Origin of the sequence: Streptomyces bambusae (assembly GCF_019400985.1) — a bacterium.
Classification (GTDB): domain Bacteria; phylum Actinomycetota; class Actinomycetes; order Streptomycetales; family Streptomycetaceae; genus Streptomyces; species Streptomyces bambusae_A.
On record NZ_WTFF01000003.1, the window covers coordinates 1 to 81,148 of the forward strand.

The 81,148-nt window shown below is 73.4% G+C and carries 61 protein-coding genes and 2 pseudogenes; 35 read left to right on the forward strand and 28 right to left on the reverse strand.

The genetic code is table 11. The features are described 5' to 3' along the window. The 3 genes and pseudogenes from GPJ59_RS00760 to GPJ59_RS00770 all read left to right on the forward strand — a co-directional run. Nucleotides 1-2,100 (forward strand): NHLP bacteriocin export ABC transporter permease/ATPase subunit (locus GPJ59_RS00760; RefSeq protein WP_219664172.1); only part of this gene is annotated, 2,100 nt, incomplete at its 5' end. Between the two features lie 201 nt (nucleotides 2,101-2,301). Next, nucleotides 2,302-6,378, forward strand: coding sequence for a Pls/PosA family non-ribosomal peptide synthetase (locus GPJ59_RS00765; protein WP_219664173.1), 4,077 nt, complete (start codon nucleotides 2,302-2,304; stop codon nucleotides 6,376-6,378). A gap of 38 nt (nucleotides 6,379-6,416) precedes the next feature. Next, nucleotides 6,417-7,736, forward strand: a pseudogene (locus tag GPJ59_RS00770) (M1 family metallopeptidase); the annotation flags it as partial. Between the two features lie 50 nt (nucleotides 7,737-7,786). On the opposite strand, the gene GPJ59_RS00775 reads toward GPJ59_RS00770, so the two are convergent. From GPJ59_RS00775 to GPJ59_RS00800, 6 genes are all read right to left on the reverse strand, one after another. Continuing rightward, nucleotides 7,787-8,932: an ABC transporter substrate-binding protein gene (locus GPJ59_RS00775; RefSeq protein WP_308120058.1), complete on the reverse strand. Its 1,146-nt coding sequence runs from the start codon at nucleotides 8,930-8,932 to the stop codon at nucleotides 7,787-7,789. An 86-nt stretch (nucleotides 8,933-9,018) separates the two neighbouring features. Continuing rightward, nucleotides 9,019-11,808, reverse strand: coding sequence for a SpoIIE family protein phosphatase (locus GPJ59_RS00780; RefSeq protein WP_374200759.1), 2,790 nt, complete (start codon nucleotides 11,806-11,808; stop codon nucleotides 9,019-9,021). An 81-nt stretch (nucleotides 11,809-11,889) separates the two neighbouring features. Then, complete coding sequence (gene narI / locus GPJ59_RS00785; protein WP_219664176.1) at nucleotides 11,890-12,672, reverse strand: respiratory nitrate reductase subunit gamma; 783 nt, start codon at nucleotides 12,670-12,672, stop codon at nucleotides 11,890-11,892. Beyond that, nucleotides 12,669-13,460, reverse strand: coding sequence for a nitrate reductase molybdenum cofactor assembly chaperone (gene narJ / locus GPJ59_RS00790; RefSeq protein WP_219664177.1), 792 nt, complete (start codon nucleotides 13,458-13,460; stop codon nucleotides 12,669-12,671). Before narJ ends, narI begins: the two co-directional genes overlap by 4 nt. Further along, nucleotides 13,457-15,007, reverse strand: a complete 1,551-nt coding sequence (narH, locus tag GPJ59_RS00795; protein ID WP_219664178.1) for a nitrate reductase subunit beta — start codon at nucleotides 15,005-15,007, stop codon at nucleotides 13,457-13,459. Before narH ends, narJ begins: the two co-directional genes overlap by 4 nt. Nucleotide 15,008: 1 nt before the next feature. Continuing rightward, on the reverse strand, nucleotides 15,009-18,704 hold the full coding sequence (locus GPJ59_RS00800) for a nitrate reductase subunit alpha (protein WP_219664179.1): 3,696 nt from the start codon (nucleotides 18,702-18,704) through the stop codon (nucleotides 15,009-15,011). 397 nt (nucleotides 18,705-19,101) lie between these two features. Between GPJ59_RS00800 and GPJ59_RS00805 the strand changes: the two genes are divergently transcribed. From GPJ59_RS00805 to GPJ59_RS00825, 5 genes are all read left to right on the forward strand, one after another. Beyond that, a complete protein-coding gene (locus GPJ59_RS00805; RefSeq protein ID WP_219664180.1) occupies nucleotides 19,102-19,965 on the forward strand; it encodes a DUF2249 domain-containing protein in 864 nt (287 codons plus the stop codon). A gap of 61 nt (nucleotides 19,966-20,026) precedes the next feature. Beyond that, nucleotides 20,027-20,542, forward strand: coding sequence for a hypothetical protein (locus GPJ59_RS00810; RefSeq protein ID WP_219664181.1), 516 nt, complete (start codon nucleotides 20,027-20,029; stop codon nucleotides 20,540-20,542). Nucleotides 20,543-20,843: 301 nt separating this feature from the next. Beyond that, nucleotides 20,844-22,106, forward strand: a complete 1,263-nt coding sequence (locus tag GPJ59_RS00815; protein WP_219664182.1) for a TIGR04053 family radical SAM/SPASM domain-containing protein — start codon at nucleotides 20,844-20,846, stop codon at nucleotides 22,104-22,106. Between the two features lie 31 nt (nucleotides 22,107-22,137). Next, nucleotides 22,138-24,840 (forward strand): multicopper oxidase domain-containing protein, encoded by a 2,703-nt coding sequence (locus GPJ59_RS00820; RefSeq protein WP_219664183.1) that lies wholly within the window; start codon nucleotides 22,138-22,140, stop codon nucleotides 24,838-24,840. Then, nucleotides 24,840-25,286 carry a hypothetical protein gene (locus tag GPJ59_RS00825; RefSeq protein ID WP_219664184.1) on the forward strand — a complete coding sequence of 149 codons (447 nt, stop codon included), beginning with the start codon at nucleotides 24,840-24,842 and terminating at the stop codon, nucleotides 25,284-25,286. Before GPJ59_RS00820 ends, GPJ59_RS00825 begins: the two co-directional genes overlap by 1 nt. Nucleotides 25,287-25,341: 55 nt before the next feature. On the opposite strand, the gene GPJ59_RS00830 is transcribed toward GPJ59_RS00825, so the two are convergent. Together GPJ59_RS00830 and GPJ59_RS00835 are read right to left on the reverse strand one after the other, a co-directional pair. Beyond that, entirely contained in the window at nucleotides 25,342-25,755 is a 414-nt protein-coding gene (locus tag GPJ59_RS00830; RefSeq protein ID WP_219664185.1) for a cupredoxin domain-containing protein, read from the reverse strand. Nucleotides 25,756-25,822: 67 nt separating this feature from the next. Beyond that, the gene (locus GPJ59_RS00835; protein ID WP_219664186.1) at nucleotides 25,823-26,134 is read right to left on the reverse strand and encodes a hypothetical protein; all 312 of its coding nucleotides are present in this window, start codon (nucleotides 26,132-26,134) and stop codon (nucleotides 25,823-25,825) included. 173 nt (nucleotides 26,135-26,307) lie between these two features. On the opposite strand from GPJ59_RS00835, the gene GPJ59_RS00840 reads away from it, so the two are divergent. The 3 genes from GPJ59_RS00840 (at nucleotide 26,308) to GPJ59_RS00850 (ending at nucleotide 29,750) form a co-directional block, all read left to right on the forward strand. Further along, nucleotides 26,308-26,802 (forward strand): hypothetical protein, encoded by a 495-nt coding sequence (locus GPJ59_RS00840; protein WP_219664187.1) that lies wholly within the window; start codon nucleotides 26,308-26,310, stop codon nucleotides 26,800-26,802. A gap of 76 nt (nucleotides 26,803-26,878) precedes the next feature. Beyond that, nucleotides 26,879-28,483: a multicopper oxidase family protein gene (locus tag GPJ59_RS00845; RefSeq protein WP_219664188.1), complete on the forward strand. Its 1,605-nt coding sequence runs from the start codon at nucleotides 26,879-26,881 to the stop codon at nucleotides 28,481-28,483. Nucleotides 28,484-28,694: 211 nt separating this feature from the next. Then, on the forward strand, nucleotides 28,695-29,750 hold the full coding sequence (locus tag GPJ59_RS00850; protein ID WP_308120059.1) for a PP2C family protein-serine/threonine phosphatase: 1,056 nt from the start codon (nucleotides 28,695-28,697) through the stop codon (nucleotides 29,748-29,750). Nucleotides 29,751-29,775: 25 nt separating this feature from the next. Here GPJ59_RS00850 and GPJ59_RS00855 read toward each other — a convergent pair whose 3' ends face one another. Further along, on the reverse strand, nucleotides 29,776-32,553 hold the full coding sequence (locus tag GPJ59_RS00855; RefSeq protein ID WP_219664190.1) for a heavy metal translocating P-type ATPase: 2,778 nt from the start codon (nucleotides 32,551-32,553) through the stop codon (nucleotides 29,776-29,778). Between the two features lie 330 nt (nucleotides 32,554-32,883). Here GPJ59_RS00855 and htpX point away from each other — a divergent pair, with 330 nt between their 5' ends. The 6 genes from htpX (at nucleotide 32,884) to GPJ59_RS00885 (ending at nucleotide 39,921) form a co-directional block, all read left to right on the forward strand. Next, nucleotides 32,884-33,798, forward strand: a complete 915-nt coding sequence (gene htpX, locus GPJ59_RS00860) for a zinc metalloprotease HtpX (RefSeq protein WP_219664191.1) — start codon at nucleotides 32,884-32,886, stop codon at nucleotides 33,796-33,798. Nucleotides 33,799-33,867: 69 nt separating this feature from the next. Then, nucleotides 33,868-34,431 (forward strand): PspA-associated protein PspAB, encoded by a 564-nt coding sequence (gene pspAB, locus GPJ59_RS00865; protein ID WP_258023666.1) that lies wholly within the window; start codon nucleotides 33,868-33,870, stop codon nucleotides 34,429-34,431. Nucleotides 34,432-34,451: 20 nt separating this feature from the next. After that, nucleotides 34,452-35,138 carry a DUF305 domain-containing protein gene (locus GPJ59_RS00870; RefSeq protein ID WP_219664193.1) on the forward strand — a complete coding sequence of 229 codons (687 nt, stop codon included), beginning with the start codon at nucleotides 34,452-34,454 and terminating at the stop codon, nucleotides 35,136-35,138. 188 nt (nucleotides 35,139-35,326) lie between these two features. Further along, nucleotides 35,327-36,610 (forward strand): MFS transporter, encoded by a 1,284-nt coding sequence (locus GPJ59_RS00875; protein WP_258023658.1) that lies wholly within the window; start codon nucleotides 35,327-35,329, stop codon nucleotides 36,608-36,610. A 311-nt stretch (nucleotides 36,611-36,921) separates the two neighbouring features. Next, nucleotides 36,922-38,334 (forward strand): alpha/beta fold hydrolase, encoded by a 1,413-nt coding sequence (locus GPJ59_RS00880; protein WP_308120060.1) that lies wholly within the window; start codon nucleotides 36,922-36,924, stop codon nucleotides 38,332-38,334. Nucleotides 38,335-38,346: 12 nt separating this feature from the next. Further along, entirely contained in the window at nucleotides 38,347-39,921 is a 1,575-nt protein-coding gene (locus GPJ59_RS00885; protein WP_219664195.1) for an alpha/beta hydrolase, read from the forward strand. Here GPJ59_RS00885 and GPJ59_RS00890 read toward each other — a convergent pair. Then, entirely contained in the window at nucleotides 39,890-41,305 is a 1,416-nt protein-coding gene (locus tag GPJ59_RS00890; protein WP_219664196.1) for a glycosyltransferase family 87 protein, read from the reverse strand. The two genes, GPJ59_RS00885 and GPJ59_RS00890, sit on opposite strands and share 32 nt — an antisense overlap. Before the next feature lie 113 nt (nucleotides 41,306-41,418). Here GPJ59_RS00890 and GPJ59_RS00895 point away from each other — a divergent pair, with 113 nt between their 5' ends. After that, entirely contained in the window at nucleotides 41,419-42,603 is a 1,185-nt protein-coding gene (locus tag GPJ59_RS00895) for a molybdopterin-dependent oxidoreductase (RefSeq protein ID WP_219664197.1), read from the forward strand. Then, nucleotides 42,600-43,028, forward strand: a complete 429-nt coding sequence (locus tag GPJ59_RS00900; RefSeq protein ID WP_219664198.1) for a hypothetical protein — start codon at nucleotides 42,600-42,602, stop codon at nucleotides 43,026-43,028. The genes GPJ59_RS00895 and GPJ59_RS00900 overlap by 4 nt, the downstream gene beginning before the upstream one ends. On the opposite strand, the gene GPJ59_RS00905 is transcribed toward GPJ59_RS00900, so the two are convergent. The 3 genes from GPJ59_RS00905 to GPJ59_RS00915 are packed head-to-tail and all read right to left on the reverse strand — an operon-like array spanning nucleotide 43,001 to nucleotide 44,966. After that, complete coding sequence (locus GPJ59_RS00905) at nucleotides 43,001-43,663, reverse strand: class I SAM-dependent methyltransferase (RefSeq protein ID WP_219664199.1); 663 nt, start codon at nucleotides 43,661-43,663, stop codon at nucleotides 43,001-43,003. The two genes, GPJ59_RS00900 and GPJ59_RS00905, sit on opposite strands and share 28 nt — an antisense overlap. Continuing rightward, the gene (locus GPJ59_RS00910) at nucleotides 43,660-44,292 is read right to left on the reverse strand and encodes a TIGR04282 family arsenosugar biosynthesis glycosyltransferase (protein ID WP_219664200.1); all 633 of its coding nucleotides are present in this window, start codon (nucleotides 44,290-44,292) and stop codon (nucleotides 43,660-43,662) included. The genes GPJ59_RS00905 and GPJ59_RS00910 overlap by 4 nt, the downstream gene beginning before the upstream one ends. Further along, nucleotides 44,289-44,966: a glycosyltransferase family 2 protein gene (locus GPJ59_RS00915; RefSeq protein ID WP_219664239.1), complete on the reverse strand. Its 678-nt coding sequence runs from the start codon at nucleotides 44,964-44,966 to the stop codon at nucleotides 44,289-44,291. The genes GPJ59_RS00910 and GPJ59_RS00915 overlap by 4 nt, the downstream gene beginning before the upstream one ends. 134 nt (nucleotides 44,967-45,100) lie before the next feature. Here GPJ59_RS00915 and GPJ59_RS00920 point away from each other — a divergent pair, with 134 nt between their 5' ends. Continuing rightward, the gene (locus GPJ59_RS00920) at nucleotides 45,101-45,832 is read left to right on the forward strand and encodes a response regulator transcription factor (RefSeq protein ID WP_219664201.1); all 732 of its coding nucleotides are present in this window, start codon (nucleotides 45,101-45,103) and stop codon (nucleotides 45,830-45,832) included. Then, nucleotides 45,829-46,938 (forward strand): sensor histidine kinase, encoded by a 1,110-nt coding sequence (locus GPJ59_RS00925; protein WP_219664202.1) that lies wholly within the window; start codon nucleotides 45,829-45,831, stop codon nucleotides 46,936-46,938. The genes GPJ59_RS00920 and GPJ59_RS00925 overlap by 4 nt, the downstream gene beginning before the upstream one ends. A 6-nt stretch (nucleotides 46,939-46,944) precedes the next feature. Here the strand turns inward: GPJ59_RS00925 and GPJ59_RS00930 are convergent, their stop codons facing one another. From GPJ59_RS00930 to GPJ59_RS00955, 6 genes are all read right to left on the reverse strand, one after another. Beyond that, nucleotides 46,945-48,009 carry an NAD-dependent epimerase/dehydratase family protein gene (locus GPJ59_RS00930; protein WP_219664203.1) on the reverse strand — a complete coding sequence of 355 codons (1,065 nt, stop codon included), beginning with the start codon at nucleotides 48,007-48,009 and terminating at the stop codon, nucleotides 46,945-46,947. Between the two features lie 237 nt (nucleotides 48,010-48,246). Continuing rightward, nucleotides 48,247-49,071 (reverse strand): aldo/keto reductase, encoded by an 825-nt coding sequence (locus GPJ59_RS00935; RefSeq protein ID WP_219664204.1) that lies wholly within the window; start codon nucleotides 49,069-49,071, stop codon nucleotides 48,247-48,249. A gap of 13 nt (nucleotides 49,072-49,084) precedes the next feature. Further along, nucleotides 49,085-50,284 carry a cytochrome P450 gene (locus GPJ59_RS38350; RefSeq protein WP_219664205.1) on the reverse strand — a complete coding sequence of 400 codons (1,200 nt, stop codon included), beginning with the start codon at nucleotides 50,282-50,284 and terminating at the stop codon, nucleotides 49,085-49,087. Between the two features lie 107 nt (nucleotides 50,285-50,391). Beyond that, nucleotides 50,392-51,297, reverse strand: coding sequence for a class I SAM-dependent methyltransferase (locus GPJ59_RS00945; protein WP_219664206.1), 906 nt, complete (start codon nucleotides 51,295-51,297; stop codon nucleotides 50,392-50,394). A gap of 49 nt (nucleotides 51,298-51,346) precedes the next feature. Further along, complete coding sequence (locus tag GPJ59_RS00950) at nucleotides 51,347-52,549, reverse strand: YcaO-like family protein (RefSeq protein ID WP_219664207.1); 1,203 nt, start codon at nucleotides 52,547-52,549, stop codon at nucleotides 51,347-51,349. Then, complete coding sequence (locus tag GPJ59_RS00955) at nucleotides 52,549-53,544, reverse strand: aKG-HExxH-type peptide beta-hydroxylase (protein ID WP_219664208.1); 996 nt, start codon at nucleotides 53,542-53,544, stop codon at nucleotides 52,549-52,551. The genes GPJ59_RS00950 and GPJ59_RS00955 overlap by 1 nt, the downstream gene beginning before the upstream one ends. 503 nt (nucleotides 53,545-54,047) lie before the next feature. Here GPJ59_RS00955 and GPJ59_RS00960 point away from each other — a divergent pair. Next, nucleotides 54,048-55,199, forward strand: a complete 1,152-nt coding sequence (locus tag GPJ59_RS00960) for a glycosyltransferase family 4 protein (protein ID WP_219664209.1) — start codon at nucleotides 54,048-54,050, stop codon at nucleotides 55,197-55,199. Then, nucleotides 55,199-56,137, forward strand: a complete 939-nt coding sequence (locus GPJ59_RS00965) for an NAD-dependent epimerase/dehydratase family protein (RefSeq protein ID WP_219664210.1) — start codon at nucleotides 55,199-55,201, stop codon at nucleotides 56,135-56,137. The genes GPJ59_RS00960 and GPJ59_RS00965 overlap by 1 nt, the downstream gene beginning before the upstream one ends. A 161-nt stretch (nucleotides 56,138-56,298) precedes the next feature. Here the strand turns inward: GPJ59_RS00965 and GPJ59_RS00970 are convergent, their stop codons facing one another. Beyond that, nucleotides 56,299-57,123 carry a sulfotransferase domain-containing protein gene (locus tag GPJ59_RS00970; protein WP_219664211.1) on the reverse strand — a complete coding sequence of 275 codons (825 nt, stop codon included), beginning with the start codon at nucleotides 57,121-57,123 and terminating at the stop codon, nucleotides 56,299-56,301. A 378-nt stretch (nucleotides 57,124-57,501) separates the two neighbouring features. On the opposite strand from GPJ59_RS00970, the gene panD reads away from it, so the two are divergent. Continuing rightward, nucleotides 57,502-57,921, forward strand: a complete 420-nt coding sequence (panD, locus tag GPJ59_RS00975; RefSeq protein ID WP_219664212.1) for an aspartate 1-decarboxylase — start codon at nucleotides 57,502-57,504, stop codon at nucleotides 57,919-57,921. Between the two features lie 4 nt (nucleotides 57,922-57,925). Continuing rightward, complete coding sequence (locus GPJ59_RS00980) at nucleotides 57,926-58,588, forward strand: aspartate/glutamate racemase family protein (RefSeq protein ID WP_219664213.1); 663 nt, start codon at nucleotides 57,926-57,928, stop codon at nucleotides 58,586-58,588. A gap of 366 nt (nucleotides 58,589-58,954) precedes the next feature. On the opposite strand, the gene gndA is transcribed toward GPJ59_RS00980, so the two are convergent. Beyond that, nucleotides 58,955-60,397: an NADP-dependent phosphogluconate dehydrogenase gene (gndA, locus tag GPJ59_RS00985; protein ID WP_219664214.1), complete on the reverse strand. Its 1,443-nt coding sequence runs from the start codon at nucleotides 60,395-60,397 to the stop codon at nucleotides 58,955-58,957. 183 nt (nucleotides 60,398-60,580) lie between these two features. Here gndA and GPJ59_RS00990 point away from each other — a divergent pair, with 183 nt between their 5' ends. Next, on the forward strand, nucleotides 60,581-61,975 hold the full coding sequence (locus GPJ59_RS00990; RefSeq protein ID WP_219664215.1) for a transglycosylase family protein: 1,395 nt from the start codon (nucleotides 60,581-60,583) through the stop codon (nucleotides 61,973-61,975). Between the two features lie 240 nt (nucleotides 61,976-62,215). Continuing rightward, the gene (locus GPJ59_RS00995) at nucleotides 62,216-63,691 is read left to right on the forward strand and encodes an SDR family NAD(P)-dependent oxidoreductase (protein ID WP_219664216.1); all 1,476 of its coding nucleotides are present in this window, start codon (nucleotides 62,216-62,218) and stop codon (nucleotides 63,689-63,691) included. Nucleotides 63,692-63,712: 21 nt separating this feature from the next. On the opposite strand, the gene GPJ59_RS01000 is transcribed toward GPJ59_RS00995, so the two are convergent. Then, a complete protein-coding gene (locus GPJ59_RS01000) occupies nucleotides 63,713-64,240 on the reverse strand; it encodes an HD domain-containing protein (RefSeq protein WP_219664217.1) in 528 nt (175 codons plus the stop codon). Between the two features lie 511 nt (nucleotides 64,241-64,751). Here GPJ59_RS01000 and GPJ59_RS01005 point away from each other — a divergent pair. Continuing rightward, complete coding sequence (locus GPJ59_RS01005; RefSeq protein WP_219664218.1) at nucleotides 64,752-64,928, forward strand: hypothetical protein; 177 nt, start codon at nucleotides 64,752-64,754, stop codon at nucleotides 64,926-64,928. Between the two features lie 121 nt (nucleotides 64,929-65,049). Then, the gene (locus GPJ59_RS01010; RefSeq protein WP_219664219.1) at nucleotides 65,050-66,051 is read left to right on the forward strand and encodes an NAD-dependent epimerase/dehydratase family protein; all 1,002 of its coding nucleotides are present in this window, start codon (nucleotides 65,050-65,052) and stop codon (nucleotides 66,049-66,051) included. Here GPJ59_RS01010 and GPJ59_RS01015 read toward each other — a convergent pair. From GPJ59_RS01015 to GPJ59_RS01025, 3 genes and pseudogenes are all read right to left on the reverse strand, one after another. Further along, nucleotides 66,048-67,493, reverse strand: coding sequence for a lipase maturation factor family protein (locus tag GPJ59_RS01015; RefSeq protein WP_219664221.1), 1,446 nt, complete (start codon nucleotides 67,491-67,493; stop codon nucleotides 66,048-66,050). The genes GPJ59_RS01010 and GPJ59_RS01015 overlap by 4 nt on opposite strands. An 11-nt stretch (nucleotides 67,494-67,504) precedes the next feature. Further along, nucleotides 67,505-67,999: pseudogene (locus tag GPJ59_RS36945) on the reverse strand (DUF1990 family protein); the annotation flags it as partial. A 224-nt stretch (nucleotides 68,000-68,223) separates the two neighbouring features. After that, nucleotides 68,224-69,102 (reverse strand): YndJ family protein, encoded by an 879-nt coding sequence (locus tag GPJ59_RS01025; protein WP_219664241.1) that lies wholly within the window; start codon nucleotides 69,100-69,102, stop codon nucleotides 68,224-68,226. A gap of 163 nt (nucleotides 69,103-69,265) precedes the next feature. Here GPJ59_RS01025 and GPJ59_RS01030 point away from each other — a divergent pair, with 163 nt between their 5' ends. The 4 genes from GPJ59_RS01030 to GPJ59_RS01045 all read left to right on the forward strand — a co-directional run bounded on the left by GPJ59_RS01030 (nucleotide 69,266) and on the right by GPJ59_RS01045 (nucleotide 74,043). Beyond that, nucleotides 69,266-70,483 (forward strand): DUF6777 domain-containing protein, encoded by a 1,218-nt coding sequence (locus tag GPJ59_RS01030; protein WP_219664225.1) that lies wholly within the window; start codon nucleotides 69,266-69,268, stop codon nucleotides 70,481-70,483. A gap of 7 nt (nucleotides 70,484-70,490) precedes the next feature. Then, nucleotides 70,491-72,554, forward strand: coding sequence for a SpoIIE family protein phosphatase (locus GPJ59_RS01035; protein ID WP_308120061.1), 2,064 nt, complete (start codon nucleotides 70,491-70,493; stop codon nucleotides 72,552-72,554). Nucleotides 72,555-72,668: 114 nt separating this feature from the next. After that, a complete protein-coding gene (locus GPJ59_RS01040; protein WP_219664227.1) occupies nucleotides 72,669-73,529 on the forward strand; it encodes an Fpg/Nei family DNA glycosylase in 861 nt (286 codons plus the stop codon). 121 nt (nucleotides 73,530-73,650) lie between these two features. Next, entirely contained in the window at nucleotides 73,651-74,043 is a 393-nt protein-coding gene (locus GPJ59_RS01045; RefSeq protein ID WP_374200760.1) for a hypothetical protein, read from the forward strand. A 43-nt stretch (nucleotides 74,044-74,086) separates the two neighbouring features. Here GPJ59_RS01045 and GPJ59_RS01050 read toward each other — a convergent pair whose 3' ends face one another. After that, nucleotides 74,087-74,551, reverse strand: a complete 465-nt coding sequence (locus tag GPJ59_RS01050; RefSeq protein ID WP_219664247.1) for a hypothetical protein — start codon at nucleotides 74,549-74,551, stop codon at nucleotides 74,087-74,089. Between the two features lie 240 nt (nucleotides 74,552-74,791). Continuing rightward, complete coding sequence (locus tag GPJ59_RS01055; protein WP_219664228.1) at nucleotides 74,792-75,325, reverse strand: sigma-70 family RNA polymerase sigma factor; 534 nt, start codon at nucleotides 75,323-75,325, stop codon at nucleotides 74,792-74,794. Between the two features lie 386 nt (nucleotides 75,326-75,711). Here GPJ59_RS01055 and GPJ59_RS01060 point away from each other — a divergent pair, with 386 nt between their 5' ends. Beyond that, nucleotides 75,712-76,914, forward strand: a complete 1,203-nt coding sequence (locus GPJ59_RS01060) for a CapA family protein (protein WP_219664230.1) — start codon at nucleotides 75,712-75,714, stop codon at nucleotides 76,912-76,914. Nucleotides 76,915-77,041: 127 nt separating this feature from the next. After that, on the forward strand, nucleotides 77,042-80,395 hold the full coding sequence (gene lysX, locus GPJ59_RS01065; protein WP_219664232.1) for a bifunctional lysylphosphatidylglycerol synthetase/lysine--tRNA ligase LysX: 3,354 nt from the start codon (nucleotides 77,042-77,044) through the stop codon (nucleotides 80,393-80,395). 55 nt (nucleotides 80,396-80,450) lie between these two features. Here lysX and GPJ59_RS01070 read toward each other — a convergent pair whose 3' ends face one another. Next, on the reverse strand, nucleotides 80,451-80,873 hold the full coding sequence (locus GPJ59_RS01070) for a YjbQ family protein (protein WP_219664234.1): 423 nt from the start codon (nucleotides 80,871-80,873) through the stop codon (nucleotides 80,451-80,453). Nucleotides 80,874-81,148 lie beyond the last annotated feature (275 nt).

An 81,148-nucleotide genomic window follows, 5' to 3' on the forward strand; every position in this document is an offset into this window, starting at 1 on the left:
CGCGAGAGGCGTTCGGCGGGCACAGTGGTGTTAAAGAGACGGGCGCGGGCCGGGACCCCCCGGGTCGCCCCGGACACGGGCGTCGCCCGGCCCAACCCCCGCGGGCCCGGCCCCGCCGACGAACGCCTGGACCCCGTCGAACGCATCGCCGCCGCCTCGCGCGTCCGGACCCGCCCGGTCAGGCTCACCGGCCGCTGGTGGCGCGAGGACCACGGCCCACTGGTGGGCCGGCGCGCGGCCGACGGGACACCGGTCGCACTGCTCCGGCGGCGCGGCGGCTACCAGGCCGTCGACCCGGCCACCGGCACCCGGGAGCGGGTGGACGAGGACACCGCGGCCGACCTCGACCCGCACGCCGTCATGTTCTACCGCCCGCTGCCCGACGGCCGGCCGGGCCTGCTGCGGCTGCTGCGCTTCTGCGCCCGCGGCACCGGCCGGGAGCTGCCCGGCCTGCTGCTCAGCGGACTGGCCGCGGCCGGCCTGGGCGCGCTGGTCCCGCTCGCCACCGGCACGGTGCTCGGGGAGTACGTGCCCCGGGCCGAGAACAGTCTCATCGTGCAGGCCGCGTTGGCGCTCGTCGCCACCAGTGTCGTCTCGGCGGCGTTCCTGCTCATGCAGAACATCGCCGTGCTGCGGGTGGAGGGCCGCGTCGAAGCCGCCCTCCAGCCGGCCGTGTGGGACAGGCTGCTCCGGCTGCCCGCCACGTTCTTCGCCGGCCGCTCCACCGGTGAACTCGCCGGCGCCGCCCTGGGCATCAGCGCCATCCGCCGCGTGCTGTCCGGAGTCGGCTCGGTCTGCGTCCAGGCGGCCACCGTCGGCACGGTGAACCTCGTCCTGCTGTTCGTCCACAGCGTCCCGCTGGCGCTGGCGGCACTCGCCGTGCTGTTCCTCTTCGCGGTCGTCTTCCTCGCCCTCGGGCTGTGGCAACTGCGCTACCAGCGCCGCCTGATCGCACTCGGCCACCGGATCGACAACCAGGCCTTCCAGACCCTGCGCGGACTGCCCAAACTGCGTGTCGCCGCGGCCGAGAGCTTCGCCTACGCCGCCTGGGCGCGGGAGTTCGCCCGCACCCGCGAGCTCCAGCAGCGCATCGGCCGGATCAAGAACACCCTCACCGTGCTCGGCGCGGTCCAACTGCCCCTGTGCACCCTGGTGATGTTCGTCCTGCTCGCCGGGCCGGCCCGCGGCAGCATGTCGGCCGGCGAGTTCCTGACCTTCAGCACCGCCGTGACCATGCTGCTGTCCTGCGTCACCCAGCTGACCGGCGCCCTCCTCTCGGCAGCCGCCGTACAGCCGATGTACGAGCAGCTCGCACCGATCCTCGCCGCCGCTCCCGAGGCCGCCGGCTCCGCCGTCCCGCCCGGTGAGCTCACCGGGGCCGTCGAGGTGAAGAACCTCTCCTACCGCTACACCGACGACGGCCCGCTCGTCCTCGACGACGTCTCGCTGCGGATCCGGCCCGGGGAGTTCGTCGCGATCGTCGGCGCCAGCGGCTGCGGCAAGTCGACCCTGCTGCGCCTGCTGATCGGCTTCGCGGAGCCGACCTCGGGCAGCGTGCTGTACGACGGCCAGGACCTGGCCGCGCTCGACCGTTCAGCGGTACGCCGCCAGTGCGGCGTCGTCCTCCAGCAGGCCCAGCCCTTCGCGGGTTCGATCCTCGACTGCATCCGCGGCGCGGGCCCGTTCACGGTGGAGGAGGCGTGGGAGGCCGCCGCGATGGCGGGCCTGGCCGAGGACATCAAGGCCATGCCCATGGGCATGCACACGATGCTCTCCGACGGCGGCGGCACCGTCTCCGGCGGCCAGCGCCAGCGCTTGATGATCGCCCAGGCCCTGGTCCGCAAACCCCGCATCGTCCTGCTGGACGAGGCCACCAGCGCCCTGGACAACGAGGCACAGCGCGTGGTCATCGCCTCCACCCGCGCCCTGCGCGCCACGCGCGTCGTGATCGCCCACCGCCTCTCCACGGTCATGGACGCCGACCGCGTGATCGTCATGGAATCCGGCCGCATCACCCAGCAGGGCCCCCCGGCCACCCTCCTGTCCGACCCGGACGGCCCCTTCCACGAACTGGTCCGCCGCCAGCGCGTCGACACCTGACTCCCCCGGGCGCTGCCCCGGCCTCCCCGTCCCCGTCCCCGTCCCCGCCACCGTCCGTTACCGGCCATACGCGCGTTTCGCCGGGCACGTAACCGCCTGCGCACTAAACTGGCGGGTTGATCGGTGCCGGACCGGAACAAGCCGGGTGAACCCGGTCTCCACCGGCGACCCGGACGTTCCGGGAACGAGACGCGAGGGCCGATGGCAGCCACACCTGAGCGCGGGGACCTCACCTTGCTCGCCGAGGGCGACACGCCTGACGGGAGCCCGGACGGGGCACTGGGCGGGGACCCGGGCGACGTACCTGGCGGGGATCTGGGCGACGTACCCGGCGGGGGCCCGGGCGGCGGACCCGGGGAGCACACCAAAACCGCCCGGTTCTCGGCCGGGCCCGCCGCCCCGCCGCGCACCCTCCTGGACATCTTCGAGGCATCCGTACGGGCGTACTCCGACGAGCTCGCCCTCGACGACGGCACCACCCGGCTGACCTACCGCGCGCTGGCCGCCGAGGTCGAGCACCGGCGCCGCGCGCTCGCGGCCGCCGGGGTCCGGCCCGGCGACCGGGTCGGCGTCCGCGTGCCGTCCGGGACCACCGAGCTGTACGCGTCGATCCTCGCCGTGCTGGCCGCCGGAGCCGCCTACGTACCGGTCGACGCGGAGGACCCGGACGAGCGCGCCGAGCTGGTCTTCGGCGAGGCCGGAGTCCGGGCGGTGCTGGGCCCCGCCCACCGCATCGACGTCACCCAGCGCACCGACGTCACCCAGCGCATCGACGTCACGCAGCGCACTGGTGCCACACCCGCCACCCGTGCCACACCCACCACCGGCGCCACACGGCGCCCCCGCCCCGACCACGACGCCTGGGTCATCTTCACCTCCGGCTCCACCGGAAAGCCCAAGGGCGTGGCCGTCTCCCACCGCAGTGCCGCGGCCTTCGTGGACGCCGAGGCCGCGCTGTTCCTCGCCGACGAGCCGATCGGGCCCGGCGACCGGGTCATGGCCGGGCTGTCCGTCGCCTTCGACGCCTCCTGCGAGGAGATGTGGCTGGCCTGGCGCCACGGCGCCTGCCTCGTCCCCGTCCCCCGCTCGCAGGTGCGCAGCGGCCCCGACCTGGGGCCCTGGCTGGTGGAGCAGGAGATCACCGTGGTCTCCACCGTGCCGACCCTGGCCGCCCTCTGGGAGCCGGAGGCCCTGGACGAGGTCCGGCTGCTGATCTTCGGCGGCGAGGCCTGCCCGCCCGAGCTGGCCCAGCGCCTGGTCACCGAGGGGCGCGAGGTCTGGAACACGTACGGCCCCACCGAGGCCACCGTCGTCGCCTGCGCCGCGCTGCTCACCGGCGAGGAGCCGGTCAGGATCGGCCTGCCGCTCAGCGGCTGGGAGCTGGCCGTGGTCGACGGGTCGGGTGAACCCGTGCCGATGGGCGGCAGCGGCCAGCTCGTGATCGGCGGCGTCGGCCTGGCCCGCTATCTCGACCCGGACAAGGACGCCGAGAAGTACGCGCCGCTGGAAGCGCTCGGCTGGCAACGCGCCTACCGCAGCGGCGACCTCGTCCGCGCCGAGCCCGAGGGCCTGGTCTTCCTCGGCCGCAGCGACGAACAGGTCAAGCTCGGCGGCCGCCGGATCGAGCTCGGCGAGGTCGACGCCGCACTCCAGGCCCTGCCCGGAGTCGCCGGCGCGGCCGCCGCCGTACGCACCGCCCGCAGCGGCAACCAGCTGCTCGTCGGCTACCTGGTCACCCAGGACGGCTGGGACCGCGCCGCGGCCGCCCGGCGGCTGCGCGCCGAGCTGCCCGCCGCCCTCGTCCCGCTGCTCGCCCCGGTCGACACCCTGCCGACCCGCACCTCCGGCAAGGTGGACCGCGAGGCGCTGCCCTGGCCCCTTCCCGCCACCGCGGCCGACGCGGAGGCCGCCGGCCCCGCCGCGCAGCTGTACGGCACCGAGGCCTGGCTCGCCGAGCAGTGGCGCGAGACCCTCGGCGTGGCCGTCACCGACGCCACGGACGACTTCTTCGCGATCGGCGGCAACAGCCTCGCCGCCGCCCGGCTCACCACCCGGCTGCGCACCCGCTACCCGAGCGTGGCAGTGCTCGACATCTACCAGCAGCCCACCCTCGGCAAGCTGGCCCGGCGGCTGGAGAAGTCCGTCCGGGGGGACGAGGCCGCCCGGACCGTACCGCCCGTGCCCCCGCGGGCCGGGGCGCTGCAGTTGCTCCTGCTGCTGCCGCTGTTCACCCTGGTGGGCCTGCGCTGGACCGTGGCGCTGCTGGCCCTGGGCAACGTACTGCACCACCTCGGTCCGTACCCGTGGGCGCCGACCGCCCCGTGGTGGCTGGTGGCCGCCGGCGCCGCGCTGCTCTTCAGCCCGCCGGGCCGGCTCGCGATCGCGGCCGGCGGCGCCCGGCTGCTGCTGCGCGGCGTCGAGCCGGGCCGCCACCCGCGCGGCGGCAGCGTGCACCTGCGCCTGTGGACGGCCGAGCGGCTGGCCGAGTACTCGGGCGCGACCTCGCTCACCGGGGCCTGGCTGGAGCGCTACGCGCGGGCCCTCGGCGCCAGGATCGGCCCCGACGTGGACCTGCACGCGCTGCCCCCGGTCACCGGCCTGCTCAAGCTCGGCCGCGGCTGCGCCGTCGAGTCCGAGGTCGACCTCAGCGGGTACTGGCTGGACGGGGACCGGCTGGAGATCGGCCCGGTCAAGGTCGGCGCGGGAGCCGTGGTCGGCACCCGCAGCGTCCTCTTCCCCGGCGCCCGGGTCGGCAAGCGCGCCGAGGTGGCGCCCGGATCCGCCGTGGCCGGCCAGATCCCCACCGGCCAGCGCTGGGCCGGAGCGCCCGCCGCCAAGCTCGGCAAGGCCAAGCACAACTGGCCCCGTCGGCGACCCCCGCGCGCGGTCTTCTGGCGGGCCATGTACGGGACGACCGGCTTCTGCCTCACCGCCCTGCCCCTGCTCGCCGCCCTGCCCGCCCTGCTGCTGGCCGGCCGCTTCGTGCCGGCCGGCGCCGCAGCCGCCGAGGCCCTGCGCGGTGCGCTGCTCGCCGTGGTGCCCGCGGCGCTCGTGTTCGGGTGCGCCTACGCGTTGCAGCTGCTGGTCCTGGTCCGGCTGCTCAGCATCGGCCTGCGCACGGGCAGCCATCCGACGCACAGCAGGGTCGGCTGGCAGGCGTGGACGGTCACCCAGCTGATGGACCTGTCCCGGGGCGTGCTCTTCCCGCTGTACGCCGCCCTGATCACCCCGGTGTGGCTCCGGCTGCTCGGCATGCGCATCGGCCGGGGCGCGGAGGTGTCCACCGTACTGGCCCTGCCGAGCCTGACCACGGTGGGCGAGGGCGCGTTCCTCGCCGACGACACCCTGACCGCCCCCTACGAGCTGGGCGGCGGCTGGATGAGGATCGGGCGCTCCGAGATCGGCCGCCGGGCCTTCCTCGGCAACTCCGGGATGACCGCCCCGGGCCGCAGCGTGCCCGACGACGGGCTGGTCGGCGTGCTGTCCGCCACCCCGAAGAAGGCCAAGAAGGGCAGCTCGTACCTGGGTCTGCCGCCCGTCCGGCTGCCGCGCTCGGCCGCCGCCGCGGACAGCAGCCGGACCTACGACCCGCCCGCGCGCCTGCTGTGGGCGCGCGGGCTGGTCGAGCTGTGCCGGCTCGTCCCGGTGTGCTGCTCGGTGGCCCTGGCCGTGCTGACCGCGGCGGCGCTCTGCGCGCTGATCACGGCGGGCGGCCCGGGGCTGCCGGCCGGCGCACTCCTGTCCGGTTGCGTCCTGCTCGCCGCCGGCGTGGCCGCGTGCGCGGTGGCGGCGGCCGCGAAGTGGCTGCTGGTGGGCCGGCACCGGGTCGGAGAGCATCCGCTGTGGTGCGGCTTGGTGTGGCGGGGCGAGCTGGCCGACACCTTCGTCGAGGTCCTGGCCGTGCCGTGGCTGGTCGGATCGGTGCCCGGTACCCCGCTGATGTCCCTGTGGCTGCGCGCCCTCGGCGCCCGGATCGGCCGGGGCGTGTGGTGCGAGAGCTACTGGCTGCCCGAGACGGACCTGGTCGAGCTCGGCGACGGAGCGAGCGTGAACCGCGGCTGTGTCGTGCAGACGCATCTCTTCCACGACCGGATCTTGCGGACGGATACTGTGGTCCTCGGTGAGGGCGCCACCCTGGGCCCGGGCGGAATCGTGCTGCCCGGAAGCACGGTCGGGGCCCGCAGCACCCTGGGCCCCGCCTCCCTCGTGATGGCCGGGGAGTCCGTCCCGGCCGACACCCGCTGGCTGGGCAATCCGATCGAGGCCTGGCGGCCTTGACGGACGCTACGAGCACGGCGCAGGGAGGGCGAGCAACAGTGGGCGGCCAGAGCACGACGGCGTCGGACCCGTACTTCCCGGCCAACGGCGACCCCCGGTACCGGGTGAACCGGTACGAACTCACCCTGACCTACCGTCCCGGCCCCAACCGGCTGGCGGGCACGGCCCGGATCGGCGCGATCGCCGGCCGGGCACCGCTGCCCGAGTTCCACCTGAACCTCGCCGAGTTCAAGGTGGGCCGGGTCCTGGTCGACGGCCGGGCCCCGCAGTACACCCACCGCGGCGGCAAGCTCCGCGTCCGCCCGGCCAAGCCGCTGCCCGCCGGCGCCGCCTTCACCGTGGAGGTCCACTGGTCGGGCAACCCCAGACCGGTGCGCAGCCCGTGGGGCGGCATCGGCTGGGAGGAGCTGACCGACGGTGCGCTGGTGGCCAGCCAGCCGGTCGGCGCGCCCTCCTGGTACCCGTGCAACGACCGGCCCGCCGACAAGGCGTCCTACCAGATCTCGGTCAACACGCCGTCCCCGTACACGGTGGTGGCGGGCGGCCGGCTGCTCACCCGGACGACCAGGGCCAGCACGACCACCTGGGTCTACGAGCAGCCCGCGCCGACCTCCAGCTACCTCGTCGGCCTGTCCATCGGCATGCACCAGACGGTGCTGCTCGGCGACCCGGGGCTCGGCGGCGTACGGCAGAGCGCGCATGTGCCGGCGTACCTGCTGCCGCGGTTCTCCCGCGACTTCGCCCGGCAGCCGGCCATGATGCAGCTGTTCGAGGAGCTGTTCGGGCCGTACCCGTTCGGCGAGTACGCGGTCGTGGTCGTCGACGAGGAACTGGACGTCCCGGTGGAGGCCCAGGGGCTCGCCATGTTCGGCACCAACCACGTCGACGGCATCCGCGGCTCGGAGCGCCTCATCGCCCACGAGCTCGCCCACCAGTGGTTCGGCAACAGCACGACCATCGCCGACTGGCGGCACATCTGGCTCAACGAGGGCTTCGCGAAGTACGCCGAATGGCTCTGGTCGGAGCGTTCCGGCGGCCGTAGCGTGCACGACCTGGCGGCCGCCGCGCACCGGCTGCTGGCCGCGCAGCCGCAGGACCTGCGGCTCGCCGACCCCGGGCGCAAGCTGATGTTCGACGACCGGCTCTACGAGCGCGGCGGGCTGACCGTGCACGCGGTCCGCCGGGCCCTGGGCGACCATGCCTTCTTCCGCATGCTCCGCGACTGGGCCACCACGCAGCGCCACGCCGTCGTGACCACGGCGGGCTTCACCCACCACGCGTCCCGCTACGCGGAGGGTCCGCTGGACGAGCTGTTCAGGGCCTGGCTCCACGAGCCGGCCCTCCCGCCGCTGCCTGCGTAGCGCGCCCCGGCCCCCGGCCGCCGGCCCCGGCCCCCGGCTCCCAGCCCTCAGCCCGAGACGGCCTCGGCCCAGTTGCGGTCGACGGTCTCCCTCGCCTTCTCCCGCTGCGCCTCCGTCGGAAACGCCGGCGTGCCCTCGACCGTCGGCAGGTTCTCCGCGGCGGCCTTGTCGAGGGTGCCGTCCTTCTCCATGGCGTCCATGAGCACGGGGCGTGCGTAGGCGCCGAGCCGGATGTTCTGGCCCTCCGGGCTGAAGACGTACTCCTGCCACAGACGTGCCGCTGCGGGGTGCGGGGCGTCCTTGTTCACCCCGTGGGCGTAGTACTCGGCGAAGCTGCCGTCGAAGGGGATGGCGGTCCGCCAGTCGACGTCCGCGCCCTTGGCGTGGAACTCGTCGGCGTACCCGAGGTTGAGGAAGTCCCAGTCGATGCTGATCGGCGTCCTGCCCTGCTCGATCGTGGACGGCGTGGACTCGACCGGGATGAAGTTGCCGTTCCTGCTCAGCTCGGCGAAGAAGTCGATACCGGGCTGGATGTCGTCGAAGGAGCCCCCGTTCGCCAGGGCCGCCGCCCACACGCCGGCGAAGGCGGAGCCGGACTTGGTCGGGTCGCCGTTCAGCGCGACCTTGCCCTTGTACTCGGGCTTGCGCAGGTCGGCGAAGGTCGCGGGGCAGGTCTCGACGCGCTTGGCGTCGCAGCCGATCGAGACGTAGCCGCCGTAGTTGTTGTACCAGCGGGCCCGCGGGTCCTTCTGCTCCTTCGGAATGCCGTCCCACTCGGCGACCTCGTACGGCGCGAGCAGGCCCTGCTGGGCCGCCGACCGGGCGAACGGGCCCCCTACGTCGATCACGTCGGGGGCGCTGCCGTCGCGCCTGTGCTCCTTCAGGGCGTTGATCTCGTCCTGGCTGGTGCCTTCCGGGTTCTCCACCGTGACCTTGATCCCGTACTTCTTCTCGAAGCCGTCGATCAGCGCGCCGTAGTTGGCCCAGTCGCCCGGGAGCGCGATCGTGTTGAGCGAGCCCTCCTTCTTCGCCGCCGCGGTCAGTGCCGCCATGCCGCCGGCTTCCGCGGCGGAGGCGGCCACCGCGGGTGGCCTGCGTACGACGGCGGGCTTGTCCCCGCAGGCGCCGAGGGGTGCCGCCGCGAAGGCCAGGCAGACGGCGACGGCGGCGGTCCGGAGACGGGGTGCGGGCACGAAGGCTCCATGGCGGGCGGTCGCGTACCGGTCGACACCAGCGTACGTTCAGCGGCCGCGGCGGCGCAGTCCCAGCCGGCGCGCTCTCACAGCGGCTCGTCGCCCCATCCGGCCAGGAGATCCTCCTCCGTCAGCGCCCCGGGCGGCGCGGCCGCGTCGTGGAGGGCCTGCTCGCTCCAGATGATCTTGCCGCGGGCGGTGTAGCGGGTGCCCCAGCGCTGGGCGAACTGTGCCACGAGGAACAGGCCGCGGCCGCCCTCGTCGGTGGCCTCGGCCCGGCGCAGGTGCGGGGAGGTGCTGGACCCGTCGGAGACCTCGCAGATCAGGCTGCGGTCGTACAGCAGCCTCACCCGGATGGGCTCGGTCCCGTAGCGGATCGCGTTGGTGATCAGTTCGCTGAGGATGAGTTCCGTGGTGAAGGCGATGTCGTCGAGGCCCCACCGGTCCAGTCGGCGGGCGCAGGCGTTGCGTACGCGGGACACCTCCGCGGGGTCGGGGGAGACGTCCCACTCCGCGATCCGCGCGGGGTCCAGCCGTCGGGTGCGGGCCACCAGCAGCGCCACGTCGTCACTGGGCCTGGCCGGCAGCACCGCGTCGATCACCGCGGTGCAGGTCTCCGCCGGGGAGCGGGCGGGCCCGGCCAGGGCGGCGCGCAGCGCGGCCAGCCCCACGTCCGGATCGCGGTCGCGGCTCTCGATCAGCCCGTCGGTGAAGAGCGCCAGCAGGGAGCCCTCGGGCAGGGTCAGCTCCGCGGTCTCCCTGGGCAGGCCCACGCCCAGGCCCAGCGGAGGCGAGACCGGCACGTCGGGGAAGGACACGGTGCCGTCGGGCCGCACCAGCGCGGGGCCCGGATGGCCCGCGGTGGCGGCCGTCACCCGCCCCGAGACGGGATCGTAGACGGCGTACAGGCAGGTGGCTCCGGTGATCCCCTGCCACTCCTGCTCGTCGGTGTCGATATGGGCGACCAGCTCGTCGACGTGGCTCAGCAGCTCGTCCGGCGGCACGTCGAGGCTGGAGAAGTTGTACACGGCCGTACGCAGGCGACCCATCGTGGCGGCGGCGTGCAGACCGTGTCCGACGACGTCGCCGACCACCAGCGCCACGCGGGCGCCGGGCAGCGGGATGACGTCGAACCAGTCCCCGCCCACCCCGGCCCGCGCGGCCAGATAGACGTGCGCGACCTCGACGGCGGACTGCTCCGGTACGCGCCGGGGCAGCAGACTGCGCTGCAGGGTGTCGGCCACGGTGTGCTCGCGGGTGTAGCGGCGGGCGTTGTCGATGGACAGGGCCGCCCGGGCGGTCAGCTCCTCGGCGAAGGACACGTCCTCCTCGTCGAACGGCGGGGAGCCCTGCCCCCGCCAGTAGCCGACCATCCCCAGCACGACGCCGCGGGCCCGCAGCGGCACGGCGATCATGGAGTGGATCCCGCGGTCCAGGAGGCGCAGGGCGTTGGCCGGGTCCTGGATCCGCCAGCCGTGGGTGGCACGCAGGTCCGCCTCCAGGACCGCGCGGCCGCTCGCCAGCCCGGTGGCCATGGGGCTGGTGGGTACGAACCGGACCAGCTTGCCGACGGGGTAGAGCGGGTGGTCGCCCTGGAGGCCGACGGTGGCCGTGCGGCGCATCTCGGTGTTCATCTCGGGCGGCTCCTCGCCGCGCAGCACCGGGTCCAGCAGGTCGACCGTGGCCACGTCGGCGAACCGCGGGACCGCCACCTCCGCCAGCTCCTGCGCGGTGCGCTCCACGTTCAGCGTCGTGCCCACCCCCACCCCCGCGTCGTAGAGCAGCGTCAGCCGCTCGCGGGCCACCTCGGCCCTGCCGGACAGCGCCCGCAGCTCGGTGGTGTCGCGCAGCGTGACGACGGTCCCGGCCGACCCGTACGGGGCCGTGGGCCGGATGTTCACCGCCAGGAGCCGATCGGCCGCCATGTGCACCTCGTCGGACGCGGAACGGCCCGAGGCGATCCGCTCGGCGATCCCCTCCTCCAGGCCCAGATCCGTGACGGGGAGCCCTTCCGCGGCCGCCGGCAGGTCCAGCAGCCGCCGCGCCTCGTCATTGGCCAGCAGCAGCCGTCCGCCGGCGCCGACGATCAGCACGCCCTCCCGGACCGCGTGCAGCACCGCGTCGTGGTGCTCGTACATCCGCGTCATCTCGGCCGGCCCCAGGCCGTGGGTCCGGCGCAGCAGCCTGCGGCTCACCAGCAAGGTGCCGCCCGCGGACAGGGCGAGCACCGCGGCCGCGCTGCCGAGGACGACCGGCAGCTGGCTGTTGACCATGCCCTGGACGTTCTGGACCGTGACCGGGGAGGACACGACGGCGATGACCCTGCCGGCGGCGTCCTTGACGGGGACCACCGAGACCACGGACTGGCCCAGGGACCCTTCGAACGTCTCGGTGAAGGACTTGCCGGCCGCCGCCCTGGAGAAGGGGCCCACGACGTGCTTCCCGATCTGGCGCGGGTCGCTGTGGGTGACGGTGAGCCCGTTGAGCGTGTACACGTTGATGCCGTCGACCCCGGCGATCTTCCGGGCCGCCTCGGCGCTGGGCTGCAGCACCGCGCTGGGATGGGGACTGCGCAGGGCGGCGACGATCCCCGGGGACTCCGCGAACGTTCCGGCGGCGGCGAGCGTCCGGTGCCGCGCGTCCACCATGGCGGCGCTGCGGGCCTGCACCACGAGCGCCCCGACCGCGGCGGCGACGAGCAGGACCACGACACCCAGCTGGAGCAGGAACACCTCACCGGCCACACTGCGCGCACTGAGCAGCGAGGACAGCCGATGCGGCCGCCGCCCCACCCCTCCCTCAGGCGGCGCGCCCTGCTCCCGGCCGCCCTGGCGGCGCCCCGAGCGGGACCGCCCGGGGCGAGCGGAAGAGCCCATGCCTGAGCCGAGCAGCCAGCGCCGGAGGCGTCCCAGATAGTTGCCCACACTCCATCTTCCAACCTCTACGCCCCACCGGCCTCATGCGGCTCGGCGGGCGCCGGGGGCCGGTGAGGGCAGGCCCCCGGCCGTCGGGGCCGCCGGCGTCGTGGCCCGGCGGCGGTAGACCAGGTACGGCCGGGCCAGGTAGCCGATCGGGGCGCTCCACACGTGGACCAGGCGGGTGAACGGCCAGGCGGCGAAGAGCAGGCAGGCGGTCAGGGCGTGCAGCTGGAACAGCAGGGGTGCCCCGGAGATCGCCTCGGGCTGCGGCTGGAGGACGAACAGTCCGCGGAACCATACGGAGACGGTTGCGCGGTAGTCGTATCCGGGGCCGAACACGTTGTGGGCGGCGGTGGCGGTGATGCCCAGCAGGACGGTGGCGGACAGCAGCGGGAAGAGGAGCTTGTCGCTGCGGTCGGTGCCCAGGCGGATCCGGCGGGTCAGCAGTCTGCGGGCGCACAGCATGCCCAGCCCCGTGACCATGGCGACGCCCGCCACCGAACCCGCCCAGACGGCCGTGGTGTGGTATGCGTGCTCGGATATGCCGACGGCCTCGGTCCACGAGTCGGGAACGGCGAGCCCCGCGACGTGCCCGGCGATCACCATGAAGGCGCCCAGGTGGAACAGCGGGCTGCCCCAGCGCAGCCAGCGGTGTTCGAGGAGCTGGGTGGTGCGGGAGGTCCAGCCGAACTGGTCCTGCCGGTAGCGCCAGACGTGTCCGACGGCGAACACGGCGAGGCAGACGTAGGGGACAGCGACCCACAGGAGCAGATCGGCGCCGCTCGCCGGAGCGGCGGCCAAGGGGGAGGACACGGCGTTCATCGGCGGCTTTCCGTACGGCTGGTCGGAGCAGGCGGAATACGGGTCGGCGGGGCGGGCATGGGCGGCACGAAGGTGCCCGGAGGAGCGAACTCCCCTTCCCCGTACGCCCCGTAGGGGTCGAGCCCGACCTCCTCGTCGGGCGGGCCCTCGGCGGCGAGCCGGTCCACCGCCGCGCGGTCCGCCTCGGTGGGCGGGGGCAGCAGGGTGAGCAGCGCGGCCAGGAGGTGCCGGTACGGCGAGTCGGCGTCGGTCAGCGCCCGGTGGATCAGCTCCAGCCCGCGCCGGTGCTGGCGCAGCGGGGCCTCACCGCCGCCCGGGCCGGCCAGGGCGGCGAACTCCAGCACGACCGGGAGGTGGTCCGGCAGTTCGGCGCCGCCGGTGTCCCAGCCGGCGGCCCGGTAGCGCTGGTTGAGGGTGAGCAGGGCCATGCCCCGGCGGCGGGTGTCGCCGTGCAGGTAGTAGGTGAGGTAGAGGCTGCTCCTGCGGCGCAGGTCGAACATCTCGACGTAGTGCCGCTCCAGCGCCTCGGGATCCTGCGCAGTGAACCAGTCGGTGAACCCGGCCAGGTGTTCCGCCGCGGGTGTGGCCGGCATGGCCTCCACCGCCGCCGTCAACTCAGCTCGGGCCGCGGTCAGTTCGGAGTCGGGGTACTGCAGGAGCAGCGACACGAGCCGCAGTGTCAGCGCCCGTCCCGCCGCCTCCTCGGGAGTGAGCCGGGCCGGACGGTGTACGGCGGCCCGGACGCGGGTGCGGACGATGGCGGGAATCGTTGAAGGCAGGGGGCTCACGGTCGTCCTCCGGCGGTGGGGTTGCGGCGCAGGGTGGGGATGCCGAGCATGACCTTGCGGGGCCCGTCGTCGCCGGACGTCTCGACCGGGCAGCGGTTCTCGATGGCGGTCAGGGCGGCGGCGTCCTCCTTGTGCGCGGCGGGGACGACGTACCGGTCGGCGTACTTCGCGACGGCGAGCAGCCGGTGCAGGTCCTCCGCCTCGCGCGGGGTCAGCCCCACGGCCTTCAGCGCGGCCTCGTCGCCCGCCTCGCCGAGGGTGCGTTCACGCATGTACGAGCGGAGCGCGGTGAGCTTCATCAGCACCCCGCCGACGACGTCCGTGTCCCCGGCGGTGAACAGTTCTGCCAGGTACTCCAGCGGGATGCGCAGCCGGGTGACGGCGGCGAAGACGTGGTCGGGGTCGTCCTGGTTTCCGCCCGCCGCGCCGACGGCGTCGAGGACGGGGGAGAGGGGCGGGACGTACCAGACCATCGGCAGCGTGCGGTACTCCGGGTGCAGCGGCAACGCCACCTTGTAGCGCATGACGAGGTCGTACACGGGGGAGCGGCGGGCGGCGTCCAGCCAGTCCTCGGGAATGCCCGACTCCCGTGCGGCCGCGCGGACTTCGGGGTCGTTCGGGTCGAGGAAGACGCCGCGCTGGGCGTCGAGCAGGTCGCGCTCGTCGGGGGTGGCGGCGGCCTCGCCGACGCGGTCGGCGTCGTACAGGAGCAGGCCGAGGTAGCGCAGCCGGCCGACGCAGGTCTCGGAGCAGACGGTGGGCTGGCCGGCCTCGATGCGGGGGAAGCAGAACGTGCACTTCTCGGCCTTGCCGGTGGCGTGGTTGATGTACACCTTCTTGTACGGGCATGCCGTCACGCACATCCGCCAGCCCCGGCACTGGTCCTGGTCGACGAGGACGATGCCGTCCTCGACCCGCTTGTACATCGCGCCGGAGGGGCAGGCGGAGACGCAGGCCGGGTTGAGGCAGTGCTCGCACAGGCGGGGGAGGTGGAAGAGGAAGGTCTGCTCGAACTCGAACTTGACCTTCTGCGCCCATTCCCCGCCGAGGTTGGGGTCGCCGGCCGCGTGCTCGGGCGCTCCGCCCAGGCCGTCCTCCCAGTTGGCGCCCCAGGTGATGGCGGTGGGTCTGCCGGTCAGGACGGAACGCGGGCGGGCAACCGGCATGTCCGGGCCGGCGGGGGCGCTGACCAGGTTGTCGTAGTCGTAGGTGACCGGCTCGTAGTAGTCCTCGATGGACGGGAGGTCGGGGTTGGAGAAGAGGGACAGGAGCCGCTTGGTCCTCCCGCCGGAGCGCAGGACCAGACGCCCGTGCTTGTCGAGCATCCAGCCGCCCTTCCAGCGCTCCTGGTCCTCGTAGCGGCGCGGGTAGCCGACGCCGGGCTTGGTCTCGACGTTGTTGAACCAGGCGTACTCGACGCCGGTGCGGTTGGTCCACGTCTGCTTGCAGGTGACCGAGCAGGTGTGGCAGCCGATGCACTTGTCGAGGTTCATCACCATCGCCACTTGAGCGAGGACGCGTCCGATAGTGGCTTCGCCACGGGGCATTTCAGTACTCCACATCCTGCGAGCGACGGCGGATGACGGTGACCTCGTCGCGCTGGTTGCCGGTCGGTCCGTAGTAGTTGAAGGCGTACGTGAACTGCGCGTACCCGCCCGCCAGATGGGTCGGCTTGAGCAGCAGCCTGGTCAGGGAGTTGTGGATGCCGCCGCGCTTGCCGCTGACCTCGGTCTTCGGCACGTTCACGTTGCGGTCCTGGGCGTGGTACATGTACACCGTGCCCTCGGGCATCCGGTGGGTGACCACGGCCCGGGCGGCGACGACACCGTTGCGGTTGTACGCCTCGATCCACTCGTTGTCCTTCACGCCGATCTTGTCGGCGTCGGCGGTGGACATCCAGATCGTCGGGCCGCCGCGGGACAGGTCGAGCATGTACTTGTTGTCCTGGTAGTTCGAGTGGATGGACCACTTCGAGTGCGGGGTCAGATAGCGGACGGTGACCTCCGCGCGGTCCCCCTCGTGCAGGTGCTCGTCGCCGTAGTGCCTGGGCGTGTTCAACGGCGGCCGGTAGACGGGCAGTTGCTCGCCCAGTTCGGCCATCCAGTCGTGCTGGACGAAGAAGTGCTGCCGGCCGGTGAGGGTGTGCCAGGGCTTCTTGTGCTCGGTGTTGATGACGAACGGCGAGTAGCGGCGCCCGCCGGTCTCCGAGCCCGACCACTCGTACGACGTCATCACCGAGCGGGGCTGGGTGCGGGTGTCGGCGAACGTGATCCGGTCCGCCTCGCGCTCGGCGGCGAGTTCGACCAGGCCCTCGCTGCCCGTCTGCCGCTCCAGCTCCCGGAAGCCCTCGGTGGCGAGCCGGCCGTTGGTGGTGCCGGACAGGGCGAGGATCGCCTCGCACATGTCGCTCGCGGTGGCGAGCGAGGGCCGCCCGGCGGCGATGCCGTCCCTGACGGTGCCGTTGCGGTGCCGCAGGTCTTCGATCTCCCGGTCCGGGTGGACCGTGACGCCCTTCGTGGTCGTGCCCAGGGTGTCCAGCAGGGGTCCGACGGCACGCATCTTCTGCGCGATCGCGGTGTAGTCCCGCTCGACGACGGCCAGCTTCGGCATGGTCCTGCCGGGGACCGGCTCGCACGCGCCGGTCTTCCAGTCCCTGACGACGCCGCCGGGCTGGGCGAGTTCGTCGGGGGTGTCGTGCAGCAGCGGCACGGCGATGACGTCGGTGCGGGTGCCGAGGTGCTCTGCGGCCAGCTCGCTGAACCGGTCGGCGAGGGTCAGGAAGGTGTCGTAGTCGGTGCGGGCCTGCCAGGGCGGGGCGATGGCCGGGGTGAAGGCGTGCACGAAGGGGTGCATGTCCGTGCTGGACAGATCGTCCTTCTCGTACCAGGTCGCGGCCGGCAGGACGACGTCGGCGAGCAGGCCGGTGGAGGTCATCCGGAAGTCCATGCAGACCATCAGGTCGAGCTTGCCCTCGGGCGCCTCCTCCCGCCACACCACGTCCTTCGGGCGCGCCCCCGCCGGAGTCTGCTCGGAGCGGACCGCCGCGTCCGTGCCCAGCAGATGGCGCAGGAAGTACTCGTTGCCCTTGCCGGAGGAACCCAGCAGGTTGGCCCGCCACACCGTCAGGACGCGGGGGAAGTTCGCCGGGTCGTCGGGGTCCTCGACGGCGAACTTCAGCTGCCCGGACTTCAGCTCGTCGACGATGTGCTCGGCGACCTGCTTGCCGCGGGCCTTCGCCTCGTCGGTGATGTCGAGCGGGTTGCGGTTGAAGCCCGGGTGACCGGGCGTCCAGCCCAGCCGCACCGCCTGCGCGAGGCAGTCGGCGAACCCCTGGCCCGCGAAGCGCCCGGTGCCGAGCGGGGAGGCCAGCTCCTCGGGCCCGAACGCCTCGTAGCGCCACTGGTCGGAGTTCAGGTACCAGTAGGAGGTGCCGGCCATGTGCCGGGTGGGCCGCTGCCAGTCGAAGGCGAACGACAGGTGCTGCTGCCCCGTGACCGGGCGGACCTTCTCCTGGCCTACGTAGTGCGCCCAGCCGCCGCCGTTGACACCCTGGCATCCGGTCATCGTCAGCAGCGCCAGGAACGCCCGGTAGATCGTGTCGGAGTGGAACCAGTGGTTGGTGCCGGCGCCGAGGGCGATCATGGAACGGCCGTTGGTGCGCTCGGCGTTGCGGGCGAACTCGCGGGCGATGCGGGCGGCCTGCTCCGCCGGGACGGAGGTGATCGTCTCCTGCCAGGCGGGTGTGCAGGGCTCGGTGGCGTCCTCGTAGGACGTGGGCCACCGGCCCGGCAGCCCGGGGCGCTGCACACCGTACTGCGCCAGCATCAGGTCGAAGACGGTGGTGACCAGCCGTCCGCCGATCCGGCGCACCGGCACTCCGCGGACCAGGACCGAGCCGCCTTCGGTGGCACCCTCGTCGAAGCGGGGCAGCGCGACCTCGGCCGTCTTCCCGGCCGGCTCCAGCAGGCTCAGTTCGGGCACGACGTCGCCGAGGTCCAGGTTCCAGTTGCCCTTCTCCTGCGCCCAGCGGAAGCCGAGGGAGCCGTTCGGCACGACCGGTTCGCCGGTGGCCGAGTCGACGACGACGGTCTTGGACTCGGCGTGCTCCCCGTCCTGGCCCAGGTCGGCCGCCGTGAGGAACCCGTCCGGGACCAGACCGCGCTCGTGCTCGCGCAGGGTGATCAGGAAGGGGGCGTCGGTGAACTTGCGCAGGTAGTCCTGGAAGTAGGGCACCTCGCGGTCGACGAGGAACTCGCGCAGGATCACATGGCCCATCGCCATCGCCAGCGCCCCGTCCGTGCCCGGGTGCGGGGAGAGCCACTCGTCGGCGTGCTTGACGTTGTCCGCGTAGTCGGGACTGACCGCGACGATCTTGGTGCCGTTGTAGCGGGTCTCGGTGAGGAAGTGCGCGTCCGGGGTGCGGGTCACGGGGATGTTCGAGCCCCACATGATCAGGTAGCCCGCGTTCCACCAATCCGCGGCCTCCGGCACGTCGGTCTGGTCACCGAAGACCTGCGGCGAGGCGACCGGCAGGTCCGCGTACCAGTCGTAGAACGACAGCAGCGTGCCGCCGATCATCGAGTGGTACCGGGCGCCGGCGGCGAACGACGCCATCGACATCGCCGGGATCGGGGAGAAGCCGGCGACGCGGTCGGGGCCGTACGTCTTGACGGTGTGCACCTGGGCGGCGGCAATCAGCTCGCTGACCTCGTCCCAGTCGGCGCGCACCAGCCCGCCCTTGCCCCGGGCCCGCTTGTACGCGCGGGCCTTCGCCGGGTCGGAGGTGATCTCCGCCCAGGCCGCCACCGGGTCGCCGAGCCGCTTGCGGGCCTCACGCCACATCTTCAGCAGAACCCCGCGCACGTACGGGTAGCGGACCCGGCTGGGCGAGTACGTGTACCAGGAGAACGAGGCACCGCGGGGGCAGCCGCGCGGCTCGTACTCGGGGCAGTCCGCGCCGATCGACGGGTAGTCGGTGGCCTGGTGCTCCCAGGTGATGATGCCGTCCTTGACGTACACCATCCACGAGCAGGAACCGGTGCAGTTCACCCCGTGCGTGGACCGCACCACCTTGTCGTGCGCCCACCGGTCCCGGTAGAAGCCCTCCCACCGGGGATCACCCGTGCCGAACACCGCGCGTCCGTCGGCCGACACCTCGCTGCGCGTGAGCAGCCGGCGGGCCGCCAGCGGCCAGCCCTCACCGGCGTGCGGCTCCCGTCGCCGTGCGCTCTGAACGTTCTCCATGGCCGAAACGCTATGGGGGGTGAACCTGGAGCACCCGGGGCCTGCGGTCCCTGCGGGAGGACCTTCAGACCCTGTCCGGCCGGTCACGGCAGGGACCATCGGTCCCGGGGACGGGACCCGGTCGGCCGGGGGGCCGGGCGCGGCCGGCGTTGCAGGCTGAGCGCTCGGACCGCCCTACCCACGCACCGGTCGAGGGCCTGTCGTCAAATTCCCGTCTGCCCCGCGACGCCTGGCACGCACTCTCGCCGCACCGGGCGAAACCCCAAGTACGTCCAGTACGAGGGCTTCCGCCCGGCACGCCGAGAGCACGCACCAGACGCCGCGGGGCCGCCCTTCGGGCGACGACGGGAATTTGACGACAGGCCCTAGCCGACCGCGACCTCCTGGAGACCCCGCCATGACCGTGCTCACCCTCGCCTCGCACCCCGAGGACGCCGCGGCCCTCGAAGAGGCCGAGGCACATCACGCCCGCCTGGCCGGGGAACTGGCCGGCCGGGTCAAGATGCTGTTCATCGCCGTGGACCGCGACCCGAGCGCCGCGGAGCGGATGCGCACCGGGCTCGTGGACTTCTGCGACCGCTCGCTGCTGCCGCACGCCGCGGCCGAGGAGGCCGCGATCTATCCCGCCGCCCACGGCATGCCCGAGGCCCGCCTGCTGATCGAGAGCCTCATCGGCGAACACCGGTGCCTCACCACGCTCGTCGACACCCTGCGCGCCGCACCCCGCCCGGCGGACGCGGCGGCGGAGGCCCGGGCCCTGCAGGTGCTCTTCGAAGACCACGTGGCCAAGGAGAACGGCCTCGTGCTGCCGCTGCTCGCCATGGCGCCCGAGGTCTCCCTGGCCGCGCTGCTGGCGGACACGCACCACCGGCTCGCGCACGGCACGGGCGGCGGGTGCGCTCACGGGGGCGCGCAGGAAGACCAGGACACCGAGGAAGACCAGGACACCGAGGAAGGACAAGACATGCGCGAAGGACAGATCGAGGAGACGGGTGGCTGCGGCGGAATCTGCGGTTGCGGTGGCGAGGAGGAGACGGCCGAGCCCGAACTGGACGTGAGGGAGGTTCCGCACGCCCTGCGCCACGCCACGGTCTTCGGCGCCCTGGACGCCGTGCCGGCGGGGACGGCGATGGTGCTGGTCGCCCCGCACGATCCGCTGCCGCTGCTCGCGCAGATCGAACAGCGCACCCCGGGAGCCTTCGCCGTGGAGTACCTGGAACGCGGCCCCGACAGCTGGCGACTGCGGCTCAGCCACCGCTGACCGCCGTACCCGAACACAACACGAGACCCGCACACACACGAGGAAAGAAGGAAGACACGTCATGGACGGATCACACCGCGGCGGGCACCGCCGGGCCGGCGCGCTGCTCGGGACGGTCGGTGCGGCCCTCGCGGTCGCCGGACCGGTCATGCTGCTCCGCGCCCGCAGCGGCAGGAAGGAGATCCGCACCGAACTGGCCGCCCAGAAGATCACCTTCCCCGATCACGGCCTGCCCGCCGACCTCGCCCCCTACGCCGGCCGGCGCGTGGAGACCGGCCCCGAGGCGCACGCCTACGCCGAGTTCATCAACGGCAATGTCGCCCTTGCCACCGGCGGCCGCACCTACGCCGAGATCACCGCCGAGCTGCACGCCACCGGCGGCGACGACGAGAAGCTCGCCAAGCTGCGCCAGACCGCGTTCATGGGCCAGTCCCTGCGCGCCTCACTGATGTCCGCCTACCAGGCATGGCACCTCACGACGCTGGTCGCCGGCCTGGGCGCGGCACTGACCGGTCTGGGTGTCGCCCTGGTGGCCACTGCGGACGCCCTGGCCCCGCGCTCCCCGGACCGCCCCTGAACACGAGCCCGGCCGGCCCTGTCGCACCCGCCGCGACGAGGGACCTTCGGCCCTGGTGAAGAAGACCATCGGCCGCCGCGCCGGCCACCACCACCGGTGGAGGCTGACGGCGACCGATCCGGAGGTATTCCGTGCCCGACCACCTCGACCACCTTGACCACCCGCAAGGCCGATCACACCGCTGTCGTCCGCGGTGGGTGCCGCGCACGTTCCGGCCCGGTCACCGTCCGGCCGCCCGCCACGTCTGCCCTGACTCCAGGGCGGCCGGACGCAGCACCGGGGCGCCGGGCAGGGACGTACGATGACCACCGCCGCACACGCCATCCGACGCCAGCGGCACGACGCCGGGGAACGGCCCTTCATCGTCATCTGGGAGTCCACCCGGGCCTGCCCGCTGGCCTGCCTGCACTGCCGCGCCGAGGCCGTGCCCGACCGCGACCCGCGTGAGCTGGACACCGCCGCCGCCAAGGACCTGCTGCACCAGGTGGCCGCCTTCGGGCAGCCCGCCCCGCTGTTCGTGATCACCGGCGGTGACCCGTTCCAGCGCCCCGACCTGACCGAACTCGTCGCCCACGGCCGGGAGGCGGGGGTCCGGATCGCGGTGTCCCCGTCCGGTACCCCGACGCTCACCGCAGAGCGGCTGCGGGAGCTGCACGCGGCGGGCGCGGTCGGACTCTCGCTGAGCCTGGACGGCTCCACCGCCGAGATCCACGACACCTTCCGCGGTGTGCCGGGGGTGTTCCGCTGGACCCTGGACGCCTGGGACACCGCCCGCGCCCTCGGCATGAAGGTGCAGATCAACACCACGGTCGCCCCGCACAACCTGCACGACCTCCCGGACATCGTCCGCCTGGTCGCCGAGCACGGGGCGATGCTGTGGAGCGCCTTCTTCCTGGTGCCCACCGGCCGCGGCCGAAGCCTGGGCGCGCTGACCGCCGGCGAGGTGGAGGACGTACTCAACTTCGTCCACGACGTGGGCCTGACCGTGCCCGCCAAGACCACCGAGGCCCACCACTTCCGCCGCGTCGCCCTGCAGCGCCAGATCCTCGCCGCCGCCGGCGACGACCACGTGGCGGTGCTCGGACTCGGCCGGCTGTACCGGGAACTGCGCGAGCGGGCCGCCGAGCTGGGCCTGGACGCCGGAGCGCGCCGGGTGCGGCGCCCGCCCCTGGACGTCAACGCCGGCCGCGGCTTCGTCTTCGTCTCGCACACCGGCTCCGTGCACCCGAGCGGCTTCCTCCCCCTGGGCGCCGGGAACGTGCGCCGGACACCGCTGACGCAGATCTACCGCTCCTCGGAGCTGTTCACCGGCCTGCGGGACCCCGACCGGCTGGGCGGCCGGTGCGGTGCCTGCGAGTTCCGCCGGGTCTGCGGCGGCTCGCGGTCCCGCGCGTACGGCGTCACCGGCGACCCGTACGCCGAGGAGCCGTGGTGCGGCTACCGCCCCGGCTCCTTCCCCCGCCGGCGGGAACTGGCCGCGCTGCTGGGCGCCGGTACCGACTCCGTGGAACCGGGCGCGCTGCCGGGCGCCGGTACCGCCGCCGAGCCGTCCGCCCGTCCCTGACCGACCGCCGCCGCGGGCGGCAAGGAGCACCATGTACCGCAAGAACGATGCCCCGGCCGTCGGCGGCGGTGGCACCCGGCCGGGCAGGTTCAAGGCGTCCGGCCTGCGCAGCCGACACCTGGCCACCCACATCCTGGTCGCGGCCTGGGCACTGCTCGCGCTGCTGGCGGCCGGCGCCCAGGAGACGCCGGTGGCCCGCTGGCTGGCCATCCACCTCTTCCTGCTGGGCGCCGCCACGACCGCCATCGTGGTGTGGAGCGAGCACTTCGCCGTCGCCGTGCTCCACGCCCCGCTGCCCGACCGGCGCTGGAGCAACGCCCGGCTGGCCGGCGTCAACGCCGCAGTCGTGGGCGTTCTCACCGGCGTGTGGGCCGACCTGCCCGTGCTGACCGGCGTCGGCTGCGCGCTGCTGATCACCGCGATCGGCGCACACCTGGTGGTCATGGTCCGGATGGGCCGGGGAGCGCTGGGCGGACGGCTCGCCCCCATCGCCGACTACTACCGGGTCGCAGCGGCGGCCCTGGTCACCGGCGCCGTACTGGGCTGGCTGCTGGCCACCGGCAAGGCCGGGCCCGGGCACTACACCGGCCTGAAGCTGGCCCATCTGCACGTCACCCTCCTCGGCTGGATCGGACTGCCCGTGCTGGGCACGCTGTTCATGCTCTGGCCCACCGTGCTGGGCGTACGCATGGCCGAGCGCACCACCCGGCTGGCGCGGCGGGTGCTGGTGCTGACCGGCGGCGGCCTGCTGACCGCCGTCGCCGGACTGTCGGCCGGATGGCGCCCCGCCGCCGTAGCCGGTGTCGCCGGCTGCGCGGCGGGTGTCGCCGTCGCGGTGCACCTGCTCGCCCGGACGGCGCGCCGACGGCCCGCGGTCCCGGCCGCCGCCGCGTGGATGCTGGCCGCCGCCGTGGGATGGCTGGTCGTCGGCGTGGTCGTGGACCTGGTGCTGCTGGCGGCGCGGCCGCTCGCCGTGATCGCGGACGACATCGGCTCCCTGGTTCCGGTCCTGCTCGTCGGGCTCGTCGTGCAGGTCCTCATCGGGGCCCTCACCTACCTGCTGCCCATCGTGCTCTCCACCGGACCCCAGGAACGGGCCGCGCTGCGGGCGGTACTCGAACGGGGCTGGGCGGTGCGGCTCGTCGTACTCAACACCGGCGTGGCCCTGCTCGCGCTTCCGCTGCCCGCCCCTTCCGGGGCGGCGGGCACGCTGCTGGCCGGAGCGGGCGGGGCCGCGTTCCTCGCGCTGGTGGTGCGCGTGCTGGTCCGCAGCGGACGGGGTCTGCGCAAGGACGCGGAGCGGGCCGGCGATTCCGGTACGTCACGTCGCCCAGTCCTGTGGGGCACCGCCGCAGGCGCCGTGGTGACCGTGCTGGCCGTGCTCGTGGCGAACAGCGGCGGGGACACGAGCGCCGGGACGAGCGCCGCCGGCGCGGCGGGTGCGGGCGCCGGCACCACCCGCACGGTCGCCGTCACCCTGGCCGACATGCGCGTCCGCCCGGCCCGGATCGAGGTCGCCGCGGGCACCGTACTGCGGCTGAAGGTCACCAACACCGACGCCCAGCGCCACGACCTCAAGGTCGAGAACGGCCCCGCCACCCCGATGCTCGCCAAGGGCGACACCCGCGAACTCGACCTCGGACCCGTCACCGGGAACCGCGAGGCATGGTGCACCCTGCCGGGCCACCGGGCCGCCGGAATGACCCTGGCCATCGTGGTGAACGGGGACAAGGCGACCGGCAGCAGCGGACAGGCGGGACACGCGGGACAGCCGGGACAGGGAGGACACGGGGGACACGGGGGACACGCATCGACCGCCGACGCGGACGCCGACGCCGGTGCCGCCGGTGCCGCCGCTCCGGACCTCTCCGCCGACTTCTCCCCGGGCTGGCAGGCACGCGACGCCCGCCTGGCCCCCGCACCCGGCGCCGGCGGGACGGTCCACAAGGCCGAACTGCACGCCGCACACACGACGGTGGAGGTGGCTCCGGGTGTGAAGCAGCAGATGTGGACCTTCGGCGGTACCGCGCCCGGCCCCACCCTGCACGGACAGGTCGGCGACGTCTTCGAGATCACCCTCGTCAACGACGACCAAGGCATGGGCCACGGCATCGACTTCCACGCCGGATCCCTCGCCCCCGACGTGCCCATGCGCACGATCCAGCCCGGCGAGCGCCTCGTCTACCGCTTCCGCGCCGAGAAGGCCGGAGCCTGGCTCTACCACTGCAGCACCGCACCGATGCTCCAGCACATCGGCAACGGCATGTACGGCGCCGTCGTCATCGACCCGCCCGGCCTGGCGAAGGCCGACCACGAATACGTACTGGTGTCCTCCGCGCTCTACCTCGGTACGCCGGGCAGCCCCGCCCAGGTGGCGAAGATGCGTCAGAACACCCCGGACGCCTGGGCGTTCAACGGCGTCGCGAACCAGTACTCCGCGCAGCCCCTGAAGGTGAAGGCCGGCGAGCGCGCCCGCTTCTGGGTGGTCGCGGCCGGTCCGAGCGACGGTATCGCCTTCCACGTCGTCGGGACGGTCTTCGACACCGTGTACAAGGAGGGTGCGTACGCGTTGAAGCCCGGCGACCCGGGCGGTGCACAGGTACTGGACCTGGCCACGGCGCAGGGCGGATTCGTCGAGACGACGTTCCCCGAGGCCGGCCACTACGCTTTCGTCGACCACGACATGCGCCGCGCCGAGGCGGGGGCACACGGCATGGTGGAGGTGAGCAAGTAGTGGACACCGTCGGCTGGTGGTCCCTGGTGCGGTTCGCGCACGTGGCCGGCGCCGCCCTGTGGGTCGGCGGCCAACTGGCCCTCTCCCTGGTGATCCTGCCGCTGGCGCGCCATCTCCTGGCCCCGGAGGACAAGGACCGCTTCACCGCCGCGGCCGGCCGCCGGTTCGGACTGCTGACCGCAGCGGTGTTCCTGCCAGTGCAGCTGGCCACCGGCTGGGCCATGGCCGAGCACAGGGGAGTCACCTGGGCCTCCCTCGCCGAACCCGGCTACGGCCGCACGCTCGCGACCAAACTCGCCCTGTTCGTGCTGGTGATGCTCGCCGCGGCCGGACACGGCATCGCCCATGCCAAGGGCCGCACCGATCTGGCGCGGGCCTTGGCGGTCGTCTCCCTGGTCGGCTCCCTCGGCGTCGTCCTCCTCGCCACGGCCCTCCCCGCCACCTGAGCGGCGTGCACGGCGAGGGGGCTTCGCGCGCGGGTGACGGGCCTTGACGGTGGTGTCAGGTCACCGTGAGGGTGCCCTTCATGCTCGGGTGGATGGTGCACAGGTAGGCGTAGCTGCCGGGGGTGGACGGCGCGGTGAAGGTGCCCGTCGCACCGGCCGCGATGGTGCCGGTGTCGAACGCCTTGTCGCCGGTGGCGGTCACGGTGTGCGGGGCCGAGTCCTGGTTGACGACGGTGACCTTCGCTCCCGGGCTCACCTTGAGATCGGCCGGGCTGAAGGTGAAGTTGTCGATCACGATGCGTACTTCACCGGGTACGGCGCTGGACGCGGCGGGCACCGTAGCGGTGGCCGCGGGCGTTGTGCCGGAGGCGTTCGTGTCGCCGCCGTTCGAGCAGCCGGTCAGGGCGAGCAGGCAGCAGGCTGCGCCCACCAGGGCGGTCCGGGCCCGCCGCGAAGATGTGAGTGACATGCGGGGCGACCTTTCGGGAGTGACGGGGGCTGCTTGCCTCGGGCGCGATGAGTGACCGGTCGTGCACTCAGGTTTGCCCAGGGGGAGCCGAGCCGTGCGGAGGAATGTCGCGCCAGGTGTCGGCCACGGCGTAGACCAGAGCAGCGCCCATGGTGAGGGCGCCCCACGCGCCCCAGGCCGCGGCGGACAGGCCGCCGGCGAGGAGGGCGGGCACCGGCAGCAGAGTGGCCACGAGCAGAACCGGTGCCGTGCGGTGGACCGAGCGGGCCAGTCCTGATACGTCGTCGTCTCGGTCTCGGTGTCGTCGGCGCAGGTGCACGGCGCAGGCGGCGAGGACCAGGGCCCCGAGGTCGATCAGTGTCCAGGCGAGCACTTCCATGCCGGCTCACCTCCTCCTACCAATGTCGCCCCCCGCCGGGCCGACTGCACGGCGGCCCGTGGTCCCCCTGCCTCGGGACCGTTCGGCCCTGAGCCAGAGGAACCCCAGAGGGGTATATTGAGCGTGGCGGCCTCCCCTATGGGGCCCGGAGAGTGGAAGCCCTGGTGGAAGCGATGGCGATGCGGACAGCCCCTCCCGGTGTCGTCCGCTGGGCGGGTGGCGTCGTCATCGCGCTGTTCGCCGCACTCGCCGTGCTGGTCCACCATGCCGTGCTGGTTCACCATGAAGTGGCCGCGATCGCCGTCCCCGCTGCTCGGTCCGCCGCGCATGCCGGACATGCCATGGCGGCCACGGCCTCCTCGTCCACGGCGTCCTCGTCCGTGGCGGCGACGCCGCACGGCTCCGCCCCCGAACGCACGGACACGCTCGCCGCACCGGCACCGGCACCCGCACCCGCGCACGGCGCCGACGGCGGCGGCTGCGCCGATCCCGGGATGCAGCACTGCACCTCCGCGAGTGTCGACACGCCGGAGCTCACCGCGCCCTCGCAGGCAGCTCGTACCGAGCAGCCGGCGGACCCGTACCCGTCCGGGTCCGGCCTGTCGCCGGCCGGGGTGATCGGCCGCGCGCCCCCTGACCTGTCGGTCCTCTCGCAGCTGCGTATCTAGGCCGCGCCCACGGCACCCGTGTGCCGTTGGACCAGCGACCCCGTACGTACGCGGCTCGAACAAGAGGACTCACATCATGAACAGCATCAACCGCCGCTCCGTCCTGCTCGCCGGGCTCGGTGCCGTCGGCGCGGGCGCACTCGCCGCCTGCAGCAACTCCGCCGGCACCCCCGGCCTGGTCAGCCCGTCCGGCTCCCAGGTCGCCCACGCGGAGAAGAAGCGGGCCGGCACCGGCAGGCAGCACAGGATCACCCTGACCGCGGCGCCCGCCGTGCTCGACCTGGGCGGCGGTATCAGGGCCAGGACCTGGGCCTTCGACGGACGGGCCCCCGGCAGGGAAGTACGGCTCTCCGCCGGAGACACCCTGGCCGCCGAGCTGTCCAACCAGCTCCCGGACAAGACCGCCACCTCGATCCACTGGCACGGCATCGCCCTGCGCAACGACATGGACGGCGTACCCCCGGCCACCCAGACCGCCGTACGGGCCGGCAGCAACTTCACCTACCGGTTCATCGCCGACGCCCCCGGCACCTACTTCTTCCACCCGCACGTCGGCGTCCAGCTCGACCGTGCACTGTACGCCCCGCTGATCGTCGAGGACCCGCGCGAGCCGCTCGCGTACGACGACGAATGGGTCGTCGTCCTCGATGACTGGGTCGACGGCGTCACCGGCACCCCGGACGAGGTCTTCGCCGAGCTCGGCCGCGGCATGGGCGGCATGGACATGGGCGACGGCTCCGGCATGGAGGGCCACGACATGCACCACATGGGGAACACGGGCGGTGATACGGCGGCCGCGTCCTCGTCCCCGTCCTCGGCCCCGTCGCCGGGCGGCATGTCGGGCAGGTTCATGCTCATGGGCGCCGAAAGCGACCTGCTCGGCGGCGACGCGGGCGATGTGAAGTACCCGTACCACCTGGTCAACGGCCGGATCCCGGCCGACCCCGACGTCTACACCGGCAAGCCCGGGAAGAAGGTGCGGCTGCGGATCATCAATGCCGGCTCCGACACCGCCTACCGCGTCGCCCTCGGCGGCCACCGGCTGACCGTCACCCACACCGACGGCTTCCCGGTCCAGCACCAGCAGACGGACGCCCTGCTCATCGGCATGGGCGAACGCTACGACGTCCTGGTCACCCTCGGTGACGGAGTCTTCCCCCTGGTCGCCGCTGCCGAAGGCAAGAACACGGGCGGCCTCGCCCTGGTCCGCACCGGCTCCGGCAGCGCCCCGTCGGCGACCGTACGGCCGAAGGAACTCGACGGTCTGATCATGACCGCGTCACAGCTGCGATCGGCGGACGACGTGCGCCTGAAGTCCGCCCCGGCCGACGTCACGCACCAGATCAAGCTCACCGGCGGCATGGCGCGGTACAACTGGGCGATCAACGGCAAGCCGTTCGACATGACCGCCCCGGACGCCGCCCCGATCGTGGTCGAGGAGGGCCGGCGGGTGCGCCTGGACTTCGTCAACGACACCACGATGTGGCACCCGATGCACCTGCACGGCCACACCTACCAGCTCGGCGACACGGGGCCGCGCAAGGACACCGCAATCGTGCTGCCGAAGACGAAGCTGTCCGTCTTCTTCGACGCCGACAACCCCGGCCAGTGGATGCTGCACTGCCACAACGCGTACCACGGCGAGGCCGGGATGATGACGAACATCGCCTACCGCTCATGACCTCGCGCCCGCCCCGGACGGCACGCATCGCTCGTGCCGTCCGGGGCGCCGGTGGCGGCCGGGCGGCGTGACGGCCTCGGCGCAGTGGAGCGGGAGGGGCGGGCGGCCGAATGCTCGTCGGAGCGCTATGCCCTCATTGCGTAGATATTCTGAGAGCGTGAACGAGTCTGGACGGCCGCGGCTCCGCCGGCGCCCCGGCCCGGGAAGACTTGTGCGGCTGTCGCCGGTCATCCTGACCGTCGTCATCGCCAGCCTGGCGTACAGCACACCGCCCGAAATGGCCTTCAGCCGCCTCCTGCCCGCCGCGCCAGCCCTCGCCGCCGCCATGTGGCCGGTCCTGCCCACCGTCCTCCTCGGGACGGTCTGCCTCTTCCTGATGATCGGCCTCAGTTTCGTCTTCCCCGATCTGGGAACGTGGTGGACGGCCGCCGGGATCATCGCGGTCACCGTGGCCGCCGCGTACGGAAGCCATGTCCGGCTCCAGCGCGAGCGCACCCTCTTTCACGTACGGCTCGTCGCCGACGCGGCGCAGCAGGTGGTGCTGAGCCCCATGCCGCGCCGCTTCGGCAGCATCGAGATCGAGTCGCTGTACCTCGCGGCCGCGGCGGAGGCCAGCATCGGCGGGGACTTCTACGAGGCGGCCGACACGCCGTACGGGGTCAGGCTGCTCATCGGCGACGTACGGGGCAAGGGCCTGCCGGCCGTGGGGGCGGCCGCGGCGATCGTCAACGCCTTCCGGGAGGCGGCCTACGGCGAGCCCGACCTGGTGAACGTCGCACGCCGGCTGGATGCCAGCAGCACCCGTTACAACGCCGCCTTTCCCCCCGAGGGGCCGATGGAGCGCTTCGCCACGGCCCTGCTCGTCGAGATTCCGCACGGGGGCAGACGCATCGGCATCCTCAACTGCGGGCACCCCCCGCCGATGCTCCTGAACCACGGGAAACTCCGTGTCCTGGAGACCGCCGATCCCTCGCCACTGCTCAGCCTCGCGGGGCTGATCGGCGATGACTACAGCGTCGACACGTTCGACTTCGCCCCCGGTGACCTGCTGCTCCTCTATACCGACGGGATCGCCGAGGCCCGCTCCCGCGACGGCGAGTTCTTCCCGCTGGCGGCCTGGATGGGGCGACAGCCCCCGACCCCGCCGCGCGACCTGCTCGCGGCCCTTCACCGGGACCTCCTGCACTACAGCAGAGGACGCCTCGACGACGACATCGCCGCCCTCGCCGTACGTCTGTGCGAACCGCGGGGCGCGGAGTCCCGGTGAGGCCGCCCCACGCGACGCGGACCGGTCAGGTGCTGGTGGGCCCGGTGTCCGGATCGCCGGGTCCCGCGTGCGTCGTGGTGGGGGCGGGCGCCGGAGCCGGTCCGGTGTAGCGGCTCGGGTCGGCGTCGAAGGCCGCCGCGCAGCGCGCTGAGCAGAAGTAGTAGGTGCCGGTGCTGGTCCGCCGTTGCTCGGCGGCGCTCTCAGGGGCCAGGCGCATGCCGCACACGACGTCCACGACCTCCCTGGCTGCCGGCCGGTCGGCGCCGGTCTCGACCCGGGGCCGGACGCGGGCCGGCCGGGCCTGCGGAAGCGGGGCCGGGTGCCAGCGGCGCAGGCGGGAGGCGTTGGTGACGACGGACAGCGAGCTCAGCGCCATGGCGGCCGCGGCGATGACGGGGCTGAGGCGGATGCCCCACACGGGGTAGAGGACGCCGGCGGCGAGGGGAACGCCGATGGCGTTGTAGACCAGGGCGAAGAACAGGTTCTGCCGGATGTTGCGCATGGTGGCGCGCGAGAGGCGGACTGCGGTGACGACCCCGGTGAGCGACCCGGAGATGAGGGTGATGTCGGCGGCCTCGATCGCGACGTCGGTGCCGGTGCCGATCGCCAGCCCGACGTCGGCGGCGGCCAGTGCGGGCGCGTCGTTGATGCCGTCGCCGACCATGCCGACGGTGCGGCCTTCGCCCTGCAGCCGGCGGACCTCGTCGGCCTTGTGCTCGGGCAGGACCTCGGCCAGCACCCGGCCGATGCCGACCTGGGCGGCGATCGCGGCGGCGGTGCGGGCGTTGTCACCGGTCAGCATGACCACCTCGATGCCGAGCTGCTGCAGGGCGGCGACGGCGGCCGCGGAGTCGTCCTTGACGGTGTCGGCCACGGCGAGGACCCCGGCCGGGCGGCCGTCGACCGCGGCGAGCACGGGGGTCTTGCCCTCTGCCGACAGCCGGGCGGCGTGCGGGTCCAGGGCGGGGGTGGCGATGCCGGCGTCCTGGAGGAGGCGGGAGGTGCCGACGAGGACGGTGCGGCCGTCGACGGTCGCGTGGACGCCCTTGCCGGTGACCGAGTCGAAATTGGTCGCGGCCGGCCAGGACAGCCCGCGCCCGCGGGCACCGGTGACGATGGCCTGGGCCAGCGGGTGCTCACTCGCTTCCTCGACCGCCGCCACCAGGCCCAGCAGCTGCGCCTCGTCGAAGCCGGATCCGTCCGCGGGCTGTACGTCGGTGAGGACGGGCTTTCCCGCGGTGACGGTGCCGGTCTTGTCCAGGACGACGGTGTCGAGCTTGTGCGCGGTTTCCAGGGCCTCGGCGGAGCGGATGAGGATGCCGGCCTGGGCGCCCTTGCCGGTGCCGACCATCACCGACAGCGGGGTGGCCAGGCCCAGCGCGCAGGGGCAGGCGATGATCAGGACGGCGACCGCCGAGACCAGGGCCAGGGTGAGGGCCGGGGCGGGCCCGACCGTGAACCAGACGGCGAACGTGCCGATCGCGATGGCGATGACCGCGGGCACGAAGTAGGCGGAGACGGCGTCGGCGAGGCGCTGGATGGGGGCCTTGGACGCCTGGGCCGCCTGCACCAGGCGGATGATCTGGGCGAGCATCGTGTCCGCGCCGACCTTGGCCGCCCGTACGCGCAGCGATCCCGTGGTGTTGACGGTGGCACCGATCACCGTGTCCCCGGCCCGCTTGGTGACCGGCATCGGCTCGCCGGTCACCATCGACTCGTCGACGGCGGAGGCACCGGTCACGACGTCGGCGTCGACGGGGATCTTCTCTCCGGGCCGGATGACGATCTCGTCCCCGACCGTGACGTCCTCGACGGGGATCTCGGTCTCGGTGCCGTCCCGTACGACGCGCGCGGTACGGGCCTGCAGGCCGAGCAGGGCGCGGATGGCCTCGCCGGTGCCGGCCTTGGCGCGGGCCTCCAGGAGGCGGCCGAGGAGGATGAGGGTGAGGATGACCCCGACGGCCTCGTAGTACACCTCGCGCACGTCCTCCGGGAGGAGGCCGGGGGCGAGGGTGACCAGGAGGCTGAAGCCGTAGGCCGCGCTCGTGCCGAGCGTGATCAGGGAGTTCATGTCGGCGGCGCGGTGGCGCAGCGTGAGCCAGCCGGTCACGTGGATCGGCCGGCCGGTGTAGAACATCACCGGCGTGATCAGAGCCAGCTGGACCCAGTGGTTCAGCATCCACTGCGGTACCCAGCCGGCGCCGAACAGCTCGTGCGCCATCACCGCGAACAACACCGGCGCGGTGAGCACCGCACCCACCACCACCCGACGGGTCAGGTCCTTGATCTCCGCCAGGCGCTCGGCGACGTCCGCGGCCTCCGCCTCGGCCGCCGACCGCTCCACACCGCCGGCCCCTGAAGGGCCCTGTCCGACGGCGGGTGCGGCGTGGGGGTGGCCGTCCGGACCGGGTGGAGCCTGGGCCTGCTCACCGGGCTCGACCTGGAGGGTGCCGTGGATCATGTTCATCCCGCAGGCGAAGCCGAAGCTGCCCGGCCGGTCGGGGGTCAGGCGCACGGTGGTGCGGGTGTGGGCGGGGAGCCCGGCGCTCACCCGTAGGTCGGGGAAGACGACCCGGGAGGTGCATTCCCCGGATTCCTGCCGGTCGAAGACCAGCTCCAGCGGGGTCCCCTGGCGGACCTTGATCACGTTGGGGCTGTAGCCGCCGCGTACGGTCACCTCCACCCGCTGTACGCCGCCCTCCAGGCGGGCGGAGCCGGCGCGGCGCGGCGCGAAGAAGAACCAGCCCAGGCCGGTGATCAGCGCCACAGCGGCCACGACGACAACGACATCCACGGTGCCCACGGCCTACGCCTCCAGGATCACGTTCGCTTTCCAGGATGCCCCCACTCCTCCGCCGGCGTCACCGGGACCGGTCGGCCCCGGCCGAGGGCCGGTCGGCCCGAGCGACCGCCTTGCCGCGGTGCCACCATGCAGGTGGAGACCCTGCGGTCACGGGCTGCCGGTCACCGGCTGCCGGTCAGGGCCCGTGCCCTGAGAATGGAACCAGCACGATGTGCCGTGACCTGCGACGGAACGGCGGAACGACGGAACGACCGAAGGCGCCGCCGGACCAGGAGGCGACATCATGATCATGCGGATTCCCGGCGAGGGCCGGATCCCGGGGTGATGGCGGTGCGCAGCCGTTTCGAGCCCGACCGGCAGCTGACCGCCCGCATGGCGGTCACGATGTTCCTCCTCGGGCTGGTGTACGTGGCGTTCATCGCCGCGCTGATCGCGCTGCTCAAGTCGACCGTCCTGGTCGTCGTCATCGCCGCCGCACTGCTCGGCGCGCAGTTCTGGTACTCCGACCGGATCGCGCTCTACGCCATGCGCGGCCGCATCGTCACACCCGAGGAGCAGCCGCTGCTGCACGGGGTCGTGGACCGGCTGTGCGCCGCCGCGGACATGCCCAAACCCCAGGTCGCGGTCTCCGACATGGACCTGCCCAACGCGTTCGCCACCGGCCGCAACGCCGACCACGCCGTGGTCTGCGTGACCACCGGCCTCATGCGCCGTCTGGAGACCGAGGAACTCGAAGGCGTCCTCGCACACGAACTCTCCCACGTCGCCCACCGCGACGTGGCGGTGATCACCATCGCCTCGTTCCTGGGCGTCATCGCAGGCCTCATCGTCCGTTTCGCCTTCTACTCCCAGCTGTTCGGCGGACGCAACCGGGACCAGAACACCGCAGTCGTCTTCCTGACGGTGATGGCCGTCTCCGCCCTCGTGTACGCCATCAGCTTCCTGCTCATCCGGGCCCTGTCCCGCTACCGCGAACTGGCCGCCGACCGGGCCGCGGCCATGCTGACCGCCAAGCCGTCCGTCCTGGCCTCGGCCCTGACCAAGGTCAGCGGGGACATCGCCCGCATCCCGACGGAGGACCTGCGCACCGCGCAGGCGTTCAACGCGTTCTTCTTCAGCCCCGCCGTCGGCCCCGGCACGGCGGTGGCCAACCTGTTCTCCACCCACCCCAGCCTGGAACGCCGGCTGGAGGCCCTCGCCGAGATCGCCGCCGAGCTGGGCGGACCGGGCGGCGAGCCGTCGTGAGCCAGCCGTCGCGAGCCGTCGTGAGCGAGCCGTCGTGAGAGGGAGCTGAGGCCCGTGGGCTTCTGGGACATGCTGCTCGGCCGGTCCAGACCGGTCAGACCCGACCTGGACCAGCTCTTCGGCCTCCCCTCGGCGGCCGTCACCCTCCAGGCGGCCATCGGCTTCACCCCGACCGGAGCGGGCTCGGTCTGTTTCGCCTCCATCGAGGGCGGCGCCTTCACCCAGGTACAGCAGGAGGTACGGGCCCTGCTGGATGCGGACTCCCAACGCGGCGGCGCACCGGTGGAGTTCAGCCGTGACACCTACGGCTACTCGTGGCTGCTCTCCCACCGCGCCCCCGACGACCTGCCCGCGCTGGTGGGGGACCTGCACGCGGTCAACACCGCCTTGCAGGACAGCGGCTTCGGCCCGCAGCTCCTGTGCTCCCTGGTCTCCTTCCGCGATGCCGAGCTGCGCTCCCTCGCCCTGGTCTACCTCTACAAGCGCGGCACCTTCTACCCCTTCGCCCCCCTGCCCGGCCACAAGCGCGACAACCCACTGGAACTCCAGGTCAAGGCCGTGATCAAGGACGACCTGCGCATCGAACAGGAGTTGAGCCGATGGTTCCCGCTGTGGGGAGCCCCCGGCCTGTGAAGCACCACGGGAGCCACACCATGACCACCACCACCCGCACCACCGCCCGTACTGCCGCCCGCCGCGCCGCCCGGACCGGCGCAGCCGCCGCCGTCGTCCTGGCAGCGACCGGCGGGATCACCGCCGCGAGCGCCGCGGGCACCCCCGCCCTCACCCCCGTGGCGGTCCACGCCGCGGTCCCGGCCGAAGCCCACAACCAGGCCGACGTCACCTTCGCCCAAGGGATGATCCCCCACCACCGCCAGGCCGTCGCCATGTCCCAGATGGCCCGCACCCACAACGCCTCCCCGGAGGTCAAGGCGCTCGCCGTCAAGATCCAGAAGGCGCAGCAGCCCGAGATCGACACGATGACCGGCTGGCTGAAGGCATGGGGCGAGGAGGTCCCCCGAGGCATGGGGGGCATGGACGGTATGGATGACATGGACGGCATGGATGACATGAACGGCATGGGACGCGACGACGACGCCACATCCATGCCCGGCACGATGAACGACCAGCAGATGATGAAGCTGAACGGCGCCACCGGCCGCGCCTTCGACACCATGTTCCTGACCATGATGATCGAACACCACGAGGGCGCCATCGACATGGCCGAGACCGAGCAGAAGGAAGGCTCCTACGCCCCGGCCAAGGACCTCGCCGCCGACATCGTCAAGACCCAGACCGCCGAGATCGCCCAGATGCGCACCATGCTCGCGTCCCGCTGAGGGCGGAGGGCCGTCCGGGGACGCAGGACGGGCCCGTCCGGCCATCGGCAGGGACCCTTGGCCCATGCCGTCGCCGGGTCCCGCTGCGGATCGTGGTCATGGGATGCCGCTGAGCAGGCAAGGGGCCTGCCATGGGCGGGCGGTCCCAGTGGCGTCGTACCGCCACGCACAGGAAAGGGGCGGACACCATGGTCCAGCCGTTGAGGTCGAAGAGTGGCAGCTCACCGTCGGGTGCTCCAGTGCCCGGCCGGGCCTGGCTGATGCTGGCCCTGGCCACGATCGGTTTCGCCGTCAACTTCTGGGCGTGGGCGCTGCTGAGTCCCCTGGGCCCGCGGTTCAAGGACAGCCTCGACCTGTCGTCGTTCGAGCAGTCTCTGCTGGTGGCGGTGCCCGTCGTGGTCGGCTCCCTGGGGCGCATACCGGTGGGCGCGCTGACCGACCGGTTCGGCGGGCGGGTCATGTTCCCCATCGTGACGGCGACCACCATCATCCCGGTGCTCTACCTCGGCCTGGCCGGGCACTCCTCCCTCGCCGCACTGCTGATCGGCGGGTTCTTCCTCGGTATCGGCGGCACCGCGTTCGCCGTCGGTGTGCCGTTCGTCAACGCCTGGTTCCCGCCCGAGCGGCGCGGCCTTGCCATCGGCGTCTTCGGCGCCGGCATGGGCGGCACCGCGATCAGCGCCCTGACCACGGTGAAGCTGGTCGACGCGAACAGCATGGCGACTCCGTTCCTGATCACTGCCGCGGTGCTGGCCGTCTACGCCGTGGCCGCGGCGCTGCTGCTGCGCGACGCCCCCGGCCGTACCGTGCCGACCGAGCCGCTGGGACGCCGGCTGGCCGCCACTGCCCGGCTGGGCATCACCTGGCAGGCATCCGCGCTCTACGCGGTGGCGTTCGGCGGCTACGTCGCCTTCTCCGTCTACCTGCCCACCTACCTCAAGACCGGCTACGGCCTGACCCAGGCGGACGCCGCGAACCGGATGGCCGGGTTCGTGCTCCTCGCGGTGGCGATGCGCCCGATCGGTGGCTGGCTGTCGGACCGGCTGGGCCCGGTCCGGGTGCTGGCCGGCTCTCTGGCCGTGGTCGTGGCCGGTGCGGTGGTGCAGTCGTTCACCCCGCCCCTGGCGCCGGTGGGTACCATCGCCTTCCTGTCCATGGCCGCCGCGCTCGGCGCGGGCAGCGGGGCGGTCTTCGCCCTGGTGGCCCTGCTGACCCCGGGCAGCCAGGTCGGCTCGGTCACCGGCGTGGTCGGCGCCGCCGGCGGACTGGGCGGCTTCCTGCCGCCGCTGGTCATGGGCTCCCTCTACGGGGAGTACGGAACGTACGCGGCCGGTCTCGCCCTGCTCGCGATCGTGGCCGCCGCGGCCCTGGCGTTCACCCTCACCGGGGTCCGCTCGGCCGTCCAGGGCGGCGACCGGACGCCGAGCACCGCCCGGGGACAGCAGCGCCGCACCGCCCACACCACGGTGTGAGAACGAGCCCGCTCATCGTGCGGCGGGCACGTCGTGCCGGTGGCCGCCCGTGTGCAGGTCGCCAGACCGCCTGCTAGCGTCGATTACGTGGGTTCCGACCATGTCGCCGCGGCGTCGCCCTGCTGGGCAGCCGTTGACCGGCGGAGGAACGGGATCATATGGCAGTCCACAGCTTCCGTATCGGGGCAGCAACTGCCGCGGCCGCTCTGGGCCTCCTTTCGGCGCCAGCCCCCGGTGCGGCGGGCGCCGCACCACCCCACGCCGCAACCACCGAAGTCGCCGGGCCCGGCACGGCCGTCGCGTCACGCTTCGTGCCGGGTCCCTGTCCCAGGACGCCTGAGCCGATCGAAGCGCTGGCCACCGCCCGGTGCGGATTCCTGGAGGTCCCCGAGAACCGTGCCCGTCCCGGCGGCCGGACCGTCCGGCTGGCCGTCGCGGTCATCCCGGCCGCCTCGGCGAAACCCGCCCAGGATCCCGTGGTGTTCATGTCGGGCGGCCCCGGTGGCGAGACCTTCGACGACATCCCCTTCCTGGTCGGCTCCGGCCTGAACCGGGACCGCGACCTGATCGTCATGGCCCAGCGCGGCAATCTCTACGACAAGCCCAACCTGGCCTGCCCGGAGCTGGACCGCTTCAACGCCGAGTCCGTGGGGCTCCCCTCCTACGCACCGCAGACGGAGCGGCTCATGCTCGACGCGGTGAAGCGGTGCCGGGCCCGCCTGACGGCCGACGGGACCGACCTGAGTGCCTACAACAGCACCGAGAACGCAGCCGACTTCGCCGACCTGCGCACGGCGCTCGGCATCAAGCAGTGGAACGTCTACGGCCACTCCTACGGCAGCGACCTGGCCATGACCTACCTGCGCCTGCACCCCCAGGGGATCCGCGCGGTGGCATTCGACTCCTTCACCCCTCCGCAGTCCGTCTCCCTGCCGTTCGCCTGGGCCGGCGCCCAGGAGGGCCTTGACCACCTCTACAAGGCCTGCGCGGCCGAGCCCCGCTGCCAGGGCCGCTATCCGGACCTCGCGCGCTCCCTGAACGAGCAGGTGCGCAAGCTGGAGGACCGGCCGCTGACGCTGAACGTCCGGCCGCCGCAGGGCGGAGACCCGGTGCAGGTCGTCCTCGACGGCGGCGCACTGGTGAACCTGCTGGTCGCCAAGGCGATCCCGTTCAAGGACGTCCCGGCGGCGATCGACGAACTCGGCCGCGGACGCCCCGAGCGCTTCGCCCGCGCCCGCGCCGCCGGTTCGGTCCAGGTCACCGGCCAGACCGCCCACGGAATGACGAATTCGGTGGTGTGCAGCGAGTGGGTGCCGGACCACTCGCCGTCCGACGTGCTGGCCGCGGGCCGACGGGCCTTCCCCGGCTGGCCGGACCCGGTCCTGGCCCAGGCGCCCCAACTGGCCTTCCAGGACCAGGTGTGCCGCGTCTGGAACGTCCCCGACCGCACCGCCGTGCAGCGGGCGGCCCCGGTCAGCCCGGTGCCGACGCTCTTCCTCAACGGGACGTTCGACATGAAGACCGGGGCCAGCTGGGCGCAGAAGACGGCCCGTACGCTGCCCCGGTCGACCACCGTGCAGATCCCCGGCATCGGGCACTGGGTGGTCCCGCAGTCGCCCTGCGCCCAGAAGGTGCTGGCGTCCTTCCTCACCCGTCCGGCCGCGCCCGACACCGGCTGCGTGGCGGGCCTCAAGTGGGAACCGTTCACGATCACCCCGAAGTGACCGGGAGAGCAGATGGCACGCCCACACGTACGACGCCTGCGCACCGGGTCGGCCGCAGCGGCGACCGGCATCCTCGTCACCGGCCTGCTCGCGGCGCCCGCGGGCGCGCAGGAGGAGACGCCCGGTGGAGCGAGCGGCACGGTCGCCCGCACCGTGGGCGACGCCCGCTACGAGCCGGGCCCCTGCCCCAAGACGGCAGAACCGATCGAGGCGCTGAAAGGGGCCCGCTGCGGAACGCTCACGGTCCCCGAGAACCGTGCCGAGCCCGACGGCCGGCAGATCACCCTCGGTGTCGCCATCGTGCCGGCGGCGGCCGCCGAGCCGAAACCCGACCCGATCGTATGGCTCGCCGGCGGCCCCGGCGATGACGCCGTCGGGGAGGTGAAGATGGCGATCGACGGCGGCCTGAACCGCGACCGGGACGTCATCTTCATGTCCCAGCGCGGCACCTACTCGGCCGATCCGGATGCCCTGTGCCCCGACATCGACGAGTTCAACGCCCGCGTGGTCGGCCTCGTCTACGACGCGCCGTCCACCGAACGCCTGCACGTCGAGGCCACCAAGGCCTGCCGCGACAAACTGGTGGGCAAGGGCATCGACCTCAGCGCCTACAACGACACCGAGAGCGCCGCCGACTACGACGACCTGCGCAAGGCGCTGGGCATCAAGCAGTGGAACCTGTACGGCATCTCCTACGGCACCCACCTGGCGCTGACCTACATGCGCCTGCACCCCGAAGGACTCCGCTCGGTGGGCCTCGACGGCATCCTGCCACCGTCCAAGGGCGGGTCGGCCTCGACCTGGAGCAGCTTCAAGCAGGGCACGGACGGCCTGTTCAAAGCCTGCGCGGACCAGCCGGCGTGCAACAAGCGCTATCCGAACCTGCCGGCCACCTTCGAGAAGCTCGTCAACGACCTCGAAGCCGAGCCGGTCACCACCACGGTCACGCTCCCCGGCAGCGACAAGCCGGTGAAGGTCGTGCTGGACGGCGGGACCCTGGTCAACTGGCTGACCTCCGCCACCCACACGGCGGAGGCCGTACCCCGCTCCCTCGACGAGCTGGCCAACGGCAACCCGCAGCGGATCGCCCAGCAGTGGGCGGGCTGGAGGACCAACCCCAAGGGCATCGGAGTGACGTCGCACGGCCTCGTCTACGGCGTCTTCTGCAGCGAGTGGACGCCGTACGAGAGCGAGGAACAGGCGCTGCAGGGCGGACAGAAGGCGTACCCGTCGTTCCCCCGCTCGGTGCAGGCCCAGGCCCCGCTGCTCACCTTCCTCCGCCCGGACTGCGACGTCTGGGACATCCCCCCGGCGGCGCGCTCCATCCGGGACGTCACGCGCAGTGACATCCCCACCCTCGCCCTGTCGGGTGCGTTCGACGCCCAGACCGGCGCCGACAACGGCCCGTACGTCGCCCGCACCCTGAACCGCGCCACGGTCGTCACGATCCCCTACGAGCCCCACGTGGTGTTCGCCACCTCGAAGTGCGCCCAGGCCATCACCACCTCCTTCTTCGACACCCCGACCGCCCCGAACACCGCCTGCGTCAAGGACCTCAAGCCCCCGGAGTTCGAGATCGCTCCGTGAGCGCGTCGTAACCGTGCGACGGAGACGGACACGCCCCGGTACGCCGTCGCCGCGTCCACCACCGCGCGCACACCACGACCCCGGCCGCCCCGTACGCAGCGGTCACCCCCGCCGTGCCGGTGACCGGGCCGGCGAGATACGCCACCGCACCGGCGAGGGCCACGCCGAGCCACTCCCAGCGGCCGTCCAGGGCGACGAGGGCGACCAGCAGCAGGGCGTACCAGGAGTAGCCGGGCGTCAGCAGCAGGAACGCCGTACCGAGGGTCAGCAATGCTCCACACCATGGGCGTTCGGGATCGCCGCGCCACCACACCGCCACCGGGACCACCGCCATGCACAGCACCACCGCGGGCAGCGCCCACGCGTCGGGCAGCACGAGCCGTACCAGCGCGTACCGCCCGCCCGCGCCTGCGCCGTCGTAGCCCTCCTCCCGGGTGTATCCGCCCAGGTAGCCGAGGACGGAACCCTCCGAGAGCAGGACGTACGGCAGGTACGCCAGCGCCACCGTCGCCGCGACCGACAGCGTCACGGCCGCGATCGTGCGCGGACGCCGGATGCCGGACAGTGCCCCCGGCACAAGCACGGCCGGCAGCAGCTTGGCGGCGACCGCCAGGCCGAGCAGGACCCCGCCCCTGACGTGGTGGCGGCGTGTCACCAGGGCCAGCGCGCCGACCGACAGGAGCACGGCGAGGACGTCGACGTGGGCGTTGTTGACGGCTTCGACGGGGACCGCCGGGCACCAGGCCCACAGGGCGGCCTGGCGTGGATCCCCTCGCCGGCGCAGGACTGCGAGCAGGAGGCCGGTGACCGCCAGTGAGAGGAGCGCCGTTCCCGCTTGGAGCCCCTGGTGGCGGACGCCTTCCGGGGTGAGGGCGTGGACGAGGAGGAACCAGCCCTCCGCCACCGGAGGGTAGATGGTGTGCACGGTGGGCCGGTTGATCCGGGTGCACCGGCCGTCGCCGAGCGGCGCGAGGTCCGCGTCGCCCCGCGCGCAGACCGCGGCGCCGGGGAAGAGCCAGCCGTCCCGGAGCCCGGCGAGTTTCGGGTCCGCGGGCGCGAGGTCGTACGGAGAGAGGCCGGCTGCCTGGACCCGGCCGTCCCACGCGTACCGGTAGGAGTCCGTGCTCGTACGCGGGGCCGCCACGAGTCCCGTGGCCGTCACCGCGAGCGCCCCGGCGAGGACGAGCGGGACGACGTGCCGGCGGGGCACGCGGCGCAGGGCGGCCACGGCCGCTGCGAACACCGCCCATCCACCCGCGTACCCCGCCAGGAAGCCGGTCCCGTGCGAGCCCGCGCCGAGCACGAGGGTGAGTGAGGCGGTCAGGGCCGAGACAAGGAGCACGGTGACGACGAGGGCGAGGGAGGGACGACGGTCGCGGGGCATGGGCGCAGACTGGCACCGCGTGCGGCGGACGAGGAGGAGACCCGGCGGGGCGTTCGGGTTTCGTAAGGTGTCGGAGCCTCCGCGCGCTCGCTCGCGGCGGTGTCATGGACGGTATGACGTTCCGCATGCCCAGGCCGGCCCGGCTGCCGCGACCCGCCTTCCGGCTCCCGGCCGTCCGGCCGCCGGAGTTCACCGGGCGCCTTCACGACGCCACGACGGCGACCGCCATCGGGAGGTGGCTCGGCGCGGCGTTCGCCGTCTGCTTCGCGACCGGCCTCGTCAGCCACTACCTCCAACACCCGCCGGACCGGCTCGCCGATCACCTGCCCGCCCGGCCGGTATGGGGATACACGCTCACCCAGGGCCTGCACGTCGCCACGGGCCTGGCGGCGATCGTGCTGCTGCTGGTCAAGCTGTGGGCGGTGTACCCCCGGCTGTTCGTGTGGCCGCCGGTGCGGTCCCTGCGGCACGCGCTGGAGCGGCTGTCCGTCGCGGTCCTCGTGGCTTCGGCCGTCTTCGAGGTGCTCACCGGGCTGCTCAACATCGTCGAGTGGTATCCGTGGCCCTTCGCCTTCGTCCCCGTCCACTTCGCCGTGGCCTGGGTGGTGACCGGTTCGATCCTGCTGCACATCGCGGTCAAGGCCCCCGAGATCAGGGACCACTGGGGCCGGCGTTCGGCGGGGACGCGCGCCCTGCCCGCCGAGGACGCCGCCGACCGCCGCTCGCTGCTGCTCGCCACGGGCGCGGCCGTCGGCGTGGTCACGCTGACGACCGTCGGACAGTCCTTCACCCCGCTCAAGGCGTTCGACCTGCTCGCGCCCCGGCACCCCGACCACGGCCCGCAGGGACTTCCGGTGAACCGGACCGCAGCCGCGGCAGGCGTCTCGCCGAGTGCTCTGGGGGAGTGGCGGCTGGAGGTCGCCGGGCCCCGTGCGTACGCCCTCACGCTCGACGCGCTGCGGGGGATGCCGCAGGCGACGGCGCGGCTGCCGATCGCGTGCGTCGAAGGCTGGAGCGTGGACGCCGACTGGGGCGGGGTACGGGTCCGGGACCTGGTCGCCCGGGCCGGCGGGCGTCCGGGCCGGGCCGCCGTACGGGTGACATCGCTCGAGGTCAGCGGCGCGTACCGGGTGATGGAGATGGGCGCGGAGTACGCGGACGATCCGCTCACCCTGCTCGCCCTGAGCCTGAACGGCCGGCCGCTCACGCTCGACCACGGCTTCCCGGCCCGGATCATCGCGCCCAACCGGCCCGGAGTCCTCCAGACCAAGTGGGTCCACCGCCTGGAGGTGCTGTGAGGACGGCGAACGGGCTGAGATACGCGGTCGGCGGCCTCGGCATCGTGCTGATCGGCGTCGGCACATGGCTGGTGGTGGCCGAGCCGGATCCGCTCGGGGTACTGGTGTGGCTGGCCGGTGCGCTCGTCCTGCACGACGGGATCCTCGCCCCGTCGGTGCTCGCCGTGGGGCTGCTTCTCGTGGGGCGACGCCGGCGCGGTGTGTGGCGGGGGGCGTTGCTCGTGGCGGGCAGCGTGGTCCTGCTGACGCTGCCGCTGCTCGTGCGGCCGGGGGCCCCGCCCAACCCGTCGGCGCTGCCCCTTCCCTACGGAAGGAATCTCGCGATCGTGCTGGCGGCCCTGGCAGCAGTGACGGCAGCGCTGATCGCCGTACGGCGATGGCGGGCACGGCGGCCCCGTCAGGGGCAGGCCACCGCGGGCGACTGAGGTACGAGCGACAGGAAGGAGCGCCCCTCCAGGGCCCACTGCTCGCAGACCTCCCACCCCGAGCTGCACGCGTGGGCGGCCAGGGCGCGGGTGCCCACCCTGGCCCAGGGGAACGGCGCCCCCCGCCCGCCCCGGCCGTCGTCGACCCGTACCTCGCAGCGCTCGTCGACGTCCACGGGCGCACACTCGGCGATGACCCGCCCGGAACACGACACGACCTGTCGCAGTCGGTGGAGCAGGGCGGCCGGGTCGCCGCCGATCCCTATGTTGCCGTCGATCAGGAGCGCCGTGTCCCAGCGTCCCTCGGCGGGCAGCGGGTCGAAGACCGACCGGCGCAGGACCGCCGCGCCGAGCCGCGCGGTGCGGGCCACCGCTTCCGGGCTGATGTCGATGCCCAGCGCGCGCCGGCCTTCGGCGGCGAGGGCGGCGACGAGCCGCCCTGGTCCGCAGCCGATGTCGAGGACCGTGCCGCGGCAGCGGCCGAGTACGGAGCGGTCGGCGCGGTCCGGCGCCTCGCACCAGCGCTCGACCTCCAGGGGCAGGAGCCAGCCGTCGTGCCGGCGCAGGAAGAGCGGGCCCTTGCCGGTGCGCAGGGCGCAGCTGTACGGGTCTGCCGGCCACGTCGTGGTGGTCAACGGCCCGCTCCCGCCCTCGTGGTGGTCAACTCCGCGTACCGGGCGGCGAAGCGGGTGTCCGGTGCCTCGGCCGCCACCTGCCGGGCGTCCGAGGCGGTGTCCACGTCCCGCAGGACCGGCAGGCGACCGATGCGCAGGCCGGCCGTCCGCAGGCGCGCGTGCTGGACGGCGCCGGTCTCGGGCGTCGACATGGGGACCCCGAGCAGCACAGAAGGGTCGGGACGGGCGAGACCCAGAGCCCAGAAGCCGCCGTCGGCGGCGGCCCCGAACCAGGCGTCGTGCTCGTCCCAGCGCAGGGCCGGGGCCAGCAGTGCCGGAGTGACCTGAGGGGTGTCCATGCCGATGAGCAGGGCCGGCCCGGAGCAGGCGGCGAACGCGGCGGCCAGGCGGACGTCGAGCCCGCCACTCGCCTGGGGGACGATCTCGAAGCCCGGTGGAAGCCATGGGCCCGGCCGCCCGTCGAGCACGAGGACGTGCCGGTCCGCCGGGACGCACGTAGCGGCGGAGAGCGTGTCGGCGAGGGCCGCCTCGGCGAGCGCGGCGGCCTCCTCGGGGGTGAACGGGGGAGTGAGCCGGGTCTTCACCCGACCCGGCCGGGGTTCCTTGGCGATGACGAGGAGGGTGGTCACGGGCGGCCCCCGCCCACCGGCGCCGGCTCGTCGAGCACCTTGCGCATGTCGTGCACCGCCTGCCAGGTACCCCGCCAGGTGCCCGTGACCTTCGACCGGCCGGTGCGCGGCCGGTACGGCACGTCCACCTCGCGCACCCGCCAGCCGGCGTCGGCCGCCCGGACGACCATCTGGAGCGGGTAGCCGCTGCGCCGGTCGGAGAGGCCGAGGGCGAGCAGCGCCTCGCGGCGGGCCGCCCGCATGGGGCCGAGATCGTGGAGGCGCAGACCGGTGCGGCGGCGCAGCAGCCAGGACAGGGCGAGGTTCCCGGCCCGCGCGTGGGCCGGCCAGGCGCCGCGCTCGGTGGGGCGGCGCCGGCCCAGCAGGAGATCGGCGGAACCGTCGGCCACGGAGCCGACGAGTCCCGGCAGGAGGCCGGGGTCGAGGGAGGCGTCGCAGTCGCAGAAGCAGACGAACTCCGCGTCGGAAGCGAGCAGTCCGGCGTGGCAGGCAGCACCGAAGCCGCGCCTGGGCTCTCGCACCACGGTCGCACCGAGATCCGCCGCGATGCCGGCGGACCCGTCGCAGGAGCCGTTGTCGACGACGACCGCCCGCCAGCCGGAGGGGATGCGGGACAGCACCCAGGGCAGGGCTTCGGCCTCGTCGAGACAGGGAAGGACCACGTCCACGGTCATGAGTGTCACACCACTCACCGTAGGAACCACGCGGCGGATCGGGGGCGTGGAACTCCTTACGAAACGCGGACGCCGGCCCCCGTACGCCCGGGTGGCCGTCACCGTTCGGCGGAACGGATGCGACGCTGTGCGGCATGAGCGAGCACAGCGCCCCGCAGCCACCGGCCCGGATCCTGGTGGTGGACGACGATCCCACCGTCGCCGAAGTGGTCACCGGATACCTCGACCGGTCCGGGTTCGCCGTGGAGCACGCGGCCGACGGCCCCGAGGCCCTGCTGCGGGCCGAGGAGCGGCGGCCGGACCTCGTCGTGCTCGACCTGATGCTGCCCGGTCTGGACGGCCTGGAGGTCTGCCGGCGGCTGCGGGAGACCGGCCCGATTCCGGTGATCATGCTGACCGCGCGCGGCGACGAGGACGACCGGATCACGGGCCTGGAGGTGGGCGCGGACGACTACGTCACCAAGCCCTTCAGCCCGCGCGAGCTCGTCCTGCGCGTCGAGTCCGTGCTGCGCCGCAGTCGAGCCGCCGCCGGGCCGGCGGCGCCCCGGACGGTCCTGCGCGCCGCCGGCCTCACCGCCGACCCCGGCACCCGGAGGGCCACCCGCGCGGGTGATGAACTCCCCCTCACCCTCCGGGAGTTCGACCTCCTCGCGTACTTCCTGGAACACCCCGGCACCGCGCACACCCGGGAGGAACTGATGCGGCGGGTGTGGGGGTGGGACTTCGGCGACCTGTCCACGGTCACGGTCCACGTCCGGCGCCTGCGCGCCAAGATCGAGGACGATCCGGCCCGGCCCCGGCTCATCCGGACCGTATGGGGCGTCGGCTACCGCTTCGAGCCCCGACAGGACGGGGGAGCGGCATGAAGGACATCCTGCTGATCGCCGGATTCGCGCTCGCGGGAGCCGCGTGCGCCGGTCTCGCCGGAGCGCTGGTGCTCCGCCTCGTCCGGCGCCGTTCCGTCGTGGTCTCCCTGACCGTGGTCGCCGCCGTCACCGTGACGGCGATGCTCGCCGGGACCCTCGCCGTCGCCCAGGCGATGTTCCTGTCCCCGCACGACCTGTGGGTGGTGACCGTCGTCGTGGCCATGGCGGCCCTCGTATCGCTGGGCACCGCCCTCGTCCTGGGCCGCTGGGTGGTGGCCCGCAGCCGTGCCCTCGCCCGCGCCGCACGCGACTTCGGCGACGGCGGCAGCTTCTCCGCCCCGGACGGGGCGGCCACCGCCGAACTCGCCGCCCTCACCGGGGAACTGGCCGCCACGAGCGCGAAACTCGACGCCTCCCGACGCCGCGAGCGCTCGCTCGAAGCCTCCCGCCGCGAGCTCGTCGCATGGATCTCCCACGACCTGCGCACCCCGCTGGCCGGGCTGCGGGCCATGGCGGAGGCCCTGGAGGACGGCATGGCCGCCGACCCCGCCCGCTACCACCGGCAGATCCGCACCGAGGTCGAGCGCCTGACCGCCATGGTCACCGACCTCTTCGAACTCTCCCGCATCCACGCCGGCACCCTGACCATCAGCCCGAGCCGCATCTCCGTGTACGACCTCGTGGGCGACGCCCTGAGCGGCGCCGACCCGCTCGCCCGCGAACACGGCGTCCGCCTGGTGGGGGAGGAGGTCGAAGCGATCCCCGTCGAGGTGGACGGCAAGGAGATGACCCGGGTCCTCGCGAACCTCCTCGTCAACGCCATCCGCCACACGCCGGCCGACGGCACCGTGGCGGTCGCGGCCGAACGCCGCGCGGACGCCGTCGTCCTGTCCGTCACCGACGGCTGCGGCGGCATCCCCGACGAGGACCTCACGCGCGTCTTCGACACCGGCTGGCGCGGCACCGAGGCCCGCACCCCACCGGCCGGGGCCGGGCTCGGCCTCGCCATCGTCCGCGGCATCGTCGAGGCCCACGCGGGCCGCGCCGAGGTCCGCAACGTCCAGGGCGGCTGCCGCTTCGAGGTCACCCTGCCGGCGGCGGGCTGACCCCGGTCACCGCAGGGCCGCCGAGGCCCGCTGTTCCGCCCGGGCGAACTCCGCCATGCCCTCGGCGAAGCCGACCTCGGGCCGCCAGCCGAGCTCGTCGCGCAGCCGTGACGAGTCGGCGGTGACGTGCCGGACGTCGCCGAGACGGTACTCGCCCGTGATCACGGGCTCGGGGCCACCGCACGCCCGGGCCAGCGCGACGGCCATGTCGCCGACGGTGTGCGGTTCGCCGCTGCCGGTGTTGTACGTGCTGAGCGCGCCGGCCGGCAGTCCATCGGCGGCCTCCAGCGCGACCGCGTTGGCCGCCGCCACGTCCCGTACGTGCACGAAGTCCCGCCGCTGCCCGCCGTCCTCGAACACGCGGGGCGCCTGGCCCCGGGCGAGCGCCGAGCGGAACAGCGAGGCCACGCCCGCGTACGGGGTGTCGCGGGGCATCCCCGGCCCGTACACGTTGTGGTAGCGCAGCGAGACCGCCGTCGCGCCCACCGCGCGGGCCCACGCCGCCGCCAAGTGCTCCTGGGCGAGCTTCGTCGAGGCGTACACGTTCCGGGGATCGGCCGGCGCGTCCTCGCCGACCAGACCGGGGACGAGTTCGGTGTCGCAGGCGGGACAGCGCGGTTCGAAGCGGCCGGCGGCGAGGTCCTCGGGCCGGCGGGGACCCGGGCGTACGACACCGTGCGACGCGGGGCACTCGTAGCGCCCCTCCCCGTACACGACCATCGAACCGGCGAGGACGAGGCGGCGCACGCCGACGTCCGCCATGGCGGCGAGCAGGACGGCTGTGCCGAGGTCGTTGCAGCTCACGTACTCCGGGGCGTCCGCGAAGTCCTTGCCGAGGCCGACCATGGCGGCCTGGTGGCACACCGCGTCGACACCGTGCAGAGCAGTTGCGACCGCCAGCGGATCCCTGACGTCCGTGTGGAGGAACTCCACGGCCTGCACCTCGGGAGCCACGTGGTGCGCGCTGGGCAGCAGAGCATCGAGAACCACCGGCTCGTGCCCGGCCTTCGAGAGCGCGGTGACGATGTGCGAGCCGATGAATCCGGCTCCTCCTGTGACGAGTACACGCATGGGCGCGAGGCTACGCAGCGGCTCCCGGTCACGGGGGTGCGCGCGCCGGGCCGTAAGACTTACGTCATCCCGGCGGGGCACATCTTCTGTCAGATCCGGACACGGGCCACGGCCAGGACCGGGCTGATCCGGTCGTGACCGCGGCGTCCGCGCAGCGGTGTTCAGCTCGCGCAGGGGCGGCCTGCTGCCGCCTTGGCCTCGCTCGGCGAGCTCGGGATCCCAGCAGCCGGTCGACCGCTACGGTACGGGCGCGACGGGGCACGCCTCGGCGATGCGGGCCGCCTCCTCCCGGCCGAGGACGATGTCGGCCGCGGCGGCGTTCTCGACGGCCCGGGCGGGCGTGGCGGTCTTCGGGATGGCGAAGGTGCCGCGGTTCAGGGTGAGGAAGGCGAGGGCGATCTGGTGGCGCGTGGCACCGTGGGCGCGGGCGGTCTCGTCGAGGACGGCGGCGGCCCGTGAGGAAGGCGGGAACGACCCCAGCCCGAAGGGGCTGTAGCCGACGACGGCAGCGCCCGCGGCCAGGCATGCGGGGGCCGTACGGCGCTCCATGGAGCGGTCGCCGAGGTGGTGGACGACCTGGTTGCAGGCCAGCTCGCCCGGTTCGGTACGGGTGAACACGTCGGCCAGGAGCTCGTCGTGGAAGTTGCTGACGCCGAAGTGGCGGATCTTCCCGGCCTGCCGGAGCGTGCGCAGGGCCGCGAGGGTTTCGTCCAGGGGGTGGTCACTGGGCCAGTGCAGGAGGTAGAGGTCCAGATGGTCGGTGCCCAGGCGGCGCAGGCTGCCTTCACAGGCGGCCACGGTGCCGCGTGCGTCGGCGTGGGCGGGACGGACCTTGGAGGTCAGGAAGACGTCCTGGCGGCGGTGCCGTACGGCTCGGCCGACGATCTCCTCCACCCTGCCGTCTCCGTACGACTCGGCGGTGTCGATATGAGTCATTCCGGCATCGATTCCGGCGTTGAGCGTACGGATCGCGGTGCGCTGGTCGGCGCGCTCGAGCTGCCACGTGCCCTGCCCGATGACCGCGACGGCGGCTCCGGTCGGTCCGAAGGTGCGGGTGCGCATGAGCGGGACCCCCTCACCACGTCACGGGCAGGGTTCTGGGCGCCCGGGTCTTGAGGCCCGATTTCCAGACCGGCGGGGCCGCGGCACGCAGGGCGGGGAAGCGGCGGCAGAGTCCGGCCAGGGCTTCCTGGAGCTGGACGCGTGCGAGCTGAGCCCCGACGCAGTGGTGGACGCCGTGGCCGAAGGCGAGGTGGGGGTTGTGGGCGCGGTCGAGGAGCAGCTGGTCAGCGGCGTCGAAGACGGTTTCGTCGTGATTGGCGGAGGAGTTGACCGCCATGACCGCCTCGCCGGCGCGGAGGGTGACTCCGGCGAGTTCCAGGTCCTCGGTGACGACGCGCAGGTTCGCTTGGACGTTGGTCTGGGCGTAGCGCAGGAGTTCCTCGACGGACCGGGGAATGGTGTCCGGGGCATCGCGCAGGCGCTGGTAGCGGACGGGTTCGTCGAGCAGGAGGTGGAGCATGCCGGCGAGGCGGTCCGCCGTGGTGCCGTAGCCGCCGGCGAGGAGTACCAGGCTGAAGGAGATCAGCTCGTCGTGGCTGAGCCGGTCGGTGTCGTCGCGAGCGGCGATCAGGACGCTCAGCACGTCGTCGCCGGGGTGGCGGCGCTTGGCGGCGATGAGCCCGGCGAGGTAGTCGGTCATCTCCTCGACGGCCTCGGAGACCGCCGCGTCGGGAACCGCCGTGAGGCTGCGGAGCGCGTCGCACCACGTCTCCAGCTGATCGCCGTGGTCGCGGGGGGTGCCGAGCAGGTCGCAGATGACGGCCAGGGGCAGTGGCCGGGTGAAGCGAGGCACCAGGTCGGCGGGCCGCTCGGCGGCGGCGAGTCCGTCGAGAAGGCCCTCCACCAGCCGGGCCACATCCTGCCGCAGGGCCTCGGCACGGCGGACGGTGAAGGCCGGGGCGACGAGCCTGCGGAGCCGGGTGTGGGTCGGGGGGTCGGCGGCCAGGATCGAGTCGGGCAGAGTGGTGACGCGGGCGATCCGCGGGCTCCCCTTGCCCCGGGTGGCGCGTTCCCGGCTGAAACGGGGGTCGGCCAGCACGGTACGTACGTCCGCGTACCGGGTCACCAGCCATGCGAGGTCTCCGCTGGGCAGGCGGATACGGGCGCAGGGCAGCTCCCGGCGCAGGGCGGCGAATTCCGGGAGGGGACCGAGTCCGTCACGATGCGGGAAGGGGAATGCGGTCTCGGGGTCGAGCGGGTTCGTGCCTGTCACGATCACTCCGGACGGTGTTCGGCCATGGGGCTCGGGAGGGGGAGCAGGCGAGGTGCCGCCGCCGTCCGTACGGCGGACGCGCGGTGGAACGGAGACGGAAGGGGCCGTCAGCGATGTGTGTAGACGGAGACGTGATAGGTGCTGTGCCGGGTGTACGGTTCCCGGCTCCAGGATCCATGACGCTGCATCAGTCGGAGCCCGGCGCGTTCGGCCATGTAGTCGAGTTCGCCGGGTGACACGTAGTGGAAGCGCACCCGGAAGTGACGGGTCCGGTCCGCCTCGTGGACGAGGTAGTGGGAGTGATAGGTCTGGGCCGATGCATCGATCACCCGTCGGCAGAGGATGAGGTGGTCGTCGCAGTCCGCGACGGTCTCCGGAACGCCGGAGGCCGCGGCGACGGCGAGTGCTTCGGGAACGTGCGCGTCGACGACGAACGCTCCACCGGGGGCCAGGTGGCCGGCGACCGAGGCGAGACAGCGTTCCTTGGCCTTGCGGTCGCCGAGCTCGAAGAACGTGCCGCCGGCGGCGTAGACCAAGGAGTACGTTCCAGAGACCGGTACATCGGCGAAGTCGCCGAGTGTGACGGGGATCCGGAACCCGTCCGGCTTCGCGTGCAGCCGCCGGACCATGGCCTCGGACGCGTCGACACCGTGGACTTCGAGACCGCGCCCGGCCAGGGGCAGCGCCACCCTCCCGGTGCCTATGCCGAGTTCGAGCACGGGCCCTGGACCGGCGAGTGCGGCGAGCGTGTCGACCGTCGCGCCGGTGATGCCCGGTTTGCCGAACCACCGGTCGTAGTCGGCCGCATGCCGATCCGCGTATCCGGCATCCGCGTATCCGGCATCCGCGTATCCGGCATCCGCGTATCCGGCATCCGTGTGTCCGGCATGCGTGTGTCCGGCATCCGTGAATCCGGCATCCGTGTCCGCCGGGTCGGTGCTCCCGTTCCCGTGCGGTGCGGTGCCGCGTTCGGAGGCCGCCTTCGCGGAGGGGAGGTCATGGCGCGGGGGCATGGTCCGGTTCTCCTCGCTCGCGGGTGTGGTCGGTCGTCGGACAGCGGCATCAGCCGAAAGGGTGCGGGCCACGGGCGGCCGGCGGGCCGCGCTCGTCGTCCGGGTGCGTGGGCAGGGGACGTGCCGCGGGGGCCACGACCCGTACGACGCGCGTGCCGAGGTCACGGACCGGGGCCGGGGTCGTCTCCACGACGATGACCTGAGAGCCGGTGTGCGCGGACAACGCCTCCCGGCCGCTCCGCACCGGCGCGGCCACCGGGGAATCGGCCCGGCCCGCGCACCGCGCGGCCGCCGTGCCGGTGCCCGCATCGGTCCATGCCCGCAGGCTGTCCTGCCGGTGGTACGCCCACAGGGCGTGCCGGACGGCCGAATCCGGCGCACTGCGGCCCTGCCAGCGGGCCCAGGTGTCGCGGCCCACGGGGGAGTGCACGCTCCAGCGCACCATCAGGGCCTCGTAGGCGGCCCGTTCCACCAGCGGGCCGAGGTCGCCGTCGGGCCCGCACCGGGCGCCGAACGACTGCCGGGTGCGGTCGGGCGCGTGCAGGCAGACGACCACGCACCGGGACCCTTCGGGCGCGGGAACGTCGAGGACGGTGACCTCGACCCCGAGGCCGTCGAGCAGCTCCGCCAGCGGCCGGGGCAGAGCGGGAGAGGGCAGGAGCGCAGGGGCGGGGGACAGCCCGTACCAGCTTCTGCGGATGAGATCGCGTTCGAGGACTTCCCAGGCCGCGTGTTCGGCGGCGGCCCGGGGATCGGGGTGCGCGGCGACACCGGTGGACCCGGCACCGGGGCGGTGGTCGCAGCCGGGCGGGGGCCGGTGGTGGAGGAACACGGCGCCGGCGGGTACGTGCATCGGGGTGCCGCCGGGGACGACGTGCCCGAGCACCCACAGCCGCCGGGTGCCGCGCGCCGCGTCCGCCGGCCCGTCCCGCCCGCCGCGGTCCAGTTCGGCCGGGTCGAGGGCGGGTACGCCTGTGCGGCGCAGCTCGTCGTGGGTGGCCACGACCGCAGCCTCGGCCTCGGCGGCGCGGCCCGCCAGGATGTTGCCGACCCTTTCGAGGAGTTCGCCGCGCGCGCTCGCGACGACGTGCTCCTCCCGGTGCCCGGCAGCGCTCCCGATGACGACGGGCCGGTCGCCCGCAGCGCACACCGGATCGAACTGCGCCGAGCGGGCGGCGACGCGCGCGAAGACGACCTCGGGCCAGTCGGGGTAGGGGGCGAACACCTGGGGTTCCCAAGGGCGTGCGGCCATCAGACGCTGATCCCGGCCACGCGGGCGGCGTCCTCCAGTACCGACATCCCGTGGCCGGTGAGCGCGTCGCAGTGGTCCATCAGCGTCCGCACCCCCGCGAGCGCGTCGCGGGCCAGCTCGTCGCGGCGCAGCCGTACGGCCGCCGAGGCCGGTCCCTGCTTCCCTGAGTCCAGAACCCGCTCGTACAGCATCATGCTCCGGGCCAGCACGACCACCTGCTGGAACAGGCCGGTCAGTGGACGGGGGTCGATCCGCAGCGGGGTGGCGACCAGCTGCGCCTCGCCCTGCGCCGGCAGCAGAAAGGGCGCGGTGGCGACGGACGCGGCGTTGCAGCGGGTGTGCGCGCCCTCGTGGACCAGCGCCTCGGCCAGGCGGACCGGGCCCGGCAGGCCATCGCGGCCGGGCCCCAGGCGGCCCCGGTGGACGAACACCGCGCCGTGGACCCCGAAGTCGGTGAACCCGTCGATGGCCGACCCGTCCAGCAGGGCCACCTGGAGCAGGACCTCCGCCAGCTCCGCCCAGGCCTCGGGCCAGACCGCCGTCAGCAGTGCGACGGTCTCGCGGAGGCTCTCGCGGTCGTGCTCGCGCCACGCGACGACGGCGGACTCCCGTGGCTTGCCGGCGTCATCGTCCCGGGCCGGCAGGCTCTTGCGGGCGCGGGCGACGCTGCGTTCGAGGTGCGGGGCGGGCGCGGCCGGCTCGACGGACCGGGCGGCGGCGTACGGCTCGACGGACCGGGCGGCGGCGTACGGCGACGGGCCGGTGACGTCTGCGCGCACCCGGTCGAGCATGCGCCCGAGCCGGCCGAGGCGCTCGGGATCCGGAGTGCCGGCGCGCACCACCCGCTGGGCGAGGTGCGCGATCTCGACGACGGCGGGGTGCGCGGCCTCGGCCGGGGTCACCGCCAGTCCGGCCCGGGCCAGGGCGGACCGGGTCATGCCGACCAGGACCGTACGCTCCTCAGCGCTCTGCCGTGCGTCGGGTGCGACACGCACCGCGAACACCTCCAGGTACCTGGGCGGACGAGCGGATGGGCCGGAAACGCGGTATCCCCGGCCCACCGCCCGCAACGACGTGAAGACGCGTCAGCTGCTCGGTACGTCGACCATCAACGCGAGCTCGGGCAGCTCCTCCTCGGGGATCTGCTCGATGTCTTCCATCCCGATCTCCCTTCCGAAAGGCCGGCTCCACCGCTGTCGGGGACATCCGGCAATGTCACGCTAGGCAGGCCGGCAAGCCCTCACAAGCGGTAATCGCGACATCGCACACGTGCTGCCGCCGACGGGGCCGACCCGGTCCACGGCGTGTCCCGCCTGCCCGGACACCCATGCCAGGCCCGGTGGAACGGTCGTCAACCGCCTGCCGAATAAGGTCTCTTGACGCTTCGTCACATCATGCTGTCGAGTGATGGCATGCCGTGAACCAGGCCCGGGACCCGGGACCCGGGACCCCGGGCGCCTCGCCCGATCGCGGCCCACGAGGAGGAGAAGCCGGAGAGATGCGCCTCGCCTACCTGCATGCCGGAAGCATCCCTTCCGTCTTCGCCAACGGTGTCCACGTCATGCGCATGTGCGACGCCTTCACCGCCGCCGGCCACGAGGTCACCCTGTACACCCTCCCCGGCTCCCATCCCGCCGACGATCCGTACACCTACTACGGCGTGCGCCACCGGTTCCCCATCCGCACGGTTCCCGTCCCGGACCACACGCCCTCGGGCTACTGGAAACGCGCCGAACGCGTACGGGCCCTGCTGGAACGCGACGGCGTGCCGGAGCTCGTCTACGGACGGGACCCCTACAGCCTCTGCGCCGCCGCGGACCTCGCCCCGTTCGTCTACGAGGCCCATCAGCTGCGCAGGGACCTCGAACCGGCCGGAACCGAACGCGACCTGCTGGCCCGGCCACGGCTCGTACGTCTCGTCACCATCACCCACGCCCTCGCCCACGACCTGCGGACCACGTACCCCGACCTGGGCGCCCTGCCGATCCTGGTGGCCCCCGACTGCGCCGACCCGGCCGAGCCCACCCCGGACCATCCGCTCCGACAGTTCCCCGGCCGCCCGGACGTGCCGCGGATCGGCTACGTCGGCCATCTCTACGAAGGGCGCGGCATCGGCCTCGTCCTCCGCCTCGCCCGCCGCTTCCCGGGCCTCGACTTCCATCTCGTCGGCGGCACCCCCGAGTACCGCGCACGCTGGGAAACGAGCTGCGACCTGTCCAACGTGCACTTCCACGGGCACCGTCCGCCACCGGAACTTCCCTCCTACTACCGGCACTTCGACGTACTCCTGTCCCCCCACCAGAGCAAGGTCTACACCTGGGGCAAGCTCGACGAGATCGGCCGCTGGACCTCTCCCATGAAGGTGTTCGAGTACATGGCCCAGGGACTTCCCATGATCGTCTCGGACCTTCCCGTACTGCGCGAGGTCCTGCAGGACCGGGTCAACTGCCTGCTGCGCCCGCCCGACGACACCGACGCATGGGCTGACGCGCTCACCGAACTGCTCGCGGACGGGTCGCTGCGCCGCAGGCTCGGCGACGAGGCGCGCCGACAGCTCCTGGAGCGCTACACCTGGCGCCGTCGCGCCGACTCGGTCCTCGCGGGCCTGCCCCCGGCAGCGCCGGCGGCCACCGGACCCGAGGGCCGCTGATGCGGGCGGTGGTGACCGGCGCGGCCGGGTTCATCGGCTCCCATCTGTGCGCCCACCTGCTGGCCGCCGGTGACACCGTCGTCGGCATCGACGCGCTCACCGACTACTACGACCCGGCCCTCAAACAGCGCAACCTGCGCGAGCTGGCACCCCACCCCGCCTTCACCTGCCACCGGCGCGACCTGCTCGCCGCCGACCTCGACGCCCTCCTCGACGGGGCGGACGTCGTCTACCACCTCGCGGGCCAGCCCGGTGTCCGGTCCTCCTGGGGTGCCGACTTCGTCCATTGCGCCGACCGCAATCTGCTGGCCACGCAGGCCCTGGTCGAGGCGGCCCGCAAGCGTCCCCTGCGCAAGTTCGTCTACGCCTCCAGCTCCTCCGTGTACGGCACCGCGTCCGCCTTTCCCACCCCCGAGACGGCCTGTCCCCGGCCCGTATCGCCGTACGGCGTGACCAAGCTGGCAGCCGAGCACGTGTGCGAGGTCTACCGCACGGCCTACGGGCTGCCCAGCGTCTCGCTGCGGCTGTTCACCGTGTACGGTCCCCGCCAGCGGCCCGACATGGCTTTCGCCCGGCTCATCCGTGCCGCGTTGGCGGGCGAACCCTTTCCCCTGCACGGCGACGGCGAGCAGACCCGCGACTTCACCTACGTACTCGACGTCGTCACCGCCATGCGGTCCGCCGCCTGCGCCTCGTTCACCGGCGTGGCCAACATCGGCGGCGGCTGCCCGCTCTCGATGAAGCAGGCCCTCACCACGGTCGAGCAGCTGATCGGACCGGTCACCCTGGACCCGCGGCCGGAAGGCCCCGGAGAGGCCCGGCACACCGGAGCCGACATCACCCTCGCCGCACGGGAGTTCGGCTACCGGCCCGCGACGGACCTGTACAGCGGGCTGGCCGCCATGGTCCGGTACGCGACGACGTCCGGGTACCGCTAGGGCCTGTCCGGCGGATCATGGCCGGGGCCGCGACGCCTGGCACGGCACCTCGCCGCGTTGCCGAAACGCCCCAATAGCTCCGCTATCGAGGCGCTCCGGCGCCTTGCGATGCACCGCACCAGACGCCGCGGCCTTTCCGACCCTGATCCGCCGGACAGGCCCTAGCCCTCCAGGTCGGCGGCCAGCGCCAGCGGCTGCCACTCCGCCACCAGCCGCTCGGTGATCTGCTCCCCGGCCCAGACGATCTGCCGCGGGGTCAGGTAGTCGCGGTAGCCGCCGATGATCCCCCGCCTGGTCTTGTACGACTCGACGTCGTCCGGGCTCCCGGGCCGCAGCTTCTCCGAATCGAGGCTGTCGGACACCTCCATGGCACGCATCCGGCCGAAACCGCCGAACTCCACGGCTTCCCGTACCGTGTCAGGTGACGGGCAGGGCACACCGCAGAATTCCATGACCCGGGCGAGCTCTCCGGCGGTGTCGGCCGTCAGCCGCTCGTAGGAGGTCAGCAGGAAACCGTCGGGAACCTCGCGGCGGGCATGCCAGATGTTCCAGAACTCGACGCAGGTGCGAAGGCTCCCCTCCTCGGCCGTCAGGAAGTCGCCCAGCTCCCCGCTGTAGGGGTGGCCCGGCCGACGGGTGCGCTGGAAGTACTGCGAGACCATGGTGTCCCGCAGGTCCCTGGTGATGAAGACCACCTTGCGGCCGCGGTACCAGCTCTTGTCCGTGGACAGCTCCTCCGGCGAGCGCCGGGCCACCCGGTCGTCGTGCCAGAAGGCGATCCGCGGGATGCCCGGTGCGATGTCGGCGAACCCGGTGAGCTGCAGGTCCTTGCAGACCTCCATCGGCAGGCCCCAGCCCGTCGAAATGGCCTTCGCCATCATGACCCGGAGCCAGGTGCGCCCGCTCTTGGGAAAGGACACGACGACGACGTCGGCGGATTCGCGAGCCTGCCAGAGCCCCGGCTCGGGCGGGGTGGGGATCGTCATGGCCGCCAGTGTCCTCGGCCACTGTGCGGCGTACAAGTACACACACTCCCGCCTGAGGCAAGGGGCGGCCGAGCCCATCACGGTATCGGCGCCGGGGACGCCGTCCGACGTACGCCCCCGACGGAACGGCCGTCGACCAGGCGGGCCTGGATCCGGACCCGCGCGCCCGGCGGCGCGGTAGGTCCTGCTGGGCCACAGGGCAATCGTGCTGCACTGCTGACGGTGCGTCGGAAAGGTCAGCATGAGGTCAGCAAGAGGTCAGCATGAGTCCTGCAAGACCTGGGGACAGCTGACCGGACAGGCGAATCGTTGTACGCTGCCGGGACCGCCCTTGACCTGCACGAGCAGGCAGGGAGCAGACACACCGGGAGTTGTTCCATGCTTCGCACCATGTTCAAGTCCAAGATCCATCGGGCCACCGTCACGCAGGCCGATCTGCACTATGTCGGATCCGTGACCGTCGACGCCGATCTCATGGAGGCGGCCGACCTGCTGCCCGGGGAGCTCGTGCACATCGTCGACATCGACAACGGGGCTCGGCTGGAGACGTACGTCATCGAGGGCGAGCGCGGGTCCGGGGTGATCGGGATCAACGGTGCCGCCGCCCACCTCGTGCACCCCGGCGACCTGGTGATCCTCATCAGCTACGCGCAGGTCGAGGACGCCGAGGCGCGCGCCCTGAAGCCGCGGGTCGTGCACGTCGACCGGGACAACCGGATCGTCGAGCTGGGTGCGGACCCGTCCGCCCCGGTGCCCGGCACCGAGCAGCAGCGCAGCCCGCACGCGGTCGGCGTCTGAGCCCGTGGCTGCGGAGCCGGCGCCGAGCCTGACCCTGCTGCACACCTCCCCGGTGCACGTCCCGGTCTTCGACGCGCTGCGTGACCGGGATCACCCCGGGGCGGTGCTGCGCCACCTGGTGGCGCCGCAGCTGCTGGACCGGGCCCGCGCCGAAGGGCCGGAGGCGGTCGCCGAGGACATCCGGGCGCTGCTCGCCCAGGAGCCGCAGGGAGCCCCCGGCGGGCCGGTGCTGTGCACCTGCTCCACCATCGGCGGGGTCGCGGAGGCGCTCGCGCCCGCGCTCGGGGTGCCCGTGCTGCGGGTGGACCGGCCCATGTGCGCGGCCGCCGTCCGGCTCGGCCCGCGCATCGAGGTGCTCGCCACGGTGGCGAGCACCCTGGCTCCCACGGCGGCCCTGATCGAGGAGGAGGCGGGCCCGGAGCCGGTCCGGGTCCGCACCTGGCTGGTCGAGGGCGCCTGGGCGTGCTTCGAGGCCGATGACACCGCCGGCTACCTCGCCCTGGTGGCCGCCGCCGCGGACGCCGTCACCGACGCCGACGCGATCGTGCTGGCCCAGGCCTCCATGGCCGGCGCCGCGGACCTGGTCACCACCCGGATCCCGGTCCTGGCCAGCCCCGCGCCCGGCCTCGCCGCGGCCTTGGCGGCCCCGGCCCGACGGAAGGCGTAGCCGGGCAGAACGGGGGAAGGTGGGGCATATGGCACAGATGGACCAGACCCAGCCTCCGCCGCCCGAGCCCCAGCCCCAGCCCGATCCGGCGCCGAACCCCTTCCCGGACCCCGAGCCCATCCCGCGGCCGGTGCCCCCGGAGCCGGGCCCCTTCCCGGAACCCGACCCGGTGCCCACCCCGCCGGGACCGCCCCCGATCCCGCAGCCCGGCCCGTTGAGCTGATCGGCGTATCCGCTCCCGCTCCCGTGCCCCGCCGGGAGCGGGGCCGACCCGTGCCCGGGGCGCAGTCGGGACATGACGCGGCCGGGGCGCGTGCTGCTGCCGTGCGCCCCGGCCGTGTCGTGGCGGTCCCGCCGCGTCGTCAGTCAGTCCGTGCGGACCTCCGAGCGGTCGCCGCTCCACAGCGTGTGGTACGAGCCCTCCCGGTCCGTACGGCGGTACGTGTGCGCCCCGAAGAAGTCCCGCTGCCCCTGGGTCAGGGCCGCCGGCAGCCGCTCCGCGCGCAGCGCGTCGTAGTACGACAGCGACGCGGCGAAGGCCGGCACCGGGATGCCCTGGCGCACGGCCTCGCCCAGCACCGCGCGCCAGTCGTCCTGCGCCGCGCCGATCTCCCGCGCGAAGTCCGCGTCGGCCAGCAGGCTCGGCAGGTCCGGCCGGGCGTCGTAGGCCGCCCGGATCCGGTCCAGGAACGCCGCCCGGATGATGCAGCCGCCCCGCCACAGCGAGGCCACCGCGCCCAGGTCCACGCCCCAGCCGTACTCGTCGCTGCCCGCCCGGATCTGGTGGAAGCCCTGCGTGTACGAGACGATCTTGGACGCGTACAGCGCCTGCTCCACCCGCGCCGCGAAGGCGTCCGCGGCCTCGCCCGACAGGGCGGTGGGCCGCGGCCCGGCCAGGTCCGCGGACGCGGCCCGCAGCGCGGAGTGCCCGGAGACGGACCGGGCGAAGACCGCCTCCGCGATCCCGGACACCGGAACGCCCAGGTCGAGGGCGATCTGCACGGTCCAGCGGCCGGTGCCCTTCTGCTCGGCGGCATCGGCGACGACGTCCACGTACGGCCGGCCGGTCGCGGCGTCCGTGTGCGCCAGCACCTCGGCGGTGATCTCGATCAGGTACGAGTCCAGCCGGCCCTCGTTCCAGGTCCGGAAGGTCTGCGCGATCCGCGCGGGGGAGTAGCCCGCGACCTCGCGCAGCAGGTGGTACGCCTCGGCGATCAGCTGCATGTCGGCGTACTCGATGCCGTTGTGCACCATCTTCACGAAGTGGCCGGCCCCGTCCGGGCCCACGTGCGAGGTGCACGGGGTGCCGTCGGCCGCCTTGGCGGAGATCTTCTCCAGCAGCGGGCCCAGTGAGGCGTACGACTCCGCGGAGCCGCCGGGCATGATGCTCGGGCCGAGCAGCGCGCCCTCCTCACCGCCGGAGATGCCGACGCCGACGAAGTGGATGCCCTGCTCGCGCAGTTCCCGCTCCCGCCGCCGGGTGTCCTCGAAATGCGCGTTGCCGCCGTCGATGATGACGTCGCCGGGCTCCAGCAGCGGCGCGAACTCACGGATCACGGCATCGGTGGGCTCACCCGCCTTCACCATGATGATCAGACGGCGGGGGCGCTCCAGCGCCGCCACGAACTCCCGGGCCGTCTCGGCCGGTACGAAGGCGCCCTCGTGGCCGAACTCCTCGACCAGCGCCTTGGTCTTGGCGGCCGTGCGGTTGTGAACGGCGACGGTGAAGCCGTTGCGGGCGAAGTTCCGGGCCAGGTTGCTGCCCATCACCGCGAGCCCGGTGACGCCGATCTGGGCTGTGCTGCTCATGCGTGCGCTCCTGCGTGCGTCGATGTGCGGTCCGTGCCGACGCTACCCGCCGACCGGCCCCGATGGATCACCAACCGGCCGAGGGAGGGTCAACTTCGCCTTGTGTGCGCCTGGTTGCGCCCTTGTCATGCCCTGATTACCCCGTTAAGTTGTGCGATTCCTGATGTCTCGAGGGGGGCTCCCATGGGTGTACGGGGTAGGCATCGCCGGTACCGGCCGAGCAGCATCAACCGCGCATCGCTCGCCGTCACCGCATCGGGCGCCGGCATGGCCCTGCCGCTGCTGGGGGCGGGCACGGCCGAAGCGGCCTCCGTGGACACCTGGAACAAGGTCGCGGCCTGCGAGTCCACGAACAACTGGCACATCAACAGCGGCAACGGCTACTACGGCGGACTGCAGTTCAGCCAGAGCACCTGGCGCGCCTTCGGCGGTACCGAGTACGCCCCGCGCGCCGACCGGGCCACCAAGGAACAGCAGATAGCGGTCGCGGAGAAGGTCCTCAAGCGGCAGGGCCCGCAGGCCTGGCCGGTGTGCTCGAAGAAGGCCGGGCTGGAACGCGGCGGCCCGGCCCCGCAGCCGTTACCCGCGAAGAGCCAGGCCGCCCGGACGGGCACCGCACCCAAGGGCGGCGCCACCGCGCAGACCGGCACCGCACCCCAGGGCGGCGTCACCGCGCAGGGCGGCGCCACCGCGCAGAGCGGGGCCGGCACGCCGAGCGGGACGAACCGCCAGGCCGGTACGCCGCCCCAGCAGGGCACCGCGCCCCGCCCCACCGGGACCTCGGTCCTGCCGAACCCGTACGTCGTCGCCCCCGGCGACTCCCTGTCGGCGATCGCGGTCCGCCAGCACGTGGACGGCGGCTGGCAGGCGCTCTACGAGACCAACCGCACCACGGTCGGCGACAACCCGAACCTCATCTTCCCCGGCCAGCGCCTGACGCTGCGGATCACCTCCGCCCCGCCCGCGCAGAGCCCGGAGAAGCCGCCGCGGGTCGCCGAGCCCGTGAAGCCCGGCGAGCCCAGCGGCCGGGCCGAGTCCCAGCAGAAGCCCGCGCAGCCCGCACCCGAGCAGCAGCGGCCCAAGCAGGAACAGCCCAAGCCGCAGCCCAAGCAGGAACAGCCCAAGCAGCAGGCGCCCAAGCCCACGACGCAGCCCGCCTCGGCGCAGCAGGGCGCGTCCTTCACCGCCCCCGTCGACGCCGCCCTCGGCACCGCGTACAAGGTGGCCGGATCGTCGTGGAGCAGCGGCTACCACACCGGAGTCGACTTCCCCGTCCCCACCGGCACCTCCGTCAAGGCGGTCGGCCCCGGCCAGATCGTCTCCGCCGGCTGGGCGGGCGCGTACGGCTACCAGGTCGTGATCCGGCACTCCGACGGGAAGTACTCCCAGTACGCGCACCTCTCCGCGGTGTCCGTCAAGGCCGGCCAGCAGGTCGGCGGCGGCCAGCGCATCGGCCGCTCCGGGTCGACCGGCAACAGCAGCGGACCCCACCTGCACTTCGAGATGCGTACGAGCCCCGCCTACGGCTCCGACATCGACCCGCTGCGCTACCTCCGCGCCCACGGCGTGCGCATCTGACCCTCGCAGCTGACCCATGCATCTGACCTGCGGATCTCCCCCGCGGGCGCGCACCGCCCCGGCCGGCGCGCGCCCACGGGGGAGTAGCCCGGTGCGACGGCCTGCTCGCGGTACGTGAGGGCCCCCGGGCCGGGTTTGGTCCCGAGCGGGCCGGATCCGTACAGTTCCCCTTTTGGGGACCACCCGCAGGACTTCCGCGACACGCGGGCGCGGACGAGCGATCGAGGAACGGCAGCGGCCATGACGGTGACCGAAGACAACCAGGCATACGGGCCGGGCATCGACCCCGAGCGCATGGCCGTCTGCCTCAGCGTGCTCGAGGAGCTCGACAAGATCGAGGTCGACCACCCCGACGCCATCGCCGTCCGCCGCGCCACCGCCGGCATCTACCGCACGGTCAAGCAGCGCCGCCGCCAGGAGCGCCGCGCCGCGAAGACCGCCAACGACAAGGCCGTCACCGAGGCCACCGCCACCGGTTCCGCGCAGCGCATCGACGACGAGACCGAGGGCATCCTGCCCTCCTCGGTCACCGAGGCCGGCCGGATCGCCGGGATACTCCAGCGCCCGCGCTCCTGCTACGTCTGCAAGACGCGGTACGTCGAGGTCGACTACTTCTACCACCAGCTCTGCCCGGACTGCGCCACCGAGAACCGCACCCGGCGCGAGGCCCGCGCCGACCTCACCGGCAAGCGCGCGCTGCTCACCGGCGGCCGGGCCAAGATCGGCATGTACATCGCGCTGCGGCTGCTGCGCGACGGCGCCCACACCACGATCACCACCCGCTTCCCCAAGGACGCCATCCGCCGCTTCAAGGCGATGGAGGACTCGGCGGACTGGATGCACCGCCTGGAGGTCGTCGGCATCGACCTGCGCGACCCGGCCCAGGCCGTGGCGCTCGCCGACCAGGTCGCCGACGCCGGTCCGCTGGACATCCTCGTGAACAACGCGACGCAGACCGTGCGCCGGCTGCCCACCGCGTACGCGGCGCTGGTCGAGGGGGAGACCGCCCCGCTGCCGGCCGGTGAGCTCCCCGCCCACCACGTCATCGGCGCCTTCAACTCCGGTGCGGTCGACGGCCTGGCGGCGCTGCCCGTCGGGGTGAGCGGGCTGGAGGCGCAGAAGGTCGCCGACCTCGCCCTGGTCGCCGGCAACGCCAGCCTCGAACGGCACCTCGACGGCAGCGCCATCGACGCCGGCGGCCTGCTGCCGGACGTCGTCGAGAGCAACACCTGGGTGCAGACCATCGACCAGATCTCCCCGGTGGAGCTGCTCGAGACCCAGCTGTGCAACTACACGTCGCCGTTCATCCTGATCAGCAAGCTCCGGCCGGCCATGGCCGAGGCCGCCCGGCGGGCGGCCAGCGGGCGTGCGTACGTCGTCAACGTCTCGGCGATGGAAGGCGTCTTCAGCCGCGGCTACAAGGGCGCGGGGCACCCGAACACCAATGCCGCCAAGGCCGCCATGAACATGGTGACGCGGACCAGCGGCCAGGAGATGTTCCAGGCCGACCGCATCCTGATGACCTCGGTCGACACCGGCTGGATCACCGACGAGCGCCCGCACTTCGACAAGCTGCGGCTGGCCGAGGAGGGCTTCCACGCCCCCCTCGACCTGGTCGACGGCGCCGCGCGCGTCTACGACCCGATCGTCCGCGGCGAGGCCGGCGAGGACCTGTACGGCGTCTTCCTCAAGGACTACGCCCCCGCCAACTGGTAGACCTCGGACGCCGGCCGGTGCCTACGCCATGCGGGCGTAGGCACCGGCCGCGACCAGTTCCAGCACCGGGCGCCAGTCCTCCAGCACGCCCGCGTCGAGCCCGACGACCTTGCCCGCGTCGTCGGCCTGGCGCAGGATCACCGCGGCCTGCGCGTCCGGGTCGGCCGCGAAGGCGCGCGCCTCGGCCCCGCCCATCGCCCCGCCCTGCACGGCGAGCGTGAGCCCGCTGCGCGGGGACAGCGTCCGCCCGGGCTCCACCGCCGCCAGGTAGCGCTTGGCCGGCACGTGCAGCTCCACCAGCCGCGCGACCCGTCGGCCCAGCAGCGGCCGGACGGCCGCCGCCGCGTGCGCGGCATGGCCCGCGTCGTCCCCCGGCACCAGCAGATGGCCCAGGTCGTGCACGAGGCCGGCGACCTGGAGCTCCTTGTCGTAGGGGTGCGAGCGGCGCAGCAGCGCCGCGGTCTGCAGTCCGTGGTCGTGCAGGTCGACCGGGTCCCCGCTGCGGTCGGGCGTGTCCCACGTCCCGCGGCACGTGTGAAGCAGCTCCATCAGCTCCGCCACCGTCCCCACCGGCCTCACGGACCCCGCTGACCGCGCCGCCCCCACAGACCCCACGGCCCCCGCCGACCCCACCGAGCGTGTCGATCCCGCCGACCGAGTCGACCCCGCCGACCGAGTGGATCCGGCCGTCCCCGTCGGCCCGTCCGGCCCCACCGGCCCCACCGGCCCCGGTCCCTGGACTCGCGTCACCGCCGCTCCCTCCGTTCGTCCCGTCCCGCTCCGCCGTTCCCGCTGTCCACACGTCTGCCGGCGAGCCCATCACCCGTCGGCGACACACCGACGTGCGACTTCATGAACGTGGGGCGAAAGCGAGGGGGCAACATGGATTTTACTTTCCCATCGAGCGGGGGCCCGCTCATATGTGTACTCTGATGCACACGGACGGCCCCACCAGAGCCACGCTCCGTATCGAGAGAAGACGGCGCCACCGCGCTCGGTTGCCCTGTTCCCTGCCCGGCGCGGCTCGCCCGACGGGTTACGCGACACAAAGGAGTGCGCGGTGACACCAGAACTGACGAAGCACGACCAAGGCCTGCTGGAGCGCCCCGAGCGCCGCGGCCGCCACCGCTCCGACCAGCTCGGCAGCCTGGAGGTGTGGGCCCGTTCCGCACCGATCCGGCTCGCCGGTTACGAGGACGACCTCGCCGAGCCGCACATCCTGCCCGGCATCGACTGAGCCTCCGCCGCGCCCCCGCCGCCCGACCGGCCGCGGGGGCGCGCCGTGTACGCCCTGAGCGTCATCGCTGTCGGCGATCACGGCTTTCGCCGCCGCCCCGCGTGGCGGCAGGCTGGCCGGCATGAAGCTCTTGATGCTGGGTGGTACCGAGTTCGTCGGGCGTGCGATCACCGAGGACGCCCTGGAGCGCGGCTGGGAGGTCACCGTCTTCCACCGCGGCCGCCACGCGCCCCCGCCGGGAACGGCCTCGCTGCACGGCGACCGCACCGCCCCCGACGGCCTCGCGGCCCTCGCCGACGGGGCGTGGGACGTCGTCGTGGACACCTGGGGCGGCGCACCCACCGCCGTCCGCGACAGCGCCCGGCTGCTGCGCGGCCGGGTCGGCCGCTACGTCTACATCTCCAGCCGGTCCGTCTACGCCTACCCCGCGCCCGCCGGCCTGCCCGAGGACGGCCCCCTGGTCGACGGCTCGCCCGACGCCGGCCCGGTCGGGTACGCCGAGGACAAGCGCGGCGGGGAACTCGCCGCCCTGGACGCCTTCGACGGCGAAGCCCTGCTCGTGCGCGCCGGGCTGATCCTCGGCCCGTACGAGAACGTGGGCCGGCTGCCCTGGTGGCTGGGCCGGACGGCCGCGGGCGGCCCGGTCCTCGCGCCCGGCCCGCAGGAGCTGCCGCTCCAGTACATCGACGTACGCGACCTGGCCCGCTGGACCCTGGACGCGGCCGAGGCGGGCCGGTCGGGCCCGTACAACGTGGTCTCGCCGTCCGGGCACGCCACGATGGGCCGCCTGCTGCGCGCCTGCGCCGCGGTCACCGGCGACCGTGCCGAGCTGGTCTGGACCGACCCGCAGGCGATCCTGGACGCCGGGGTGCAGCCCTGGACCGACCTGCCGGTCTGGCTCCCGGCGGGTGAGCTGCACGACTTCATGCACGGCGGCGACGTGGCCAAGGCGCTGGCGGCCGGCCTGGTCTGCCGCCCGGTCGAGGAGACCGTGGCGGCCACCTGGGCCTGGCTGCAGGACATCGGCGGCACACCCCCGCAGCGCACGGACCGGCCGGCCCCCGGCCTGGACCCCGACCGGGAGGCGGCCCTGCTCGCGGGCGGCCGGGCGGCCGCGACTTAAGCCGGGGCGGAGTCGGTCGGCCGGGGCTCCGCCAGCCGGGCCGGCGGCAGGTACTCGCGCAGCAGCGTCCGGTGCCACCACGCGCCCGTCTCGCGCAGCTCCCGCCACGTGGTGAACCGGTAGCGGTACAACCGGGCCCGGACGTACACGGGCGGTGCGTCCGGGAACGGGTTGTGCCGCAGCAGCCGCAGCGTGTCGCGGTCCCCGGTCAGCAGCCGCTCCACGAACGGCCCGAACCAGTCGCGCGCGTAGCCGGGGGAGAGGGCGGCGAACCACATCAGCCAGTCCAGCCGCAGATGGTACGGGGCGAACTGGCGCGGCATCCGGCCCAGTTCGGTCGGCTTGCCCTTGAACCCGTACTCCCGCCAGTCGCCGTCCGCGTGCGGCACCTCGTCCGCCGTGCCCTCCATCACGACCTCGTCCCGGATCCGTCCGACGGTGCCGAAGGCCCCGTACGTGTTGACCAGGTGGAGCACGTCGAAGGAGCGGTTCATCACCTGGCGGCGCGAGATCATGTTCCGTACCGGGTGCCGGCTCAGGACGAGTACCAGCACGGTGACCGCGAAGACCAGCACCGCGTACCACAGCGGCGCTCCGCGCCCGGCCGCGGGCGGCGGCGGTCCGGCCAGGCCGGTGAAGTCCACGGCGGAGACGGCGACCGTGATCGTGATCCAGTTCAGCCAGGCGAAGTTGCCCGAGATCACCAGCCACAGCTGTGTGGCGATGATGGTGCCGGCCGCGATCGAGGCCACCGGCTGCGGGGTGAACAGGAACACCGGCACCAGGAGTTGCGTCACGTGGTTGGCCGCGCACTCCACCCGGTGGACGGGCCTGGGCAGGTGGTGGAAGAACCAGCTCAGCGGGCCCGGCATCGGCTGGGTCTCGTGGTGGTAGTACAGGCAGGTGAGCTTGCGCCAGCAGGCGTCCCCGCGCATCTTGATCAGCCCCGCGCCGAACTCCACCCGGAACAGCACCCAGCGCAGCAGCCACAGCACCAGCACGGGCGGCCCCACGTCGGCGTTGCCGAGGAAGACGGCGAGGAAGCCCACCTCCAGCAGCAGCGACTCCCAGCCGAAGGCGTACCAGGTCTGCCCGACGTTCACGATCGACAGGTAGAGCAGCCACAGCAGGGCCCACAGCGCCATCGCGCCGCCCAGCGGCACCAGGTCGCCCGCCCCGGCCAGAAGCGCCGCGGCCACCAGCGCCCCGGTCCAGGCGCAGCCGGCGAACAGCCGGTCGGAGTAGCGCAGTTGGAACAGGCTCGGGGCCCGCCGGAACGGCACGATCCGTACGTACTCGGGCACCGGCAGCATGCCGTTCGCCCCGATCAGCGCGCGGAACTGCAGGGCCGCCCCGACGAAGGCGACGAGGTAGACGCCGGCCAGGGCCCGCTGGAAGATCAGCCGGCCCAGCCAGTAGTCGGGCGCAGTGAACCAGTCCATCGACTCCAGTATCAGCCGCGCGCGGCCAGCCCGCGCAGGATGCGGGTGCACCAGCGGGCGTAGCGCAGCTGGAGGAAGGGGACGAGCGGTCCGGCCAGCCGGGTGTACCAGACGCCGGGCCGGCTGAAGGCGGTGACCTCGAACCACACCGTGCCGTCCGCGGCCAGCTCGACGGTGAAGGACTCCTCGCCCGCCTCGGGGTGGCCGGCCAGCGTCCCGTAGGCGAAGCCGGCCCGGTCGGGCGCGTACGCCGTCCAGACCACCTCGCAGGGTGCATTGATCCGCAGCGGGCCGAAGCCGATGTCGATCTCCACCCGGGTCCCGGGCCGGACCGAGGCGTGGTCGGCCCGGACGGAGAAGCCCGTGGCCCGGTGCATGGCCAGCGTGGTCACGGCCGTGCCGGCCGCCTCGAAGACGGCCTGCCCGCGGCCGATCGCCGCCCGGTGGTGCAGGTGGTGGTACCCGTCGGGCAGCGGCCGGCGGGCGGTCGCCCCGCGGTCGGGATAGTTCGGGCCCGAGGAGCGCCGGAGCCCGGGGCCGGCGGGCCGGTCGTGGCGGCCGTCGCGGCCGTCGTGGCCGTCGCGGTACGGGCGGCCCGGGGTGCCGGGCCCGTCGGGGCGGGTGCCTCCGGCTCCGGGGTGGGTGCTTCCGGCTCCGGAGTGGGTGGTCCCGGTGCCGGAGCGAGTGCTTCCGGCAGCCGGGCGGGCGCGTCCGTCACCGATCAGTCGGGTCATCGGAGGATCTCCTTGCGGTCGCGGGTCAGCCGGTGCCAGGCCAGCAGCGAGCACACGGCGAAGCCGAGGGCGTTTCCGAGGCCGTGGGTGGCGGCCATCCAGGTCAGGGTCGGGTGCACGACTCCGGTGGCCTCCCCGAGCGCCCACCACAGGGCCAGCAGCATCGTGGCCACCAGGACGGCGGCCGAGACCGCCAGCAGCGCACGTACCGTCCGGCCCCGGACCCCGGGCCGGATCTCCCGCCAGGTCAGCAGGGCCACCGCCCACATCCCGGCGGTCAGCACCACGGCGCCGGCCAGCTCGGCCCAGTCGTCGACGAAGTATCCGGCGAGCACCAGCAGCGTGCCCGCCGGGACGCTGTACGCCGCCCGGTGGGCCCCCGGTCCCGGCCGGGCCGCCCGGCACACCAGCCCCGCCACCAGGGCGGCGGCGAATCCGGCGAAGTGGAAGTGCGGCACGGTCAGCGCCAGGATGTCGAGCTCGAATCCGAAGAGCTCGTACCCGGCGCGCTCGGCGACCAGGGCGGTTCCCGCCACCGCGGGCGAGCAGAGCGCGGTGAGCACCGCGATCTCGGGCGGTGCGAGCGACCTGGAGCGCAGCAGCCGGGCCGGGGCTCGCAGGGCCAGGCCGGCGGTGGCCGCCGCGTAGAGTACGGCGAGCGCGGTCGCGGCTGCGCCGCGCGGCAGCCACAGGCACACCGCGCCGGGCGCGGCGAGCAGCGGCCAGATCCGGGCGAGGGCGCGCAGCCGGTCCGGGTCGGCGGGAGCGTGCGGCCCCGTCGCGGGGCCCGGGCCGGCCGGGGCGATCAGCCGGAGTCCTGCGGGTACGACGGCCAGCATGCCCAGGGTGACGATCAGATTCACCAGCACCGTCACCGTGGACTCCCCTCCCACTGCGGTCGAACTCCTTGAACGCGTTCAACTCGCAAGCGTGAGCGTAGAGCCTCTCTTGAACATGTTCAAGCCCGGATCTCGGCTTGCGGCCGTTGCGGACATACGGCAGACAGGAGGGAGCAACCGGGGCGAAAGGGAGAAGAACGTGCACGCACCGACAGCCCGTCAGACTTCGCGGCGTCACGCACCCGCCGCAGCGGCCCTCTTCGCGGCGGTCACCCTGCTCGCCGCCGGCTGCACGGGCTCCGAGGACACCGACGGGGACAGCACCGCCGAGAGCTCGGACGTGTTCCTCCAGCCGGTCGCCGCCGCCGGCCCCGACCCCTTCACCACCTCCTCCGCGACCGGCGAGTCCGCCCCGGCCCAGGCCCCCCTGCCCAACCCCACCGGCCAGGGCATCCGTACGGTCAACGCCGCGACCCCGGGCCTGTACGGCGGCACCCGGCGGCTCGGCAGCTGCGACATCGAGGCCCAGCTGCGCAACCTCACCGCCGACGAGACCAAGGCCCGCGCCTTCGCCGAGGCCTCCGCCGTCGAACAGGCCAGGATCCCCGAGTTCCTGCGCGGCCTGACCCCGGTGGTGCTGCGCGCCGACACCCGGGTGACCAGCCACGGCTACCGCGACGGCAAGGCCAACCGCTTCCAGGCCGTCCTCCAGGCCGGCAGCGCGGTCCTGGTCGACGGGCACGGCATGCCGCGGGTCCGGTGCGCCTGCGGCAACCCGCTGCTGCCCCCGCGCTCCGCCAAGGGCTCCCCCGTCCACAAGGGTGATCCGTGGAACGGCTACCAGCCCAACCAGGTGATCGTCGTCGAACCCACCGTGCAGACCGTCGACAACCTCGTCCTCGTCAACCTCGTCGACAACACCTGGCTCGAACGCAAGGCCGGCGACGACGGGGCCCAGGACCGGCTCCCGCAGCACCTGGCCCCCTACGACCCCGCCGAGGGCATCCCCGACCGCCAGCCCACCACCCAGACCCCCCAGGCCCCGGACGGCCGGCAGAACGCCCAGGACCAGCCGCTCCCGCCCGCCGCCCCGGCCGTCCCCGCCAACCCGCGGGGCAATCCGCCGGCCCCGCCGAACCCGCCCGCCCCGCCGAACCCGCAGACCCGGCCGACCACTCCGCAGACCCCCGACGAAGTGCCTCCCGTGCCGCCCGAAGGCGCGCTGACGGACCCGAACACCGGGCTGCCCGTCGACCCCGGCCTGACCCCCGACCCCCTCGCCTCCCCGGACCTCCTGCCCGACGGCCTCACCGACGACCCGTACGCCCCCTTCGACCTGAACGACCCGAACAGCCCGTACGCCGTCCCCGACGACACCGTCCTGGCCGATCCGGGCTACGACCTGGAGAGCGCCTGACCCGCCCGTGTGTCATGGTGGACCGGTGCAGACCGCCGTATCACTGCCGGACGACTGGCCCGCACACCCGGACACGTCCCTCGCGCTGAACCGGATGGGCAGCTTCGACTGGGACCTGATCACCGGGTTCATGCACATGGACGCACCGGCACTCGACGTCTTCGACACGGACCCCGAGGAGTACGACGGCCGGCCCGAGTCCCTGGCCGGGCGCGTCCCTGCGGACGAGAGCGTCCGGCTGGACGCGCTGGTCTCCAGCGCGCTCAAGAGCGGTGATCCGACGTACGGCGCCTACTTCCGCATCCGCTGCCGTGACGGACGGCTGCGCTGGACCCACACCCAGGGCCGCGTCCTGCGCGACGCGGCCGGCCGGCCGTACCGGATCATCGGCATCGTCCGGGACGCCACCGAGGAGCTCAGCCACTCCGCCGAACGGCTCGGCCTGGAGGAGGAGCGCCGCCGCCAGACCTCCGTGGTCGAGAGCACCACCGCGGCCCTCGCGCACGCCCGGACCGTCCGGGACGTCATCAACGCCCTCAGCGATTCCCACGGCCTGGAGCGGCTGGGCTCCATGGGCATGGTGATGGGACTGGTCGAGGCCGGCCGGATCCACCTGGTGGCGGAGGGCCCGGAGGGCAGCTTCGTGCCCGGCACCCGCTGGACGCGCGTCGACGAGAACTATCCGATGAGCGAGGTCGTCCGTTCGCTGCAGCCGCGGTTCATCGACTCCGAGGAGGAGTTCGCCAACCACTACCCCGGCCTCTGGTCGAGGATCACCGACATGCGGATCTCGGCCGCCGCCTATCTGCCGCTGATCGCCCAGGCCCGCCCGATCGGTGCGATCGGCCTGCTCTACCAGGACAAGGACGGCTTCACCCAGGAGGAGCGCAACCTCCTCGTCGCGCTGGGCAGCTCCATCGCCCAGAGCCTCCAGCGCGCCATGCTCCTCGAACAGGAGCACGACATCGCCGAGGGCCTCCAGCAGGCCATGCTGCCGCGCCGGATCCCGGCCGTGCCCGGCGCCCAGATCGCCGTACGCTACCGGTCCGCCGGGATGGGGCGGGACATCGGCGGCGACTGGTACGACGTCATCCCGCTGCCCGGCGGCCGGGTCGGCGCGGTCATCGGCGACGTCCAGGGGCACGACACGCACGCGGCCGCCGTCATGGGCCAGCTGCGCATCGTGCTGCGCGCGTACGCCGCCGAGGGCCACTCCCCGGCCACCGTGATGGCCCGGGCCTCGGTCTTCCTGCACGAACTCGACACCGACCGCTTCGCCACCTGCACCTATGCCGAGGCCGACCTGACCACCGGGGTCCTGCAGCTGGTCCGGGCCGGCCACCTCGATCCCCTGGTGCGTGCCCGCGGCGGCGACTGCCGCCGGCTGCTCGTGGAGGGCGGCATGCCGCTCGGCCTCTCCGCCGAGTTCGGCCGGCTCGAATACCCGGTCACCACGGTGGAGCTCGACCACGGAGAAACGCTTCTGCTCTGCACCGACGGCCTCGTCGAGCATCCGGGAGCCGACCTCGACGACGGCGTCCGGCACCTTGCCTCCCTCGTCGCCGGCGGCCCCGGCGACCTCCAGCACCTCGCCGACCGGCTGATCGAGGTCGTCGACGAGCAGGGCGGGGACGACGACATGGCCCTGTTGCTGCTGCGCCGGCACGTCGAGGACGCGCCCCGCACCGGCGGCCGCCTGCGCCAGCACGTGGCCCAGGGCGACCCCGAGGCCCTCGTGGCGGCCCGGCACATGATCGGTGCCGCGGTCCGCGCCTGGGGCGCCCGCGAACGCGCCGACGAGATCGAACTCGTCGCCGACGAACTCATCGTCAACGCCCTCATGCACACCGACGGCCCCGCCGTCGTCACCCTCCGCGTCCTCGCCGGCCACGACCACCGCCTCCGCGTCGAGGTCGAGGACCGCTCCAGCGCGCTCCCGCGCCGCCGCGAGGCCGGCGGGACGGGCGTCTCGGGGCGCGGCCTGATGCTGGTGGACCGGCTGGCGGAGGTCTGGGGCGTGGAGCCCCGGGGCAGCGGCAAGTGCGTCTGGTGCGAGTTCGACCTGACCTGACCTGACCTGAGCTGACCTGACCTGGCCCGGGCCGACCTCGCTCGGCCGGGCCCGGCCTGTGGCCGTCGGCCGGTCCGGGTAGCGCCGCGCACGTCGACCGGTCAGGCTGGGGGCATGCCCGAGCTGCCCGAGGTCGAGGCGCTCCGGGAGTTCCTCGACGAGCACCTCACCGGGCGGGTGGTCGCCCGTGTCCTCCCGCTCGCCGTCAGCGTGCTCAAGACCTACGACCCGCCGCTGACCGCGCTGGAGGGACGGCAGGCAGGGCCGACGGCGCGCTACGGGAAGTTCCTCGCGGTGCGCCTCGGCGACCTCCACCTCGTCACCCACCTGGCCCGGGCCGGCTGGCTCCGCTGGCAGGACGCCCTGCCCGCGCAGCCGCCCCGCCCCGGCAAGGGCCCGCTCGCGCTGCGCGTCGTACTCGACGACGGCGCCGGCTTCGACCTCACCGAGGCCGGCACCCAGAAGCGCCTCGCCGTGTACGTCGTCCACGACCCCCAGGAGGTCCCCGGCATCGCCCGCCTGGGCCCCGACCCCCTCGCCGAAGCCTTCGACCGGGACGCCCTCGCCGCCCTGCTCGCCGGGGAGCGGAGGCAGATCAAGGGGGTGCTGCGCGACCAGGGCGTCGTCGCGGGCATCGGCAACGCCTACAGCGACGAGATCCTGCACCGGGCGAAGGTCTCGCCGTTCAAACTTGCCTCCTCCTTCGACGAGGACCAGGTCACGCACCTGTGGACGGCCGTCCGGGAGACGCTGGGCGAGGCCGTGGAGCGCTCGCGCGGGGTGGCGGCGGGCCGGCTCAAGGCCGAGAAGAAGAGCGGCCTGCGCGTGCACGGCCGTACGGGGGAGCCCTGCCCGGTCTGCGGGGACACCATCCGCGAGGTGTCGTTCGCCGACTCCTCCCTCCAGTACTGCCCCACCTGCCAGACCGGCGGCAAGCCACTCGCCGACCGCCGGCTGTCCCGGCTCCTGAAGTAGCTCCGTCGAGCCGCGTCGAGCCTCGTCGAGCCGTGTCGCGCCGCGTCGAGCCGTGCCGAGCCGCGCTACGCGGCACCGGGCAGTCCCTCGAACGGTCGATCCCTGCGTAGACTTCCACGCCGTGCCCGAGGACCAGGACCAGGACCGGCGGCCGCCGCAGCCGCGGCGGGAGATCGTCACCGGGGTGCCGCGCGCGGCCCGCCCCCGGCCGCCGGCGCACGCCCCGGCACGGTCGGAGATCTCCGAGCAGACCACCCTCGGGACCACCTACGTACGGGCCCTGATGCGCAGCCAGTTGCGCGTCGGCCTGAGCGCCCTGGCGGCGCTCGCGCTGCTGGTGGCGACGCTGCCGCTGGTGTTCATGCTGCCCGGCATCACGGCGGGGCCACTGGTGTGGGGCGCACTGGGCGTGGCCGTGTACCCGGTGATGTGGCTGGTCGCCCGGTGGTACGTGCGGCGCGCCGAGCGCAACGAGGCGGACTTCACGGGCCTGGTCGCCGACCGGGACGGCTGACGGCCGGGCCGGGGTCCCGGAACCGGTGGATCAGGACAGGTGATCAGAACAGGTGCATGGCCAGGTGTCCCAGCGGCAGGCCCAGTTGCCAGGCCGGGGTCCACACCCGGGTGTTCTCGTCGAGCGGTACGGGTGCCTCGGCGGGCGCGTGGTGCCCGGGGTCGAGGTTGGTGGCGAACAGCTCGGTACGGTCCAGCCAGCTCCAGGCGGCCCGGGCCAGTTCGAGGTCCGGGTCCTCGGACCGGCCGCGCTCGCGGGCCTCCTCGCCCAGCTGGAGGAAGCGCGTCTGGACCCAGTCGCGCCAGGGATGCCCGTACGCGGTGAGCGAGAGCCACTCGTCGAGCTGGGAGACCACCCGGATCCCGGACAGTTCGCCGGCCGCGTCCGAGAGATAGATCGTCAGCGCCAGGGTGTCCCGCCCGGCGCGGAACTCCAGGGTGCTGACCGGGATGAGCCGGCCCGTGCGCAGCAGCTCGTCCGCGATGTACTCCGCGTAGAGCCACGCCATGGGCACTGCGAGCCCGCCGCCGCTGGTGCCGTTCGTACCCTCGGGCCGCACCGTTCCACCTTCTCCCGTCGAGCTTCCCGCCGTCTGTCCCGAGCCTTCCCCGGCGGGCTCGTGAGGCGGGGGACGTTTACTCAACTTGAACGGTCTGATGCCGTATTCGATGCGTCCTGCGCACGTTTCAGGCACATTCCGGTCATTCCTTGAGTAGTTCTCCGGCCGTCGTCGTCGGGGAGGAGGGATTCAGGCGCCGAGGTCGTACCCCTGGAGGTCCTTCTTCAGTGCGCGCAGGGCGTAGTACGTGCGCGACTTGACGGTGCCGGCCGGGATGCCGAGCTCGGCCGCGGCCTCGGCCACCGAGCGGTCCCGGAAGTAGACCTGCAGCAGCACCTCGCGGTGCTCCCGCCCCAGACTCCCCACGGCCCGCCGCACGTCGATCGCGGTGACCGAGCTGGTCACCCCGTCGTGCGGGGCCGGCGCCTGCTCCAGCCCCTCGGGGTCGACCTCCTGCGGCCGCGACATGCGTGCGCGGCGGGCGTCGATCGCCAGCCGCCGGCCCACGGTGAACAGCCAGGGACGCATCGACTCGTGGCCGCTGGCCAGGGCCTCGGGGTGCTGCCAGGCGCGGAAGAGGGTCTCCTGCACGAGGTCCTCGGCGCGCTGGGCGTCACCGCCCGTCAGGCCCAGCAGGAAGCCGAACAGCGCCCTGCCGTGCTCGTGCTGGAGTTCGGCCAGGGCCGCGGGGTCCGTGCGCGGCAGGGTGGGGGACAAGGGCACGGGAGGCTCCTTCCGGGGTGCGACGGGCGCGGTGCCACCCACCCTGACCTGCGGGGAGCGGCCCGGGAACCGTGCGGCGCGCCCGCTGCGCCCAAACGCCCCGGCGGACCGACGGGCGGCCGCCCCGGGCGGTGAACGGTCGAACGGCACGGTGAACGGCCGCCGGTGAGTTCTGGCGGTGAGTGCTGACGGTGTGATCCGCCGGTGTGATCCGCGGCTGTGATTCGTCGGTGTGATCTGCCGGTGTGAGCTCGTCGGCGTGATCCGCGGGTGTGACTCGTCGGCGGCGGGACGGCACGGCGCCTTGACTTGCCCCGGCTTTCCCATAGATATGGAGTCTGACGATCAGATAGTCATACAAATCCTGCTCATGGAGGCCGGGACCCATGACCCAGCGCACACGGCGCGGCCTCGCGCTCCTGTCGGCCCTGCTGCTGTCGGCCGCAGCCGGCTGCGCGGGTGACGGGGACCCGGCCCCGGCCCGGCTCGGCAGCGGCGGTTCCCGGTCGTCGTCCGGCCCGGCGTCCACCGCCCCGGGTGCCGCGGCCGCCGGCTTCACGCTGGTGGCCACCGGTGACGTCCTGCCGCACCCCTCGGTCATCCAGCACGGCCACAACGCCGCTGGCGGCGAAGGCTACGACTTCCGGCCCATGTACTCCGGGGTCAAGCCCGTGATCGCGGCCGCCGACCTGGCCCTGTGCCACATGGAGACCGTCTACGGCGACGAGGACGGCCCGTTCTCCGGCTACCCCGCCTTCGTCTCCCCGCCCCAGATCGCCGACGCGCTCAAGGACGCGGGCTACGAGGGCTGCTCGACGGCCTCGAACCACACCCTCGACGCCGGCGCGGACGGACTGCGCCGCACGCTCGACCGGTTCGACAAGGTCGGCCTCGGGCACGCCGGCTCGGCGCGTACGGCCGCCGAGGCGGCGAAGCACACCGTGTACCGGGCCGGTTCCGCCAAGGTCGCGCACCTCGCGTACACCTTCGACACCAACGGCTACCCGCTGCCCGAGGGCCGGCCGTGGGCGGTGAACCTGATCGACGAGAAGAAGATCGTCGCGGACGCGCGCGCCGCCCGCCGGGCGGGCGCCGACGTGGTCCTGGTCAGCATGCACTGGGGCACGGAGTGGCAGACCGCGCCGGACGAGCGCCAGCTGACCCTCGGCCGCACGCTCACGGCCTCGCAGACCGACGGCCGCCCCGACATCGACATGATCCTGGGCACGCACGCGCACATTCCGCAGGCGTACGAGAAGGTCAACGGCACCTGGATCGTCTACGGGATGGGCGACCAGGTCGCGGGCACCATGTACAACCACTCCGGCGCCTACGACCCGCGCGGCAACTACAGCTCCATCGGCCGCTTCCGGTTCGAGCCCCCGGCCGCGCCCGGCGGCCGCTGGCAGGTGACCAAGGCGGAGTTCGTCCCGCAGTGGATGGACCTCCGCGCGGGCAAGGTGGTCAACCTGCCGGCCGCGCTCGCCGAGGACCCGTCCGAGGACTCGTACCGGACCGCGCAGGAGGCGATCACGGAGGCCGTCCTCGGCCGCGGCGCCGCCAAGGACGGCCTCACCATGGGCCGCTGACCGGCCCGGCACACCGCGGGCCCGTCCGCGGCGCGCGCCCGAAAGGCGCGTTCAGGTGTTCTGTCACCCACCCGGGGCCGGCCTCCTCCGCGCGCGGAGCCTCCCGTCCCTCCCTACAGTGCGAACCATGAGTGTCACCGAGGAGAAGTCCCGGGATCGGGGCCGGGGCCAGGGCCGGGACCGGGAGCGGGGGCCGCAGGGTCCCCAGGGGACCGGCAGGCGGTTCCTGAACCGGGTTCCCGACGGATTCGGCGCGTTCTTCGGAGCGCTCGGCCTGCTGTGCGCCCTGCTCGCGCTCTCCCCGACCCTGCGCCGGCTGCTGCGGCCGGTCGTGCGCTTCCTCGACCTCGTCGTCGTACCCGTCAGCGCCAACCTCGCCTACGCCGTCTTCCTCTTCCTGCTCGCCGCCGCCCTCGGCATCCGCAAGAAGATCGCCTGGTGGATCGTCGTCGCCTATCTGGCCCTGCTGATCCTCGTCGACCTGATCGTCATGGCCGACGGCTACTACGCGGTCGGCGGCTCCTCCATGGCCCTGGCGGTGGCCGCCCTCGCCGTGCTCGTCGCCGCCCGCAACGAGTTCTACGCCGCCTCCCGGCCCGGCGCCGTCTGGCGCGCCCTGCTCGTCCTCGGTACCGGCCTGCTCGCCGCCGTCCTCCTCGGCTGGGGCCTGGTCGCGCTCTTCCCCGGCACGCTGCCCCGCGGCCAATGGCTGGACTGGGCCGCGGGACAGGTCTTCGGCGGGCTCTTCTCCGCCCGCCAGTTCGACGGCCGTCCGCCCCGGCCGCTGTACTTCCTGCTCGGCCTGTTCGGCGCCCTCGCCCTGCTGAACGCCGCCGCCACCCTCTTCCGCTCCCAGCGCATGACGGCCGCCCTGCACGGCGACGAGGAGCCACGCATCCGCGCACTGCTCGGCGCGTACGGGCGCCGCGACTCCCTGGGCTACTTCGCCACCCGCCGCGACAAGGCCGTGGTCTTCGCCCCCAACGGCAAGGCCGCCGTCACCTACCGGGTCGAGGTCGGCGTGTGCCTGGCCAGCGGAGACCCCGTGGGCGACCCCGGAGCGTGGTCCTCCGCGATCGACGCCTGGCTGCGCGTGGCCCGCCGGTACGGCTGGCAGCCCGCCGTCATGGGCGCCTCCGAGGACGGCGCCACCGCCTACGCCCGCTCCGGCCTGAGCGCCCTGCAACTGGGCGACGAGGCCATCCTGCACGTCGCCCACTTCGACCTCGACGGCCGCGACATGCGCGTCACCCGCCAGGCCGTCAACCGGGTCAGGAGGACCGGCGCCACCGTCCGCGTCATCCGCCACTCCGCCCTCACCCAGGACGAGATGGAGCGCATCATCGACCGCGCCGACCGGTGGCGCGACACCGAGACCGAGCGCGGCTTCTCGATGGCCCTGGACCGGCTCGGCGACCCCGCCGACGGCGACTGCCTGCTGGTGGAGGCCTTCGACGCGGACGGCGAGCTCATCGCCCTGCTGTCCTTCGTCCCGTGGGGCAAGGACGGCATCTCCCTGGACCTGATGCGGCGCGACCGCGGCGCACCCAACGGGGTCATGGAGTTCATGGTCGCCGAGCTCTGCGCGGCCGCGCCCAAGCTGGGCGTACGCCGGATCTCGCTGAACTTCGCGGTGTTCCGGTCCGCCTTCGAGGAGGGCGGCCGGATCGGCGCCGGCCCGGTCCTGAAGCTGTGGCGCCGGCTGCTGCTGTTCTTCTCCCGCTGGTGGCAGCTGGAGGCGCTGTACCGCTCGAACGTCAAGTACGGGCCCGAGTGGTACCCCCGCTTCCTCTGCTACCAGGACGCCGGTTCACTCGCCCGGGTGAGTCTCGCCTCCGGCGTGGCCGAGGGCTTCGTCTCCGTACCGCGCCTGCGCAAGCTGTGGGGCAACGGACACCCCACAGGGGTCACCGCCCCGGCCACCACCGAGGGCCTGCCACCCATCACCGCCCTCGGCCTGGCGGAGGAAGGGGAGGTGGGCGGGCGCGGCCCGGGGGAGCGGCTGCCCGAGCAGGTCCGCGTCCGCCACCGCAAGCTCGACCGGCTGGTCGCCGCCGGCACCGACCCCTACCCCGTCGGCATCCCGCAGCGCACCCACACCCTCGCCGAACTGCGCGCCGCCCACCCCGGCCCGGCGAGCGGCAGCCGGAGCGGCGAACAGGTCACCGTCGCCGGCCGGGTCATGCTCGTCCGCGACCTCGGCGGCGTGGCCTTCGCCCTGCTGCGGGACTGGTCCGGCGACCTCCAGCTGATGCTCACCCGCGACGAGTCGGGGCCGGCCCTGGACTCCTTCACCGCCCAGGTCGACTTCGGCGACCACGTCGTCGCCACCGGCGAGGTGGCCGCCAGCAAGACCGGGGAGCTCTCGGTGCTCGTCCGCGACTGGCGGCTGACGGGCAAGTGCCTGCGCCCGCTGCCGGACAAGCGCAAGGGCCTGGCCGACCCCGAGGCCCGGGTCCGCCGCCGCTACCTCGACCTGGTCGCCAGCCCCGAGGCCCGCGAGGTGGTCCGGGCCCGCTCCACCGCCGTACAGGCGCTGCGCCAGGGGCTGCTGGACCGCGGCTACCTGGAGGTCGAGACCCCGATGCTCCAGCAGATCCACGGCGGAGCCAACGCCCGGCCCTTCCGCACCCACATCAACGCCTACGACCTCGACCTCTACCTGCGCATCGCCCCCGAGCTGTACCTCAAGCGGCTGTGCGTCGGCGGCATGGAGAAGGTCTTCGAGATGGGCCGCACCTTCCGCAACGAGGGCGTCTCCTACAAGCACAACCCCGAGTTCACCATGCTGGAGGCCTACCAGGCCTTCGCCGACTACGACGTGATGCTCGACCTGACCCGCGAGCTGATCCAGGGCGCCGCCACCGCCGCCTTCGGCTCGCCGATCGCCCGCAAGGCCGGCCCCGACGGCCGGCTCGTCGAGCACGACATCTCCGGGCCGTGGCCGGTGAAGACCCTGTACGGGGCGGTCAGCGAGGCCCTCGGCGAGGAGGTCGACGCCGACACGGAGGAGCACGTGCTGCGCAGGCTCTGCGACCGGGCGGGCGTCCCGCACACCCCCGAGGACACCCGCGGCGACGTGGTCCTGGAGATGTACGAGCGCCTGGTGGAGGAGCGGACCGGGCTCCCCACCTTCTACAAGGACTTCCCGACCGACGTCTCCCCGCTGACCCGGCAGCACCGCCGCGACCCGCGGCTCGCGGAGCGCTGGGACCTGGTCGCCTTCGGCACCGAACTGGGCACGGCGTACTCGGAGCTCACCGACCCCGTCGAGCAGCGCCGCCGGCTGACCGCCCAGTCCCTCCTGGCAGCCGGCGGCGACCCCGAGGCGATGGAGCTCGACAACGACTTCCTCGACGCCCTGGAGTACGCGATGCCGCCCACCGGCGGCCTGGGCATCGGTGTGGACCGGCTGGTCATGTTCCTCACGGGCCTGACCATCCGCGAGACCCTGCCCTTCCCCCTGGTCCGCCGCGGCTGACGCACGGGCCGCCAGGGGCAGGGAGAAGGGCCGGGGCAGGGGAAGGGGCCGGGCCTCAGCCGTAGAAGGACAGGCGGACCTGGCGGTGGGGGTTGTCCCCGTTGGTGTCGACCAGGCAGACCGACTGCCAGGTTCCGAGAGCCAGTTGACCGCCGATGACCGGCAGGGTCGCGTGCGGCGGGACGATGGCCGGCAGGACGTGGTCGCGGCCGTGGCCGGGGCTGCCGTGCCGGTGCTGCCAGCGGTCGTCGGCGGGCAGCAGGGTCCGCAGGGCCGCCAGCAGGTCGTAGTCGCTGCCCGCCCCGGTCTCGATGACGGCGATGCCGGCGGTGGCGTGCGGTACGAAGACGTTCAGCAGGCCGTCGCGGCCGGCCGCCGCCTCGGCCAGGAAGTCCACGCAGGCGGTCGTCAGATCGTGGACACGCTCGTCGCTGCCGGTGGTGACGTCCAGGACGCGAGTGCGCAGGGATTCGCTCATGCCCCCATGGTGCCGTCCGGTCCCGCGGGCACCAGGGGTCGGGCGCGCGGGCACGGTTGACCCGAACGGGTGAGCGGGTGCGGATGCGACCGCGCCTCTCGACATCTGCGCCGATCTCGTTGATACGTAGTAATAATGAAAACTGACGAGCCGACAGTCGGGCGGCGGGTGATCCTGCGCAGTGCCGTCTTCCTCGGGATCGCCGCCGCGGCGGGCCTGCTCACGGCGGGCGAGGCGGACCGTGCCGGGGGAGCCGGACCGGCGGCGGGCGAGGG

Coding starts and splice junctions, on each gene's coding strand:
- GPJ59_RS01010 (WP_219664219.1), top strand. CDS start 65,050: ATGAAGCTCTTGATGCTGGGTGGTACCGAGTTCGTCGGGCGTGCGATC.
- GPJ59_RS00810 (WP_219664181.1), top strand. CDS start 20,027: ATGGACGGATCACACCGCGGCGGGCACCGCCGGGCCGGCGCGCTGCTC.
- GPJ59_RS00915 (WP_219664239.1), bottom strand. CDS start 44,966: ATGACCGTGGACGTGGTCCTTCCCTGTCTCGACGAGGCCGAAGCCCTG.
- GPJ59_RS00805 (WP_219664180.1), top strand. CDS start 19,102: ATGACCGTGCTCACCCTCGCCTCGCACCCCGAGGACGCCGCGGCCCTC.
- GPJ59_RS01060 (WP_219664230.1), top strand. CDS start 75,712: ATGACCCAGCGCACACGGCGCGGCCTCGCGCTCCTGTCGGCCCTGCTG.
- GPJ59_RS01040 (WP_219664227.1), top strand. CDS start 72,669: ATGCCCGAGCTGCCCGAGGTCGAGGCGCTCCGGGAGTTCCTCGACGAG.
- GPJ59_RS00970 (WP_219664211.1), bottom strand. CDS start 57,123: ATGACGATCCCCACCCCGCCCGAGCCGGGGCTCTGGCAGGCTCGCGAA.
- narH (WP_219664178.1), bottom strand. CDS start 15,007: ATGCCCCGTGGCGAAGCCACTATCGGACGCGTCCTCGCTCAAGTGGCG.
- GPJ59_RS00965 (WP_219664210.1), top strand. CDS start 55,199: ATGCGGGCGGTGGTGACCGGCGCGGCCGGGTTCATCGGCTCCCATCTG.
- GPJ59_RS01000 (WP_219664217.1), bottom strand. CDS start 64,240: ATGGAGCTGCTTCACACGTGCCGCGGGACGTGGGACACGCCCGACCGC.
- GPJ59_RS00920 (WP_219664201.1), top strand. CDS start 45,101: ATGAGCGAGCACAGCGCCCCGCAGCCACCGGCCCGGATCCTGGTGGTG.
- GPJ59_RS00960 (WP_219664209.1), top strand. CDS start 54,048: ATGCGCCTCGCCTACCTGCATGCCGGAAGCATCCCTTCCGTCTTCGCC.
- GPJ59_RS00765 (WP_219664173.1), top strand. CDS start 2,302: ATGGCAGCCACACCTGAGCGCGGGGACCTCACCTTGCTCGCCGAGGGC.
- narI (WP_219664176.1), bottom strand. CDS start 12,672: ATGAACGCCGTGTCCTCCCCCTTGGCCGCCGCTCCGGCGAGCGGCGCC.
- GPJ59_RS00925 (WP_219664202.1), top strand. CDS start 45,829: ATGAAGGACATCCTGCTGATCGCCGGATTCGCGCTCGCGGGAGCCGCG.
- GPJ59_RS00800 (WP_219664179.1), bottom strand. CDS start 18,704: ATGGAGAACGTTCAGAGCGCACGGCGACGGGAGCCGCACGCCGGTGAG.
- GPJ59_RS01015 (WP_219664221.1), bottom strand. CDS start 67,493: ATGGACTGGTTCACTGCGCCCGACTACTGGCTGGGCCGGCTGATCTTC.
- pspAB (WP_258023666.1), top strand. CDS start 33,868: ATGCTGCTCGGCCGGTCCAGACCGGTCAGACCCGACCTGGACCAGCTC.
- GPJ59_RS00820 (WP_219664183.1), top strand. CDS start 22,138: ATGTACCGCAAGAACGATGCCCCGGCCGTCGGCGGCGGTGGCACCCGG.
- GPJ59_RS00885 (WP_219664195.1), top strand. CDS start 38,347: ATGGCACGCCCACACGTACGACGCCTGCGCACCGGGTCGGCCGCAGCG.
- GPJ59_RS00930 (WP_219664203.1), bottom strand. CDS start 48,009: ATGCGTGTACTCGTCACAGGAGGAGCCGGATTCATCGGCTCGCACATC.
- GPJ59_RS00830 (WP_219664185.1), bottom strand. CDS start 25,755: ATGTCACTCACATCTTCGCGGCGGGCCCGGACCGCCCTGGTGGGCGCA.
- lysX (WP_219664232.1), top strand. CDS start 77,042: ATGAGTGTCACCGAGGAGAAGTCCCGGGATCGGGGCCGGGGCCAGGGC.
- GPJ59_RS01050 (WP_219664247.1), bottom strand. CDS start 74,551: ATGGCGTGGCTCTACGCGGAGTACATCGCGGACGAGCTGCTGCGCACG.
- GPJ59_RS00815 (WP_219664182.1), top strand. CDS start 20,844: ATGACCACCGCCGCACACGCCATCCGACGCCAGCGGCACGACGCCGGG.
- panD (WP_219664212.1), top strand. CDS start 57,502: ATGCTTCGCACCATGTTCAAGTCCAAGATCCATCGGGCCACCGTCACG.
- GPJ59_RS00990 (WP_219664215.1), top strand. CDS start 60,581: ATGGGTGTACGGGGTAGGCATCGCCGGTACCGGCCGAGCAGCATCAAC.
- GPJ59_RS00945 (WP_219664206.1), bottom strand. CDS start 51,297: ATGCCCCCGCGCCATGACCTCCCCTCCGCGAAGGCGGCCTCCGAACGC.
- GPJ59_RS00780 (WP_374200759.1), bottom strand. CDS start 11,808: ATGGGCTCTTCCGCTCGCCCCGGGCGGTCCCGCTCGGGGCGCCGCCAG.
- GPJ59_RS00950 (WP_219664207.1), bottom strand. CDS start 52,549: ATGGCCGCACGCCCTTGGGAACCCCAGGTGTTCGCCCCCTACCCCGAC.
- GPJ59_RS00840 (WP_219664187.1), top strand. CDS start 26,308: ATGGCGATGCGGACAGCCCCTCCCGGTGTCGTCCGCTGGGCGGGTGGC.
- GPJ59_RS00835 (WP_219664186.1), bottom strand. CDS start 26,134: ATGGAAGTGCTCGCCTGGACACTGATCGACCTCGGGGCCCTGGTCCTC.
- GPJ59_RS00995 (WP_219664216.1), top strand. CDS start 62,216: ATGACGGTGACCGAAGACAACCAGGCATACGGGCCGGGCATCGACCCC.
- GPJ59_RS00935 (WP_219664204.1), bottom strand. CDS start 49,071: ATGCGCACCCGCACCTTCGGACCGACCGGAGCCGCCGTCGCGGTCATC.
- GPJ59_RS00890 (WP_219664196.1), bottom strand. CDS start 41,305: ATGCCCCGCGACCGTCGTCCCTCCCTCGCCCTCGTCGTCACCGTGCTC.
- gndA (WP_219664214.1), bottom strand. CDS start 60,397: ATGAGCAGCACAGCCCAGATCGGCGTCACCGGGCTCGCGGTGATGGGC.
- GPJ59_RS00895 (WP_219664197.1), top strand. CDS start 41,419: ATGACGTTCCGCATGCCCAGGCCGGCCCGGCTGCCGCGACCCGCCTTC.
- GPJ59_RS01070 (WP_219664234.1), bottom strand. CDS start 80,873: ATGAGCGAATCCCTGCGCACTCGCGTCCTGGACGTCACCACCGGCAGC.
- GPJ59_RS00870 (WP_219664193.1), top strand. CDS start 34,452: ATGACCACCACCACCCGCACCACCGCCCGTACTGCCGCCCGCCGCGCC.
- GPJ59_RS00875 (WP_258023658.1), top strand. CDS start 35,327: ATGGTCCAGCCGTTGAGGTCGAAGAGTGGCAGCTCACCGTCGGGTGCT.
- GPJ59_RS00845 (WP_219664188.1), top strand. CDS start 26,879: ATGAACAGCATCAACCGCCGCTCCGTCCTGCTCGCCGGGCTCGGTGCC.